This is a genomic window from Ruegeria sp. CDSC054, assembly GCF_059610645.1.
The window spans coordinates 682,291-794,185 of the sequence record NZ_JBXWOA010000001.1 but is presented as its reverse complement, the minus strand read 5'-3'; the positions used below and the strand labels follow the sequence as shown (position 1 = coordinate 794,185).

The 111,895-nt window shown below is 56.8% G+C and carries 115 protein-coding genes, 1 tRNA gene and 1 riboswitch (2 of these 117 running past the window's edge); of the genes, 56 read left to right on the top strand and 60 right to left on the bottom strand.

Annotated elements, in window-relative coordinates:
• Positions 1-809 carry the end of an FAD-binding and (Fe-S)-binding domain-containing protein gene (locus AC2FGC_RS03915; RefSeq protein ID WP_496781440.1) on the top strand. Its footprint begins 2,068 nt before the window's first position, so only the last 809 of its 2,877 coding nucleotides appear in the window; the start codon falls outside the window, past its left edge; the stop codon is at positions 807-809.
• Positions 810-818: 9 nt separating this feature from the next.
• Positions 819-1,496 (top strand): GntR family transcriptional regulator, encoded by a 678-nt coding sequence (locus AC2FGC_RS03910; protein WP_496781155.1) that lies wholly within the window; start codon positions 819-821, stop codon positions 1,494-1,496.
• Positions 1,497-1,538: 42 nt separating this feature from the next.
• Here AC2FGC_RS03910 and AC2FGC_RS03905 read toward each other — a convergent pair whose 3' ends face one another.
• From AC2FGC_RS03905 to AC2FGC_RS03885, 5 genes are all read right to left on the bottom strand, one after another.
• Positions 1,539-2,615, bottom strand: coding sequence for an Ldh family oxidoreductase (locus AC2FGC_RS03905; RefSeq protein WP_496781439.1), 1,077 nt, complete (start codon positions 2,613-2,615; stop codon positions 1,539-1,541).
• A complete protein-coding gene (locus AC2FGC_RS03900; RefSeq protein WP_109312708.1) occupies positions 2,605-3,477 on the bottom strand; it encodes an ABC transporter permease in 873 nt (290 codons plus the stop codon). The genes AC2FGC_RS03905 and AC2FGC_RS03900 overlap by 11 nt, the downstream gene beginning before the upstream one ends.
• Positions 3,474-4,283, bottom strand: coding sequence for an ABC transporter ATP-binding protein (locus AC2FGC_RS03895; protein WP_108859902.1), 810 nt, complete (start codon positions 4,281-4,283; stop codon positions 3,474-3,476). Before AC2FGC_RS03895 ends, AC2FGC_RS03900 begins: the two co-directional genes overlap by 4 nt.
• On the bottom strand, positions 4,280-5,239 hold the full coding sequence (locus AC2FGC_RS03890; protein WP_282120629.1) for an ABC transporter substrate-binding protein: 960 nt from the start codon (positions 5,237-5,239) through the stop codon (positions 4,280-4,282). Before AC2FGC_RS03890 ends, AC2FGC_RS03895 begins: the two co-directional genes overlap by 4 nt.
• 125 nt (positions 5,240-5,364) lie before the next feature.
• Positions 5,365-6,285 carry a fumarylacetoacetate hydrolase family protein gene (locus tag AC2FGC_RS03885; protein WP_496781152.1) on the bottom strand — a complete coding sequence of 307 codons (921 nt, stop codon included), beginning with the start codon at positions 6,283-6,285 and terminating at the stop codon, positions 5,365-5,367.
• Positions 6,286-6,424: 139 nt separating this feature from the next.
• On the opposite strand from AC2FGC_RS03885, the gene AC2FGC_RS03880 reads away from it, so the two are divergent.
• The 11 genes from AC2FGC_RS03880 to AC2FGC_RS03830 all read left to right on the top strand — a co-directional run bounded on the left by AC2FGC_RS03880 (position 6,425) and on the right by AC2FGC_RS03830 (position 17,851).
• On the top strand, positions 6,425-7,105 hold the full coding sequence (locus tag AC2FGC_RS03880) for a FadR/GntR family transcriptional regulator (RefSeq protein WP_496781151.1): 681 nt from the start codon (positions 6,425-6,427) through the stop codon (positions 7,103-7,105).
• 187 nt (positions 7,106-7,292) lie between these two features.
• On the top strand, positions 7,293-7,976 hold the full coding sequence (locus tag AC2FGC_RS03875; protein ID WP_496781150.1) for a fumarylacetoacetate hydrolase family protein: 684 nt from the start codon (positions 7,293-7,295) through the stop codon (positions 7,974-7,976).
• Positions 7,977-8,033: 57 nt separating this feature from the next.
• Positions 8,034-9,569 carry an acyl--CoA ligase gene (locus AC2FGC_RS03870; protein WP_496781149.1) on the top strand — a complete coding sequence of 512 codons (1,536 nt, stop codon included), beginning with the start codon at positions 8,034-8,036 and terminating at the stop codon, positions 9,567-9,569.
• A 4-nt stretch (positions 9,570-9,573) separates the two neighbouring features.
• On the top strand, positions 9,574-10,551 hold the full coding sequence (locus AC2FGC_RS03865; RefSeq protein WP_496781148.1) for a 2-dehydropantoate 2-reductase: 978 nt from the start codon (positions 9,574-9,576) through the stop codon (positions 10,549-10,551).
• A gap of 103 nt (positions 10,552-10,654) precedes the next feature.
• Positions 10,655-11,368 carry an IS6 family transposase gene (locus AC2FGC_RS03860; protein WP_496781147.1) on the top strand — a complete coding sequence of 238 codons (714 nt, stop codon included), beginning with the start codon at positions 10,655-10,657 and terminating at the stop codon, positions 11,366-11,368.
• A gap of 300 nt (positions 11,369-11,668) precedes the next feature.
• The gene (locus AC2FGC_RS03855) at positions 11,669-13,087 is read left to right on the top strand and encodes a circularly permuted type 2 ATP-grasp protein (RefSeq protein ID WP_496781146.1); all 1,419 of its coding nucleotides are present in this window, start codon (positions 11,669-11,671) and stop codon (positions 13,085-13,087) included.
• Positions 13,088-13,089: 2 nt separating this feature from the next.
• The gene (locus tag AC2FGC_RS03850; RefSeq protein WP_496781145.1) at positions 13,090-14,031 is read left to right on the top strand and encodes an alpha-E domain-containing protein; all 942 of its coding nucleotides are present in this window, start codon (positions 13,090-13,092) and stop codon (positions 14,029-14,031) included.
• A 3-nt stretch (positions 14,032-14,034) separates the two neighbouring features.
• The gene (locus AC2FGC_RS03845) at positions 14,035-14,832 is read left to right on the top strand and encodes a transglutaminase family protein (RefSeq protein WP_496781144.1); all 798 of its coding nucleotides are present in this window, start codon (positions 14,035-14,037) and stop codon (positions 14,830-14,832) included.
• An 11-nt stretch (positions 14,833-14,843) separates the two neighbouring features.
• The gene (locus tag AC2FGC_RS03840; protein ID WP_496781438.1) at positions 14,844-15,575 is read left to right on the top strand and encodes a proteasome-type protease; all 732 of its coding nucleotides are present in this window, start codon (positions 14,844-14,846) and stop codon (positions 15,573-15,575) included.
• Between the two features lie 214 nt (positions 15,576-15,789).
• Positions 15,790-16,917 (top strand): guanitoxin biosynthesis MBL fold metallo-hydrolase GntH, encoded by a 1,128-nt coding sequence (gntH, locus tag AC2FGC_RS03835; protein WP_496781437.1) that lies wholly within the window; start codon positions 15,790-15,792, stop codon positions 16,915-16,917.
• 154 nt (positions 16,918-17,071) lie between these two features.
• Positions 17,072-17,851: a methyltransferase domain-containing protein gene (locus AC2FGC_RS03830; protein WP_496781436.1), complete on the top strand. Its 780-nt coding sequence runs from the start codon at positions 17,072-17,074 to the stop codon at positions 17,849-17,851.
• Positions 17,852-17,982: 131 nt separating this feature from the next.
• Here AC2FGC_RS03830 and AC2FGC_RS03825 read toward each other — a convergent pair whose 3' ends face one another.
• Complete coding sequence (locus AC2FGC_RS03825) at positions 17,983-18,927, bottom strand: aldo/keto reductase (RefSeq protein ID WP_496776314.1); 945 nt, start codon at positions 18,925-18,927, stop codon at positions 17,983-17,985.
• 626 nt (positions 18,928-19,553) lie between these two features.
• On the opposite strand from AC2FGC_RS03825, the gene AC2FGC_RS03820 reads away from it, so the two are divergent.
• The gene (locus tag AC2FGC_RS03820) at positions 19,554-19,970 is read left to right on the top strand and encodes a nuclear transport factor 2 family protein (protein ID WP_496776315.1); all 417 of its coding nucleotides are present in this window, start codon (positions 19,554-19,556) and stop codon (positions 19,968-19,970) included.
• A gap of 211 nt (positions 19,971-20,181) precedes the next feature.
• On the opposite strand, the gene AC2FGC_RS03815 is transcribed toward AC2FGC_RS03820, so the two are convergent.
• The 3 genes from AC2FGC_RS03815 to AC2FGC_RS03805 form a co-directional block, all read right to left on the bottom strand.
• The gene (locus AC2FGC_RS03815; protein WP_496781435.1) at positions 20,182-20,829 is read right to left on the bottom strand and encodes a GNAT family N-acetyltransferase; all 648 of its coding nucleotides are present in this window, start codon (positions 20,827-20,829) and stop codon (positions 20,182-20,184) included.
• A 217-nt stretch (positions 20,830-21,046) separates the two neighbouring features.
• Positions 21,047-21,538, bottom strand: coding sequence for a P-loop nucleotide/nucleoside kinase family protein (locus AC2FGC_RS03810; protein ID WP_496696252.1), 492 nt, complete (start codon positions 21,536-21,538; stop codon positions 21,047-21,049).
• A gap of 16 nt (positions 21,539-21,554) precedes the next feature.
• Positions 21,555-22,466 carry a LysR family transcriptional regulator gene (locus AC2FGC_RS03805; protein ID WP_496781455.1) on the bottom strand — a complete coding sequence of 304 codons (912 nt, stop codon included), beginning with the start codon at positions 22,464-22,466 and terminating at the stop codon, positions 21,555-21,557.
• Between the two features lie 84 nt (positions 22,467-22,550).
• Between AC2FGC_RS03805 and AC2FGC_RS03800 the strand changes: the two genes are divergently transcribed.
• On the top strand, positions 22,551-23,198 hold the full coding sequence (locus tag AC2FGC_RS03800) for a class I SAM-dependent methyltransferase (RefSeq protein WP_496781434.1): 648 nt from the start codon (positions 22,551-22,553) through the stop codon (positions 23,196-23,198).
• Positions 23,199-23,484: 286 nt separating this feature from the next.
• A complete protein-coding gene (locus AC2FGC_RS03795; RefSeq protein WP_496751207.1) occupies positions 23,485-24,066 on the top strand; it encodes a GNAT family N-acetyltransferase in 582 nt (193 codons plus the stop codon).
• A 219-nt stretch (positions 24,067-24,285) separates the two neighbouring features.
• Here AC2FGC_RS03795 and AC2FGC_RS03790 read toward each other — a convergent pair whose 3' ends face one another.
• From AC2FGC_RS03790 to secG, 17 genes are all read right to left on the bottom strand, one after another.
• Positions 24,286-25,911, bottom strand: coding sequence for an adenylate/guanylate cyclase domain-containing protein (locus AC2FGC_RS03790; protein ID WP_496776319.1), 1,626 nt, complete (start codon positions 25,909-25,911; stop codon positions 24,286-24,288).
• A gap of 361 nt (positions 25,912-26,272) precedes the next feature.
• A complete protein-coding gene (locus tag AC2FGC_RS03785) occupies positions 26,273-27,445 on the bottom strand; it encodes a tyrosine-type recombinase/integrase (protein WP_496776323.1) in 1,173 nt (390 codons plus the stop codon).
• 77 nt (positions 27,446-27,522) lie between these two features.
• The gene (locus AC2FGC_RS03780; protein WP_496776325.1) at positions 27,523-27,732 is read right to left on the bottom strand and encodes a hypothetical protein; all 210 of its coding nucleotides are present in this window, start codon (positions 27,730-27,732) and stop codon (positions 27,523-27,525) included.
• Complete coding sequence (locus tag AC2FGC_RS03775) at positions 27,714-28,226, bottom strand: hypothetical protein (protein WP_496776330.1); 513 nt, start codon at positions 28,224-28,226, stop codon at positions 27,714-27,716. Before AC2FGC_RS03775 ends, AC2FGC_RS03780 begins: the two co-directional genes overlap by 19 nt.
• Positions 28,227-28,415: 189 nt before the next feature.
• Positions 28,416-28,610, bottom strand: coding sequence for a hypothetical protein (locus tag AC2FGC_RS03770; protein WP_496776332.1), 195 nt, complete (start codon positions 28,608-28,610; stop codon positions 28,416-28,418).
• A gap of 280 nt (positions 28,611-28,890) precedes the next feature.
• Positions 28,891-30,225, bottom strand: coding sequence for a tyrosine-type recombinase/integrase (locus AC2FGC_RS03765; RefSeq protein ID WP_496781433.1), 1,335 nt, complete (start codon positions 30,223-30,225; stop codon positions 28,891-28,893).
• A gap of 450 nt (positions 30,226-30,675) precedes the next feature.
• Entirely contained in the window at positions 30,676-31,482 is an 807-nt protein-coding gene (locus AC2FGC_RS03760) for an ABC transporter permease (RefSeq protein ID WP_496722117.1), read from the bottom strand.
• Complete coding sequence (locus AC2FGC_RS03755; protein WP_496722957.1) at positions 31,479-32,366, bottom strand: ABC transporter permease; 888 nt, start codon at positions 32,364-32,366, stop codon at positions 31,479-31,481. Before AC2FGC_RS03755 ends, AC2FGC_RS03760 begins: the two co-directional genes overlap by 4 nt.
• 71 nt (positions 32,367-32,437) lie before the next feature.
• Positions 32,438-33,151, bottom strand: coding sequence for a transporter substrate-binding domain-containing protein (locus AC2FGC_RS03750; protein WP_496722119.1), 714 nt, complete (start codon positions 33,149-33,151; stop codon positions 32,438-32,440).
• Between the two features lie 31 nt (positions 33,152-33,182).
• Positions 33,183-33,959, bottom strand: a complete 777-nt coding sequence (locus tag AC2FGC_RS03745; protein WP_496753578.1) for an ABC transporter ATP-binding protein — start codon at positions 33,957-33,959, stop codon at positions 33,183-33,185.
• A 125-nt stretch (positions 33,960-34,084) separates the two neighbouring features.
• Positions 34,085-34,837, bottom strand: coding sequence for a phosphate/phosphite/phosphonate ABC transporter substrate-binding protein (locus AC2FGC_RS03740; protein WP_496781432.1), 753 nt, complete (start codon positions 34,835-34,837; stop codon positions 34,085-34,087).
• A complete protein-coding gene (locus AC2FGC_RS03735) occupies positions 34,834-35,271 on the bottom strand; it encodes a tellurite resistance TerB family protein (protein ID WP_109311990.1) in 438 nt (145 codons plus the stop codon). The genes AC2FGC_RS03740 and AC2FGC_RS03735 overlap by 4 nt, the downstream gene beginning before the upstream one ends.
• A 20-nt stretch (positions 35,272-35,291) precedes the next feature.
• Entirely contained in the window at positions 35,292-35,741 is a 450-nt protein-coding gene (locus AC2FGC_RS03730) for a tellurite resistance TerB family protein (RefSeq protein ID WP_058276107.1), read from the bottom strand.
• A 110-nt stretch (positions 35,742-35,851) separates the two neighbouring features.
• Positions 35,852-36,628, bottom strand: coding sequence for an isocitrate lyase/PEP mutase family protein (locus AC2FGC_RS03725; protein ID WP_496781431.1), 777 nt, complete (start codon positions 36,626-36,628; stop codon positions 35,852-35,854).
• A gap of 160 nt (positions 36,629-36,788) precedes the next feature.
• Positions 36,789-37,271: a bacterioferritin gene (locus AC2FGC_RS03720; protein WP_496722126.1), complete on the bottom strand. Its 483-nt coding sequence runs from the start codon at positions 37,269-37,271 to the stop codon at positions 36,789-36,791.
• Between the two features lie 123 nt (positions 37,272-37,394).
• A complete protein-coding gene (gene pyrG / locus AC2FGC_RS03715) occupies positions 37,395-39,038 on the bottom strand; it encodes a CTP synthase (protein ID WP_496722128.1) in 1,644 nt (547 codons plus the stop codon).
• Positions 39,039-39,196: 158 nt separating this feature from the next.
• Complete coding sequence (gene secG, locus AC2FGC_RS03710; RefSeq protein WP_058276104.1) at positions 39,197-39,562, bottom strand: preprotein translocase subunit SecG; 366 nt, start codon at positions 39,560-39,562, stop codon at positions 39,197-39,199.
• Positions 39,563-39,712: 150 nt separating this feature from the next.
• Between secG and nthA the strand changes: the two genes are divergently transcribed.
• The 5 genes from nthA (at position 39,713) to AC2FGC_RS03685 (ending at position 43,083) form a co-directional block, all read left to right on the top strand.
• Complete coding sequence (gene nthA / locus AC2FGC_RS03705) at positions 39,713-40,327, top strand: nitrile hydratase subunit alpha (RefSeq protein ID WP_496722130.1); 615 nt, start codon at positions 39,713-39,715, stop codon at positions 40,325-40,327.
• A complete protein-coding gene (gene nthB / locus AC2FGC_RS03700) occupies positions 40,324-41,001 on the top strand; it encodes a nitrile hydratase subunit beta (protein WP_496766834.1) in 678 nt (225 codons plus the stop codon). Before nthA ends, nthB begins: the two co-directional genes overlap by 4 nt.
• Complete coding sequence (locus AC2FGC_RS03695) at positions 40,998-41,333, top strand: nitrile hydratase accessory protein (RefSeq protein WP_496722133.1); 336 nt, start codon at positions 40,998-41,000, stop codon at positions 41,331-41,333. Before nthB ends, AC2FGC_RS03695 begins: the two co-directional genes overlap by 4 nt.
• Positions 41,334-41,548: 215 nt before the next feature.
• Positions 41,549-42,841 carry an adenylosuccinate synthase gene (locus AC2FGC_RS03690; protein ID WP_496722134.1) on the top strand — a complete coding sequence of 431 codons (1,293 nt, stop codon included), beginning with the start codon at positions 41,549-41,551 and terminating at the stop codon, positions 42,839-42,841.
• Positions 42,841-43,083 carry a DUF2842 domain-containing protein gene (locus AC2FGC_RS03685; RefSeq protein ID WP_496722135.1) on the top strand — a complete coding sequence of 81 codons (243 nt, stop codon included), beginning with the start codon at positions 42,841-42,843 and terminating at the stop codon, positions 43,081-43,083. Before AC2FGC_RS03690 ends, AC2FGC_RS03685 begins: the two co-directional genes overlap by 1 nt.
• Before the next feature lie 73 nt (positions 43,084-43,156).
• Here the strand turns inward: AC2FGC_RS03685 and AC2FGC_RS03680 are convergent, their stop codons facing one another.
• Positions 43,157-44,788, bottom strand: coding sequence for a hypothetical protein (locus AC2FGC_RS03680; protein WP_496722137.1), 1,632 nt, complete (start codon positions 44,786-44,788; stop codon positions 43,157-43,159).
• Positions 44,789-44,909: 121 nt separating this feature from the next.
• On the opposite strand from AC2FGC_RS03680, the gene AC2FGC_RS03675 reads away from it, so the two are divergent.
• A complete protein-coding gene (locus AC2FGC_RS03675) occupies positions 44,910-45,617 on the top strand; it encodes a thiamine diphosphokinase (RefSeq protein WP_496781430.1) in 708 nt (235 codons plus the stop codon).
• Here the strand turns inward: AC2FGC_RS03675 and AC2FGC_RS03670 are convergent.
• From AC2FGC_RS03670 to AC2FGC_RS03655, 4 genes are read right to left on the bottom strand one after another with little or no spacing between them, the layout of a single operon-like run.
• Positions 45,562-46,476, bottom strand: coding sequence for a DMT family transporter (locus AC2FGC_RS03670; RefSeq protein WP_496722141.1), 915 nt, complete (start codon positions 46,474-46,476; stop codon positions 45,562-45,564). The two genes, AC2FGC_RS03675 and AC2FGC_RS03670, sit on opposite strands and share 56 nt — an antisense overlap.
• 39 nt (positions 46,477-46,515) lie before the next feature.
• Positions 46,516-46,926, bottom strand: a complete 411-nt coding sequence (locus AC2FGC_RS03665; RefSeq protein ID WP_496781429.1) for a GFA family protein — start codon at positions 46,924-46,926, stop codon at positions 46,516-46,518.
• 24 nt (positions 46,927-46,950) lie between these two features.
• A complete protein-coding gene (locus tag AC2FGC_RS03660) occupies positions 46,951-48,324 on the bottom strand; it encodes an L-serine ammonia-lyase (RefSeq protein WP_058274837.1) in 1,374 nt (457 codons plus the stop codon).
• Between the two features lies 1 nt (position 48,325).
• Positions 48,326-49,027, bottom strand: coding sequence for a glutathione S-transferase family protein (locus AC2FGC_RS03655; protein ID WP_496781453.1), 702 nt, complete (start codon positions 49,025-49,027; stop codon positions 48,326-48,328).
• 167 nt (positions 49,028-49,194) lie between these two features.
• Between AC2FGC_RS03655 and rpiA the strand changes: the two genes are divergently transcribed.
• The 6 genes from rpiA (at position 49,195) to AC2FGC_RS03625 (ending at position 55,592) form a co-directional block, all read left to right on the top strand.
• A complete protein-coding gene (rpiA, locus tag AC2FGC_RS03650; RefSeq protein WP_496771640.1) occupies positions 49,195-49,980 on the top strand; it encodes a ribose-5-phosphate isomerase RpiA in 786 nt (261 codons plus the stop codon).
• 323 nt (positions 49,981-50,303) lie between these two features.
• Positions 50,304-51,662, top strand: a complete 1,359-nt coding sequence (gene gor, locus AC2FGC_RS03645) for a glutathione-disulfide reductase (RefSeq protein WP_496781428.1) — start codon at positions 50,304-50,306, stop codon at positions 51,660-51,662.
• Between the two features lie 72 nt (positions 51,663-51,734).
• Positions 51,735-52,880: an FtsH protease activity modulator HflK gene (hflK, locus tag AC2FGC_RS03640; protein WP_108858948.1), complete on the top strand. Its 1,146-nt coding sequence runs from the start codon at positions 51,735-51,737 to the stop codon at positions 52,878-52,880.
• Positions 52,880-53,776: a protease modulator HflC gene (gene hflC / locus AC2FGC_RS03635; RefSeq protein WP_496781427.1), complete on the top strand. Its 897-nt coding sequence runs from the start codon at positions 52,880-52,882 to the stop codon at positions 53,774-53,776. The genes hflK and hflC overlap by 1 nt, the downstream gene beginning before the upstream one ends.
• On the top strand, positions 53,776-53,970 hold the full coding sequence (locus tag AC2FGC_RS03630; protein WP_113788722.1) for a DUF2065 domain-containing protein: 195 nt from the start codon (positions 53,776-53,778) through the stop codon (positions 53,968-53,970). Before hflC ends, AC2FGC_RS03630 begins: the two co-directional genes overlap by 1 nt.
• 185 nt (positions 53,971-54,155) lie before the next feature.
• Complete coding sequence (locus AC2FGC_RS03625; protein ID WP_496781451.1) at positions 54,156-55,592, top strand: Do family serine endopeptidase; 1,437 nt, start codon at positions 54,156-54,158, stop codon at positions 55,590-55,592.
• A 220-nt stretch (positions 55,593-55,812) separates the two neighbouring features.
• Here the strand turns inward: AC2FGC_RS03625 and AC2FGC_RS03620 are convergent, their stop codons facing one another.
• From AC2FGC_RS03620 to AC2FGC_RS03600, 5 genes are all read right to left on the bottom strand, one after another.
• The gene (locus AC2FGC_RS03620) at positions 55,813-56,481 is read right to left on the bottom strand and encodes a Crp/Fnr family transcriptional regulator (protein ID WP_058274845.1); all 669 of its coding nucleotides are present in this window, start codon (positions 56,479-56,481) and stop codon (positions 55,813-55,815) included.
• Positions 56,482-56,641: 160 nt separating this feature from the next.
• A complete protein-coding gene (locus AC2FGC_RS03615; RefSeq protein WP_496722151.1) occupies positions 56,642-57,247 on the bottom strand; it encodes an inner membrane-spanning protein YciB in 606 nt (201 codons plus the stop codon).
• A 16-nt stretch (positions 57,248-57,263) separates the two neighbouring features.
• The gene (locus AC2FGC_RS03610) at positions 57,264-58,166 is read right to left on the bottom strand and encodes a DMT family transporter (protein WP_282118758.1); all 903 of its coding nucleotides are present in this window, start codon (positions 58,164-58,166) and stop codon (positions 57,264-57,266) included.
• A gap of 86 nt (positions 58,167-58,252) precedes the next feature.
• Positions 58,253-59,416, bottom strand: a complete 1,164-nt coding sequence (gene ftsY / locus AC2FGC_RS03605; protein ID WP_496781426.1) for a signal recognition particle-docking protein FtsY — start codon at positions 59,414-59,416, stop codon at positions 58,253-58,255.
• A gap of 58 nt (positions 59,417-59,474) precedes the next feature.
• Positions 59,475-60,113 carry a lysoplasmalogenase family protein gene (locus tag AC2FGC_RS03600; protein WP_496766822.1) on the bottom strand — a complete coding sequence of 213 codons (639 nt, stop codon included), beginning with the start codon at positions 60,111-60,113 and terminating at the stop codon, positions 59,475-59,477.
• Positions 60,114-60,247: 134 nt separating this feature from the next.
• Here AC2FGC_RS03600 and AC2FGC_RS03595 point away from each other — a divergent pair, with 134 nt between their 5' ends.
• Positions 60,248-60,643: a hypothetical protein gene (locus tag AC2FGC_RS03595; RefSeq protein ID WP_496766821.1), complete on the top strand. Its 396-nt coding sequence runs from the start codon at positions 60,248-60,250 to the stop codon at positions 60,641-60,643.
• A 6-nt stretch (positions 60,644-60,649) separates the two neighbouring features.
• Here AC2FGC_RS03595 and xseA read toward each other — a convergent pair whose 3' ends face one another.
• A complete protein-coding gene (gene xseA, locus AC2FGC_RS03590) occupies positions 60,650-62,143 on the bottom strand; it encodes an exodeoxyribonuclease VII large subunit (RefSeq protein WP_496781425.1) in 1,494 nt (497 codons plus the stop codon).
• A gap of 74 nt (positions 62,144-62,217) precedes the next feature.
• Here xseA and purD point away from each other — a divergent pair, with 74 nt between their 5' ends.
• Positions 62,218-63,480, top strand: a complete 1,263-nt coding sequence (purD, locus tag AC2FGC_RS03585) for a phosphoribosylamine--glycine ligase (protein WP_496722161.1) — start codon at positions 62,218-62,220, stop codon at positions 63,478-63,480.
• A gap of 81 nt (positions 63,481-63,561) precedes the next feature.
• On the opposite strand, the gene AC2FGC_RS03580 is transcribed toward purD, so the two are convergent.
• Positions 63,562-64,284, bottom strand: a complete 723-nt coding sequence (locus tag AC2FGC_RS03580; RefSeq protein WP_496722163.1) for an FG-GAP repeat domain-containing protein — start codon at positions 64,282-64,284, stop codon at positions 63,562-63,564.
• The gene (locus AC2FGC_RS03575; RefSeq protein WP_170383687.1) at positions 64,284-64,607 is read right to left on the bottom strand and encodes a 2Fe-2S iron-sulfur cluster-binding protein; all 324 of its coding nucleotides are present in this window, start codon (positions 64,605-64,607) and stop codon (positions 64,284-64,286) included. The genes AC2FGC_RS03580 and AC2FGC_RS03575 overlap by 1 nt, the downstream gene beginning before the upstream one ends.
• A gap of 127 nt (positions 64,608-64,734) precedes the next feature.
• Here AC2FGC_RS03575 and AC2FGC_RS03570 point away from each other — a divergent pair, with 127 nt between their 5' ends.
• The gene (locus tag AC2FGC_RS03570) at positions 64,735-65,106 is read left to right on the top strand and encodes an OB-fold nucleic acid binding domain-containing protein (RefSeq protein WP_496722965.1); all 372 of its coding nucleotides are present in this window, start codon (positions 64,735-64,737) and stop codon (positions 65,104-65,106) included.
• Positions 65,107-65,110: 4 nt separating this feature from the next.
• Here the strand turns inward: AC2FGC_RS03570 and AC2FGC_RS03565 are convergent, their stop codons facing one another.
• Positions 65,111-65,884, bottom strand: a complete 774-nt coding sequence (locus AC2FGC_RS03565; RefSeq protein WP_496781424.1) for an extensin-like domain-containing protein — start codon at positions 65,882-65,884, stop codon at positions 65,111-65,113.
• Between the two features lie 50 nt (positions 65,885-65,934).
• On the opposite strand from AC2FGC_RS03565, the gene AC2FGC_RS03560 reads away from it, so the two are divergent.
• The gene (locus tag AC2FGC_RS03560) at positions 65,935-66,177 is read left to right on the top strand and encodes a hypothetical protein (protein WP_496738785.1); all 243 of its coding nucleotides are present in this window, start codon (positions 65,935-65,937) and stop codon (positions 66,175-66,177) included.
• A 13-nt stretch (positions 66,178-66,190) separates the two neighbouring features.
• Here the strand turns inward: AC2FGC_RS03560 and AC2FGC_RS03555 are convergent, their stop codons facing one another.
• A complete protein-coding gene (locus AC2FGC_RS03555; protein ID WP_496722169.1) occupies positions 66,191-66,808 on the bottom strand; it encodes an imm11 family protein in 618 nt (205 codons plus the stop codon).
• Positions 66,809-66,913: 105 nt separating this feature from the next.
• Positions 66,914-67,603, bottom strand: coding sequence for a glutathione S-transferase N-terminal domain-containing protein (locus tag AC2FGC_RS03550; RefSeq protein ID WP_496722170.1), 690 nt, complete (start codon positions 67,601-67,603; stop codon positions 66,914-66,916).
• 121 nt (positions 67,604-67,724) lie between these two features.
• Positions 67,725-67,802: riboswitch (SAM riboswitch) on the top strand.
• A 65-nt stretch (positions 67,803-67,867) separates the two neighbouring features.
• Between AC2FGC_RS03550 and metZ the strand changes: the two genes are divergently transcribed.
• From metZ to AC2FGC_RS03525, 5 genes are all read left to right on the top strand, one after another.
• Entirely contained in the window at positions 67,868-69,058 is a 1,191-nt protein-coding gene (gene metZ, locus AC2FGC_RS03545) for an O-succinylhomoserine sulfhydrylase (protein ID WP_496776364.1), read from the top strand.
• A gap of 169 nt (positions 69,059-69,227) precedes the next feature.
• Complete coding sequence (gene folE2 / locus AC2FGC_RS03540; protein WP_496781423.1) at positions 69,228-70,331, top strand: GTP cyclohydrolase FolE2; 1,104 nt, start codon at positions 69,228-69,230, stop codon at positions 70,329-70,331.
• A gap of 280 nt (positions 70,332-70,611) precedes the next feature.
• Complete coding sequence (locus tag AC2FGC_RS03535) at positions 70,612-71,337, top strand: hypothetical protein (protein WP_496781422.1); 726 nt, start codon at positions 70,612-70,614, stop codon at positions 71,335-71,337.
• A gap of 51 nt (positions 71,338-71,388) precedes the next feature.
• On the top strand, positions 71,389-72,837 hold the full coding sequence (locus AC2FGC_RS03530; RefSeq protein WP_109312003.1) for a TrkH family potassium uptake protein: 1,449 nt from the start codon (positions 71,389-71,391) through the stop codon (positions 72,835-72,837).
• The gene (locus tag AC2FGC_RS03525; protein WP_496722179.1) at positions 72,837-74,411 is read left to right on the top strand and encodes a thiamine pyrophosphate-binding protein; all 1,575 of its coding nucleotides are present in this window, start codon (positions 72,837-72,839) and stop codon (positions 74,409-74,411) included. Before AC2FGC_RS03530 ends, AC2FGC_RS03525 begins: the two co-directional genes overlap by 1 nt.
• A 55-nt stretch (positions 74,412-74,466) precedes the next feature.
• On the opposite strand, the gene AC2FGC_RS03520 is transcribed toward AC2FGC_RS03525, so the two are convergent.
• Positions 74,467-76,200 carry a serine protease gene (locus AC2FGC_RS03520; RefSeq protein WP_496722181.1) on the bottom strand — a complete coding sequence of 578 codons (1,734 nt, stop codon included), beginning with the start codon at positions 76,198-76,200 and terminating at the stop codon, positions 74,467-74,469.
• A gap of 205 nt (positions 76,201-76,405) precedes the next feature.
• Here AC2FGC_RS03520 and AC2FGC_RS03515 point away from each other — a divergent pair, with 205 nt between their 5' ends.
• Positions 76,406-77,335 carry a glycine--tRNA ligase subunit alpha gene (locus AC2FGC_RS03515; RefSeq protein ID WP_058274256.1) on the top strand — a complete coding sequence of 310 codons (930 nt, stop codon included), beginning with the start codon at positions 76,406-76,408 and terminating at the stop codon, positions 77,333-77,335.
• An 8-nt stretch (positions 77,336-77,343) separates the two neighbouring features.
• Here AC2FGC_RS03515 and AC2FGC_RS03510 read toward each other — a convergent pair whose 3' ends face one another.
• Entirely contained in the window at positions 77,344-77,976 is a 633-nt protein-coding gene (locus AC2FGC_RS03510; protein ID WP_058277621.1) for a MarC family protein, read from the bottom strand.
• A gap of 91 nt (positions 77,977-78,067) precedes the next feature.
• On the opposite strand from AC2FGC_RS03510, the gene AC2FGC_RS03505 reads away from it, so the two are divergent.
• From AC2FGC_RS03505 to glmM, 9 genes are all read left to right on the top strand, one after another.
• Positions 78,068-78,592 (top strand): DUF6446 family protein, encoded by a 525-nt coding sequence (locus AC2FGC_RS03505; protein ID WP_496722183.1) that lies wholly within the window; start codon positions 78,068-78,070, stop codon positions 78,590-78,592.
• Between the two features lie 7 nt (positions 78,593-78,599).
• Positions 78,600-79,814 (top strand): sodium/glutamate symporter, encoded by a 1,215-nt coding sequence (gltS, locus tag AC2FGC_RS03500; RefSeq protein ID WP_496722185.1) that lies wholly within the window; start codon positions 78,600-78,602, stop codon positions 79,812-79,814.
• Between the two features lie 9 nt (positions 79,815-79,823).
• Positions 79,824-82,043, top strand: coding sequence for a glycine--tRNA ligase subunit beta (gene glyS, locus AC2FGC_RS03495; protein ID WP_496722187.1), 2,220 nt, complete (start codon positions 79,824-79,826; stop codon positions 82,041-82,043).
• Positions 82,044-82,086: 43 nt separating this feature from the next.
• The gene (locus AC2FGC_RS03490; protein ID WP_496722189.1) at positions 82,087-84,648 is read left to right on the top strand and encodes a putative PEP-binding protein; all 2,562 of its coding nucleotides are present in this window, start codon (positions 82,087-82,089) and stop codon (positions 84,646-84,648) included.
• 186 nt (positions 84,649-84,834) lie between these two features.
• The gene (locus AC2FGC_RS03485) at positions 84,835-85,476 is read left to right on the top strand and encodes a cell wall hydrolase (RefSeq protein WP_058277625.1); all 642 of its coding nucleotides are present in this window, start codon (positions 84,835-84,837) and stop codon (positions 85,474-85,476) included.
• 73 nt (positions 85,477-85,549) lie between these two features.
• Positions 85,550-86,920 carry a multicopper oxidase family protein gene (locus AC2FGC_RS03480; protein WP_496781421.1) on the top strand — a complete coding sequence of 457 codons (1,371 nt, stop codon included), beginning with the start codon at positions 85,550-85,552 and terminating at the stop codon, positions 86,918-86,920.
• A 103-nt stretch (positions 86,921-87,023) separates the two neighbouring features.
• Entirely contained in the window at positions 87,024-87,944 is a 921-nt protein-coding gene (locus tag AC2FGC_RS03475; protein WP_496781420.1) for a dihydroneopterin aldolase, read from the top strand.
• Entirely contained in the window at positions 87,941-88,939 is a 999-nt protein-coding gene (folP, locus tag AC2FGC_RS03470; RefSeq protein WP_496781419.1) for a dihydropteroate synthase, read from the top strand. Before AC2FGC_RS03475 ends, folP begins: the two co-directional genes overlap by 4 nt.
• A 34-nt stretch (positions 88,940-88,973) precedes the next feature.
• On the top strand, positions 88,974-90,317 hold the full coding sequence (glmM, locus tag AC2FGC_RS03465; RefSeq protein ID WP_058273913.1) for a phosphoglucosamine mutase: 1,344 nt from the start codon (positions 88,974-88,976) through the stop codon (positions 90,315-90,317).
• On the opposite strand, the gene AC2FGC_RS03460 is transcribed toward glmM, so the two are convergent.
• Positions 90,314-91,216, bottom strand: coding sequence for a DMT family transporter (locus AC2FGC_RS03460; RefSeq protein ID WP_496766802.1), 903 nt, complete (start codon positions 91,214-91,216; stop codon positions 90,314-90,316). The two genes, glmM and AC2FGC_RS03460, sit on opposite strands and share 4 nt — an antisense overlap.
• A 73-nt stretch (positions 91,217-91,289) precedes the next feature.
• Positions 91,290-92,312 (bottom strand): ketol-acid reductoisomerase, encoded by a 1,023-nt coding sequence (gene ilvC, locus AC2FGC_RS03455; RefSeq protein WP_108858914.1) that lies wholly within the window; start codon positions 92,310-92,312, stop codon positions 91,290-91,292.
• A 132-nt stretch (positions 92,313-92,444) separates the two neighbouring features.
• Between ilvC and AC2FGC_RS03450 the strand changes: the two genes are divergently transcribed.
• Both AC2FGC_RS03450 and AC2FGC_RS03445 read left to right on the top strand, forming a co-directional pair.
• Entirely contained in the window at positions 92,445-92,900 is a 456-nt protein-coding gene (locus AC2FGC_RS03450) for an Lrp/AsnC family transcriptional regulator (protein WP_496722201.1), read from the top strand.
• Positions 92,897-93,355, top strand: coding sequence for an Lrp/AsnC family transcriptional regulator (locus tag AC2FGC_RS03445; protein ID WP_496781418.1), 459 nt, complete (start codon positions 92,897-92,899; stop codon positions 93,353-93,355). Before AC2FGC_RS03450 ends, AC2FGC_RS03445 begins: the two co-directional genes overlap by 4 nt.
• A gap of 6 nt (positions 93,356-93,361) precedes the next feature.
• Here AC2FGC_RS03445 and hutC read toward each other — a convergent pair whose 3' ends face one another.
• On the bottom strand, positions 93,362-94,063 hold the full coding sequence (gene hutC, locus AC2FGC_RS03440) for a histidine utilization transcriptional repressor HutC (RefSeq protein ID WP_472723525.1): 702 nt from the start codon (positions 94,061-94,063) through the stop codon (positions 93,362-93,364).
• A 230-nt stretch (positions 94,064-94,293) separates the two neighbouring features.
• Here hutC and AC2FGC_RS03435 point away from each other — a divergent pair, with 230 nt between their 5' ends.
• Complete coding sequence (locus AC2FGC_RS03435) at positions 94,294-95,421, top strand: aminotransferase class V-fold PLP-dependent enzyme (RefSeq protein WP_496781417.1); 1,128 nt, start codon at positions 94,294-94,296, stop codon at positions 95,419-95,421.
• Between the two features lie 13 nt (positions 95,422-95,434).
• On the opposite strand, the gene AC2FGC_RS03430 is transcribed toward AC2FGC_RS03435, so the two are convergent.
• The 3 genes from AC2FGC_RS03430 to AC2FGC_RS03420 all read right to left on the bottom strand — a co-directional run bounded on the left by AC2FGC_RS03430 (position 95,435) and on the right by AC2FGC_RS03420 (position 97,687).
• Complete coding sequence (locus tag AC2FGC_RS03430; protein WP_496722209.1) at positions 95,435-96,631, bottom strand: UbiH/UbiF family hydroxylase; 1,197 nt, start codon at positions 96,629-96,631, stop codon at positions 95,435-95,437.
• A 76-nt stretch (positions 96,632-96,707) separates the two neighbouring features.
• On the bottom strand, positions 96,708-96,956 hold the full coding sequence (locus AC2FGC_RS03425; RefSeq protein WP_496722211.1) for a hypothetical protein: 249 nt from the start codon (positions 96,954-96,956) through the stop codon (positions 96,708-96,710).
• Between the two features lie 86 nt (positions 96,957-97,042).
• The gene (locus AC2FGC_RS03420; protein WP_496722213.1) at positions 97,043-97,687 is read right to left on the bottom strand and encodes a pyrimidine 5'-nucleotidase; all 645 of its coding nucleotides are present in this window, start codon (positions 97,685-97,687) and stop codon (positions 97,043-97,045) included.
• Positions 97,688-97,787: 100 nt separating this feature from the next.
• On the opposite strand from AC2FGC_RS03420, the gene AC2FGC_RS03415 reads away from it, so the two are divergent.
• Positions 97,788-98,435: a GntR family transcriptional regulator gene (locus tag AC2FGC_RS03415; protein WP_058273905.1), complete on the top strand. Its 648-nt coding sequence runs from the start codon at positions 97,788-97,790 to the stop codon at positions 98,433-98,435.
• A 3-nt stretch (positions 98,436-98,438) separates the two neighbouring features.
• Here the strand turns inward: AC2FGC_RS03415 and AC2FGC_RS03410 are convergent, their stop codons facing one another.
• On the bottom strand, positions 98,439-100,307 hold the full coding sequence (locus AC2FGC_RS03410) for a glycosyltransferase (RefSeq protein WP_496722215.1): 1,869 nt from the start codon (positions 100,305-100,307) through the stop codon (positions 98,439-98,441).
• Positions 100,308-100,387: 80 nt separating this feature from the next.
• Positions 100,388-101,554: a glutamine-hydrolyzing carbamoyl-phosphate synthase small subunit gene (gene carA, locus AC2FGC_RS03405; protein ID WP_113789064.1), complete on the bottom strand. Its 1,167-nt coding sequence runs from the start codon at positions 101,552-101,554 to the stop codon at positions 100,388-100,390.
• Between the two features lie 183 nt (positions 101,555-101,737).
• Here carA and AC2FGC_RS03400 point away from each other — a divergent pair, with 183 nt between their 5' ends.
• Complete coding sequence (locus AC2FGC_RS03400) at positions 101,738-102,223, top strand: GatB/YqeY domain-containing protein (RefSeq protein WP_496722217.1); 486 nt, start codon at positions 101,738-101,740, stop codon at positions 102,221-102,223.
• Between the two features lie 21 nt (positions 102,224-102,244).
• Here AC2FGC_RS03400 and AC2FGC_RS03395 read toward each other — a convergent pair whose 3' ends face one another.
• The 4 genes from AC2FGC_RS03395 to ctaD all read right to left on the bottom strand — a co-directional run bounded on the left by AC2FGC_RS03395 (position 102,245) and on the right by ctaD (position 106,339).
• Positions 102,245-102,739: a DUF2244 domain-containing protein gene (locus AC2FGC_RS03395; protein WP_496722219.1), complete on the bottom strand. Its 495-nt coding sequence runs from the start codon at positions 102,737-102,739 to the stop codon at positions 102,245-102,247.
• 44 nt (positions 102,740-102,783) lie between these two features.
• Positions 102,784-103,383 (bottom strand): 2-hydroxychromene-2-carboxylate isomerase, encoded by a 600-nt coding sequence (locus tag AC2FGC_RS03390; RefSeq protein WP_058273903.1) that lies wholly within the window; start codon positions 103,381-103,383, stop codon positions 102,784-102,786.
• 105 nt (positions 103,384-103,488) lie between these two features.
• On the bottom strand, positions 103,489-104,517 hold the full coding sequence (locus AC2FGC_RS03385; RefSeq protein WP_496722221.1) for a bestrophin family protein: 1,029 nt from the start codon (positions 104,515-104,517) through the stop codon (positions 103,489-103,491).
• Positions 104,518-104,665: 148 nt separating this feature from the next.
• Positions 104,666-106,339: a cytochrome c oxidase subunit I gene (gene ctaD / locus AC2FGC_RS03380; protein ID WP_496722223.1), complete on the bottom strand. Its 1,674-nt coding sequence runs from the start codon at positions 106,337-106,339 to the stop codon at positions 104,666-104,668.
• A gap of 289 nt (positions 106,340-106,628) precedes the next feature.
• Between ctaD and AC2FGC_RS03375 the strand changes: the two genes are divergently transcribed.
• Positions 106,629-107,048 carry an HIT family protein gene (locus AC2FGC_RS03375; protein WP_282118720.1) on the top strand — a complete coding sequence of 140 codons (420 nt, stop codon included), beginning with the start codon at positions 106,629-106,631 and terminating at the stop codon, positions 107,046-107,048.
• An 11-nt stretch (positions 107,049-107,059) separates the two neighbouring features.
• Here the strand turns inward: AC2FGC_RS03375 and AC2FGC_RS03370 are convergent, their stop codons facing one another.
• Positions 107,060-107,485 (bottom strand): MerR family transcriptional regulator, encoded by a 426-nt coding sequence (locus tag AC2FGC_RS03370; protein WP_496781416.1) that lies wholly within the window; start codon positions 107,483-107,485, stop codon positions 107,060-107,062.
• An 84-nt stretch (positions 107,486-107,569) separates the two neighbouring features.
• On the opposite strand from AC2FGC_RS03370, the gene AC2FGC_RS03365 reads away from it, so the two are divergent.
• Entirely contained in the window at positions 107,570-108,517 is a 948-nt protein-coding gene (locus AC2FGC_RS03365) for a cation diffusion facilitator family transporter (protein ID WP_496722227.1), read from the top strand.
• 298 nt (positions 108,518-108,815) lie between these two features.
• Here AC2FGC_RS03365 and lipB read toward each other — a convergent pair whose 3' ends face one another.
• Together lipB and AC2FGC_RS03355 are read right to left on the bottom strand one after the other, a co-directional pair.
• Positions 108,816-109,472: a lipoyl(octanoyl) transferase LipB gene (lipB, locus tag AC2FGC_RS03360; RefSeq protein WP_496722229.1), complete on the bottom strand. Its 657-nt coding sequence runs from the start codon at positions 109,470-109,472 to the stop codon at positions 108,816-108,818.
• A gap of 39 nt (positions 109,473-109,511) precedes the next feature.
• Positions 109,512-110,171 carry a DsbA family oxidoreductase gene (locus tag AC2FGC_RS03355; RefSeq protein WP_496781415.1) on the bottom strand — a complete coding sequence of 220 codons (660 nt, stop codon included), beginning with the start codon at positions 110,169-110,171 and terminating at the stop codon, positions 109,512-109,514.
• A 144-nt stretch (positions 110,172-110,315) separates the two neighbouring features.
• On the opposite strand from AC2FGC_RS03355, the gene AC2FGC_RS03350 reads away from it, so the two are divergent.
• Both AC2FGC_RS03350 and AC2FGC_RS03345 read left to right on the top strand, forming a co-directional pair.
• Positions 110,316-110,402: transfer RNA gene (locus tag AC2FGC_RS03350), tRNA-Leu, on the top strand.
• A 221-nt stretch (positions 110,403-110,623) separates the two neighbouring features.
• Positions 110,624-110,785 carry a hypothetical protein gene (locus tag AC2FGC_RS03345; RefSeq protein ID WP_496722233.1) on the top strand — a complete coding sequence of 54 codons (162 nt, stop codon included), beginning with the start codon at positions 110,624-110,626 and terminating at the stop codon, positions 110,783-110,785.
• Positions 110,786-111,270: 485 nt separating this feature from the next.
• Here AC2FGC_RS03345 and AC2FGC_RS03340 read toward each other — a convergent pair whose 3' ends face one another.
• Positions 111,271-111,895 carry the 3' end of a sensor histidine kinase gene (locus AC2FGC_RS03340; RefSeq protein WP_496722235.1) on the bottom strand. 809 nt of this gene lie beyond the right edge of the window, so 625 of the gene's 1,434 nt are visible here — the last part of the coding sequence; its start codon lies beyond the right edge, outside the window — the gene reads right to left on this strand; the stop codon is at positions 111,271-111,273.

Sequence of the window (111,895 nt, the reverse complement as noted above, 5' to 3'; positions counted from 1 at the left end):
AGGGACCGACTGGTATTTCAGCGCGACGTGATCTGCCAGTGTGGTCTTCTGCTCCGTTCCGTGATGTCGAGGCTCAGGACAATGATCCGCAGGTGTTGCTGTTTGCCGATGTGTTCAACCGGTATTTCGAGCCAGAAAATTTACGCGCTGCAGTTCGGGTATTGCGGGCAACGGGACTTCGAGTGGCCGTGGCCCGAGACGATCGATCTGACAGGGCTTTGGATTGCGGACGTACGCTCTTGGCTATGGGGTGCGTGGACGAAGCGCGACACGAGGCACAACGCGTGATTTACGCGACGCGAGAGGCGGTTGCAAAAGGTGTTCCAGTAGTCGGGCTCGAACCTTCCTCTATCCTCACGTTCCGGGATGAATTCTTGGCTCTTTGCCCGGGGCCGGAAACTGAGATGTTGTCGAACGCAACGTGTACCTTTGAGGAATTTCTGGCCGATCAGCCGGACTTGCCCCTGAAGCCGTTGGATCGCCCGATCTATGTGCATGGGCATTGCCACCAGAAAGCACACGATGCCGTCAAACCGATGCTCAACCTTTTGAATCGTATTCCGCAGGCACAGGTGCACATGATAGAAAGCGGTTGTTGCGGAATGGCCGGGGCGTTTGGGTATGCGCCTGACACTATCGATGTTTCGATAAAGATGGCACAACTTGACTTGTTCCCGGCGTTGGAAGCAGCACCTATAGATGCAGTTATCGTGGCCGATGGGACATCTTGCCGCCATCAAATCGCCGAAGGTACGCAGCGGAACCCCATGCACGTCGCGCGCCTGTTGGATATGGTTCTTGATGTTTAGGAAATGGAAATGAACCTGACGGACAGCATTAAACGCCCGACCCTTCACGAAGAACTGGTCGAAAGGCTGCGTAACCTGGTTGTCGAAGATGTGCTAAAGCCGGGTGAAAAAGTGCCCGAGAAGCAGCTTTGTGACTCGTTGGGGGTCTCACGGACACCTTTGCGAGAAGCTTTAAAGGTGCTTGCATCAGAAGGCTTTGTGGTACTTCAAGCCAACCGGGGGGCCCGCGTCGCAAGTGTCACGCGAGAGGAATTGGAGAATACGTTTCCAGTGCTTGCGACGCTTGAGCAACTGGCGGGAGAGTTGGCATGTCAGCATATGGATTCCGCTGAAATTGAACTAATCGAACGTCGCCACGCCGATATGCTGAAAGCCTATAAGTCACATGACCGACAGGCATATTTTAAGGCCAATCAGGACATTCATCAGGCACTGATACGTGGCGCGCGAAACGATATCCTTGCGAGCCACCACAAGCTGTTAGCCGCACGGGTCCGCCGCGCACGTTTTATGGCCAACTTGTCGGACGAGCGCTGGGCGCAGGCCATTGACGAACATGAAGCCATGATGGAGTTACTCAGGGCCCGTAATGCAGATGGGCTTGGAAAATCCATGAAGCTTCACATGATGAACAAACTTTCTGCTCTTGTGAAAGCGCTGGAGGCAGAGGACGAGACACCTCGCTAAACTTTCGTCAAAAGCGCCTACCAGCTTCCGACGGATGCGCTGTTAGTCAACGCTGAGACTAGGAAACAGAGGGGATAGCCTACAGTCCTCAGCAAGTTTGTTGAGGTCTCGACAAAGAGCGGGGTTCAGCCTCACACCGTCTTTGCGGCGGGCTTCTGCGGCAGCCGTTTTGCCTTCGCCCGGCAGGCGCACGGGATCATGACCAGGCAGGGGGGGAGATGCACGCATTTCAGAAAACACGCGGGCTGCGTTAGAAGCAAAGTCTTTGTCCAATCCAAAAGCTGCCGGATCAAGCGCCATTACAAATTGCCCTGTGTTCGTGGACGACGTTGTGTCTGAGGTGAAGTTAACCACATCAGAGCCGAAGGCCGCGCCGTTCAAGACCCCGGCCATCAACCCGATAGCCACCGAAAGACCGAACCCTTTCGGACCGCCGATCGGCAAAAGAAACCCTTCTGACTTGAGGGCGGGGTCCGTCAATGGGTTTCCATCACGCCCAACCATCCAGCCTTCGGGCATGGGCTTGCCTTGCTGCAACAGGGTTTTGATCTTACCCATCGCTGCAACAGTTGTCGCCATATCAAACACAAATGGGTCGGGGCCATCGACAGGGGCGGAAAAAGCAATGGGATTGGTGCCAAGAAGCAAATCGCTTCCGCCATAGGGCGGGACATGGTTCGCGCTGCCCACTGCTGCTGCCATACCAAGCAACCCTGCCTCAGCTTGTGGACGCACATAAAGTGCGAGTGGTCCAGCATGGTTGCCGCGCCGAACACCAACCCATCCGATGCCGGCCTCTTTTGCCTTTTCAATTGCAAGATCCCGAGCCGCCGACATAGCCAGATGGCCGAGGCCGTCATCTCCGTCGATCAAAGCGGTTGCAACAGTCTCATGTACTACTGTGACTTTTGGCGTAGGATTGGAGCCACCTCCCGCCAGCCGGGCTAGATACTGTCGCAGGCGAAAGACACCGTGCGTGCCATAGCCATAAATGTCGGCCTCAACCATCGTCGAGGCCACCTTGTCCGCATCTGATTTTGGCACACCTCGAGTTTCGAGTGCGGCCGCCACAAATTCACGCAGGGTGTGGCAGTCAATTTTCAAAGGCTCAGAAGTCATCTCTTCCCACCTGTTCCTTGTGCCAGAACACCAATTTACGCTGTGTCCAAACCACCGACGCAAATACGACCAGACCGACAAGGCTGAGATACAGGATTAACGAGAAGACGCGCGGCGTGTTGAGCTGCGAGGCGGCAACCCGAATAAGTTCGCCAAATCCCTTGCCACCGCCTAGGAATTCTCCTGTGATCGCACCGGCCATAACGCCGACTGCTCCGATCTTGAGGCCGGTAAAAATCTGCGGCAGGCCAGTCGGCAGTTTCATCTTGAACAATGTCTGCATCCGACTTGCGCCCATCGTCTTGAAAAGCATACGCGCGTTTTCATCGGCGGCGTGAAGCCCAGCCGCAGTACCGACCACGATTGGAAATGTCGCGATAAAGGCAGCAAGTGCGACCTTTGATTCAATACCAAAGCCCAACCACGCTACAAAGAGTGGGGCAAATGCCACTTTTGGCATGGTATCTATCGCCACCAGGTAAGGCATCACTGCCTTTTCACCAAATGCCGTTTCCCCCACCAACACGCCCAGCGAAAATCCGATCGCGATTGCCAGTGCAAAACCATAGATAACTTCTTTGATTGTGATCCACAGCGCCCCAAGCATGTAGCCGCCAGTCAATAGATTTTGTCCCACGAAGATCATATCTTTTAGGGTTTCCATCGGTGTCGGCAAAATGATTGGGGAAACCAGCCCAAGGCTCGTGACACTTTGCCATGTGCCCACGAAAACCACGAAGACAAAGGTCATCGCCAGCCAGCGTGGAACCGAGTCGATAAAGTGAATTTTCTGTTCCCATACAGTGTCTTCTGCGGTGTCAGAATCCTTTAGGGAAGGTGAGTGGTTATGAACGTCGCTCACATTTCTTCTCCCTTATCCAGGAGGCCGCGAATGTAGTCTACAATAGCGCCAAACTTGGGCGTGGTCATCATATCCAACGTGCGTGGGCGTGGCAGGTCGACCTTCACGATCTCGGCAATCCTGCCCGGGCGTGGTTTCAACACGACGATTTCGTCGGACAAAATCACGGCTTCCTGAATAGAGTGCGTAACAAGAAAAGCAGTCGCATCCTGTTCATGGCAAATCCGCTGCAGTTCCATATTCATCATGTCGCGTGACAGTTCGTCCAGCGCGCTGAACGGTTCGTCTAACAAAAGCACGGCTGGTTCTGTGATCAGCATTCGGCAGATTGAGGCGCGCTGTGCCATGCCGCCCGACAATTCGTTCGGGTATACGTTTTCGAACCCCTTCAAACCCACGATGTCCAAAAGTTCGTGAGCCTTGCCCATTGCTTGCTTGGCGGCTGCCTTGCCATCGCGGATCTCGATTGGCAGCACGATGTTTTCCACGGCCGTTTTCCAGGGGAATAGTGTCGCCTGCTGGAACATCATACCAATGTCTCGCCGGGGACCGGTCACTGGCAGACCTTGTAGGATCACACGCCCTTTGGTGGGAGGGATCAAACCCGCCATGATCTTGAGCAGAGTGGATTTCCCGCACCCGCTGGACCCAATGACAGAAGTGAAGCTGCCTTTCCGTAGCGTCAGATTAATGTCCTCAAGCGCAACAACAAGGTTGCGTGCATAGGTCTTGCTTAAATGGGTCAATTCGTAGACCGGCGTGCCCAAGGGCGCGCCGGAAAACTCTTGTGCGGCTGCAGCGTTCATTTGCTGGCGGCCTCGTTGCCAATGGCGGCAAATTCATTGGTCCAGGCGGCGCTCAAGTCATCAAGCGGTCCCGGAATTTCGCCCCCTGCGACAAGTGCGTCTTGCCATTCTTGCCAAACCTCGGCGGGGTACCATCCCAGACCATTGCTTGGATCCGCTGCTATGGTCTTCGAGCGAACAGCATCGAACAGCGCGGCCTGGAATTCTTTGTCTTCGCCTTCCTGCGGATTGCCGTCCGCCAGATGCTTCAGTACGGCTTCACGGTTAGCATCATCGAGAGCAAAGGCATGGCCGCGTGCGAACGCGCGGCTCCAGGCCTCGACCAATTCGCGATCGTTGGCGATTGTGTCAGCCATTGTGGCGATACCGTTTCCGAAGAAACGCCCGAATTCCGCAGGCGTAATGTCACGCACCTTCATTCCGCGCTGGTTCAGGATTGCTGTATCAGCCGTCGAAGCAGAATATGCGTCGATTTCGCCGTTCAAGAAAGCTGCTGTCGCCGGGCCGCCGTCGCCAACGGTAAGAAATGTGAAATCCTCACCTTCTTTCATACCTGCACCGGTCAAGACGTTTCGTGCAAAACCCACTTCGGCACCGTCTGCGGTGCCGGTTCCGATGACCTTTCCGCGCAGTTCCTCAACGCTTTGGACTGCAGAATCTTCTGGCACTGCGATGCCAAAGTTGCTGCGCGCTGCCACGTTGTAGATATGTACGGCATCCACATCGCGCGACCGCGCTGCAATCAGAGGTCCGGGTCCAGGGCGACCGAAATGCGCTTGCCCAGCAGACAACGCCTGAAGCACGGCGCCTGAGCCGTTGATCGCCTCGACCGTCACGTTCAATCCTTCATCTGCGAAGTACCCTTCGCCAATGGCGACAAACACAGGAAATGAGTTGATTGCCGAAGGGCTTGGTTGCACGAAGGTGATTTCACGCAAGTCTTGCGCAAAACCCATTGTTCCTAGTGCTCCTGCTACCGGAACAGCAGTAAGCAGGGACGCTGTGAAAGTCCTTCTGTTCATCATTGTAGTCTTCCTCCCTTGAATGTTGACGCCTCACAGCGATTGCTGCGTAGGAGCCATTATACGGCGCGCACTGTGTTCCTTAGCGTGCCGATTTCGGAAACCTCGCAAACTACGACGTCCCCGTTTTTCAAAAACTGCGGCGGTTCCATTGCGTATCCGACGCCTGATGGCGTACCTGTCGCAATGATGTCTCCTGGTTCTAGTGTCAGGCCTTCTGACAAGGATGTGATCAACGTTGGAATGTCGAATATCATGTCCGACGTCATCCCGTTTTGGCGCTGCTCACCGTTTACTGTCAGTCCGATCGACAGAGCTTGCGGATCGCGGATGGCATCGGCGGTCACGATGTAGGGACCAATTGGGCAAGATCCATCAAGCCCTTTGCCTTTGAAGTACTGGCCGCCATGGCGGCGCTGTATGTCTCGGGCGGTTATGTCGTTCAGAATAGAATACCCAAAGACATGATTAAACGCATCTTCCTTGGTGATATTACGCCCGCGCTTCCCTATCACGACTGCCAACTCGACTTCGTAGTCGATGGACTGCGACACCGAAGGGAAAAGTAGGATGTCGGCGTCTGGTGCAACGACCGAGGTCGGCGGCTTGGTAAAGAAAACCGGATGTTCGGTGATGCCGATTTTCTCTTTTTGCGCCCGTTCGCCTTCTGCGATGTGCTCAGCGTAGTTTCGCCCCACACAGAACACGTTCTTACGTGGCGTGGGAATGGGCGACAGAAGAGGCGCGTCTTCGGGGACGAGCAAGTCCTTGAGTTCGCCTGCCTCACCCGCAGCAACAACGGCGTTCAACGCCTCCAGCGCGGTCTGATCGCCTTCGATAATCAGCTGCATCGTGCTTACATCAAGAGCCGTATCCGGCATGAGCATCTTAATCGCACGCGAAACATCCAACCTGCTTCCGTTAGCAAGCATTGCGACACAAACGGCGTGGCCATCTAATGAAACAGTCGCTAAACGCACTCGGCTCTCCTCCTACATGCTGGCGCCCACTTAGGTCACCGATCTTGGCAGGCGACTCAGATTTGGTTGTCACTTGCCCTTGAGTTTTTGCCGACTTGGCGTTTCAATCAATCAACCAATCAGCAAATTGGGTGACAATGTGAGTGAGCCTTCAGAACTTTCGCAACGTGTCCGGGACCTGATCGACAATGCGGGATACCGGCACAACGATAGACTTCCACCTGAAAGGGAAATGTGCCAATGGCTGGGCACAACCAGAAATCAGCTGAGGCGCGTATTGGCCGAACTAGAGGCGCAGGGCCTTATCTGGCGGCATGTGGGTCGGGGCACGTTCGTTGGTGCCCGACCGGTTCTAAATCTGACGGACGTGACCTATTTGGGTGCACAGATCAAGCCTGAACAGGTTGTGGGTGTTCGGTTTACCATCGAGCCGCAGCTTAGCCGCCTTGCCGCGCTTCATTCTACGCGTTCGGATCGCGAGCAAATGAGGCTCTGCGTTGAGAGGTGCCGAGCCGCAGAAGACTGGCGCACATATGAAGCATGGGACAATAATTTGCATCACGCGATAGCCCGGGCAACGCGTAACCAGCTTTTTCTGTATTTCTTTGAGACTCTGAACTCCGTTCGAAGGTCTATTGTGTGGGGGCAACCTCGTAAAACCTATAAACCCCCCGATGATTATTCCAGTTTTCGAGAGCATGACTTGATCCTGTCGGCGATATCGAGTGGAGACGGAGAAGAGGCGGCGCAGGCCATGTTGGCTCATCTGAGGTCCGTTTACTCCCGCGTGTTGCCAGCTAGTCTTGAGGCCGACCACTAAACTAGAGCCCGACCAATTTGGGAAATGGTTTGGCTGAGCTGCGGCTGAACCTCTTGCAAATCGACGGTCACATTGGCGATGACTGAGACAAGAGCTACGTCTTTTCGGGCGTGGCACAGCATCGATCGGAACAAGGCCACAGATTGGCAAACCGATCTTTGGCAACGATGTGTTCAGGAGGATAGCGATGCACGATCTTGTAATTCCCGCGGTGAAGGTTCACGAAATACCGGTAGAAGGCGGTGGCATATTCCCGGTACGTCGGGTTTATTGCATTGGTCGAAACTACGCGGCGCACGCCATAGAAATGGGCCACGACCCAAATCGTGAACCCCCATTTTTCTTCCAAAAGAACCCTGACAACCTCGATCCATCCGGAGAATTTCCATATCCGGCTCACAGCTCGGACGTACATCATGAAGCTGAAATGTATGTGGCGCTTAAATCCGGCGGCACGAATATTTCTGTGGAAGATGCTCTGGATCATGTCTACGGCTACGGGCTTTCACTGGATATGACCCGTCGAGATCTACAGGGCGAAATGAAGAAAATGGGTCGTCCTTGGGAAATCGGGAAGGCATTTGAGCGCTCAGCTCCATGCGGACCGGTGCACAAAGCAGAAGATGTTGGGCCACTCGACGAAGGCGCAATTCGCCTATCGGTGAACGGAGAGATTCGGCAGGAAGGTGATTTGAACCAGATGATCTGGAAAGTCCCTGAAATGATCTCTTACCTGAGCGATTACTTCGAACTTGCCGCCGGTGACGTTATCCTGTCTGGCACGCCCTCTGGAGTTGGTCCAGTAAACCGCGGCGATGTATTGGTGCTGTCGGTCGACAAATTGGGTAGCCTAACTGTCAAGGTAACTTAGCAACCACACCAAACCCTCTCCGCGAAATAGGCCAACGCTTTTGTAAACGGATCCCAGATGCCCCACTTAGTTGCCGAATTGATCGCACCCCATTCTGGTACCGCAAATGCTATCGGTGCCCCAGGTCGATCTTGGTTGAACTACCTCGGGCTGCGAGAGCTTTGCGCAAAGGTCAAAAAAGATCTCCATCAGATCGGAGTAGGTCGTGGCGACCGAGTGGCAATTGTGTTGCCCAATGGCCCCGAAATGGCAACGGCCTTTATGTCCGTTGCCCAAGTGGCGACGACGGCACCTTTGAACCCGGCGTACACTTACGAAGAATACGTTTTCTACCTCAAGGATCTGAAGGCCAAGGCCCTTCTTGTAAATGAAAACGACGATGGACCTGCCGTAAAAGCTGCTGGGGACCTTGGCATCGCAATCTTGAGGACTTCTCACGATAGCTTACATTCGGCCGGACAGTTCTCCATATTGTCCTGTGACCCAATTGGCACGGCGGACACATCCGCACCGGGTGAAGATGATGTCGCCCTGATACTGCACACGTCAGGAACTACGTCGCGTCCCAAAATCGTTCCTCTGACGCAGGCTAATATCTACGCATCCGCGCGAAATGTGGCGTCGTCTTTGAGACTGACAATCGACGATCGCTGTCTGAGTATTATGCCGCTGTTTCATATCCACGGGTTGATTGCGGCTGTTGCCGCGTCTTTAGGTGCTGGATCTCAAATTAGCTGCGCCCCCGGGTTCAACGCTCTTAGTTTTTTCTCACAGGTCGCTGAAGTTGATCCGACCTGGTACACCGCAGTTCCGACGATGCACCAAGCCATTCTCACCCGCGCTGCACGAAACCAAACGATCATTGAGCAATCGCGGTTGCGCTTTCTTCGATCTTCTTCTGCTTCGTTGCCGGGCCCGGTAATGGAAGAGTTGGTGGCAACTTTTAATGCGCCCGTCATCGAAGCCTACGGCATGACTGAGGCGACACATCAAATGTGTTGCAACCCGCTTACTCCCCAAACTCAAAAACCCGGATCTGTTGGAATAGCAGCAGGCCCCGAAGTCAGAATTGCAGATGAGAACGAAAATGTTCTGATCTCTTCGAGGGACGTCGGAGAAATCGTTATCAGCGGTCCGAATGTGACGCCGGGATACGAAAGCAACCCGCAGGCAAATGCCGACAATTTTTTTGAAGTGGACGGAAAAACTTGGTTTCGCACTGGCGACCAGGGGTCGTTCGACGAAGAGAATTACCTACGACTGACCGGTCGTCTTAAGGAGCTTATCAATCGCGGTGGAGAGAAAATCAGTCCACTTGAGGTTGACGCTGTACTCTTAAGCCACCCAGAAGTCGCTCAGGCAGTTTGTTTTGCCGTTCCCCACGAAAAACTGGGTGAAGACATAGCGGCAGCTGTGGTGCTTTCAGAAGGAGCGACGATCCAAGGTCAGGAGGTCAGGGCTTTTGTCGGCGCGCGGCTCGCAAAATTCAAGGTGCCGACTTCGGTGGTTGTTCTTGAAGAAATTCCAAAAGGCGCGACTGGCAAGATACAAAGGATCGGACTAGCTGCTAAATTGGGACTGGCAAAGGCTTAGACACATGAAAGTTTGTATCTTTGGTGCCGGAGCTATCGGAGGTTACGTTGCCGCGAAACTTGCACAGACTGATACAGAAGTCAGTGTCGTCGCGCGTGGCCCCCACTTGGCAGCAATGCAGGAAAAAGGACTGACCCTTCTTGAGGAAGGGCAGGATCCGGTTTGCGTTCCAATACGCGCTTCAGACAATGCTGCCGATCTCGGCCCACAAGATTATGTCTTCATCACACTGAAAGCGCATTCCGTCCCAGCAGTCGTAGACTCAATGCAGCCGTTGATTGCAGACGAGACAACCGTAGTAAGTGGAGTGAACGGCGTGCCCTGGTGGTACTTCCACAAACTGGGCGGTCCGTACGAGGGGACGAGGTTGGCGTCAGTCGATCCGGGAAATGTGCAGTGGGACGGTTTTGGACCAGATCGCGTCCTCGGATGTGTTGTTTATCCTGCCGCCGAGGTCATTGCTCCGGGATCAATCAAGCATATCGAAGGCAATCGTTTTTCGTTGGGCGAGCCCGATGGTGCTAAATCAGACCGTGCTGGCAAGCTTTCGGCTGCGCTATCCGCCGCCGGACTGCGTGCGCCCGTCAGACCAAGAATCCGGGATGAAATTTGGTTGAAACTGTGGGGTAACTTGTCGTTCAACCCGATTTCCGCTCTTACCCACTCAACACTTGATGTCCTGTGTGCCGACGAAGGCACGCGCTCGGTAGCACGCGGAATGATGCTCGAGGCTCAGGAAGTCGGTGAAAATCTTGGCGTAAAATTCCCGATAGATGTTGAAAAACGCCTCGATGGTGGAGCGGCTGTTGGTGCGCACAAAACCTCAATGTGGCAGGATCTGGAGTTGCGCCGACCGATGGAAATTGATGCCTTGATAACTTCGGTGCAAGAACTGGGGCAACTTACAAGGACCTCAACGCCCATAATCGACATCGTCGCATCACTGATCAAACTGAGGGCAAAGGTCGCAGGTCTTTACTAGAGTCTTTGTCGGCCTTGCAACGAGAGCATTGCTTGAGGCGGATAACTGAGACGGTCTTGTCAGAAGAACTTTGCTTGAGCGGGGTAGGGGTGTTGCGTAGCTTTTGCCCCTGACCAGACCTGCCTCTTTCAAATACTTTAAAACCAGCCCCGAGATCATCCGCCTTGCGGTGATGCTGTATATCCGTTTCCCGCTCTCGCTTCGGAATGTCGAAGATCTGTTGCACGAGCGAGGCATCGACGTGAGCCACGAAACTGTCCGATATTGGTGGAACAGGTTTGGCCCGATGTTTGCTGCTGAGATCAGACGGAAGCGTGTTCAGCAGCTGCGCGCATTCTCCGAATGGAAGTGGCACGTGGACGAGGTTTTCGTGAAGGTGAATGGCAAGCGGCACTATCTTTGGCGGGCTGTTGATCATGAAGGCGAGGTGCTGGAAGCAATCGTTACCAAACGTCGAAACAAGCAAGCGGCATTGAAATTTTTCAGGAAATTGATGAAGCGACACGGCAAAGCGGAAACCATCGTCACGGATCGCTTTGCCTCATACAGAGCCGCGCTCAGAGAACTGGGCGCGCTTGAAAAACAACAGACGGGCGGGTGGCTCAACAACCGCGTCGAGAACTCGCACCTGCCGTTTCGACGACGCGAACGCGCGATGCAACGTTTCAGGCGCATGCGAAGTTTGCAGAAATTCGCCTCCGTCCATTCCTCTGTCTACAACCACTTCAATCAGGAAAGATCGCTAGCCAGTCGAGACACCTTCAAGCTGACCCGCGCCGCCGCTCTTAGCGAGTGGCGTCAACTCTGTTCCGGATAGGTTCGCGGTTTCCGCGGCAAACTGAGACTGGTTCGAATTCGTCTGACAGCACCGACGTTAGTGCTAATTGCAGCGAAGGTCTGCTCTGAGCCCAAAGCGGACGTTCCGATGCAGCGAAAAGCCATGTAATGCTCAGTGCATCTCAATGAATGTGACATCACCTGAAAACACGAATAGCATCGCGTTGTTTAGACCATCACAATCGTCAATAAGCCTGAAAATTAGACGCTCCTTCCCTAGGCAGCATCCAACCAAGCCCGAATGACTTGAAAAATCTGATCTATGCGTAAAACTAAGAGCATGAGTGAGTATTTTGATGAAATGTTCAACGGCGATGGATCACTTAGAGGTCCATACGAAGAGATCGGCCGCTGGTTCAATGCGGAAGACGCATCACGACTGAGGGCGAAACAGCGCGAAGCCGAAGAAGTGTTTAGGCTGACGGGCATCACTTTTAACGTATACGGCAAAGCCGAGGCCGAGGAACGTCTGATACCGTTTGATATCGTACCACGAGTTATTTCAGCGCGGGAATGGCAGCGGCTGGAACGCGGTATCGAACAGCGGGTGCGGGCAATCAACGCATTCCTACATGACATTTACCACCGTCAAGAAATTGTCCGGGCCGGGCGCGTGCCGGCAGAGATGATTGCCGGAAACGAGGCCTTCCTGCCGCAGATGCTTGGTGTCTCACCGCCCGGTCAGGTCTATACGCACATAGTCGGGGTCGATCTGGTGCGAACCGGACCAGACGAGTTTTTCGTTCTGGAGGACAACGCCCGTACACCATCCGGGGTCAGCTATATGTTGGAGAACCGGGAAACGATGCTAAAGATGTTCCCCGAGCTCTTCAGCGCGACGAATGTTCGTAATGTTTCAGACTACCCCCGCAATCTGAGACGATCTCTTGCTGCCTGCGCGCCGGCTTGCGCCGACGGGGAACCAACCGTCGCGGTGTTAACCCCAGGCATCTATAATTCGGCCTATTACGAACATGCGTTCCTCGCAGATCAGATGGCTGTGGAATTGGTCGAAGGCCACGACCTACGCGTTGTTGATGGGCGGGTCTGCATGCGTACCACCAGAGGCTACAAGCCCATCGACGTACTTTACCGCCGGGTAGATGACGACTTTCTGGATCCCCTGAATTTCAACGCCGATAGCGCTTTGGGCGTACCTGGTATCCTGGACGTTTACCGTGCAGGAGGTATCACAATCGCCAACGCACCGGGGACCGGTATTGCTGACGATAAGGCGATCTATTCCTACATGCCTGAAATCGTTGAATTTTACACGGGTGAGAAACCCTTGCTGCAAAACGTCCCGACCTGGCGCTGCAGTGATCCCGAGTCTCTCTCCTACGTGCTGGACAACCTGTCCGAGCTTGTTGTGAAAGAAGTACACGGGTCTGGCGGTTATGGAATGTTGATCGGACCGACCGCCAGCAAGAAAGAGATTGCGGCGTTCCGCTACAAGCTCAAATCGCGGCCCGGGAACTACATTGCTCAGCCGACGCTGTCGCTTTCGACGGTTCCGATCTTTGCGCGCTCGGGACTTGCGCCCAGACATGTTGACCTAAGGCCGTTCGTTTTGGTGTCACCCGAAGGGATCAAGATCACACCCGGCGGTTTGACCCGCGTGGCGCTTAAGAAGGGATCTCTAGTCGTAAACTCAAGCCAGGGTGGCGGGACCAAAGACACCTGGGTTCTGGAGGACTGACCATGCTGGGAAAAACTGCAGGTGGGTTGTTTTGGATGTCCCGATACCTTGAGAGGGCGGAAAACACGGCCAGGCTGCTTGAAACAGGTCAGCGGATGGCGTTGACCCGTACCAAGAATTCCGCCGAGGAATGGGGCTCTGTTCTGAAAACGGCCGGCGTTCTGGATGCGTACTACGCCAAATACGATGATGTTTCAAAAGACAACGCGGTAGATTGGGTGCTGCGCGATGCTGATAATCCATCCTCGATCAAGTCAGTCATCAAACAGGCACGAGACAACGCGCGCCTTGTTCGAACCGCGTTGACCCATGACGTCTGGAGTGCAGTAAACTCCACTTGGATGCAGATCGATGAGATCATGAAGCGCCGTGTGAATGAGCGTGATTTGCCTGCGACGCTGGAGCTTATTCGCCAACAGGCGGCTTTGGTTCGTGGTGCCACATTGGGAACCATGCTGCGCAATGACATCTTCGACTTCACCCGTATTGGTACGTTTGTCGAGCGGGCCGACAATACCGGGCGAATTCTGGACGTTAAGTACTATGTTCTTTTGCCCACGGCCTTTTCAGTGGGCTCATCACTGGACAATATTCAATGGGAAAGCATCCTCCGCTCTGTTGGTGCGGGTGGCGGGTATCGAATGACCCATGGAGAGAAAACGCGGCCGTCTGATATTGCCCAGTTTCTGATCTTGGATCAGCGCATGCCTCGCAGCCTGCACTTTTGCTGCAGAAAAATTCAGGAGAACCTGTCATACCTGCAGAAAGACTATGGCTTTGCCGGGCCTTCGTGCGAAGCGTCTAAAGTTCTCTACGAGAAATACCTGGATCAGCAAATCTCCGATATTTTCGAGCTCGGACTGCATGAGTACATTCAGGATTTTCTGATAGATCTCGGCAACTTAAGCCGTCAGATAGAAATCGATTACCGGTTCTATGAGTAGCAAATGAAACTGCACATTCGACACGAGACACGATACGATTTCGACGCGCCGGTTCCCTTCGGGCTGCAGCAGCTGAGGAAAACGCCAAAGTCATTTCGCAATCAGAGCATTTTAAGTTGGAGTACCGAGATCTCCGGCGGGCGCAAAGAGCTTACATTTGAAGACTACCACCGCAATACGGTGGAGTTGATCAGTTTCGAGCTAAATACCCGAAGCATCTCGTTGATCTCCAAAGGCGTTGTTGAGGTGGAAAACACACATGGCGTACTGGGGCGTCACGAAGGGTCGACACCATTGTGGCTATTCAAAAGAAGCACACCTCAGACAATGCCGGGGAAAGGGGTCGCCGATGTGGTAGGCGCTTTGCCAACAGGCAAACCACTTGAGCAGATGCATGCCCTGTCTGAAAGAATTCGAACACAGGTCGCGTACGAGGTTGGAAGTTCGCACCCGGGTTGGAGCGCAGAAGACGCTCTCAGAGCAGGTTGTGGCGTGTGTCAGGACCACGCGCATATTTTCATTACCTGCGCGCGGCAGATCGGAGTACCAGCACGCTATGTATCGGGTTACCTGATGATGAACGAAACGGAACTACAGGACGCGACCCATGCCTGGGCCGAAGTGCATTTGGATGGGTTGGGGTGGGTCGGGTTTGACGTTTCAAACGGGATTTCACCTGACGATCGATACATACGCGTCGCGACCGGTCTGGACTATTCCCAATCTGCACCAGTAATAGGGAACAGAATAGGGACAGCGGGCGAGCAATTGACAGTGCAGTTGCAGGTCGCACAGCAGTAACGGAGAATCTGATGACCTATGCTGTGGGCATGCGGCTGAACCGCGGACTGGTTTTCATGTCCGATACACGCACAAATGCAGGCGTGGACAATGTTTCGACCTTCAACAAAATGTTCAACTGGACAGTCGATGGTGACCGGTCGATAACCATCCTAGCGGCCGGAAACCTGGCGACTACTCAGTCCACAATAAGCCTTCTGGAAGAGCGGACGAAAGTGCCGGAAGAACGCTCGCCGTCCATACTGGAAGCGCCGACAATGTTTCAGATTGCGCAATTGGTCGCCACTACTCTGAACGACGTTATCGAGGAGCATGCCCGGAGCGGTCAGCAAGCCGACAGTGCCTTTCACGCGACACTCATTTTAGGTGGGCAGATAAGGGGCGGCCCGTCACGCCTGTTTCTGATTTACCCCGAAGGCAACTTTATCGAGGCTGGCGACGACACTCCTTTCTTTCAGATTGGAGAGACAAAATACGGTCGCCCAATTCTCGTACGCGCCTATGATCAGGAAATGAGTTTTCCGGAAACCGTAAAACTCCTGCTTGTAAGTTTCGACTCCACAATTAAGGCCAACCTATCTGTCGGAGCTCCGCTTGACCTGCTTCTGTACGATGAAGACAGCTTTGAAAGTGGTACACGGTCCAGATTCGAAACCGACGACCAGTACTTTCGCATTATTTCCGAAGGGTGGGGCGACGCATTGAAATCTGCCTTGTCCAAACTTCCGGAATACAGCTCTTAGGGAAAACTAAACGGTTGAATGCCGGCTTTGTCCGCATTGCGGTCGCTCATGCAGGCCAAATGTGCTGCGGTGCGGCTAATGGCGGCTTCGTCCGCGATACGGACGTTCGTAGATACCGCAGCGAATGACCGCCCGGAGCCCAAAGCAGACGTCGGACTTTGGACTGATATAATTTAGTTGTAACATAGATTGCGTCAGCAAGTCGGAGGAAGCTGTGCGTCTAAGATTATTACCGGCATTGAGTTTTGTATTTGCATCGATTTGCTGCGGCGCTGCTTCAGCTGGTTCATCCGGAGAGAGAAAGTTCTATTATCCAAACACAGAGCCGCTCGGTGAAGCGGAGATGCGAGTTATCTCGCTGGGAACTGGAACACCTAATTTTCGACATTCCCAAGCGTCAGCGTCGTGGTTGGTTGAACTTGGCAATGGCGACAAGTTTCTCTTCGATGTCGGAACCGGTTCGTTAGCAAACTTAGCCGCTTTGAAAATCCCATACACTTATCTCGACAAAGTGTTCATCAGCCACTTGCACGTAGATCATATAGGAGACCTCGATGCACTTTTTGTGGGTGGCTGGGTGTCAAACCGAACGGTTCCACTGCAGATTTGGGGGCCAAGTGGCTTAAAGCCAGAATACGGGACCGCTGCGGCCATGGATGGCCTCCAGAAAATGTTGGCCTGGGACGTGGCAGGCCGGCGCGGGAATATGCCCTCCGCAGGTGGACACCTTTCGGTGACTGAGTTCGACTATTCGCAGACACAAGTAGTTTATGAAAGCGACGGTGTTGTCATTCGATCCTGGCCCGCGATTCACGGCATAGACGGTTCAGTGTCCTACAGCTTGGAGTGGAAAGGACTAAAATTCGTCTATTCAGGTGACACCAACCCGAACAAGTGGTTCGTGGAGAACGCTAAAGAAGCGGATCTTGTCATTCACGAATGCTACTTAAGGATCCAACAATTCATCGATATCAAAAACTACGACCCTGAACGCGCCAGATTAGTGGCAACCGTGGTTCACACGCCACCGGACGCGTGCGGAAAACTATTCTCGATGATCGAGCCGCGGCACGCGATTGCCTACCATACATTTGCCGATTTCGATATTGCGCCCGAAACAATAGCTGCAATCCGAAAGACCTATGACGGACCGCTCACTTTGGCTCAGGACATGCTCGTTTGGAATGTTTCGGAAGATACCGTGAGTGTTCGAGAGATCGTCGGATCAGAGAGTCCATTGCCTGTTGACCCCCCAAAACCTGCTGGCCCACCTGACCCCAGTGAAAGAACAGAGTTGTCAGATTGGCTTAATGCAGGTCGCCTTAAATTTAGCGGAGACTAGCCCGCAATCCGCTTCAGTGGATTTAGCGGCTGCTTTGTCCGCAAAGCAGAAGTTGAGCGGATTTCAATAAATAGCCCACTTCAAGCCCAAAGCAGACTTTCATGCACGGACGTGATAATACCTTTGCATTGGTTAAAGCGACTGAGAACACTTCATGCTTGAATTCGATGCAGAAACCACCCGGCTTCTGGACAGCGTGTACCAAGGCGCTGATGTCACACGACGGCGGCAGGGGTCCTTTGATGCCCTTAAGCCCGGTCCAGGTGAAACTATCCTTGACGTTGGCTGCGGCAACGGACTTTTGACCCTAGAGCTTGCCCGGGCGGTGGGGACCAGCGGTCGTATTATTGGCGTGGACCCAAGTGAGAACATGCGTCAGTCGGCTCAACAACGGTGCCAAGACCAAAGCTGTGTTGAGCTTGCCGCCGGTTCAGCAGACAGTCTACCGATTTCGTCCAGTACGATAGACAAGGCGGTTTCGGTACAGGTATTTGAGTACTTAGACGATATCCCTTCGGCTTTGTCTGAAATTCATCGCGTGCTCAAACCCGGCGGAATACTCGTCATCGGCGATATTCACTTTGACAGTCTGATTTGGCACAGCGACGCTCCGGACAGAATGGAGCGAATGGTTAAGGCCTGGGACCATCATTTCGCCGAACGCCGAGTTCCGGTCCTATTGCCACTATTGCTGAAGGAGGCTGGCTTCTCGGTAGAAAGCGTCACGCCAATCACTATTTGTGATACGCAACTGAAGCCCGACGGGCTGGCGAATATGATGATCATCTTGATGCGCGGATTTGCTGAATCCAGGAACCTTGTTCCGGCCGAGGAAGCCAAAAACTGGGCGGAAGAGCAACGTTTACTGGCTGACAGTGGGCGTTTTTTCTTTTCTCTAACGCACTTTGTTGTCACGGCTCGAAAATCGGTTTGAAGTTGGTACCAGAAAGGTTGGTCAACGAAATAAATGTCCGCACTCCGGTCACTGATGTAATGAGCAGCGAATGACTGCTTCGAGCCCAAAGCAGTCAATTGGCAGAACAGTATCCTATCCGAAAATCGCCTCTAAGCTTCTGGGTCGCTCGAAGTTTTATCGAGCTCAGCGAGTTCTTCCCAAAGGCGTTCAGGGATGGACCACTCTGCCCATTCCATCGCCTGTTGAACGTGCTGAGGCCATGTCACTCCGCAAACCGTCGAAGTGATGTCGCCATCTTTCAACGAGTATTGCAACGCGACAGCCCCGACTGGGACATCGTAGTGCCCGCATACCTCTTCAACAGCACGTATTGGCGCAAGTACTTCATCATCTGCTGGTCGATAGACATAAAAGCGATGGATCGCACTGCCTCGGGCAAGTGCACCTCCGGAATAAGGTGCTGCGTTTAATATCGAAACGCCTCTTGATTTCGCGAGTTCTATCAGGGGTGCCGCGTTATCGTTCACTAGCGTATGCCTGTTGTGTGTCAGGACCACGTCAAAATCCCAACCCTCCAAAATTGGCATCATTAAGTCGATACGTCCCGCCGCGATTCCGACCGCCTTTGCCAGACCTTCCTCCTTGATACGGAACAACTCTTCAATCGCGCCACCTCGTCCTTTGACCTCAGATAGGTCATTTGCATATTCGACATCATGGACGTGGAGTATATCAACGCTGTCGACGCTTAGGGCCGCGAGACTTTCCTCGAATGATCTACGTGCCTGTGAAGCATCAAAAGCACCGGTTTCCATGTCCCGGTCGATTTTGGTGGAAAGCACCCGACCGTCCGGCCAACCGCCAAGCTCACGAATGACTTTTCCTATGCGCTCTTCACTTCGTCCCATGGCATAGCAACGGGATGTGTCCAGGAACGCATTTGGCTGCGATAGAATTGCTCGAATTGTATCAATCGCGCGGTCTTCCTCAACTTCATACCCATAGATTTCCGGGATACTTCCCAACCCCGTCGACCCAAACCCGATGCGAGGGACCCGTATACCTGTCTTACCAATTTCGCGTAACTCTGCCATGCCAACCTCCCAATTGGTTCCGGACATTCGCAGATGTTGCGCGAGTAGTTTATTGAAAACAAGTCAGACTTGTCGCCGGAGTTGCTCTCCGGCCTAAACGCAATCTTTCAAGCGGCAAATTCACTAGGCCTTTCGCGGATGGCAGAAATGTCCGCAGAGCGGTCATTGAGACGGAGCGCAGCGAACGACCGCTCTGAGCCCGAAGCGGACAGCCAGAAACGGCCGATCGCTGGACTAACCTACCGAGTGGAACTCAGCCGATCGAGACAGGTTGCGGGTATGATCCGAAATTGCTGGCGCTTCGTAAGCATTCCGAACCCGATAGAGTGGATCAGAATATGCAAGTTAATCTCGATCGATCATCCTTTTCGCTTCTATGCTCAGTGATTGTCCCGACGTGCGCGGCCACATCAGTGAATGCTGAGCTGCGCGCCAGCTTCATCGAAAGTGCTCCCAAGGATCGCTTTCAGATCAGGAACGAAAGCGAGTGCATACTTACAGATGAGGAAGTCCTGGTTGATCTGGTGGTTCGAAAGCTCAGGCGAGAGCAACGGCATACCCCTATTGGCCGCGGAGCAACTTTCGAGGAGATTGGATTCCAGATTCAAAGCTAAGGGAAGATCAAGATGCCGGATCGTGTGACATCAAAACAAGCCAACGAAATTTGCCACCGTTACATTTCAGCGATGGAAACAGGCGATCTACAAGAAATCGATGCTCTTTTTGCTCGATCCGCCACGGTCAAAACACCGATTTCAGGTCACAAACCGGCACGTGAGTTTTATTCGTATGTGTTTGAGGTGATTTCAGATCGCAAGATGGTCCTCAGAGATGTATTTTTGAGTAGTTCAAATCCTAACAAGATTGCACTTTATATGGCGTATACTCGCACGGTCAGAGGAAGCGCTCCCGGCACGATCGAGACGATTGATATGTTCGACTTGACGGAGACTTTAGATCAGATCAGCGCCGTTAACATCTTATACGATACCGCAACCGTCCGTTCAGATTTTGACGCCCCGGAAAATCGGATCGACCATTAGAAGTTGCTTAACCGATCGTTCGAGGGACTTAGAAAATTACCTGCAGACTCGTGAGGCAATCTGCGGTTCTTCAATTCTGGGGGATTCGACCCGACGGCTGGTTTGTGCATTACGATCGGCAGCTTTGTGCGCGTTGCTGCCGTTTGCGTCTTACAGTTAAGGTCCGAAGTGAGCCCAAAGCAGACTACTTCGCTCTATGCCTTTCGGAAAATCATAAATTGGCTGAAATATCGAGTTCCATTAGCACACAAGCTCCCTCGTACTTGATATCCAGAAAAGGCCGTTGTCCGTCCAGTTCGAAGTCTTCGTAGTCAATCGAATGAACGCTGTCGAAGCCCGCTTTCAAAAAAATGCGTTGTGAGAAACGGTTCGTCGCTTCCGCAAAAGCAATCCGATAGCCGGATCTCTTGGCTTGACTTACACAGGCATCCAGCAAGCTTTGAGCAATTCCCTTTCTCGAGAAATCGTCACGCACAGCGATCATGAAAATATGAAGATATTTCTCTGCATGAACGTTGTGCGTATTCAAAAAAACGCTTTCTAGCTCATCAATTAACGTGATGACTGGCTCGGAACCTAAATCCATCGCATTAATCCCATCGGGCGGCGGCTGACCGAAATCATGTGCTAAAACAGCGCCTACAATCTCACCAGAAGCTTCATCAAGAGCGACAGATGACAAACCTTCTTTTGCAGATTTTAATCCAAATACTGCGGCGAGCTTTTCGAGCTTTTCGGGCGAGAATTTAGTCGAAACGGCGGGTGGATCTCGCCTGCTCAAAACGTCGCCAAGCAGCTTTGACATTTCACCATTATCTGCTTCCGACATTCGTCGTATAACAATCTGTGAACTGCCCACTTGGTACTCCCCCAAAACAAGTGGCGTCAATTAACTCAAACACAGTCCGTTGTGTCTAACAGTTTCAGTTTCATAGCGATCGCCCGAATTATCCGCACAGCAGGCTTTAGGGCTGTTAGAACCGGGTCAATGAACTACTGAATGTCCGGTTCGAGCCCAAAGCAGTCGTTCATCCGTCGATGCAGAGTAGGTGCTCGAAACATGTTTGGTGCCGCCGCTACTGACGGTGAGTTATGATGTTAAAACCTTCTTCGGGTGATGGTGGCACGAAATGCCGCGCAATACGGCGATATTGATCTTCTGTTGGTGCAAAGGCATGCGCGCCTTCTCTGTTGCGCTTATGCAGCCGGTGCAGACAAACCTCATCTGGCAAATCCAAAAAGTGAAGGTGGTGCTGCGCAGTAGTGTCTTTCAGCAAGTCGCGCATCCAAGCTCTATTTTCAATTGTGTTAGCTGGAAAATCGAGAACCACTGAAACGCCAGCCTTCAGCAAAGAAGCCACGTGACGCCCCATGACCGGTCGCAGTTTCAAAGCGCAATTCACGTAGTCCTGCAGGGACTTCATCTGGTCGCCAAACAGGGCGCTAAGCCATTCATCTTCCGAAATGAGCACGACTGCGTCTCTTTTCGCTAGTTCCGCTGCCAGAGTAGATTTTCCAGAAGCGACTTTGCCGCATAGCAAGTGAAGCGTTGAAATAGCCTGTGACATAGAACGAACTCCCGGATTACCTGATGGTCCCTGCGCTAAGTTGGTCCGCCAGTTGATCAAACACCAACCTGATCCTTCGTGCGGTGTGTAACTCGGAGTGTGTCGCCAACCAAATCGGGAACTTAAACGGCTCGCTGTCGGGGAGCACGCGCTCCACACCAGGTGTTAAGGCAGCCACATCATCCGACATTACACTTATGCCAAAACCTTGGCGCACCAGTTCCCAGGATACAATCCCGCTTTGTGAGCCAATCCTGAAGCTTTTTCGGGTGACATTTATGCCCGCCGGATCGAGAAAACCGATCATCGTGTCGATGTCCCCAAACCCGACAAAGTCTAAGTTCGCAAGTTCGTTTTCATTTTTTGGCCGTCCCACCTGATCAAGATACGACGGTGCCGCGTAAAAATGGGCCGTGGCCTCGGCGACGAGCTTTGCTGTCAGATCCGGCTGAGTTGGACGCACATGTCGGATTGCGATATCAGCCTCACGTCGCTGTAGGTCTCGTATGTCATTTGCAGCAACGATGTCGATCTCTAGTCGCGGTGCCGCAAGTCGGATCTTTTTCAGGATAGGCGGCAGCTGATAGGCAGACATCACATCGGACGCAGTAATCCTGACTTGCCCTTCAACAGCTTGCGACTGACTTGTTGCGGTAAGAGAAATCCTGTTTGCCACATCCGCCATTTCTCTGACATGCAGCAAAAGCTCGGCGCCAGCAGTCGTCAGATTAAGCGACTTTCCGACTCTTTCAAACAGGGTGATGCCAAGCGCCGTTTCCAGCGCAGCAACTTGACGGCCGACAGTGGGTTGAGTTTGCTCAAGAACGCGCGCAGCTGCTGAAAACGAGCCTTCTTCGGCTGTCGCAAGAAAAGACCGCACTTGATTCCAGTCGAAATTGATGGCTTTCCAGTTCATGCATTTATGCATAACACTTCTGCAGATTGTGGCAATTCCATAAATGATTGTTTGGAAGTAGAGCATACGGCAACGACCTTGTAAGAGAGTGATGAAATGGCTGCTTTGTCCAAGGATGCCGCGTTCTGGAGCAAAATCTCGCAAAAGTATGCGGCAGACCCAATCCGCAACATGGAAGGGTATCTGAAAACACTCGAGGTTACGAAGTCGTACCTGAAAGCAGAGGACAACGTACTGGAAATCGGGTGCGGAACGGGTTCAACCGCATTGCTTCTCGCACCGCATGTTGCTCATATCACTGCCACGGATCTCGCTCCGGGCATGATCAAGATTGCCGATGAAAAGCGTGCTAAAGAAGGATTGGAGAATGTCACTTTCAAGGTGGCTGAAGTTCTCGAGCACGGTCTTGATGAAGGTTCTTACGACGTGGTCTTGGCGCATAATTTGCTTCATCTCCTGCCCGATTTGGAAAAAGCGCTCCAGCACATTTCCGCGCTTACAAAACCCGGTGGGCTTTTCATATCCAAAACCGTCTGCGCACCTGAGAGCGGTGGTTTCAAGTATGCGATGATCAGTCGGATCGCCATCCCAGTCATGCAGGCTCTTGGGAAAGCCCCGTTTGTGCATTTTGTGTCTGGATCAATGCTTGAAAGGAAAATCGCGTCCGCAGGCTTCGACGTGCATTATACTTCTGATCAAGCCTCAATGCTCCAGAGCCGCTATATTGTCGCGCAAAAATCTTGAAGTGTTAGTTCGTTTAGCTGCATCCGTTGAAACGATCTTTGCGTAAACTTGCACGATACTTTCATACTGGAAGGAACGGAGTTACCTCGGTCTGCTGTACCTTAAGAGTGTTGTTGCGAAAGGCCGTTTTGTCCGCAAAGCGGTCGTTCAGACGGTCACGTTGCGCGGCGCTGCAGCGAATGACAGCTTTGAGCCCAAAGCGGACTATGTCAGTCGGCTTCAAGTCGTTTGAGTTTGGTACGTAGTTTCCGAAGTGCTGCGAACGTGAAATTCGTTGGAGGCTAATATGATTACACTTGAACCACCGTTGAGGCTCGCTGACGAAACGGATGCTAGCGAACTCGCCGAATTGGTGAACTTTGCCGGAGAGGGCTTGCCTCATTACATCTGGAAAGGCCTTGCAGAAGGCGGACAAGATGCATGGGAGGTAGGCCGTGCGCGGCAGGCCAGCAAAGCGCGTGAAGGTCAAATTGTCGTCGTAGACTACGGAGCTGGCGCAGTTGCTAGCCTAACCGGTTATGCGATCGGTTCAGAGCCAGTTGAGATTGGGAAAGATTTCCCAGCGCTTTTCCGTCCGTTTCAGGAACTGGAGAACAAAGTAACTGAAAGTTGGTACGTGAATGTCTTGGCTTGCTACCCCGATCATAGGGGAAAAGGGCTTGGCTCACGCCTGCTTGGCATCGCTGAAAAGATAGCACATTCCGAAGGACTGAACCGAATGAGCGTAATAGTGGCTGACAACAACATCGGTGCCCGAAGTTTGTATGAACGCATCGGCTACCACGAAATAGCATCTGCACCTTGCGTAAAAGAAGACTGGGAAACTGAGACAGAAAACTGGATGCTGCTGTCAAAGTCGCTGCCGTGAATGATGCCGCAATAGTCTTCATAGCAATCGTTCACGCGGAGTACCGAAAATGTTTACAACGAGCCCAAAGCTGCCCTGGTAAATAATGCATCTTTGTGCTTGCGGCTTCTGTGGGTAGCAGGCTTTAGGTAAAGTTGCATCAGAATATCGAACGACGACAATGAGATGCATAGCTGCGGTTCGGTTCTAAACCTCTGCGCTCGTAACCCATTTAGGCCTCTATGCTTGGATTGGGTTGCTTGGCAACCCTATCGCCTCTCTGATGTGGTCAGGCAAATGAAGGTTCTGTGCTAAGATATCCGCTTTTTCTGGCAATGCTTCCGCATGTTCTACGGTCGTTTCCGCCTCGCAGTGCATTCCCGACTTCCTGAGTATCCACGCCCTCACCAACCAGAAGTGTCGACAATAGGGGCGCATTTCAGTCGCGTCTGAAATTGCTTCAATCGCGAGTTTTTGATCACCTGCCATCATGTGGGCAATCGAAAGGGGATAAAGCCGGTACGGCAGAAACGGATCCTCGGTGGAACGACCCACAGCCTCCACCAAACTCTTCCGAGCAGCTTCCCAGTTGCCGGCAATAACTTCGGTATAACCGCTCGCCTCCATACCCAAAACGTAACTAGGATTCAGTCGGAAAATTCTATCAATGTCCTTCCGTGCACCATGCAAATCACCCGCGAGGCGCGCGCGCACCTGTGCCCGCGTGTACCAGCAATAGTCGGAGCGAGGCGCGGACTGAACAGCCTTGTTCGAAGACTCAATGATCCGTACACGCAAATCAGGATCAGCCTCGCGATAGCATGCTTCTAAGGGGTACAGTTTGGCTTCACACCACATTGCAAGCCCGGACCCATTCTCGGGATCGAGTCGAAGCGCTCGCTCTAGCAATTTACTCGCGTGATTGTAGTCCTCGACGGTGGCACGATAAAACAGCATTGCCGCTCGGGATCTCAACTCACTTGAGCTCAATTGATCGTCTGGAATATCATTAAGCCGGTCACCGTCAAACGCATTGATCTGCAGACGTAAATCGTCTGACAACTGTTCTGCAGCCCGGTCGCTTAATTCAAACAAATCCTCTGAATCTCCGTTTAAGAAGCGCGACCAGGTCACCTGTCCATCTCCCAACCGGGTCAGGCTTGACGATATCCTTGCTTCGGTCTCCCGGCAGCGCAACCTGCACCTCAGGCTGTAAGTCGCTTTGGTCTCGGATGTTGAATCTGTTGCAATTACACGAACACCGGTGCGGCGCGAAAGACTGTGGACCAGCTGCTCCTGCAGGTCAGCGCAAACCTCAAGCGTCTCTCTCGTTTCGGGAGCACTTGTGACCGGTTCGACTGCAATGGAAGGCAATTCGGTAAGTTCAATTTCACGCTGCGTGGCGGGCCGCCATTGAAACCCATTCACCGGGTTAGCAACGTTCTTTAAATCGAACCTACCCGCATCGCTGAAACCCGCTGAGAGCTTTTCGTCCAACTGCCGCTTGAGGTCTTCGGAGATCATCACGCCACCGGGTGGCGCCTCGGTTTGCAGGCGCGCGGTGATGTTTATTCCGGCGCCATAAGTGTCGGCCTCGTCTTGAACGATCTCCCCAAGATGCGCTGCCATCCTCAGTCTGATTTTTTTATTTTCAACCAATGCCAGTTGCACAGATTGAGCTGTTTCGATTGCGGCTGATACTGATGGAAAGGCAATTATCCATCCATCACCCATACGCTTAAGTATCTCGCCGCCTCTTTGTAAGGCTTCTGGTTCCAGTAATTTATCACGAAGGTCTCGGACCAGCTCAATTGCGAGCGCCTGATCCGCCTCCATTGCGGACGTATAGCCGACCAGGTCGGCCATCAAGATCACAGCAAGGCGAGCTTTCATAAAGCGAGGTTAAGACAACGTTCAAACATTGTCATCTTTTGAAAGCGGACGATTCAACCTTGATACATCATCACATCGATGCAGCGAATGACGGCTTTGTCCGCGTAGCAGTCGTTCATGCCGAGTGCGGCGAATGACTGCTCCGAGCCCCTAGCAAACAAAATGCTGCGTCCTGCACGAAGTTCCGCTTTCCCCGATTAGGCTATCGTTCCTGACCGCAATCATTGCACCACTCGTGAATAATTAGTGGTTGCCGACACATGACCTTAAGGAAGTTTTTCTGTGATGATGGGGATCACTCCAATGGCTCTGTCTGGAACGTTGATTTTCTTTTTCAAACCAGCCTCTTAATGATGTTTCGCAACTCCTCCTCATTTTGGCTTTTGGGCAGGTTTTGGGCAGGTTTGTTTTGGGTCAGGTGTTTGAGGACTTCGGACCACGCAAGCATAGTGCGTTGGCGCTCCGGCCATCGGTGCGAGGTTTGGTAGGCTTGCGTGACAGCGTCGAAGGTCGCGGATGCGCTGTGGTTGAGGCACAGGTCCAGCAGGCCGTGATCGAGGCCCAGCCGCGCGCCATCGGTAAGCAGCGTCTTTCGCCAGTCATGCAGCTTGCAGTATCGTCGGTCGCCCTTTTTGACGAGAGGATCACGGTGTGCGTTGACCCAACGGATGAGGTCGGCGCGGTCGACCTTGTGGATGCGGTTGCCGTTGCCGTTGACGAACAGGGGGGCGCTGCTTTGGGTTCTGTCGCCGATGGCATCCTTCAGGATTGACCGCAACCACGGCGAGATCGGAATCCAGTGGGTCTTTTTGGTCTTGGTGAGCGCCGCCGGGATTTCCAGCCTGTTCTCGTTCAGGGACACGTCGCCGACGTTCAGCGCGCTTGTTTCTCCAGTTCTCGTGCCGATCAATGCCAGCGTGAACAAAAACCTTCTTTGCCAGTCGCGCAGGTCATCGGCAGCGGCGAAGATGGACACCACGTCGTTGAGCGTGTAGCGGGCGGTTCCGAACGGCCTCGGAGGCAATGCCAAGGGCGCGGTTGGATCAACCTCGATCAGGTGTTCTTGGATGGCAGTGCGCAGGATTGTCCGAAAGGCCACCAGAGCGTTCCGGGCGGTGGTTTCTTTTGATGCCCGGAGGACGGTGTAGATCGCCTGAACATCGGATGTGGAGAGTAGGGCTGCCGGAATGGACAAGAGCGGCTTGAAATTGCGCCTCACGAGTCTGGCACGGTGTTCAGCTGACTTCTGGGGGCTTTGGGCCTCCCAGCGGTCCACCAGATCGGCGACAAGCAGGTCTGCGCGGCGTTGGGCATCCGAATAAGGGTCCAGCCCCATCTTTGCCCGCTTGGACGCCGTCTTGTGGGCTTCCACCGCCGCTGCTACGCTGAAGGCCGGGAAGTAGCCCAGCCTCACCTTGTGAGCGGTCCCGTTCAAAGACAATCGGCTCGTCCACGTGGCGCGGCGTTTTCCGACTCTCAATTCCAAGCCGGGTACGTCATCGGCCACAACGACGCAACCTGGCCCCGCTGTTTCGGCCACCAGCCGTTGCAGAGACCTTTGGGTAAACTCGTGTACCCGGTGCCTCACTCGTCCGCTTGTCCGTTGCGGTGGTCGGCCAGCCTGCCTCGGAGGGCATCGAGTTGATCCAAGACGGAGTGGGTAAGAAAGTTGACCCTTCGCGCCTGCGCATGTTCCACAGCAATATTCGCGATCTCGGTCATCAACATTGACATGGCCGTTTCAAGCTTTTCGGTTTCAGCCTCAAGTTGGGTTATCAAGTTTCCATGTTCCATCGCTTTGCGACTCCTTTTTGAATCTCTGAAATTTCGTCTGAAAAAGAACGCGCCGGGTCGCTCGCTGCTTGAGGGCTGCTCCCCGGCGCGGTCTTTTTTATCTTTCTACTAACGGTGGGGCGTTCTGCCCCAGTTAGTGGGGCGTTCTGCCTCAGTTGGGTAGGGCGTTCTGCCCCAGTTGGGGTGGTGCATTCTGCCCCAGTTTCCACCACTTCGTTCGGCGTCCATCGGTGGTTGATGCGGACCTCCATGCGACCCTTTTCCGGCCCGCGCCTGCGAAGATGGATTATCCCCACCGCCTCAAGCCGTCGCAGCGATCTCCGGCAGGTTTTTCTGTCCACGTTCATTTCGATTGCCAACGCATTGACGTTTAGCCGCCGGAATTTGCCTATCGCCACCTCGTCCCACGCAAGCTGGTACATCGCGCTGTGACAATTACCGGGCGGCAAGTGTCGTTTCATTTTGCGAAAAAGTGCGAAGGCTTCGCGGCTCACGCGCAGGATTCCCGATTTAAGGAACTCTGCTAAGGTTGCCCTGCATTTTGTCAGAATTGCGGGACTTTAGCGGGTCCAGTTGACGCGTCGCTCACGGGCGGCGCGTTTTCGTTGGCAAGCCTTCACCGTTCCGCAGGGCGCGCCTGCGGTTGGATGAAACCAGCGATGTTGGGGGGTGCTACTAGGCGGTTAGTCTAGTTCGCGCCGGTAGCGGATTGCGCGTCCGTAGCGTCTAAATGCGAAGACGGGGTTCTCCTTGGCGCGGTCCTGCGCAAGGAAGGACGCGCTCATCCCGGTCTCTTCGGATTTTTCGTGGATCGTCATGTTGAAGCTGTTCCGGCGCTCTTGCACGGCGGCGTCCAGTTGGTCGGTGGCGTTACCCATGTTGCAGGCTCCTTTCACATTGCGGCCCTCGGCGAGGCCTATTGCGGCTTCAAGGATTGCGATGCGCTACCGCCGAGTCAAAAATAAATTCATTGGGCTGGTGGAGCCAGTTAAGCCAACAGCGCAACGCACGCCGCAAATGCACGATCTGCAAAGGTTTGGACGGGGGTTTTGAAAAGCTAATCCTCGGAAAGGTCGATTTTTAGAAATAATTCGTGTTTGCCCAGAAAGGCAAAAGGCCGCGCCATCGGCACGGCCCTTTAAGTCCATGGTGTCATAGTTACTGAGAATCGCCCAGCAGCGCCGACTCAATTTTGGGTGCCCAATTGGGCAATTCCTGCTGCAGGGTCAGCAGGTATTCACCGGTCACACCGTCCAGTGCGTGGCCGACCAGCAGCTTGTAGATCGGTCCCGGCACATTGGCCTGCGCCGCCGCTGCGATGAACCCTCGCCGCAAATCGTGGTTCACGGCTTGCACGGGCAACTTGGCGAGCGATTTGCGGGTGTCGGTTACGTGCCCGTCACCGCGCGCGGCAGGGAACACCCATTTGCTCTCCGGGCTACGCGCGCGTTGCTGTTCTAGGATGGCACGCATCTCGGCGGTGATGGGACGTTCGAGTTCCACGCCCGATTTCATGCGCTCGCCCGGAATTGTCAGCCAGCCCGGCTTTACGTCGATCTCGTCCCACGCCAGTTCCAAAACCTCATTGCGGCGAAGCCCGGTGATGTAGATGAACCGAATGGCTGCAAACGTGGAGTAGGGCGCAAACTCGTCGTGGAGTTTGGCTGCATGATACCAATCCGCCCGTTGGTCGGATGGGATCGAGTTTGTGCGCACGGGCGTTTTGACACGCACCTCTTTTTTTCGGCTGACACCAAAAGTGGGATTGTTGCGTGGTCGCGCGTCCTCGTCGCCGTGCGCCTCCGCCCAATTTTCCCAGATTGACCCGAGGGAGCGGATCATCGCGTTCGCCGTTCCGATGCTCTTTTCCTTGAGCAGCCGTTCGTAAGCCGTCTTGACGGTCACGCGCGTGATTGAGGTCATCGGCAAGTCGATGGCGGTCGTCACGTATTCCCAAATCTCGGGAGCGTCCGCCGGGCGCTTGGTGCCCACCAAATCCAGACAGCTGTAGGCGTAGCGGTTCAGAGTGCCTTGCCGGGTGCGTGGCTTGTGTTTTCTCAGCAGGGCCAGAGCCTCGCCCAAAGCCATCGCTTCCATCTGGTCAACGACGTTTTTCAACTCAGCCTCCCGGCGCTCGGTTTCCTTGCGCTGCTTCGGCGACACCCATGTCCCGTTTCCCATCGCCTTCGATGTGGATGACGCCCACGCCATCAGTTCGTGGACCGGCGTGACCGTGGTCCAGCCCGCCATCGTTTCGTAACCGTTGCTGCGAGTGCCTTTGAGTTTGCGGCGAACGCCTGCAGACCAAGAGCCTCTCTGCTTGCGTAGGAACAGGCCATTTACAATGGTGTCTCGCAGAGTGACGTCCGACTCGTTTTCCAACGCCGTGAACGCCTCTGCAAGGCTGGACCGCGTGAATTCAAACTTCGCCGAGATGGCGTCTGTGCTGTCGTTTGCCTTTGCTTTTGCAAATTGTAAAATCGTTACAGTCATCGTCGTTACTCCTAATAACGTCTGTGGTTAGCAGTCCGGTTTCCGTTGGCGCGGAGCCGGGCTGCGTTCGTTTTGAACACTGGATACTTAGTTGGTCCAAAATCACCCATCAAGCCATTAGTGCACCATTAGTGCACCAAATCGCGGATTTCAAGTCAACGACCTAGTGCATCGTTGCAAGCCGCAGTGCATTAGGGTGCATCAAAAATTCAAAAATAACGAAATTATTTCAAGAATTTACGTCTTTGACTTGGGGCGGGATGTATTGCCGTGCATCTGGGTGAAAAATCGACGCAGCGGATTGTGGATCCAGAGGTCGCCGGTTCGAATCCAGCAGGCGGTACCATTTTCCCTTATTCATAACGCTTTCTCAGTACTTTCCTGAGATTCTCGGCAAGAAAAAACCGGGCCAAAAACAAGCCCGGCTGTCGAATTGTGTGGTTGCCTGACTTAGCGCGCCAGGTTCAGACGGAACCTCATCTTGGCCTTTCTGGCCGCTGGCAAGTGGCGGTTCAGCCGTTTGTTGATCTGCCCGAACACCCCGACAACTACTAGTGTCAGCAGGATGAAGTAAAAGGCCAGAATCGGGTAGGGAATGAACGGATTGAACGTCTTGTCGGCGAAATAGCTGGCGTAGTACAGCGCGTCGCCACGTTGCTGCCAGGCGGGGAAGGCCGAGAAGAAGACCAGCGTGGTGGCGTGAAACAGGAAGATTGCTTCGTTCGTATAGGCAGGCCAGGCCAGACGCAGCATGGTGGGCCAGATGATCCGACGGAACCGCGACCAGCCCGACATGCCATAGGCATCAGCGGCCTCGATATCACCCTTGGGGATCGAGCGCAGCGCGCCATAGAAGATCTCACCGGTATAGGCGGCGGTGTTCAGGAACAGAACGATCAACGCCCCCAGCCATGCCGATGTCAGGGCGTCGAACATGGGATAGGACTTCTTCAGCGACAGGAAGAAGAAATAGGCAAAGAAGAACTGAATGAATAGCGGTGAGCCGCGGAAGATAAAGATAAACCACTCGGACGGTTTGCGCAGCCACTTGTTGGTGGATGCTTTGCCCATTGCCACGGCGGTTGCCAGAAAGAACCCGGTGACCAGTGCCATGATGCCGAAATAGATATTCCAGATCATACCTGAACCGATCAGGGTGAATTGCTCGCACAGGGTAAAGTCGTTGCGCGGCAGTAGCCGCTCACCAAGGCCCAGGGAACGCAGACCGTAATCTTGGATGGTCTGGATGCAGCTCATGCGGTGGTCTCCTTGCGCAGAAGCTCTCCGCCCGACGTGGCCTGACCGTGGGACAGGCGGCGCATCAGCTTTTCAAGCCCGATTTCCGAGACGCGGGTCATGCCGAGGTAGAAGATCAGCAGAGCCAGGAAGTACCACATGCGCCAATCGCCATGGGGGTATTGTGTGAATTTTGTGGTTTTCGTGCCGCCCAATTCGCGGGCCCAATAGACGATGTCTTCGATACCAAGCAGGAACAGCAATGGAGTGGCTTTGATCAGCACCATCCACAGGTTCGACAGGCCGGGCAGGGCATAGACCCACATTTGCGGCACCAGAATACGCCAGAATGTCTGGCTGGGGGTCAGACCATATGCGGCGGCTGTTTCCAGCTGCGCATGGGGCACCGCCCGCATGCCGCCGAACAGCACATTGGCCGCGAAGGCACCAAAGACAATCGAGAATGTGATGACCGCAAGGAAGAAACCGTAGGTTTCATGCACAATCTCCGGCGCGGTGCTGAGCGGCAGTTTCGCCGCCTGACAGACGATGAAGTCATTGCCCTGCCGGATCGGGTCCGTCCAGTCAGGGCAAAGGATCTTATGGCGCGTCCATTCAAAAGCTTGATCCAGCGCGATCACAAAGAACATGAAGAAGGCGATGTCCGGCACACCCCGTACAATCGCGATATAGCCCTTGCCCAGCCAGCTGACGGGGGGGATATGCGAGCGGGCGGCCATGGCACCAACGAACCCGAAACTCAACGCTACGGGCGCTGTGACGGCCAGCAACAGCAGGACCTTCAGGAACGACAGGTAGAACGACCAGTGTACGCCGTTGGTCAGATAGCAGGAAAACCAGCGGAACGTGCCCAGCGTATCGGGATCAGTGCAAAACGAGAAAATGGCGGGCCTCTTGAGGTGCTAAGGCGCAGGGGCAGCCCGCCCCGGTATTGGGGCGCGCAACCTGATTCAGATCAGAAGGTCGAGGACACTTCCCATTTGGTGATCAGCTCGTTCAGGCTGCCGTCATCCTTCATGGACTGGATGGCAGTGTTGAGCTTTTCTTTCAGATCACCGTCCGACTCGCGCACACCGATGCCGACACCACCGCCCAGCGGGACATCTTCGGCGACAAAGCGCAGGTCCGCGTCTTCATCTGCAATCGGTGCAAGGAAAGACTTGTCGGCCAGAACGGCGTCAGCTTCACCATTGCGCACGGCTGCGATGGTTTCCTCGGGGCTGGCGAACTCAACCAGAGTTGCACCGGATTCGGCAATATAACCGGCCTGAATGGTACCGGTCTGCGCCGCAATCACGCCGTTCGCGACGTCAACGTCGTCAGAGGTCGCGACATAAGCCGACGGATCAGGTGGTGTGTAGTTCTGAGTGAAATCAATCACTTCGTCGCGCTCGTCAGTGATCGACATGCCCGCGATGATGACATCATAGTTGCCCGACACCAGGTTCGGAATGATCGAATCCCAGTCGTTCTTGACCCATTCGCATTCCAGATTTGCGCGCTTGCACAGCTCGTCACCCAGCTCACGCTCGAAACCGTCGATCTCGCCGGCGTCATTGATGAAGTTCCACGGAGGGTAGGCGCCTTCGGTGCCCATGCGGACCGTATCGGCCATGGCCATACCGGCGCTCAGCGCCAGTGCTGCTGTGGTCAGAATCAGGTTTTTCATTGTTACTCCCCTTTTTGGTTCTGTCCTGAATTTATGCCGCCATGGTGGCGGAGAGAAAACCCTGAAGTCGCGTGGATTCAGGGGTAGTAAAGATGTCTTCTGGCAGGCCTTCTTCTTCGATGAGGCCTTGATGCAGGAACACCACATGGCTCGAGATATCGGCAGCCATTTTCATATCGTGTGTCACGATGATCATGGTGCGGCCTTCGGCGGCCAGATCCTTGATCACTTTGATCACTTCCTGTTCCAGTTCGGGGTCCAGCGCCGATGTGGGCTCGTCGAACAGCAGGGCCTGAGGCTCCATGCACAGGCCGCGCGCAATCGCGGCGCGTTGCTGCTGACCGCCTGACAGTTGCGCGGGATATGCGTCGCATTTGTCGCCGATGCCGACCTTTTCCAGATACCTACGGGCGCTGTCTTCAGTCTCGGCCTTGTCGCGGCCCATGACGGTCACGGGGGCCTCCATCACGTTTTGCAGGATGGTCATATGGGCCCACAGATTGAACTGCTGAAACACCATCGACAGGTTTGTGCGAATACGCAGGACCTGTTTGGGATCGGCCGGACGGCGGTTATGTGCGTTGCCAGTCCAGCGGACAGGTTCGCCCTTGAACAGAATTTCGCCCTCTTGGCTGTCTTCCAACAGGTTGCAGCAGCGCAGAAGCGTCGATTTGCCAGAACCGGACGAACCGATAAGTGAGACGACATCACCGCGTCTGGCGGTGATATCCACCCCTTTCAATACCTCAAGATTGCCAAAGCTCTTGTGTAGGTTTTTGATCTCGATGACCGGAGTGGAATCTGTCACGGGTGGTCCAGCTGCTATTGGTGTTGGTGCGGTACTAGGGCTGAAATTTCAGAGCAATGCAATGCGCAAATGACACGGAACGGGCCACAAACTGTCAAAATGACCAGACGTTCTGACCAAAGTGGTCACGGATCGATCAATTTGGCAGCCTCAGGGGACGGGTCGGGAACGGCAAGGTAATGCTCGGCTGGAATGTCGATCAGACCACGCAAGTGCAGCATCTTTTGGTCGGCGGGGGAAAGATCGTTGATGGCTGCACGAACCGCCTTTGCAATCTGGGGCGCATCCTGACCATTGGCCGTGATGCAGGGCAGGGCGGGCGAAGGTTCGGTTGCTGCGACCTCGCGAAGCTCAGTCCCCAAATTCGAGTGTTCCTTGAGTAATTCCCACGTAAGCGCATCCAGCGCGGCATAATCCGCGCGGCCTTCCGCAACAGCGGCTGCCGAAAGGGCATGACCGCCGGTTTCCAACACTGAACTTGGAAGGCGGCTGTGACGTGACAGATGGACCATGGGCGCAGCCCAACCGGACTGAGAAAGCGATTCATTGTAAGCAAAGGTGCCGTCGGCAAGCTGGTCCAGATCGCGGGTATCGTCTCTTCGGGCCACGATAACAGACCGGTAGTACCCGGGCGGACAGCCTGCCAGACCGTAGTCCGGCGTGCCGACAAGCTGAACCATCCCATACAATCGGGTGCGGTAAGGCATGCCACACGTCTGAGAAAAAACTAGGTCGGGGCTATGCCAGACATCCCAAACGTCAGCGCCACGTGTCAGATGCGCGGGGCCAAATCCAAGATGCGCCCGAATCGACGACCAGAACCGATCATTGGCTGGTTGCAGCGCGGGCATGTCATACATGCCCAGCATTGCAATCACGATTTGGCTGCCTTTTGCCGGGCCAGGGCAGAATCGACATCGCTGACACCCAGCAGGCTGACCACCAGACGCAACAGCGAATCTTCTTCGCCGGTCCGATGCCCATCGGCCAGTGCGACCGACCACATCGCCTGAACCACGGCCAGACGATCTTCGTAAGCGACAGCCTCTTTGATCGCGCGGGTAAAGCGGACGGTATCGGGGGCTTCGGCTTCTAGATCCTCGGCGCTGGCGCGAAGGGCTGCGGCCTCAAAAGGGGACAGGCCATAGCGTTCCGCCGATATCCGGTCGATTCGTGCCATTTCCGTGTCGGCATAGTCGTTGTCGGATCTGGCGATGCGCACCAGAAGGGCCGTTAGGGCCAAACGGGCGTCGTTATCGGCAAGTGGGTCGGGCTGCGGCTGCGTGAGCCGGGACAGAAAATCGCTGAACATGAATTGGTTATAGAAGCGGACTACTTCTGTTCCAAGCGCGTTTGTACCCGTTCATGCGCTTCTTGGCTGTCTTTAAAGCTCAGGCCCATGGCGATGCGGGCTTCTTCGACGATCTTCATTTCGCCTTCGTCCGAATTGCCATCGGCCAGAACGACCTCCCACAAAGCGTCCAGCGCGGCCAGACGTTCCTGCAGGTCGGTTGTTTCGCGGATCAACTTGCCGAATGTATCGGTGTCTGGCGCGGCGGCGTGCAATTTTTCGCAGGTGGCGCGGACCTTGGCGGCCTCGATCGCGTTGTGCTGATAGAGCCGCGCAAGAATGCGGTCGATCAGGCTGATTTCTTCCAGTTTGTAATCCCGATCCGCCTGCGCCACGCGCACCATCAAAGCACCCAAAGCCAGTTCGGCGTCAGGATCGGGCAAATGGTCGTGCTGTGGCGGGCGAAACGCCTGAAGGAATTTTTTCAACATGCCGCGAGGTTATTCCATATTTTGTGGCCCGCCAAGCGCTGACTACCCGTCATAGCCCTGAATGGTCACAACTTTGCCGGTATCCGCTTGTATCGGTATCTACCCGCTGGCTAGGCGCCTGACTGCAGTGCCTGTTTCGCTTGTTCCTGCAGCCAGCCCAGCATCTTCCGATACGGCACAGGCCCATAACTGATCCGGGCGACGCCCAGCGACGCAAGCGTCGCGGTATCCGGCGTCCCGGGCAGGGCAATGATATTCACAGGTAGATCAGTCGATTCGCAAAGCCGGGCGATCATGTCCTCATCCTTGAGGCCGGGTGCAAAGAACCCGTTGGCACCCGCATCGGCATAGGCTTTGGCGCGGGCCATCGCATCGTCCAGCATCGCCTCGTCATGCGTTTCCGGCGCAGCCTTCAGGAAGATGTCCGTTCTGGCGTTGATAAAAGCAGGGACGCCAGCGACGTCACACCCTTCGCGCATCGCACCAACGCGGGCGGCTTGGGTTTCGATGTCGTATAGGTCCTTGGTGCCGACAATCTGGTCTTCGAAGTTGAAGCCAACGACACCTGTTTCAAGCGCGTTCTGGACATTGGCGATAACCCCCACCGCGTCCTCGGCATAGGCCCCTTCGAAATCCAATGAGACAGGAAGATCAACGGCACTGACGATTTGGCGGGCGTTGTCCAGGGCGACATCCAAGGGGATATTCTGGCCGTCGCCAAACCCCTGCGCCATTGCCACTGGCGCGCTGCCGGTCGCCAATGCCATGGCGCCTGCATCCCGCACGGCACCGGCGCTGCCAGCGTCCCAGATGTTAAAAAGGATGACCGGATCGCCCTTTTTGTGCAGGGCCGCAAAGGTTTCTGCGTTTTGGATTTGATCGGTCATTTGGGCCTCTCCTGTCATCATTTACTTAACAGTAACCACTTGGAACTGTGCCCGAGTAGTGTTTTTTGGCCGCACAGCGTCACTTTGCGGTGACGAACGAAAATGGGCCAACATTTGTTGGCCCGAATTCTTCGACATGGTGAGATCAGTTGCTGAGGAATCAGTCTTCGCCGGCTGTGCTCGACACGTATCGAGCGCTGAACGCCGGCTCACCCAATCGTTTGAGCAGCGACAACTCGGTCTCCAGCCACGCCTTGTGACCTTCTTCTTCCAACAGAATTCGCTCAAACAGGGTTCGGGTTCCCACGTCACCGGCCTCAGCCGCCTGTGCCGCAGCTTGGGTGTAGAAGTCGATGGCTTCCATTTCATCCTTCAGGTCCGCGGTAAACATCTCTTCCAGGTCGTCCGCCGCCTTTGGGTTTTTCTGAAGCTCAAGCTCTGGCTTTGCGCCAAGGAAAAGAATGCGTTCGATATAGGCATCAGAATGCCCCAACTCTTCCTGCATCTCGCCGCGCATCTTCTCGGCCAGGATGTCCAAACCCCAATCGTTCAGTACATGCGAATGCAACTGGTACTGATGCGCTGCGGTCATTTCCATGTGAAGCGCTTGTTGGAGGTTTGTGATCGTTGTCGCATTGCTCATCTGAAAACTCCTAAATCTTTGAACTGCATCCATGGTGCACGGCAGGTGGACCTGCTTGTTCAAATAGTTAGGAGGTTACACCCCACAAAACAATGCGGGGTGACAGTCCGACACAGACACCACTTAAACGAGGCGCGAGGTGTCTTTCGCTGCGCGCACAAAGTCGCGGAACAGGGGGTGTGGATCAAATGGCTTGGACTTCAGTTCCGGATGGTACTGTACGCCGATGAACCACGGATGGTCTGACCATTCTACGATTTCCGGCAGACGGCCATCGGGCGACATCCCCGAGAAGTTCAAGCCAGCTTTTTCCAGCTTGTCGCGGTACTTGATGTCCACCTCATAGCGGTGCCGGTGGCGTTCTTCGATATTGGTGCCGCCGTATACCTCTGCCACTTTCGAGCCATCGGCCAGTACCGCGTCATAGGCGCCCAAACGCATGGTACCGCCTTTATCGTCACCGACCTTGCGTTCGACCTTGTGATTGCCCTGCACCCATTCTTTCAGGTGATAAACAACAGGCTCAAAACGTTTTTTGCCCGCTTCGTGGTCGAACTCTTCTGAGCCCGCCTCTGTGATGCCAGCGGCGTTGCGGGCTGCTTCGATTACAGCCATCTGCATACCAAGGCAGATTCCCAGATAGGGCACTTTGTGTTCGCGCGCGTATTGCGCGGCTTTGATCTTGCCTTCGGTGCCGCGTTCGCCAAATCCGCCGGGAACGAGGATCGCGTGGAAACCTTCCAGATGCGGGGCTGCGTCTTCGGTATCAAATACCTCGGCATCGACCCATTCGACCTTGACGCGAACCCGGTTGGCCATACCGCCATGGGTCAGGGCCTCGGCAATCGACTTATAGGCATCTTCAAGCTGAGTGTATTTTCCAACGATGGCGACTTTGACTTCGCCTTCGGCATTGTGGATGCGGTCGCTGACGTCTTCCCATTTGGCCAGATCGGGCTTGGGGGCAGGGCTGATCTGAAACGCATCCAGAACCGCCTGATCCAATCCTTCGCGGTGATAGGCCAGCGGGGCGTCATAAATGGTCGACAGATCCTGTGCCGCGATCACGCTGTCGGGGCGCACGTTACAGAACAACGCCAACTTTTCGCGTTCTTTGACCGGGATGGGACCCTCGGAGCGACAGACCAGAATGTCAGGGGCCAGACCGATCGAGCGCAGCTCTTTCACCGAGTGCTGGGTCGGCTTGGTTTTCAGTTCGCCCGAGGCTTTGATGTAGGGCAGCAGGGTCAGGTGCATGAACAGGCATTGGCCGCGCGGCTTGTCCTGGCTGAACTGACGGATAGCTTCAAAGAAGGGCAGGCCTTCGATATCGCCGACGGTGCCGCCAATCTCGCACAGCATGAAATCGACCTCATCCTCACCGATCGAGATAAAGTCTTTGATCTCGTTGGTGACGTGCGGAATCACCTGAATGGTCTTGCCCAGATAGTCGCCGCGGCGCTCTTTCTCGAGCACGTTGGAATAAATCCGACCTGAACTAACCGAGTCGGTCTTGCGGGCCGCCACGCCGGTGAATCGTTCGTAGTGACCAAGATCCAGGTCGGTTTCGGCCCCGTCATCGGTCACGAACACTTCGCCATGCTCGAACGGCGACATCGTGCCGGGGTCAACGTTCAGATAGGGGTCCAGCTTGCGCAGACGCACCGAATACCCTCGGGCCTGCAACAGCGCGCCCAAAGCCGCCGAAGCCAGTCCTTTGCCCAAAGACGAAACCACACCACCAGTGATGAAAATAAAACGCGCCATGTTTTCGGCTGCTCCCGTGAGACGTCAAAATCAGCTGCCCGACGGTTCCGAAAAACCGCTGCACCACGGGACTTCACATATAAAGGATTCGCGCCAATAGCGCAAGAGAACCGCAAGATGCTGTTGCAGTTCTCTTTCAGGTTTCTAGGTTTTGTGGATCAGTTGGCTTGTGGGATCAGCGGCGCGTTGTCGCCATCTGCCGGAGGCAGCAGATCGTCAGCCGACGGAACCGCAGGTGTGCTTTCCTCGGTTGGTGCCGGGGCCGGAACGCCCAAACGGTCGATCACCGAACTGCCCGAGGATTTCTGAGCGGCCAGAATGGTCAGCGTGATTGAAGTCACGATGAAACAAGCGGCCAGGATCCACGTCACCTTGCCCAAAGCAGTCGCTGCGGCGCGTCCGGTCATGGCGCCGCCGCCCCCGCCGCCCATGCCAAGGCCACCGCCTTCGGACCGCTGCATCAGAACAACGGCAATCAGGCCCAAGGCCAGGAGGAGGTGGATGATGAGAACGACGTTTTCCATGGTGTTCCTGTACAGCGTGGCGTGTATCGCGTGGTACTTATGCAAGTTTGCCAGCGGGGGCAAGTGAGGAGTTGGCATCAAGATCGGTGATGTTCCGGATCACGGCAAAGGGACTGGACAGCATGGCCGCACCTCGCGCAGGCTGCGGCCATGCCACATGATGATCACGACCACCCGCACACCCTTTTGCCACCTGATCCTGCGCTGCGGGTAAAGGCGCTGGAAACGATTCTGACTCGCAAGGGACTGATCGATCCGGCGGCGCTGGATGAAATTATTGATACCTATCAGAACAAGATCGGCCCGCAGAACGGCGCCCGCGTCGTTGCCAAAGCCTGGACTGACCCGGACTTCAAAGCCGCGTTGCTGAAAGATGCCACATCGGTTGTCGCCGATCTGGGTTATTACGGGCGTCAGGGCGAACACATGGTTGTCGTCGAAAACACACCTGAACAGCACAACATGGTCGTGTGCACCCTGTGCAGTTGTTACCCGTGGCCGCTGCTTGGTATTCCGCCGGGTTGGTACAAATCAGATGCCTATAGGGCGCGGGCTGTGCGTGAGCCGCGCAAGGTTCTGGCTGAGTTCGGGGTGACCCTGCCCGAGACGTCCTCGGTTCGCGTTTGGGATTCGACGGCCGAGGTGCGGTACCTTGTACTTCCGATGCGGCCAGAAGACACGGATGGCTTAACAGAAGACGAGTTGGCGGCGCTTGTCACACGCGACAGCATGATCGGAACCGGTTTGCCAAAGGTGCCATCATGACCCGAGTTCACGATATGGGCGGGCGCTTTGGCGATGGGCCTGTGCTCCCTGAACCCGAAGATGCCCCGGTCTTTGCCGAAGACTGGCATGCAAGGGCATTGGCCGTAACACTGGCAGCGGGATCGCTTGGGCAGTGGAACATCGACGTATCCCGGCATGCGCGCGAGAGATTGTCGCCTAAGGACTACGCCCGTTTTTCTTATTACGAGAAATGGATTTCGGGGCTTGCGGACCTTCTCGTCGAAACAGGCGTGCTGACAGATGAGGATCTGCGCGGCGAGACAGACGGCGACAATCACCCCCTGGCAAGCCGCGTGCTGAAGTCTGACGCGGTTGCGAAAGTGTTGGCCAGCGGCGGGCCTGCGGATCGCCCTTCAAATGTGCGGGTGAAATTTGAACCGGGGCAAAAAGTTGTGACCGCCCGTCAAGCCGCGAACCGCCTTGTCGACGGCGGGCATACGCGTTTGCCCATGTACGCCACCGGGGCAAAAGGGCGCATCCTTATGATGCACGGAACGCATGTGCTGCCGGACTCTAGTGCTCATAGGTTGGGGGATGCACCCGAGCCGCTTTACGCCGTGGTCTTTCCGGCATCCGAGCTTTGGGCCAATCCCGAACACTCGCAGGATGAAGTCGTTTTGGATCTTTGGCAAAGCTATCTGGAACTCGCATGAGCGACTGCATAACTCATACTGCTCCCGAACCAGCCTTCGCAGAGCCCTGGCACGCTCAGGTCTTTGCTGTGACGGTTGCCTTAAACGAGGCCGGACGGTTCGACTGGCCGGATTGGGCGGCGCGCTTTTCGGCCAGCTTGAAACAGAACGGTTTGGATCGCGAACTGAATGGAGGGGATGACTACTTTTTTGCCTGGCTGGAAACGCTCGAGGTGTTTTTGGCCGAGCAAGGTGTCGCAGCTCCAGATGAAGTGGTCCAATTTCGCGACAAGTGGGAAGAGGCTTATTTGACCACCTCTCATGGACAGCCGGTGCGGTTGGCCAAGGGGTAGGGGGCTCTGCACTCGTTGCCCGTGCCGGGCACTTCCCCCGGGGGTATCTTCAGCCAGATGAAGCGGGGGATCCGTTTCTTCACCTGGCCAAAAATATCCCCGCCGGAGGCATCGTGCGCAGCACGATCTCTGCATGCGTCGAATTACCGGTTTCCCTGTCGCTTTCCCCCCGTTATACGAGCCGAGTTTGATAACTCAGCGCAAAAGGACCGGATATGGCCAATGTGGTTGTTGTCGGCGCCCAGTGGGGTGACGAAGGAAAAGGCAAGATCGTCGACTGGCTCAGCGAGCGTGCAGACGTGATTGCACGCTTTCAGGGCGGACATAACGCCGGGCACACGCTGGTCATCGACGGAGAAGTATACAAGCTGCACGCGCTGCCGTCGGGTGTTGTGCGTGGCGGCAAGTTGAGTGTCATCGGCAACGGTGTCGTTCTGGACCCATGGCACCTAATCAAAGAGATCGGAACCATCCAGGCGCAGGGCGTTGAAATCACCCCTGAAAACCTGATGATTGCGGAAAACACACCGTTGATCCTGCCCTTCCACGGGGAACTGGATCGGGCACGTGAAAGTCAAAACTCGGTTGCGAAAATCGGGACGACCGGTCGCGGAATTGGTCCTTGTTACGAAGACAAGGTTGGTCGCCGCGTGATCCGTGTGGCTGATCTGGCTGACGATGCAACGCTGGCATTGCGAGTTGATCGCGCTCTGGTTCACCACAATGCGCTGCGAAACGGGCTTGGACTGGAGCCAATTGACCGAAATGCACTGATTGCCCAGCTGAAAGAGATCGCGCCAAAAATCCTACCCTTTGCCGCGCCGGTTTGGAAAGTGCTGAACGAAAAGCGCAAGGCTGGCAAACGCATCCTGTTCGAGGGCGCACAGGGGGCGCTGCTGGATATCGACTTCGGTACATATCCGTTTGTAACCTCGTCCAACGTCATTGCCGGTCAGGCATCAACAGGCGTCGGCATCGGTCCCGGTTCGATTGACTTCGTTCTGGGCATTGTCAAAGCCTATACAACCCGCGTGGGTGAGGGCCCGTTCCCAACCGAGTTGGACGACGACGATGGTCAGCGGCTTGGTGAGCGCGGGCACGAGTTCGGGACCACCACGGGCCGTAAGCGCCGTTGTGGGTGGTTTGACGCCTGCCTTGTGCGCCAGACCTGTGCGACCAGCGGTGTGAACGGCATCTCGCTGACCAAGCTGGATGTTCTGGACGGTTTCGAGACCCTGAAAATCTGCGTTGGGTATGAGCTGGACGGCGAACGTCTGGACTACCTTCCGACGGCCGCGGATCAACAGGCGCGCTGCAAACCGATTTACGAAGAGATGCCGGGTTGGAGCGAATCCACCGAAGGGGCGCGCAGCTGGGCGGATCTGCCGGCCAATGCCATCAAATACGTGCGCCGGGTCGAAGAGCTGATCGATTGCCCTGTCGCCCTTTTGTCCACCAGCCCGGAGCGGGATGACACCATTTTGGTGACTGACCCGTTTGCAGACTGATGGCAGAGGAACAGAAACGAGGCCTCAGCTATAAAGCGCGCCGTCGCTGGTCACTAGTGCTGCTGCTGGTTGGGTTGCCTCTTTATATTGTGGCGGTCGTGACGGTTGTGAATTGGCTAGACCGCCCGCCGCTCTGGCTTGAGCTGCTAGTCTATATCGGTCTGGGCATCGTGTGGGCCTTGCCTTTCAAATTCGTGTTCAAAGGCGTTGGGCAAGCAGACCCGGATCAGTCGCAAGACTGAGAGGGCGATTCATTTCCCGTACAAAAAAGGGCCGATGATTGCATCGGCCCCGTTTCTTTTGATTTTCTTAAGTTCAGCCTGCAGCGCGCTCGTCATCGGGGCGGAACCCGATCTGTGTTGAGGCGGCAAAACGACCACCACCGGCTTTTTCGATCTTGCCGTCCCGAAGCAATTGACCGAACGAGCGCAGGCTTTCTTCGCGGTTGAAGTCGTCCTGCTTGAGTGAGCGGATCTTATTCATCAGCTGCGGGCGCGAGAATTGTTCCTGACCTTCGATGAACGACAGGTAAGCGGCGGCAGCCTCTAACAGGTCAGGCAGAGATTGTGCACCTTGTTCCTGTGCAAAAAGGGCAAAACCACCTTCTTCGTTGGAATCGTCGGCTTCGTCTTCTGATTTGGACGTGACGCGGCGGGGGGTCACGGGGCCGGCGTCCTGTTCATTTGTGTCAACCCGCTGTTCTGCAACCAGCTTCAAGGGGGATGAAGTGTCGGATTGCGGGCGCATGCTGGTGACTTGAATCTCGGGGCGGCGCGGGCTTACGACCGACGTCAGATCGCCACGATATCCGCTTTCTTCGGAGTCTTCGTCCCGCGGCTGGTTCCCGCGCTCAGCTTCGGTCGCAGCGACTGCCGTGCGCAGATGTGAATATGTTTCGCGCTGCGTGCTGGTCGCCGGGTCATCCATCTGGCTGTCCGCCTTGTCCATCAGGCGGGACAAATCCTGATCCAGGGCCGTTTCGTTCGGTGATTGACCACCCATTGCGGCCTCAACCTTCGAGATCTCGCTTAGAACATTGGCCTCATCCTCGGCGGTCAGATAACCCTCTTGGGTCTCTGCGACTTCATCTATCAGATCCTCTTCGGTCTCTTCGCTCAGGATATTGACGGGCTCATCAGTTTCGGTCGTTTCCTCAAGATCGGTGAACAGCGCCGAGGGTGCAGGCGCCTCTTCCTCGTCTTCATAATCTGCGTCCTGCTGCATCGAGAATGGCTGCACGGATTCTACCGGTTCTTCCGTTGCTTCGGCCTCTGCCGCTGGCGCTGCCACGGCGGGGGTATCCGCGATTTCTTCTGCTTCAAAAGCCGGTGCCATCGGTTCAACGGCTGCGTCAGCCTTGTCCGTTTCCGAAAGGTCCGATGCGTCGAGCGAGCCTGCCTCGAACGCGGCGGCGATCGCATCCATCGGTGCAGCTGGCTGATTACCCAGGCTTGCGTCCTCGTCTTCTGTATAAATCACCGAGTTTTCTTCGGAATGCGAAACGACGGCGCGGATGCGCTGCAGTTTGGCGGCAATGCTGTCCGCAGCCGGGGCAGGCGCGCTTTCGACCGGCTCGGCGTCAGCGAAAAACGAGTCGGCCCCTTGTGCAGGGGGGGTGGCATTGGGGCTCATCACATGGGGGTCTGTTTGCGCAGCGGTTGTAACCGCAGCAGGGGCTGGCTTTGCAGCCTGCTGGGTTGCACGCAGCAACAGGCCGGAATCGCTCTGGCTGGCTTCTACATGTTTTGCGGCGTCGCGCTGTGCGATCCGGGTCAGCATTTCTGCGTCAGGTTGCGGGGGTTCAGAACCAAAATACCGATCATCGGCAGAAAGATCGCGGAAGTATTCAGCGATTGCCTTCATCGTTTCGAATGAATCGTCGAATCCTTCCAAAGTGCAGGAGAAGGTTCCATAAGAAACGGTCAATACCTTGTTGTTCTGTACCATCAGACGCACGTCCTCTACAAACTACGAGAGCCAACCACCTTATGCAGGCACACCTATTGGCTCGGAACTCTTTGCATGAACCTATCATTTTGTGGTCTCAATGTGTCCAAATCCGGAAAAAATGGTCAATCTAAGTAAAAAACGCCCAATTGTGCGGTCATTTGAGCCAATTGCACTGGTCGGAGGCGGGGAAATCGGCCCTGACGACCTAAATGTGATGCTGATTCGCGCCAAGACGGTTGTGGCGGCCGATGGTGGGGCCGCCCCTTTGGTAGAATCAGGTCGCATTCCGGATGCCGTGATTGGCGATTTCGATTCGCTGGACAGCCGGCACAAAGACCAAATTCCGGTGGACCGGTTGTATCCTATACGGGAACAAAACAGCACGGATTTTGACAAGGCTCTGCGCAGCATCGAAGCGCCTGTCGTGTTGGGGGCCGGGTTCCTGGGCGGGCGGCTGGATCATCAGCTTGCTGTTCTTAACACATTGGTCCTGAGGCAGGATCGCCCCTGCGTCTTATTGGGTGAGACTGAGGTCGTCTTTCACGCGCCGCCGCGGGTTTCCCTTAGTATCACACCCGGCGATGTCGTTTCACTGTTTCCGTTCCAACGGGTAACCGGTGCCAGCAAAGGCCTTGAATGGGCCATCGACGATCTGGTTATGGAACCCGGCGGGCAAGTAGGCACATCCAACCGTGCGCTGGCAGATGTTGAGCTGACGGTGGATGCGCCGGGATTGCTGGTGATGGTGCCAAGGTATGCGCTGGATCAGGTTATGCAGGCGTTTGTGTCGGGGCAGACCGGGCGCTGGCCCGCTCGCGCAGAATGACATACAGGCCCGCGGCGACGGTGATGCCGATGCCGACGGCGGCCATGCTGTCCGGAAGGTCATGGAAAATCAACCAGCCAAAGAACGTGGCCACTGGGATCTCAAGATATTGCATGGGGGCCAGCGTGGCGGACGGCGCATAGCGCAAGGACCAAGTCATGAACAGATGCGCGACTGTGCCCAAGACACCGACCCCGATCAGCAGCAGGTGGCTTTCGCGCTCGGGAACAATGAAGGACAGCTCCCAAATATTGCCGAGTGTTCCCAGCGCTAGAACCGGCAGCAGCAGAACCGTCGCCATCACTCCGGATACAGCCTGCAAGGCAATCGGATCGGTGTCCTTGGCAATCTGTCGTGTCACCAGCATGAAAAGGGCAAAGGCCACCGCAACGACCAAGGGCAACAGAGCTGCGGCGCCAACCTGAACAAAGCTGGGCTGGATGACCAGCAGAGTGCCCGCGAACCCGACACCGCAGGCGATCAGGCGGCGCATACCAACCTCTTCACCCAGCACGCACTTGCCCAGCAACAGCATGATGAAGGGCATGACAAAGGCGATGGCGACAGCGTCCGCCAGCGGCAGGTACTGCAGTGCGCTGAACATTGCCGCGATAGCAATGATGTGCAGAACTGTTCGGATAAGCGCCAGCCAGACAAGATGTCCGCGCATGCGCCAGTGCCGACCGGTCAGGGCCACCAAGGGTATCAGGATCAACGACTGAACGGCAAAGCGGATGAACACCAAAACGCCGACCGGTGTCGTCCCACCCAACAGCTTGGCGATGGAATCGCCCATCGGTGCAATCACGCAAAAACACAGCATCAAGAAGATGCCAAAGACGGGACGATCCTGGGTCATGCGGCGACGCTACGGGTTTTGGCACCCGGTTGAAAGCGTCTATGAAATCGGCTGCACCTTTGTGTAGTCGGGTCCGATGCAGACGGGCAGGTCGTCATCCAGTTTCAGCCAATTCAGCCGTTCCTCATGAGCCACGTGCAGTGTGGGCTGCAATTGATTGGGATCCTCTAATGTGGCGACATACAGATGCAGCACGTCCGACATGGCTTGCGATCGAAACGAGATCGGCGTGCCGCAATCGGGACAAAAGCTGCGCTCGACACCGGGCGAGGAATTAAAGGTTTTCGGCGGCTCGCCAGTCCAGCGCCATTGCCCGTCGCGCACGCCAAAATAGGTCGTCATCGGGGCCGCACATTGCCTGCGGCAACTATCGCAATGGCAGCTCACGCAGGACAGGACCGGAGGATCAACCTCGTAGCGGATGGTGCCGCACAGGCAATGTCCTTGCATCGTTGACCTCCATTGCTGTCACTGTCAGCAGTTTGGCACGTTCACCGCCAACCCGCCCAGAGACGTTTCCTTGTACTTCTCATGCATATCATGCCCAGTCTGGCGCATGGTTTCGATCACTGAATCCAGCGGTACGAAGTGTTTCCCATCACCGCGCAGCGCAAGTGAAGCAGCCGAGACGGCTTTGATGGCCGCCAACCCGTTGCGTTCGATGCAAGGAACTTGCACCAGACCAGCGACCGGGTCGCAGGTCATGCCCAGATGATGCTCCAATGCAATTTCGGCGGCGTTTTCGACCTGCTCGGGCGTACCACCCATCACGGCGCAGAGGCCCGCTGCAGCCATTGCCGAGGCGCTTCCAACTTCAGCCTGACAACCGGCTTCTGCACCCGAGATCGAGGCGTTGTATTTGACCAGCCCGCCAATGGCCGCTGCCGTAAGGAGGAAATCCTCGATATGGCTTTCCGAGGCACCCGGAACGTGGTCGAGGTAATAGCGCAGTACGGCAGGCATCGTACCAGCTGCCCCATTGGTGGGGGCGGTGACGACTTGCCCGCCAGCCGCGTTTTCTTCGTTTATCGCCATCGCGTAGACGCTCATCCAGTCGTTGATGGTGTGCGGCGCGTTCAGGTTCATACCCCGTTCGGCCAACAACGCGTCGTGGATGCCCTTGGCGCGGCGGCGCACTTTCAGGCCGCCGGGCAGAATGCCATCCGTCTTCAGTCCACGTTCGATACAGTTGTTCATGACTTCCCAAAGCCGGGCGGTGCCTTTGGCGAAACTGTCCGCACAGCCACGCGCGATTTCATTCTCGCGCTTCATCTGGGCGATGCTTTTGCCGCTAGCGTTTGCCATCTCAAGCATTTCGGCCGCCGAGTGGAACGGGAAAGGCACGGCAGGGCCGTCATTGGTGGCTTTGCCTTCGGCCAGTTCTTCCTCGGTCAGGACAAAACCGCCGCCTACGGAATAATAGACCTGCCGCAGGATCACGTCGCCCTGCGCATCGGTGGCCATCAGGATCATCCCATTGGCATGGCCGGGCAGGTTGTGGTCGTAGTCAAAGATCAGATCGGCCTTTGGATCGAATTGCAGGGTCGGCAACCCCTCGGGCGTGACAGAGTGCGTTTCAGCAATAGCAGCCAGCGCGGCCTCGGCCTTGTCGTTGTCGTACGTGTCGGGAACAAACCCGGCCAGCCCAAGGATCGTGGCCCGGTCGGTTGCGTGACCTACGCCAGTAAAGGCCAGCGATCCGTGCAGCGATCCGCGAAGACCGGCGAATTCAAACGGCGAGGCGCGCATCAGGTCCAGAAACCGTGCGGCGGCAACCATCGGCCCCATTGTGTGTGACGAGGACGGGCCGATGCCCACTTTGAACATATCAAAAACAGACAAGAACATATCAGGTAGCAGAGCCTTCTGGAGGGTGAGCATAAGATGGACTGGTGAAGGGGGTAACCCCCAACCCCTCGGCCGCGATGGCAGCCCGGGTTGCGGGACGGCTTTCCAGGCGCATCAGAATGGATTGCAGGTAAGGCGTATCCGCCAATTGATACCAACTGCGATCAGCGCGCGCCGGGTAAAGGGACATCCACCGCATCTGGCAGGCAAGGTAGTATGTAAGGACCGAGGGCAGATCGGCGTGCAACCAGCTGGGCGCAGTTTTAGCAACGTCATCCAGAACCCGAAGATGTTGGCGCAGGCGCGGGCGGATACCGTTGCGCAAAGTTTCGGCCTGTGCCGTGTCGATGTATTTTTCGGCATAGAACAGGATGCGCAGATCGGCATGTAAAGTGTTCGATGCGAAAAAGAGCCATTTCAGGAACGCAGCCCGATCCGGGTTGTCAGTGGCGGGAGCCAGTTGCGCATGCGTATCTGCCAGCCACAAAAGGATGGCAGCTGTTTCAAAGATCGGGCCTTGTGGCGTTTCAAGAACCGGGATCAGACCGTTCGGATTCAACCCTCTGTAAGCCGCGCCATCCTGTGCGTTTTGCCGACGATCCACCAAAGCCGTCTCATAAGGCAGGCCCATCTCTTCCAGCACCAGTCTGATCACCAGAGAGGCATTGTCGGGGGCAAAGTGCAATCTGTAGGGCGCGTTCATGGGCTGTATGTATACACCAGCAGGGATGTCGAACGTCTCGATTGCGACGTTTCCAATCGGAAACGCGTAGTTTCGCGACAAGTTGGCCTGTTGGATCGGCGAATTGGCGCTCGCAGTTGCGTCGGACATTCCCTATAAATTCCGCAATACCAAGGGGGAATGCAACAATGACCGGAGATTTGTCACCCATAGACAAAGCCAAATATGCCGCGGCGCGACGGGCCGCTGACATGGTTCAGGACGGGATGCGCGTTGGGCTGGGCACCGGATCAACGGCCGCCTGGATGGTCCGCCGTCTGGGAGAGCGGGTGCAGCAGGAAGGTTTGCGGATCAAGGCTGTTCCGACCTCAACCCGCACCGCGCAACTGGCCCGTGAGTTGGGGATCGAGGTTGTCTCGCTGGATCAGGCTGGCTGGCTGGATCTGACCATCGACGGCGCGGATGAATTCGACGGCGATCTGAACCTGATCAAAGGTGGGGGCGGCGCGCATCTGCAGGAAAAGATCGTTGCCACGGCAAGCGATCAGATGATCGTCATTGCTGATGCCGGGAAAGAGGTCGAAACACTGGGCGCATTCCCGTTGCCGGTCGAGGTTATCCCTTTTGGCTGGCAGACTACGCGAACGCTGATCCAAGAGGCGCTGGATACGATGGACGTTCTGGGCACTTCTGCCGCGCTGCGCATGAACGGAGAGGCACCGTTTGTCACGGATGAGGGCAATCACATTCTGGACCTCCACCTTCAGCGCATCGGAAATGCCAGGCAACTGGCGCTAGTGCTTAATCAGGTTCCGGGTGTGGTCGAGAATGGTTTGTTCATCGACATCTGTGACAAAGTTGTGATCGGCCACGGCGATGGTCGGGTCGAGCTGCGCGATATCAACGATGGAACGATCGAACTTGATCAGTCGGTGGAGGCAGGCGAGAACTTGTTCTCGGATCTGGCGGATTAAGCGGAACAGACACAGATCGCTGTACTTCACTCGTTTTATTCGGACGCTACATTGTTTTGAGAGAAGTCGTGACCGCGAACGATTTGGGAAACGTACAATTTGGCACTTGGTTTGACCAATCCAAGACGCGGAGGCCGCCGTTGAATAAAACAAATGCAACCATATCTGGCCGTTTGTTCACAACGCTGCAGCGGTTCCCTGCGCAAGTTCGAGAAATCGAAGAGGCCGGAGCCCCGGCGATCACTCTGGACAGCAGCGCGAGATAGAGTACACCCCATGCAAGGCCTGCGGGCGCTTGCGGAAATTTGGAAGAGGCAGGACAAATGAGCTTTGACTATGATCTGTTCGTTATCGGCGGAGGCTCAGGTGGGGTCCGGGCCGCACGTGTGGCAGCTGGTGAGAACGGTGCCAAGGTGGGGCTGGCAGAAGAAGACCGTTACGGCGGCACCTGTGTCATCCGGGGCTGTGTGCCCAAGAAACTGATGGTCTTCGCCAGCGAGTTTTCTGGCATGGTCGGTGATGCGCAAGCCTATGGCTGGGACATTCAGGCCGGTGCTTTGAACTGGGATACTTTTCACGGCAAGCTGGTGACTGAACTGGACCGGCTTGAAGGCATCTACCGCAATATCCTGAAGAACAACGGTGTCGAAAGTTTTGACCAGCGGGCGACCGTTGTGGATCCACATACGGTCGAATTGGCGGATGGGACACGCAAGACAGCCAAGCACATCCTGATCGCCACAGGCGGTCGTCCGGTCGTACCGGAGTTTCCGGGATCGGACCTGGCGATCACGTCGAACGAAATCTTTCACCTTGAAAAACTGCCCCAAAGCATTCTGATCGTCGGCGGCGGCTACATTGCCAGCGAGTTTGCCGGAATCATGAACGGGTTGGGAGTCCAGACCACTCAGTTCTATCGCGGTGCGCAAATCCTGCGTGGCTTCGACGAAGAAGCACGTGGCCTGATCTGCGAAGAGATGCGCCAGAACGGCATTGATGTTCGTCTGGGCACCAACGTGCTGGAAATGACCAAGGAAGGCGACAAGATCCGCGTCAAGGCCACCGATGGCACCGAGGATCAGTTCGACGTGGTCATGTACGCCACAGGGCGTGCGCCGAATGCAGACAACCTGGGCCTTGAGGCGCTGGGCGTGGAACGTGGCCGCAAAGGTGAGATTGTAGTCGATGAGTACAGCCAGACAGGCGTGCCCTCGATCTATGCCATTGGCGATGTTACCGACCGCGTAAATCTGACGCCGGTTGCGATCCGTGAAGGCATGGCGTTTGTAGAGACCGTTTTCAAAGGCAACCCGACTCCGGTGGATCATGAACTGATCCCGACCGCGATCTTCACCCAACCGGAATTCGGCACTGTGGGCCTAAGCGAAGAAGAAGGCGCGGCACAGGAACCGATTGAGGTTTACGCGACATCGTTCAAGCCGATGCAAAAGGCCTTTGCCGGTGGAACGCAGCGCGTGTTGATGAAGCTGATTGTCAGCCAGGCGACCCGTAAGGTTCTGGGTTGCCACATCGTCGCGCCGGGCGCGGGTGAGATGATCCAGCTGGCTGGCATCGCCGTTAAAATGGGCGCAACCAAGGAAGATTTCGACCGCACGGTTGCCGTTCATCCGGTGATGGCAGAGGAATTGGTAACAATGCGGCAACCTGTGCGCACTGCTTGATTTGCAACCGCGCGCACACAAGTTACAAGGGAACCCGTGATCACACGGTCCAACACAAGGGAATAGATACATATGGCGGGCAATAGCGGCGGCCCCTGGGGGGGCGGAGGCTCTTCGGGCGGCGGAGGAAATCGGGGTGATAACGGTGATGGGCGCAAGCCCCCCGAAGGCGATGGTCCGCAAATCCCCGAGATTGATGAATTGATGAAGAAAGGCCAGGAACAGCTGCGCGTCCTGATGGGCGGCCGCGGTGGTTCAGGCCGCGGTGGCAACGGTCAGGGCTCTGGCGGCGGTGGCCCCATCTTCACAAAAGGTACGGTTCTTATTGGTGTCGTCGTCGCGGCGGTATTGTGGGGGGCGGCCAGTTTTTACACGGTCAAGCCCGAAGAACAGTCGGTTGAGTTGTTCCTCGGCGAATTCTCGGCCGTCGGAAATCCGGGTCTAAACTTTGCGCCGTGGCCTTTCGTTACCGCCGAAGTCATCCCGGTCACCCGTGAACAGAACGAAGATATGGGCGGCGCGCGCGGCAGCGATGATGGCTTGATGCTGACCGGCGACGAAAACGTGGTCGATATCGACTATCAAGTCGTCTGGAACATCAACGACCCTGCGAAGTTCCTGTTCAACTTGCGTGATCCGCGCCAAACGATCCGTGCGGTGTCGGAATCAGCGATGCGCGAGATTATCGCTCAAAGCGAGCTTGCACCGATCCTGAACCGGGATCGTGGTGTTATCGCGGATCGCTTGCAGGAACTGATCCAGTCCACAATGGACAGCTATGATTCAGGGATCAACATTGTCCGCGTGAACTTTGACAAAGCCGACCCGCCTCAGGATGTGATCGCCGCCTTCCGCGACGTTCAAGCTGCTGCGCAGGAACGGGACCGGTTGCAGAACGTAGCCGATGCCTATGCGAACAAGGTGTTGGCAGAAGCGCGCGGCGAAGCTGCGCAGGTTCTGGAAGAGGCAGAAGGATATCGTGCCCAACAGATCAACAGTGCGCGGGGTGAAGCCAGCCGCTTTAGCGCAGTTCTGGAAGAATACTCCAAAGCACCCGATGTGACGCGTAAGCGTCTGTATCTGGAGCGAATGGAGCAGATTCTGGGTGACGTTGACAAAATCATTCTGGACCAGAACTCATCCGGGCAAGGGCAGGGCGTTGTGCCCTATCTGCCGCTGAACGAGCTGCGTCGTAGCCCTGCCGGGGAGAGCAACTGATGCGTAAATCACCCATTATCCTCATTCTTGTCGTGATCCTTGGTGTCGTTGGCCTGTCTTCGATCTTCATCGTGGATGAACGTGAACGCGCGCTGGTCTTGCAATTTGGTCGTGTCGTCGCGGTCAAGGAAGACCCCGGTCTGGCGTTCAAAATCCCGGTGATTCAAGAAGTTGTCCGCTATGACGACCGTATCCTGTCTATTGACGTACAGCCCCTTGAGGTGACCCCTCTGGACGATCGGCGTCTGGTTGTCGATGCATTCGCACGTTACCGGATTTCAGATCTAAACCAGTTCCGTCAGGCCGTTGGTGTCGGTGGTATCCCGGTTGCCGAGGATCGCCTGGATCGTATTTTGCGGGCCGAAACCCGCGAAGTGCTGGGTTCGGTTTCGTCCCGTGACATCCTGAGCTCGGACCGTGCGGCACTGATGCTGCGCATCCGAAACAGCGCGATTGCCGAAGCACAGGCGCTGGGCGTGACTGTAATCGACGTGCGATTGAAGGCGACCGACTTGCCACAGGCCAACCTTGAGGCGACCTTCGACCGTATGAAGGCCGAGCGGGAACGTGAAGCAACAGACGAACGTGCCCGTGGTAACGAGGCGGCGCAGCGTGTGCGTGCGCAAGCTGACCGGACCGTGGTCGAACTGGTGTCAGATGCACGTCGTGAGGCCGAAATCACCCGTGGTGAAGCGGACGCCGAACGGAACGCGATCTTTGCGGAAGCCTATGGCGCGGACCCGGAGTTCTTTGAATTCTACCGTTCGCTGACCGCGTATGAGAATGCGTTGCAGGGTGGCAATAGCTCGTTGGTTCTGAGCCCGAATTCCGAGTTCTTCAACTACCTCGGTTCGCCAACCGGACGGCAAGCTCCGGCTGCTGCGGCCTCCGAATAATGGGGCTGATCCTTCTGGCTTTCGGGCTGGTATTGATTGTCGAGGGGCTGGCCTATGCGCTGGCCCCTTCGCTTATTGAGCGCATGTTAGAGGCATTGCGGTCACTGCCCGAGCAGGCGCGGCGGCTGGCCGGTTTGCTGAGCGTAGTCAGTGGCTTTATCCTGCTATGGGGGGCTTATCAGGTCGGGTTTTGATGCGGTGACCTCACTTGCAGGTGATTTCCCCGCGATCCCGAGTTGCGGGCAAGGACAAACCGACTACATTGGTTCCTGAGAAGATTTGCCCGAGGGCAGTTTTACAAGACTTGTTGACAAGGAGTTCCCAAGTGCAGGCACAAGCACGCAGTATTGCAGTCCGGCAGGACGAGGGTGTTGGTTTCATGCGGCTGATGTGGCTGGCCATTGCGGGGATGATTCTTGTTCTGGCCCAAGCCGTCGCAGCACAGGCGCGGAGCGAAAGCTTGGCGCCGCTGGCAGAAAAGATCAGCCCGGCCGTGGTCAACATTACCACCTCGACGTTGATCGAAGGCCAGACCGGCCCGCAGGGCATTGTGCCCGAAGGGTCGCCCTTCGAGGATTTCTTCCGCGATTTTCAGGACCGGAACGGTGATGATGAAAGTCGCCCGCGCCGCAGCAACGCGCTGGGTTCGGGGTTCGTGATTTCCGAGGACGGCTACATCGTCACCAACAATCACGTGATCGCCGAGGCCGATGAAATCCTGGTGGAGTTCTTCCCCGGTGATGGACAGCCGCCTGAAGAACTGCCTGCCAAGGTGATCGGCACGGACGAGAAAACCGATATTGCGTTGCTGAAGGTCGAGGCCCCGGGCCCCCTGCAATACGTGCAGTTTGGCGACAGTGACGTCGCCCGTGTCGGTGATTGGGTTATTGCCATGGGCAACCCTTTGGGGCAGGGCTTCTCGGTTTCGGCCGGGATCGTTTCGGCCCGCAACAGGGCGCTGAGCGGTTCGTATGACGACTACATCCAGACCGACGCGGCCATCAACCGGGGCAACTCGGGCGGCCCGCTGTTCAACATGAATGGCGAAGTGATTGGTGTGAATACAGCGATTTTGTCGCCCAACGGCGGCTCGATCGGGATCGGCTTTTCGATGGCATCCAACGTTGTCGTCAAGGTGGTCGATCAACTGCGCGAATTTGGTGAAACCCGCCGCGGTTGGCTGGGCGTTCGTATTCAGGACGTGACCGAGGACATGGCCGAGGCAATGGGGTTGGCCAAGCCGGGCGGTGCGCTTATCAGCGATGTTCCGGATGGGCCGGCCAAGGATGCTGGTCTGTTGGCTGGTGACGTGATCCTCAGCTTTGATGGGGTCGAGGTCGAAGATACACGCGGCCTTGTGCGTCAGGTCGGTGAGACGACCGTAGGCAAAGCCGTGCGTGTTGTCGTGCATCGCGATGGCGGCACACAGACCGTCCTGGTTACTCTGGGACGTCGTGAGGATGCCGAACGGGCCGAGCAGGGCGATGAGGAAACGTCTGAGGCTCCAACGGAAGAGAACGCTGCTATTCTGGGCCTGACCATTTCGCCACTGACGGACACGCTACGTACGGACCTTGGTCTTGAAGAGGACGCCGAGGGACTGGTTGTAACCGAAGTGGATGAGGCCTCTGAGGCGTTTTCCAAAGGGTTGCGCGCCGGTGATCTGATCACCGAGGCTGGACAGCAAAAGGTAACGTCGATTGGAGATTTGGAAGCACGCATGGAAGAGGCGCGTGAGGCCGGGCGTAAATCGCTGTTGTTGCTTGTACGTCGCGGTGGCGACCCCCGCTTTGTGGCGCTGAGCCTGGGCGAGTAACGCACCACATCAAACGTTGTGACAAGGCCGGGGCAATGCCTCGGCCTTTTCCGTTCCACGTGGCGCTGAAAGTAAGTGAGCCACACGCCGGGGAGGCGCATGGCTCTGGTACAGGGAGAGGCCAGTGGACAGATATCGGGGATGATTCTCTGGCCCCCTACGGTAACAACTAAGACATTAGCTATTTTGGCATGTGCCGTATGTGAAGGAGGTCACAAGGTCAGATTAAGTCGGATTCGGCCAGTTCTTTCAGGGCGTTGAAGTCCTGGATCATCAGTCCGCCGCGGGATGCCTCGACGACATTGTCGCGTTTCCAGGTGGAAATCGTCTTGGATACAGCCTCGCGCGTGGCACCGACGAACTCGGCCAATTCGCTTTGGGACAGGGTGATGCGCATTGCGGGGTCGTCCTGAAGGGCAGACAGATGCAGCAATTTGCGCGCCAGACGAATGGGCATTGGCAAGAACACTTGTTCGTTCAACTGAGACCCCATCCAGCGCATGCGCAGGCCCGCCAGACGGATCATGTCGACGGCAAGATCGGGATGCTGGCGGATCTGGTCCATGACGTCGCTGCGGCGCACGCGCAGCACGCTCGATGGCTCGGCTGCTGCGATCGTGGCGGTGCGCGGCCCGCTGTCAAACAACGCGATTTCGCCAAACACTTCGCCCGGCTTCATAAGTGTCAAAGACAGCTTGCGCCCGCTCATCGCAAGGAATGAAACCTCAAGCGTACCTTCAGAAATCACATACAGCGCATCGCCTTCGTCCCCCTGCTCAAACAGCACCTGGCCCTGATCCAAAGAAATCTCGGTCGCGAGTGCCGAAAGCATAGCCCTGAGTCGGTCTGATGCCTCGGACAGGAATCCGCTGTTTGGGAGTGCCTTCATGTGGTTGAGGGGTCTCCGGCTGCTGGTGTTGAGTGGTGCCCCAATGTTCCACAGCCGGGCTATTATTCCAAGGTTTTTATTGGTTTGCCTGATTGCGCGCTGTGTGACGGCTCAAAATGAAAGCAAACGCTTAAGCTGCGCGCCATTTATCGGTGTTCGCCTATTGGTGGTCGGGGTCATCCATGTAGCGTTGCAGCAGACTGAACTGAAGCATCAGAAACGCCATCAGCGCGATGGGAAAGGCGAAAGTTTCGATTTTGACCCATAAGTCCGTCGACATGGTACGCCAGACAAATTCATTGGCTACGGCCAGAACCGCAAAGCAGCCGCACAACCGGCGGGTCAAGATCATCCAGCCCTCATGGCGCATCGGGAGCATATCTTCGAGGACATAGGCTAGATAGGATTTCCCCTGCAGAAGGCCAATACCAAGGATGACCGAGAAGAAACCGTAAACCAGCGTGGTTTTCATCTTGAAAAACCGCTCATCATTGAACCACGCGGTCAGGCCCCCAAAGAAGATGACCATGAAGGCAGTAAATATCTGCATCCGGCTCAGTTTCCCGGTCAAGTACCAGAGGATACCCATAGCGGCCAGCATCAGCGGGACGAAGATGATCGTGGCGACGATAAAGCCGGAATATTCGGTACCTCCGATCAGGAAACTGTCGTCACGCAGGCGTAGGTAGATGAAAAAAAAGGCCAGTGGGGGCCCAAGCTCCAACGCCTGTTTCAGAAATGGATTGATTTCTTTTTTGCCTGGCATGTCGGTTTCCTGATTTTTACCCGCCCATTTCAACTATTACGGCGCCCAATGCAATCAATGCCATCAGCGCGACCCGTCTTGGCCCCACAGTTTCTTTTAACACCAGCCACCCGATAAGCGCCGCGAAGACTGTCGAGGTTTCTCGCAGAACGGCGGCTTCGCCGACCTTGTCCAGACGGGTGGCCAGCATGATTGCTCCGAAGGACATAGGGGCGATGATGCCTCCGGCCAAGCCCCGCAACATTAATGGGCCAACGGCAGGGCGGTTGATCATGGCGCGCCATCTTAGGAATGCGTAAATCGGCATCGCAAAACCGTCGATCATGAAAAACCACGCCAGAAAGGTGAACGGGTCGGCGGTGGCCCGGATACCATAGGCGTCATAAGTGGTGTAGAGCGCGACGAACAGGCCGGTTGCGATGGCCAGTACCAGCGCTATGCCCAGCGTTTCCCGGTTGGTTTCCAGAAAACGCAAATTATAGGCGGCCAGGCCGAAGATACCGGCCAGCAGGACCAAAACTCCAAACCATTGAATCCCAGTAAAGGTCTCGCCAAAGAGCAGATAGGCGCCGATGACCGTGAATAGGGGGCCAGTGCCGCGTACGACCGGGTAGACGACAGTGTATGAACCCTTTGTATAGGCCATGGCCTGAAGGACTTTGTAGGCGATGTGGATCACCCAGACCACGGCGAAGATGGACCACATGTAGGGTTCAGGCCACGGTACCACGAAAAAGGCAAAAGGGGCGGCCATCAGGCAATAGCAGGCGTCGATTGCCCCACGGGACAGCCAGGGATCGTGACGGCCTTTCTGCAGCGCTCCAAATACCGCATGCAGGAAGGCGGCCATCAGAGCGAGGCCAAGAGCCAGCTGATGGCCCGCTTCGGTGCCTTCGAGAGAAATCAGCCAGTCGCTCAAATGTCAGTCTTTTCGCTGGGTGGAGAGGCCGGGGGCTTTCCGCCCCCAGACCCCCGGAGGATATTTGGGGCCAGATAGAGGGGGGATCAGGCCTGGTCCAGGCCAGTGAGGGCGGCGGCGAACTCTTCGGGGTCGAAGGGGGCGAGGTCGTCGATCTGTTCTCCAACGCCGATGGCATGGATTGGCAGGCCGAATTTGTCGGCCAGTGCAACCAATACGCCACCCTTGGCGGTGCCGTCGAGTTTGGTCATCACCAGCCCTGACACGTCAGCGAGGTCGCGGAATGTCCGAACCTGGCTTAGCGCGTTCTGGCCCGTGGTGGCGTCCAGCACCAGCAGCGTGTTGTGCGGGGCGGTCTCGTCGATTTTGCGGATCACGCGGACGATCTTGGCCAGTTCCTCCATCAGGTCCGATCGGTTTTGCAGGCGCCCGGCCGTGTCGATCATCAGCAGGTCTGCGCCGTCTTGCTGCGCGCGGGTCAGGGCGTCGAAAGCCAATGAGGCCGGGTCTGACCCCTCGGGTGCGGTCAGCACCGGCACACCGGCGCGGTCGCCCCAGACCTGGAGCTGTTCGACGGCGGCGGCGCGGAAGGTGTCCCCGGCGGCGATGACGACTTTTTTGCCCGCGGCTTTGAACTGGCTGGCGAGCTTGCCGATGGTCGTGGTTTTGCCGGACCCGTTGACGCCAACGACCAGCACGACCTGCGGGCGCTCGGGGTAGATGGGCAGAGGCTTGGCAACCGGTTCCATCACACGGGCGACTTCCTGGGCGAGCAATTGCTTGATCTCTTGCGTGGAGAGTTTCCGGCCCAATCGCCCCTCGGCCATGTTGGATGTGACCCGCAAAGCGGTGTCGACGCCCATATCCGAGGCGATCAGCAGTTCCTCTAGCTGCTCAAGCATATCGTCGTCCAACGTACGACGGATGACGGCCTTGGCTTCGTTCCGGCCAAACAGGCGTCCCAACACCCCTTTGGATGGCGCGGCCTCGGGCGGGGGCGGAGCAGGGGTTGGGTCGACCGGTGCGGGTTCAGGTGTTTCGACCGGCTGTGGCACAGGGGCGGGTTCAGGTGTCTCTGGCACCGGCTGTGGAACTTCGGGAACCGGTTCCGGCTGCGGCTCAGGCTCGGGGATAACTGGATCGGGGGCGGTCGTTTCCTCGCCACCGTCTTCGACGATGGCATCCAGCCCCTGTTCGAGGCGGGACGAGGATTTGAACAGCTTGTCCTTGAGCTTTGAGAAAAACGCCATTTTTAGTCTCCGCAGGTGTTCCTCTCACCTAATGCGGATTTGCGGCAGTTGCAAAGGGTCACAAAAACGCAATTAACAGCCCCGCTTGCGCGCCCCAGTATAGGATCCAGATCATAAAGGGCGTGATGCGTAGCGCCGGATGGCCGTCAGGCAGCAGAAACTTTTCAGTCGCCAGTATCAGGTCCGACGCGATGAAGGCCAGTGCGGCGGGCAGGGCCCAGCGTAACGCGCCCGCCTCGGGCAAGGCGAGGACCGTAATGCCCATGCCAAGGATGATCGGGATATAGCCCAGAACCGGTACCTTGAGGTCACCGGCGCGGGGGGCGAGCAGGGTTGCAGCAACGATCCCGAGGATGATCAGCGACCAAAAGATGCCGGGCTTGTCGAAGATCAGAGCGGTGTCGCTGGATGGGTGGCTGAGGAACAGAGCGATATAGGCCAGGTGGCCTGCTGCAAATGCACCGATCCCTGCCATGAAGGTCGAGTCCGTCTCGCGTGATAACAGCGCGTCGCCCAAGGCGCACAGGACTAGCGCAAGGGTCAGTAGCATGGGGGCGCCACTTAAGACAGCAACCAGCGCCAGTAGCGCGACAGAGGCCGTCTTGAAGAGGGATCGCAGGGGGCTGGCCGGGCGCGGTGACATCGGCAAATAGGCCAGCGCGCTCGCGGCAGCGATCCAGAAAAAAGCGGTTGTCATCAAATGTCCCCCATTTGGCTTTTTTTGGCAGCATCACTGGGATCGCCATTACAACTCAAGCGGTGACGTGAAGGCAGCCGTTTGTGGGGAATTGTTTATTGGCGATGCCGAACTGCATCTGCCAAAATGATCTCATGCTGACGCGTCTTGCGATTCTTATGACACTCACTGCGCAGGCGGCCGTTGCCCAGCCGGCCTTGTCCGGGTCTGAGTTTGACAGTTATACGCGCGGAAAAACCATGTTCTATGGGTTTCAGGGAACGGTTTACGGCGTCGAACGCTATTTGCCCAATAAACGCGTGATCTGGTCGTTTCTGGATGGCAATTGCAAAGAGGGCGTTTGGTACGAACAAGGAGGGCAGATCTGCTTCATCTATGAAGACAGGATTGATCCGCAATGCTGGGTCTTTTCCAAGACCGACAGGGGGTTGACCGCCTTGTTCGAAGGCAACTCGGAAGCCACCGAGCTGTACGAGGCCGAAGATATCAATGAAGAGATGGTCTGTCTCGGCCCCGAGATTGGCGTCTGAAGGTCGCTAGAACAGAGAGCCCTGATCAGGTGCATCTTTCTTGGCCGGTTTTTTTGGTGCCGCCCGCGAAGCCGTGGGCTGACCAGTATTTAGGAGGCCATCCGCGAATTCGATCTCGAACGTGCTGTGTTTTGAGGCCTGTTTCTTGGTCGTAAGAACCTCTCCCTCGGCCCGGACCACAGCATAACCACGTTGCAGTGTAGCTTTGTAGCTTAGTGTTTCACGCAGGCGGTCGGCGGCGTCCAGCTGTTGCCGCATCCGATCCAGTCGCGTGGCCTGCGCCGTGTTCATTCGTTCTGCCAACCTGTTGATATTTTGTTGTTGTTGTTCGATTTCGCGCCGGATTGGGCGCAGGGAAAGCCGGGATGACAGGTTGCGCAAGGCCTCGTTTCTGGACGAAACGAGATTGCGCAACGTCGACGGGCGCAGATGTGCGGACAGCTCGACAACCTGCAGACGTCGGTTTTGCACGCCGCGATTCAGTGCGGGCGCAAGTCGATCTGCAATCAAATCAAGTCGTTGGCGTGGGGTGTTCAACAGGCTTTCCGGGCGCGGCAACGCGCGGGACAGGTCGCGAAGCCGTTGAGACCGCCTTTGAACCGCGTCCGTCGCGGCACGAGACAAACGCGCGCCTTGCTCACCCGTCCAAGCCAGTAGTTCCATTCGAACCGGCACGGCAAGCTCGGCCGCGGCGGTCGGCGTTGGCGCGCGGCGGTCTGACACAAAGTCGATCAGCGTCGTATCTGTTTCGTGACCAACGGCCGAAATCAGCGGAATGTCCGAAGCGGCCGTCGCACGCGCGACAATTTCTTCGTTGAACCCCCAAAGGTCTTCAATCGAACCGCCGCCACGGGCGACGATAATCAGGTCGGGTCGAGGCAGTGAGCCGCCCGGCGTCAGTTTGTTGAAACCGTCGATGGCCCGCGCAACTTCTGGTGCGCAGTTGGAGCCCTGTACAGCGACGGGCCAGATCAGCACCTTGCGCGGGAAGCGATCCCGCAGGCGGTGCAGGATGTCCCGGATCACAGCGCCAGATGGTGATGTCACCACGCCAATAATCTGGGGCAGGTAGGGCAGAGGCATTTTACGTTCGGGTGCGAACAAACCTTCAGCCTCAAGCTGTTTCTTGCGCTTTTCCAGCAGCGCCATCAAAGCGCCTTGCCCGGCGACCGCGACCTCATCGACGTTCAGGTTGTATTTCGACTGCGCGCCAAAAGCCGTCAGGCGACCGGTGACCACGACCTCAAGACCTTCTTCCGGCACCACCGATAGGCCGGAAACCTGACCTTTCCATGTTGTGCAGGCCAACACGTTCCGGTCATCCTTGATGTCATAGTACAGGTGGCCCGACCGCGCCGTGAACACGCGGCCGACCTCACCACGCACACGGATTCGCCCGAACGTGCCTTCCAGCGTGCGTTTCACCTCACCCGAGATGTCCGAAACGGTATATTCTGGTGTGTTTTGGCCCGGGATCGGGTCATCAAGCAGGTCGGACATTTCAGCGCCTTGTGTCAAATGCCCGGCCAGCTTAGAACGCCCGGAAGGCGAGGCCAAGCAGATCGGAGACCTTCATGAACATCCTTATTCTCGGCAGCGGCGGGCGCGAACACAGCCTCGCCTGGGCGGTGATGCAAAACCCCAAATGTGACCGTCTGATCGTTGCGCCGGGAAATGCCGGAATTGCGCAGATCGCTGAGTGCGCAGCGCTCGATACTGAAAACGGCGGCGCGGTTGTCAGCTTTGCTGAAGAGAACGCGATTGATTTCGTGATTGTTGGCCCCGAGGCCCCATTGGCCGCTGGCGTCGCAGATCGTCTGCGTGAAGCGGGTGTGCTGGTCTTTGGGCCGTCGGCCGATGCAGCACAGCTGGAAGCCTCGAAGAGTTTTACCAAAGAAATCTGTGACGCGTCGAACGCTCCGACCGCAGCTTATGCAAAGTTCACCGAGGCCGATCCTGCCAAAGCCTATATCCGCGAACAGGGCGCGCCGATCGTGGTCAAAGCCGATGGTTTGGCGGCAGGCAAGGGTGTGATCGTCGCGATGGACGAACAGGCCGCGCTGGAGGCTATCGACGACATGTTCGGCGGCGCTTTTGGGGGCGCGGGTGCCGAGGTCGTTATCGAAGAGTTTATGGAAGGCGAAGAGGCATCTTTGTTCGTGCTGTGTGATGGTGAGGACATCCTGTCCATCGGCACCGCGCAGGACCACAAACGCGTGGGAGAAGGCGACACGGGTCTGAACACCGGCGGTATGGGGGCGTATTCGCCTGCACCCGTTCTGAGCGCCGAGATTGAGGCGCGGGCGATGGAAGAGATCGTGCGTCCGACTATGGCCGAGATGAAGCGCCGGGGTATGCCGTTTCAGGGCGTTTTGTATGCTGGCCTGATGATCAAGGACGGCCAACCGAGGTTGGTCGAATACAACGTCCGCTTTGGTGACCCGGAATGCCAGGTTCTGATGATGCGGCTTGGTGCCCAGGTTCTGGACCTACTTCATGCCGCGGCCGAGGGCCGTTTGAGCGAGACGCAGGTAAACTGGGCCGACGATCATGCGATCACTGTTGTGATGGCGGCACAGGGGTATCCGGGCTCCTACGTAAAAGGATCTGCGATCAAGGGGTTGGAAGCGCTTCCTGAAGACAGCAGCAACATGATCTTCCACGCGGGCACCAAGGCCGTTGATGGGCAAGTGCAAGCCGCAGGCGGGCGCGTGCTGAATGTGACCGCGCGTGGGAATACATTGCAAGAGGCGCGGGACCGGGCATATGCGATGGTTGAGGGTGTGGATTGGCCCGAAGGCTTTTACCGCCGCGATATCGGCTGGCGGGCTCTTTGAACAGTCGCTAGGTCAGGGGGCTTTGCCCCTTCGGCCTATCGCCTCACTCACAGGAAATTTTTAGCCAGATGAAGAGGCGGATCAGCACTTGAGTGCGTTGTTCAGGCTTTTGTGGCGGGTAAACGCGCCGAGGTCGTGGGTGGTCCAGTCGTTTTCGTAAGTGACGCTGATGACGCGGGTCCAGTTGCCGTTGGCAAGGATCAGTTCCGGAGTGCCGCCGCAATCGCGCAGACCGCCGGAGATGAAATCTTCTCCAATGCGGTGATTGGTGAGATTGGGCAGCGATGCGATTTCGATCAATTCGCCGTCTGTAAATCGCCATATGCGCAGGGTTTTGGCCAAGTGAGGGCGATCAACATAGGCGATCTCGACGTTGCCGTCGCCATCCAGGTCGGCGGCACCGACCGGAGCGAGCCAGCGAAAGCGGGTGCCGATGTAGGGCGTAGCGGCGATCAGACCGCCGCCATTGTAGATTGCAAGCCGTGCACCTTTATCACGATGGCTTTCAACCACCAAAGCTTCGCGACGGCCATCATTGTCAACATCAATCAGGCGCGGACGAATATCTTCGAAAACGCGCTCTTTTGGCAGCCGGATTGTGTATTTCGCCCATTCCGGCGCATATTGCAGGATCAGAGCGCCGTATTCAATCTGATCACCGAGTACGCCGTGCGGGTATCGCGCAGTGGGTTCGGAGTACTCTGCCGAACCCAGCGGTTCATACTGCCATGGCTGCTGAGATCTTGTCTGGCTCGGACAGATTCCAATTGCGATCGCGGCCGCCGCGATCGCTTTGAAAAGCATCAGATCTGCTTTTCGGGCATTTGAACAACCAGCCCGTCCAATTCATCAGTGACCTTGATCTGGCAAGTCAGACGTGAGCGGGCGGGGTCGGGTTCAAAGGCGAAGTCCAACATGTCCTCTTCCATGTCGTCCTTGGCCGGAACTTTCTCGACCCAGTCCGGGTGGATGTAGACATGGCAGGTCGAACAGGCGCAGGCGCCGCCGCAATCGGCCTCGATGCCTGGGATATTGTTGTCACGGGCCCCTTCCATGACGGTCAGGCCGTTGGCGACTTCGACTGTATGTTCGGTACCGCCGTGCTCGACATAGGTGATCTTTGCCATTGCTTGCGTCTTCCTCTTTCGCTTGTCGAATTCTTCCTTAGTGAAGGCATTTAGGTCTTTCCAGCCTCATTTGCGACTCGTCACGCCGTCTATGGACTTTCCTTGCGGATGTTCTATTTTTGTTCTCATGATTGTGTTGCCTACCCGCCCTATATCTACGAACCGGAACTGGCCGCGGCCGCCCGCGTGTCTGCCCGCCAATCGGTTGAACGACCCGCCCGAGGGCGCGCTGGTGGCGGTCGCGGGGCTGGTGATCTTGCGGCAGCGGCCCGGGACGGCCAAGGGGGTGATCTTTGTCACGCTCGAGGATGAGACCGGCATCGTGAACGTGGTGGTTTGGCGCAAGATCTATGAACGTTTCCGCCGGGCGGTGATCTCGGGGCGGCTGCTGCGGGTCACGGGCAGGATGCAGCGGGCGCATTCGGTGACCCATGTGATCGCGGAAGAGGTTGAGGATATCTCGGGCATGCTGGATGTGCTGGTGCGGGGGGAGGGGTAGTCCGTCAGCGGCAAACGGGTCCACTACGGCGGCGCGCTGTGTCAAAATGGAAGTGCCCTTTGTGATAGCGATCGGCGTCAGGACCCAGCACGGTGCCAAACAGACCGCAGGCGCCTGCGTGCAGTTCGTGCATAACATCGCTTGTATCTTCGGCTGCCCATCCGTCGCGCACAGTGATCACGGTGCCATCCAAAAGTATGAAGGATGAAATGTCGATTGCGCGGCCACGGGCATGTTCCGAAATCCGCGCGCGTGGCTGATTGTTCTGCGTCTTGCACGCATAATGACCAGCCAGACGCAATCCTTTCAGGCCGCCGCCCAGATTCGCAAAGGCCGGTTTGGCTGTGTTCTCCAACCATGTTTTGAGTGTGACGGCGGTTTCACAATCCATCAACGCCAACTGGCTGAGAAGGACGTCAGATACCATGCGGATGCGCACGGGATCAGCAATGCCGCATCCCTGGTACTTTCCTCTAAAGGGTTTTCGCTTTTCGCCGAGAATAGTCCAGTCGCCACAGACTGCACCACGTTCGCGCATCCTTTCGCGGCCGACTTCGATCTGACGAAACTTGCAGGGCCGCAGCCGCGGTCTGGGGGAAACAGTCAGCTCTTGCTTAGGGGGAACAGGTGCGGTGCCTTCCTCCAAGAGAACGTCCAGTTCAGTGGACGGTTCAAACGCAACAAGCTCATGCGCTTGAGCCTGCGCAGGTTCTTCGCAATCCGGCGTAGCACTCGCCATGCCTGCGCATAATACAAACAGAGGGGCCAATACTCGCATAAAATAACTCGTTCCCTTGTCAGCTCGGACCGATTGTATCATGACCGGCCTTGGTACGTCTGCGCGAAGTGCGGATAGGGCGGGGCTTTGTACAATCCTTTTCCTATACAAAGCCAGAGTATAGCAGAAAAACCTTATCGCTTGAACAAACTGCTCTGCGCTTGCTTGTCCCGGTTGCCCGAGCTCAAATCAACATTCAGCGGGCGCATTCGATGACCGATGTGATCGCGGAAGAGGTCGAGGATATCTCGGGCATGCTGGACATGCTGGTGCGGGGAGAGGGGTCGGGCTGACCCCAGAATAAGACTATCGCTCTTCAGCGCGCCAAAAATGGTAGGCCTTGATCTTTTGGGCTTTGAACTCGGCATGCATTTCGTCGGACATTAACAGTGGCAGATGTAGGTATCTTTTCTCACGCCAAAGATTGTTCCCAGCAGTTTTCTCCTTTCGCAAAACTAAGTCTTTTGAGGATGGAGGGGACAACTCCATTCGCTCAGTCGTTTTGATACCTGAAAATTGCCAAGACATCTCAACACTGGATGCCTCATCGATGACTGTGTCTAGGCGCTTGGTCACGTTCATGAAAAAATATGCTGTATCGGGCTTTGACCCATCTCTGTAAAAGGCTTCGATCGGAAGGATTTGGTGTACACCCGGATCGAATGCTTCCAAAATTTGACGCACGCGATCAGTGATAATCCGAGCACCACCCGACGCAGAGAATATGTCTGGGAGCTTTGCCGCCTGTTTCTTGAGTAGCACTTTTTTCGGTGCCTCACCAGGTTCTAAGCGCCGTTGACCAGTATGAAAGACGCTCGCAACATCATCCGCAATTTCGCCGGAGTGGTACTTTTCGCTCCAACCGGGCAACTTGAACCCTTTTAGGTAACGACCGGTTGCAGGGTAGTAACAAACATATGCCATTTAAACTTCTCGCCTGAAAATGTGTTTTAAATCAAATATGTGTCGCGCCATTGCAATGCCAGCGATGGCACAGTGTTTTGTTGTGTTTCAAGAGTGAATTGAGCTTCACCGTTTAAAAAGGTTGCTCTGAGCTCGCTTGTCCCGATGATCCCCGCGCAACTCCGCATGTAGCGCGCGTCCGGCCTGAACACCGGGGCGGGCACTTACCGTTTCAAGCCAGCGGGCGAAATGGGGTTTGTCATCCAATACCTGCTGCTGACCTTCCCACAGGCTGGCCCAGCCCCAGACCGACATGTCCGCGATCGAGTAGAAATCGCCCGCGACGTATTCATTTTCGGCCAACCGCCGGTCCAATACTCCGTACAGCCGCCCGACCTCGGTGCGGTAGCGGTCTTTGGCATAGGGCAGGTCCTGCGGCGGCTCGAGGTTTGGCGCGTATTTCAAGAAGTGATGCGCCTGACCGGCCATTGGGCCGACGCCGCCCATTTGCCACATCAGCCATTCCTCGACGGCGATCCGGTCACGCTCGGTGTTGCCGTAAAAGCGACCTGTCTTGCGGGCCAGGTACATCAGGATCGCGCCGCTCTCAAAAACCGAGATCGGCGCGCCATCCGGGCCGTCCGGGTCAACGATGGCAGGCATCCGGTTGTTAGGCGCGATTTTAAGGAACTCGGGGTCGAACTGATCACCCTTGCCGATATTGATCAGGTGAGTGGTGTAGGGAAGGTCCATCTCTTCCAAAGCGATGGACGCCTTCCAGCCATTCGGCGTGGGCCAGAAATATAGATCGATCATGGTGCCTCCTCAGGTTGAAGCGATGATGCGGTATTCTGCGCAATCGGCAAGAGGCGGTTACGAAAGCGTGACACAGGGCAACCGGGCTTGACGGCCAAGAATGCGCGGCGTATTTGCATCGCAGAAGCTACGTGGCGATTTGTTACCGGATTGCGGGCCACGCTAAACAACACCGCTAAAAGGTCAGGATGAAAGGCCCCTTTCGCTTGACCGCGTCTGGGGTTTTTTTGATGCCCTTGCCAGACAAGGGTCGAGAGGAATGAGATGAGCGAGAGCTGGAACAAACGCACCCAAGCCGTCCATGGCGGCATCCGTCGCAGCCAATACAACGAAGTCAGCGAAGCAATTTTTCTGACGCAGGGCTTCGTCTATGAGACAGCCGAACAAGCCGAGGCGCGGTTCATCGAATCCGGCCCGGATGAGTTTATTTATGCCCGCTATGGCAACCCGACCGTTTCGATGTTCGAACAGCGCATCGCGGCGCTGGAAGGTGGCGAGGACGCGTTTGCCACCGCGTCCGGCATGGCTGCGGTGAATGCGGCGCTGACGTCGATGTTGCAGGCGGGCGACCATGTGGTTTCGGCCAAGGCATTGTTCGGGTCCTGTCTGTATATCCTCGAAAACATCCTTTCCCGTTATGGTGTGGACGTCACCTTTGTCGACGGCACCGATCTGGACGCTTGGAAAGCGGCGATCCGCCCTGAGACCAAGGCGGTTTTCTTCGAATCCATGTCAAACCCGACGCTTGAGGTCATTGATATCGAGGCAGTTGCCAAACTGGCCCATGCGGTTGGCGCGCTTGTCATCGTGGATAACGTCTTTTCCACGCCCGTCTTCTCGCGCGCAATCGAACAGGGGGCGGATGTTGTTGTCTATTCTGCGACCAAACATATCGACGGGCAGGGGCGCGCTTTGGGCGGCGTTATCATTGGCACCAAGGATTTCATCCGGGGAACGGTTGAGCCCTATCTGAAACACACCGGCGGAGCGCTGAGCCCGTTCAACGCCTGGGTCATGCTGAAAGGTCTGGAAACGATGGCGCTGCGCGTTAACGCTCAGGCCGAGACGGCGCAGACCATTGCAGAAGCGCTTGAGGGGCATCCGGCGCTGGAACGGACGCTTTATCCGGGTCTGAAAACCCATGCGCAAAACGCGTTGGTCCAAGCCCAATTGGGTGGCAAAGGCGGAACTGTTCTGTCGCTGGACATCAAGGGCGGCAAGGACGCAGCGTTTGCATTCCTGAACGCGCTGACGATCCCTGTCATCTCGAACAATCTGGGCGATGCCAAGTCAATCGCAACACACCCCGCAACGACGACGCACCAGCGTTTGAGTGACGATCAGAAGGACGAATTGGGCATTACACCGGGCCTGATCCGCTTTTCTGTCGGTTTGGAGGATGCGGGAGACCTGCTTGCAGACATCAAACACGCGCTGGACGTGTCGCAACGTTAACTAACGGCAGCGGTTTACTGACAACCGGGTCGAAACTAGGTGAAAATGACGTAAGTCATGCGATTTTCGCCGAATTTCGATCCGGGCTGTGTTTTTCAGCGTATAAAGCTACACTGGAAAGCAAGCCGAATACAAACAAGGTTCGGCGACCAACCGAGGAACCCGATCGATGAACGTGCACCCCCGCGACATTGAGGACACGCCCGACAATGACGAAGCCGCAGCCGCTCTGAAGACGCTGCGCAAATGGGCCGAGTCCGCAACCGAGGCCGAGATCAGCCAGCTCGACCCGGCGATTGCGCGCCTTGTGCCTGGTCTGGTGCCCGTGAATTATCCGTCCCTGTCGCGCGAATACCCTGATGGGTTCACGGTCGACAGCGCGTATCGTGCGACCTTGCCGGACCTGCAGAATGGCCCGTCCAGCTTGATCCGGGGCGCAAAGCAACAAATCCAGCATGTTGGTATCTCGAACTTCCGCCTGCCGATCCGCTTTCATCGCAAGCGCGGCGATGACTTGACGCTTGAGACCTCGGTGACCGGGACTGTCAGTCTGGATGCCGAAAAGAAGGGCATCAACATGTCCCGGATCATGCGCTCGTTTTACAAACACGCCGAGCGTACGTTCAGCTTTGAAGTCATGGAGGCCGCGCTGAATGATTATATGACTGATCTGGATAGCTTTGACGCCCGTATCCAGATGCGGTTTTCCTATCCCGACCGTGTGCAAAGCCTGCGGTCCGGTTTGGAAGGGTACCAGTATTACGACATCGCACTTGAGCTGGTTGAACAGGGCGGAGTGCGCCAGAAGATCATGCATCTGGACTATGTCTATTCCTCAACATGTCCCTGTTCGCTGGAACTCAGCGAGCACGCACGCGCAACACGTGGACAGCTGGCCACACCGCATTCGCAACGTTCAGTGGCGCGGATATCTGTTGTGGTCGACTGCGACACGGATTGCCTGTGGTTCGAGGATCTGATTGCCATGTGCCGCCGTGCCGTTCCGACAGAAACGCAGGTGATGGTCAAACGCGAGGATGAACAGGCATTTGCCGAGCTTAACGCGGCCAATCCGATCTTTGTCGAAGACGCCGCCCGGCTGTTCTGTGCCGAATTGCTGGCCGATCACCATATTGGCGATTTCCGCGTGGTCGCAAGCCATCAGGAAAGCCTGCACAGCCACGATGCGGTGTCGGTTCTGACCGAAGGTCCGACCTTTGTGTCACCCAGCCTGGACCCGCGGCTGTTCACCACCCTGTTCCACGTCGGGTAGACAGGGCGGGGTGGATCAACAAAGTATCATTTTTAGACTAAGAGCGGTTTTCCGCCGCAGCGCGGCAATTCGTGCTGCATTTGCACAGTCCTTCAAGTAACACTGGTGTGGAATGCAGCCGTGGCAGGCGAATTTCTGTTCGTGCGTCTGCCACTCTGAAAGGAAGCTGAGACGTGCGACGCTCAGGACTTCGTGACTGCTTGATCCGCCCGAAAAATCGGGACGGGCAGCTCAATTCACTCTTTTGCAGGCTGCATCGCTTTCAGAGGAGAACTAAAGTATGAATCCAATTTCCCAACCGCTGGAATTTCAGGCTGCGGCCATCCGAATGGCCGGCTATGCGGTTAGCAACCAAATGAAAATTATGCAGATTTTGACCCGTTCGGCGATGGAGCTGCCGTTTGTGTCGGTTAGTGCCTTGCACGCGTCGGCTGCTGCTCCGGCCCCGGCTGCACCCTCGGCAAAACCCGCGCCGAAGGCCAAATCGGTTGCCAAGGCAAAACCTGCGGTGATGGCCAAGCCCAAGCCTGTAGCCCGCAAGAAAGCCGCCGCAAAACCTAAGGTCGAATCACCCAAGCCGACCGCGCCCAAAACGGTGGCTGCTGTAACCAAACCCACTCTGGTTGCAGCCAAATCGACCGAAGTTGCAGAAAAGCCTGCCGCCAAGCCTGCCGTCGCCAAAGGGCAGCCAGCGGCCAAACCCGCAGCGGCAGCCAAACCAAAGCCTGCCGTTGCTAGAAAAACACCTGTGCCAAAACCGGCAGCGGTTGCCAAGCCGAAACCTGTGGCAGCAAACACCACTGCGCCGAAGACCCCGGCCAAACCGGCCGCACCCAAGCCGGTCGCGGCGAAACCAGCACCCGGCAAGCCGGTCGCGGCGCAGCCTGCGCCTGCAAAAGCCGTTGCCACAAAGCTCGAGGGGGCACAGGCAACTCCGGCACGTCGCCCGCGCGCCCCGTCTAATCCGCCCGCGATGCCAACAACGGCCCGCAAAACGGACGGGTAAAACCCGACACCGGCTTGACACAGTCGTGCAGGCGCGCCAACGCTGCGCCTCATGACGGATATGCGCCCGGTTGGATATGTGATTGGCCTATTGGTCGCCATTCTTGGGGCGACCATGCTGCTGCCTATGCTTGCGGACTTCATCGAAGGCCGGGGCGAGTGGCACGTTTTTCTCGAAAGCGGCGTCATAACGATTCTGACCGGCGTCGTTCTGGCAATGAGCTGCTCGAACGGAGTAGGCGAAGGTCTGACGATCCGTCAGACCTTTTTACTGACCACAGGGGTCTGGGTCGCATTGCCATTTTTTGGCGCCATTCCGTTTCTTTTGGGCGAGACCGAACTGCGCTTTGTCGATGCGTATTTCGAGGCGATGTCGGGCCTGACGACGACAGGCTCGACCGTGATTTCCGGCCTCGATAACCTGCCACAGGGGTTGCTGCTTTGGCGTGGCCTGCTGCAATGGCTGGGCGGCATCGGCATCATCGTCGTGGCCATGGTCTTCTTGCCCGAGCTTCGCGTCGGGGGGATGCAAATCTTCCGCTCGGAAGGATTTGAAACCATGGGGAAAATTCTTCCACGGGCGCAAGAGATCGCGGGCCAGATTTCCCTGATCTATGTCTTTCTGACGATTGTTTGCGCGTTGGTCTATGCAGGTCTGGGAATGGGCTTCTTTGATGCCGTGGTGCACGCCCTGACGACGATCTCAACGGGCGGGTTTTCAAATTATGACGCGTCCTTTGGCACGTTTTCCGGCCCAGCAGAATATGCGGCCGCTGTCTTCATGATTCTCGCTGCACTGCCTTTCGTGCGCTACGTCCAATTCGCCAATGGCAATACGAGGTCCATTTTCCGCGACAGCCAGATACGGACCTTTCTGGCGACCATTCTTGTGCTGGTGGTCATTATGGCGGTCTTTCTGACCTCCGTTTTCCCGCATCATTGGGAACAAGCTGTTCGGGAATCCCTGTTCAATATCACCTCGATCATTTCGGGTACCGGGTATGCCAGCGTCGACTACATGGGTTGGGGCAGTTTCCCGATCATGATGTTCTTCCTGATCGGTCTGATTGGCGGCTGCGCGGGTTCAACCGCCTGTTCGATCAAGATCTTCCGGTATCAACTGCTGTTTGCTTCGATCAAGACCCAGATCCGCCGCATCCGCTCACCTCATGGGGTTTTTAAGCCGCAATATGATGGCCGTTCGATTGGTCCGGACGTCCTGACCTCGGTTATGAGCTTCTTCATGTTTTTCGTGCTCTCGTTGGGCGTGCTGGCCTGGGCGCTGGCATTGACGGGATTGGATTTCATAACTGCCGTCTCCGGGGCGGCCACAGCGCTGGCCAATGTAGGGCCGGGACTGGGAGACCAAATCGGACCGGCCGGCAATTTTGCAGGGCTCAGCGACACCGCGAAATGGCTGCTTTCAATCGGAATGCTGGTGGGACGGCTTGAGCTTTTGGCCGTATACGCACTCTTCACTGTCCAGTTCTGGAGGAATTGATGAAAAGACCCCTTGGTGCGCAGCTTTCGCATATGCTGCGGGATCGCGGAGTGGATGTGATCTTTGGTATTCCCGGCGTGCACAATCAAGAAATGTATCGCGGGATCGAAGAGGCCGGAATCACCCATGTGCTGGCCCGGCACGAGCAGGGGGCAGGGTTCATGGCCGACGGCTATGCCCGTGCGACCGGCAAGCCGGGTGTTGCATATGTCATCACCGGACCGGGGTTGTGCAATATCATGACGCCGATGGGGCAGGCCTATGCGGACTCGGTCCCGATGCTGGTGATGTCCTCGTGCCTTGATGAAACGCAAGGGGTGCACGGGCAGTTGCACCAGATGAAAGACCAGCGCGCCGCAGCTGAGACCGTGACGGACTGGTCGCATCAGGCCAATACGGCGCAGGCAGCCTACAATCTGGTCGAGCGTGCTTTTGAGGAGTTCGAACTCAACCGCCCACGCCCAAAACACATCCAAGTGCCGATTGCACAGCTTGAGGCCGATGCTGATCCTGCACCGTTTCCCCACCAACCTGGTTTGCGCTCAAAAGTTTTGCCGCCGGATTTGGCTCCGGTAATGTCCATGCTGAACATCGCACGGCGCCCGTTGTTTATTCTGGGTGGGGGCGCGCGGTCGAATCTGTGGCGGCAAATCCTGACGCAGTTGGGCGCGGCCTGTTTCACCACGTATGCCGGGCGCGGAATGGCGGGGTTGGGCTATGCCTTGGACTATGGAGCCATGTTGCCACGACCGGGCAGCGCTGATGTTATCGCCTCGGCCGATCTTGTGGTCGTCGTGGGCGCGGAATTGGGCGAGGTCGACTTGTGGCGAAGCACATTGGGCCACACGGGCAATCTGGTGCGTATAGATGTGGACCCGAAGGTGCTGTCGGATCAGCATCGCGCAGCGGTCAAGCTGCAAGCTGACGGGGAAAGCTTTGCCCATGCACTTTGGGCTGCCATTGATCATGTCAAACCTGCAACGGGGTGGACAGCGGAGGACGTAGCTGACACGCGCCGCCGTTGGCGGGCCGAAGTGGATGCGGAACGGCCAGGTATCGTCCCGGTCCTGGATGCCCTTCGCGCGGCGATGCCCGGCGACACTATGATCTATTCTGACATGACCCAGTTCGCTTATGTCGCCAAAGAGGTTTGGGATATGGGCTATCCCTATCACTGGCACCATCCGACCGGGTTCGGCACGCTTGGCTATGCGCTGCCGGCTGGAATTGGCGGGGCTGTGGCGCGCCGAGGCAAGCCTACAGCGGTGATCGCCGGGGACTACGGTTTTCACTATACGATGCAAGAGCTTGGGGCAGCAGTCGAACTGGGCCTGTCTCTGCCGATTATTCTTTGGGACAACGGAAAGCTCAAAGAGATTGAGGACAGCATGGTCCGAGGTCAGATCGCCCCAAATGCGGTTGTCGCGCGGAACCCGGATTTCTGCAAACTCGCCGAGGCCTTTGGCGCGTTGTCCTCTGCGCCCTCCAGTTTGCCCGAGATGCAAGAGGCGGTCCGAGCCGCCTTTACGGCCCCGGTCCCGACACTGATCCGTGTCACGCCGGATATCCTTTAGCCAACAAAAAAGCGCCGCTCGGACGAGCGGCGCTTTGTGCGATTTGGCGCAGAGATCAATCCCAGCAATGAACCAATACGGTCATTCCGGTCGCCCGGCGGCTGAGTTCATTGGGCGAGATTTGCGCCGTCGGCTGACCCGATTGACCGGACACGCCCGCCTTGGCCAGAACTTCGTTCAGGCTGTTGGCCGTTGCAGCAAGGCTGACGGACGCGGGCAGGGTGCGTCCTTCGGTCGGGGTTGGCAGCAGCATGCCAACAACCTGGCCATTGCCGTCAAAAACCGGTCCGCCCGCATCGCCGGGTTGGGCCGCCAATGCCAGACGTTTCACGCCGTCTTCTCCGTTCAGGCCACGCACATCAGCGATCTGACCAAAGGTGAGCGTCGGTGCGCCCAAGGCGCCCTCATACGAGAAACCCGACACCGCGATCTCAGATTGAATACGCGGCGCATCGGCGCTGAATTCTGCCACGTTGACCGGAACCAGATTGCGGCTGGGGCGCAGAACCGCCACGCCCAGATCTGCATCTGACAAGGCGACCTGGAACTCCTGATCGTCATCAAGCGTGATGCGTGTGCAGCTGTCCGCTGCCTCAAATACGGTCAGGACCGTGCCGCTGGTATCAGCAAAGAAGCCCGAACGGGACAGGCGCGGTGTGCGTACCTGCAGTCCGGACACCAGATCAATCCGCTGCTCGGCATTGGCACCCGCTGCGGCGTCCAGCACGGTGCCAGTTGCGGTAAAGCCGCTCTTCATTGCGGCTAGCACTCTGGCGCGCCGGGCATCGTCACCCTCGGGCCAAACCAGTGCAAAGCCTTTGATCTGGCCATCGTCCAGCCGTGCTTCGCTATAGGTCACGATCCCATTACCGCGCCCTTCCAGCGTAAAGCTGTCGCCACGCAGCTGCCGTGGGCCATCGAGCGGAACGATTTCCAGCGATTGCAGCACCTCATAAAGGGCGCGCAGCGTGGCTTTGTCGCCTTTCTGACTGATCAACAGGGCCTTGGCGTCCAGATCGGTTGTGCTTTTGAAGTGAACAAACGGGGCCTCATAACGGTCGAATGCGATGACACCCAGCGGCAGATCCAAATCGATACCGGCCTGCGGGTCGGAGTAACGCTCCATCCCGACGCTCAGAAGGGGGGCATTAAAATCGTCAATCAACGCCTTGCGCTGTGCGGTCGTCAGAACGCCGGTTGCTTCAAAGCCGTTGAACCGTTGCCAGTCGCCCATGGAGCGCCGCGTGCCTTGGCCAAATGCGCCATCGATCGTTGAATTGTAAAAACCCGCGGCCTGCAGGGCGGTTTGCAAATTCATGCGTTCCTGCGTGCTTAGAAGACGCTCGCTTTGCAACGCTTGTGAGCGTGTCTCGTCCGAGGCCTGCGGGGTTACGCCAACAGCAGGCTGTTCAGGCTGGGATTCAACTGGTGGCGTCACGACGCCCCGGTCCAGAATGTTCTCTCCAACCGGCCAGAATTGCTGTCCCAATGCGCTGGAAAAAGCGATGTAGCTGTCCGCAGGGATTTGCCCCTCGGCGCGGTAAACGCTTAGAACCTGTTCCGCATCGTTGCGTAAATAAGGCCCGATAACAATGGCATACCAACCAGAGTTCAAGCGAAACCCGTTTACGTCCGGTAGGGTGCTGGCATAGACCCGCGCACGTTCCTGCGCTTCGCGCAGCGAGGGCTGCGCTTCGACCTGCACCCAGACGCCTGCGTCCTGCTGTGCAAAAACAGCGCGCGCGCCGATGAGAAAAAGAAACAAAATTGCCGTGAATATGCGAGTCATTGTCTGCCCGTGTCCGCAGTGTTTTATCTTTGCCGGACCCTACGCGAACTCACGTACCGAAAGCCATGCCCGGAATACGGGGAATTTACAGTGTGGCTGCGCAGTGACAGCATAGGCTTTGCCGCCCGTTGACGCCCAACGGCCCCTTGCATAGGAAGGGCAAAACCCAACGGAACCGGGCGCAGTGGCGTCCAAAGGGAATGTCATGACCGACCAGTCCAGCGCACCACGTTCTTTTCAAGAGATTATCTTGCGGCTTCAGACCTATTGGGCCTCGAAAGGCTGCGCTATTCTGCAGCCCTATGACATGGAGGTTGGTGCAGGCACGTTCCACCCGGCGACCACCTTGCGCGCGTTGGGGTCGAAAACCTGGGCCGCAGCTTATGTGCAGCCTTCGCGCCGTCCGACGGACGGACGCTACGGCGAGAACCCCAACCGGTTGCAGCACTATTATCAGTATCAGGTGCTGATCAAACCCAGCCCGCCGGATTTGCAGGACCTGTATCTCGGCAGCCTCGAAGCCATCGGCATCGACATGAACCTGCATGACATCCGGTTTGTCGAAGACGACTGGGAAAGCCCCACTCTGGGTGCCTGGGGTTTGGGTTGGGAAGTCTGGTGCGACGGCATGGAAGTCAGCCAGTTCACGTATTTCCAGCAGGTCGGTGGCCATGATTGCGCACCGGTCTCGGGCGAGCTGACCTATGGTCTGGAGCGTCTGGCGATGTATGTACTTGGTATCGATCACGTGATGGACATGCCATTCAATGATCCGCAGTCACCAAGCCCGCTTTCCTATGGCGACATCTTCAAACAGACCGAAGAAGAATACGCCCGCTGGAACTTTGACGTGGCCAACACCGAAGTGTTGTTGCGCCACTTCGAAGAAGCCGAAGCTGAGTGCGCCGCCATTCTGGCACAAGAGCATGACGACCCGAAAACCGGCAAGCGCATCATCATGGCCCACCCGGCCTATGATCAATGCATCAAGGCCAGTCACGTGTTCAACCTGCTGGACGCGCGGGGCGTGATCTCGGTAACCGAACGTCAGGCCTATATCGGCCGCGTGCGGGCCTTGGCGAAGCAATGCGCAGACGCATTCCTGCTGACCGAGGCCGCCGGGTTCCAGGCCTGATGCGCCGCTCAGGCCAGTCCGGGCAGCAAAACCTTAAGGCCAGCAGCGATCATGCTGATTGCGATGGCCGACAGGATCATGCCCATGAACCGGCTCATGATAACACGAGCATTGTCAGACAGACGTTTGGCAATGGCTGCGGCGTTCCAGAATGTCACGAACAGCAACAGCAGGACGGCCAGGAAAACGCCAGCGTAAACAATGGCATCTACCGGTTTATGGATGTGGCTTGCATACAGGATCAACGTGGTGATTGTGCCCGGCCCGACAAGGATCGGAAAAGCCAGCGGATAAAAGGCAACCGTATCAGGTTCGGGGTAGGATTGCCGTTCCCCCTCGGTTCCGTGATGCGACGTGCTTGGCTTTCCGTTCAGCATGTTCAGGCCAATCATCAGAACGACCAGACCACCCGCGACACGCAGGTCATCGACGCTGATGCCGAACAGGCTGAGCGTTTGACTTCCCACAGCCGCAAACGATGCGCCAAGGATCAGGCAGTAGAGGGCCGTCTTTGTAGCCACTTTGCGTTGCTCAGCCGGGGCAAGGCCGTCGGTGACGCTAAGGAATACTGGCAGGTTCGTGATTGGATTCATGATCGCAAAAAGCGCTCCGAAGAATCCTACGGCAAGGGTGCTGTCCATTTCAAAAGTCTCTTTCCGGCCTGTAATCAATTGGAACCTGTCCTATTTTTACCGATCGTGAAAGAGGCATCGTGAGCAAAAGGAAAAGACAATGACAGGAAAAGTGCTTGCGATCATAGTGCTGATCTCGGCGGCAGTAGCCGGTTTTGGGATGTATTACCTGCAGATATACGGATTTTATTATGACGTGGAATCCAAGCCCGGGCAGGATGTCATGTTGATGACGGAAGGGGCCGAGGCGCCCACGCCTATATCCTACAGTGCGTTTCAGGCGATTGACGCGGACAGCTCACCCATCCGCTACCGTGCCTGTTTCGAAACGGATCTGACGCTTGCGCAGATTGAGGAAACCCATGTCGCGGTCGAGAATGCAGAGCCGCTGACCGCGCCCGGATGGTTCGATTGCTTTGACGCCGTGGCGGTGGCGGATGCACTGAAATCAGGTGAGGCCAAAGCCTTTCTGGGCGCCAAAAACATCCACTTTGGCGTTGACCGAATTGTTGCCGTTACAAATGGCGGCAAAGGCTATGTCTGGCACGCGCTGAACAATTGCGGCGAAAAGGCCTATGACGGCACCGTGATTGGCGAAGAATGCCCGGACCGGCCACAGAATTGAGGATATGATGACCGCCGAGACCCTGCAGATACCTGATTTCCTGACCGCTACGTTGGGCTTTGCGGTGTATCTTTTGGGGGTCGAGATCAATGCGCGCGTCGCCGCACTACGCCAGTTTAACATTCCCGAACCTGTCACGGGTGGCCTGCTGGCCTCACTGGTCGTGCTGATATTGTATCTGGCCTTCGATCTTGAGCTGTCCTTTGACCTTGCCACACGGGATTTTCTGTTAGTGGTGTTCTTTGCGGGCATCGGGTTAAACGCGCGGCTCTCTGACCTTATATCAGGCGGCAAGCCTCTGTTTTTACTTTTGATCCTGACTTTGGCGACGATTGTCGCGCAAAACGGGATCGGGGCAATTGGGGCGTCTATGTTCGGGTATCCGGCGCAGGCTGGGGTTCTGTTCGGCTCGGCATCTCTGATCGGCGGGCACGGAACTGCGATTGCCTGGGCCCCCGAGGTTGCCGAGGCCACCGGCCTGGACGGCGCAACTGAGCTAGGCGTTGCCGTTGCAACACTTGGGCTTGTTCTGGCCGCATTGATTGGCGGACCGATCGCAAGGCTTTTGGTTGAGGGTCGCAACCTTAGCCCCGCGCGCCCGGATGAGGACCACACCGTTGGCCTGCCGATGGATCCCGACGAAACGGCGGTAAAGATCGACCATGTCACAATCATGCGGGTCTTGTTGTTTCTCAATCTGGCGATTATCGCGGGGTATTTCTTGGGAGAGGTGATCAGCGCCGCTGGTCTGAAGCTGCCCCTGTTTGTGCCCTGTCTGATCATGGGCATCGTTATCGCAAATCTGCGTGCAACGTTTTTCCCCAACCGTCCACCGATTGAACGTACACCCTCACTGGCGCTGATCTCGGAATTCTCGCTGGGTGCGTTTTTGGCGATGTCGTTGATGAGCCTGCAGTTGTGGACCATCGCGGAACTGGGTCTGGCAATCGTGGTCATCATGTCCGCCCAGACACTGTTTGCCATCGCCTTCGTGATCTGGGTTCTATTTCCCGTCATGGGCTCAAACTATCGCGCTGCCGTGCTGGCCGCAGGTTTCGGGGGCTTCGCCCTGGGCGCGACTCCGACCGCAATCGCAAATATGACCGCCGTTACCAAGCGATATGGTCCTTCGCCTATTGCCTTTATCGTGCTGCCCCTTGTATCCGCATTCTTTGTGGATATCGCTAATGCCATCGTCATTCAGACGATCGTCAATTTCTAAGGACAGAAAATGCCCGACCTGCTGATCGAATTGTTTTCCGAGGAAATCCCCGCGCGCATGCAGACCCGTGCCGGCGATGACCTGAAAAAGCGGATCACCGATGGTTTGGTCGAGGCCGGTTTGACATATGCCTCTGCTGCCTCTCTGACGACGCCGCGCCGTCTGACACTGGCGGTCGAAGGGTTGCTTTCGGAAAGCCCGATGATCCGCGAAGAACGCAAGGGTCCGAAAGTTGGCGCGCCGGACAAAGCCATAGAAGGTTTCCTGCGGGGCGCAGGTCTGACACGCGATCAGTTGGAAGAGCGTGAAACTCCCAAAGGCGCGGTTTATTTCGCCACTATCGAAAAGCCCGGCCGTCCGGCGGCTGAGATCGTGGCCGAGGTGCTTGAGGCGACGATCCGCAACTTCCCCTGGCCCAAATCCATGCGCTGGGGCAGTGGCGGTCTGCGCTGGGTGCGTCCGTTGCACTCGATCCTGTGCATCCTGACTGATGAGACCGGCGCGCAGGTCGTGCCGATGGAAATCGAAGGCATCACGTCCGGCGATACCACGGAGGGTCATCGTTTCATGGCGCCGGGTCGGTTCGCCGTGTCTTCCTTTGAGGATTACGCCGCCAAGCTGAAACGCGCGTTCGTTGTGCTGTCGCCTGCAGAACGCGCTGAGCATATTTGGAACGACGCCCAGAACCTTGCCTTTGCGGCGGGTCTGGAAGTGGTCGATGACGCGGGCCTCCTGGCCGAGGTTGCCGGCCTGGTCGAGTGGCCGGTCGTCCTGATGGGGAAGATCGACGACGAGTTCCTGGAACTGCCGCCCGAGGTGCTGCAGACTTCGATGAAGGAGCATCAGAAATTCTTCTCGGTCCGCAATCCCAAAACCGGCCGGATCGAACAGTTCATTACTGTTGCAAACCGCGAAACCACCGATAATGGCGCGACCATTCTGGCAGGCAACCAAAAGGTTCTGTCGGCGCGTCTGGCGGATGCCAAGTTCTTCTGGGAGAACGACCTGCGCGTGGCCAAATCGGATATCGCCCAATGGACCCGCGCGCTGGAGAACGTTACCTTCCACAACAAGCTGGGCACACAGGCCGAGCGGATCGACCGTATCGCCGCACTGGCCCGTGAACTGGCCCCGGTGGTCGGAGCGGATGCAGATCAGGCCGCGAAAGCCGCGCGTCTGGCCAAGGCCGATTTAAGCTCCGAGATGGTCTATGAATTCCCGGAACTTCAGGGGCTTATGGGTCGATATTACGTCGAATCCGCCGGTGAGGACGCCGCCGTGGCCTCCGTGGCGCAGGAACATTACTCGCCGTTGGGGCCGTCGGATGATGTGCCCACCGCGCCGTTGTCAGTAACTGTGGCGCTGGCCGACAAGTTGGACACGCTGACCGGGTTCTGGGCGATTGAGGAAAAGCCCACGGGATCGAAAGACCCGTTTGCCCTACGCCGCGCGGCGTTGGGCGTGACGCGATTGATACTCGAAAACGATTTGCGTCTAAGATTGGATCGGTTCTTTGATAGCCAGTTGGTTCGGGCAGAGGGTGCCATCAATGACGCGTTGCCGAAATCAGATGTCGAGGACCTGCTGGAAGAAATCGCGGATCACGGCGTCTTCGGTGCAGCCTTCAAAGCGGTCAAAGACAATCTCGGCGACAAGCCGACCGCTGAATTTCTGGGGTTGGAGAAGAAAGTCCCGGACGCGTCCGACGATCTCCTCTCCTTCTTCCACGACCGACTCAAAACCTTCCTCCGCGACGAGGGCATTCGCCACGACATCATCGACGCCTGCATCGCGATGGACGGCAATGATGACCTCAACCTGCTGGTCAAGCGCGCCCGCGCGCTGAATGCCGTGATCGCGACCGAGGATGGCGAAAACCTCGTGCAGGGGTTCAAGCGCGCCAACAATATTCTGACCCAGGCCGAGGAAAAGGACGGGGTCGAGTATTCCTATGGCGCTGATATCAAATTTGCGGAGACTGACAGTGAAAAGGCTCTGTTCGGCGCGTTAGAAGCTGCACAGGCCAAGATCGACCCGGCGCTGAAAGCCGAGGATTTCCCAAGTGCGATGTCGGCCATGGCCGACCTGCGCGGCCCGGTGGATGCGTTTTTTGAGGATGTTCAGGTCAATACCGACAATGACATCCTGCGCCGTAACCGCCTGAACCTGCTAAGCCAGATCCGTCAGGTCTGCTCCAGTGTTGCTGATCTGAGCCGCATCGAAGGCTGATCCAGAACGCCCTTGCGCCATTGGTGCAGGGGCTTATGCTGCGGTGAAATCAAAAGGTGCCGCAGTGCAGAATAATCCGCATACTACGCTTATCACGTCCGAAGCGCCCGTTGCTGCCAACACGCATGGCGGGCGGGCGAAATGTCTGCAACGTCTGGTTCGTCTGGAACTGCCGGTTCCACGAACGGTCGCGTTGTCGTTTGATGCGGTGCATCAGATATCGGATGGGCAGGTGCCGGATTTGGCCGCTGTTCTTGAGCAGTTTGAACAGACCGCGCTGCTGTGTGTCCGGCCCAGTTCAGAAGATCCCGATTGGGGCGGCCCGGGTGCCATCCTGAACATCGGCATGAATGACGCGCGCTATGTTGACCTGTCGGATTCGATGGGGGTCGAGGCCGCGGCTGCGCTGTATCTGCGCTTTGTCCAAAGCTACGCGGTTCATGTTGCGCGGCTGGACCCGGATGTGTTTGACGAGATCGATGCAGATGGCCGTGAGGGGCTGCAGGAATCTCTGCGGGCTTACGAAGACGAGACTGACGAAGCCTTTCCGCAGGATCGCGGTGAGCAGCTGATTGCCGTGCTGCGTTCGATGGCACGCGCATGGGAGGGCACCTCGGCCCGATTGTTGCGTCAGGCCAAGGGTGCACCAGCGGATGCAGGCTTGGGGCTTGTGATCCAGGAGATGATCCCTGGCGTTGGGCAGGGGGAATGCGGATCGGGCGTGCTGCAACTGATTGACCCGACCACTGGATTGCCTCAGATCACCGGTCGGTATCTGAGTCAAAGTCAGGGACGGGATGCGCTAGGGGAAGGCGTCGCGGCGCTGTACCTCGAAAAGGACCCGCGCGGAGTGTCTTTGGAAGATGTCGCGCCCGAGGCTTTTGCGGACCTCAAGACGCATGCAGCGCTGATGCGGGTCAAGCTGCGCGAGGAAATGCAGGTCGAGTTCGTGATCGAAAACGGCCACGTTCACATTTTGGACGGTGTACGGGTGCAACGCAGTGCCCGGGCCGCGATGCGCATCGCCGTGCGGCTTGCGGAAGACGGGATCATCCCGCCGCAAGAGGCGGTGATGCGGGTGGATCCGCATTCCCTGAACGAGCTGTTGCACCGACAGGTTCACCCTGATGCGGAACGGGACATCCTGACCACCGGAATTGCCGCCAGTCCGGGTGCTGCGACCGGCAAGATCGTGTTCACCTCGGCCGAGGCGCAGGCAAGCGCCGCGCGGGGAGAGCCGTGCATTTTGGTGCGCCGTGAAACCTCCCCGGAAGATGTGCGCGGTATGCATGCCGCCGTGGCGGTCCTGACGGAAAAGGGCGGCATGACCAGCCACGCGGCCGTGATTGGCCGGGGTTTGGGCCTGCCGTGCATCGTCGGCGCGTCCGAGATGCGGTTTCAGACAAAGAAAAAACAGCTGATGGCTCCCGACGGGCGGGTATTCAATACAGGCGACACATTGACCATCGACGGTAGCTCGGGTCAGGTGTTGGCTGGGCAACCGACCATGCTGGAGGCTGCGCTGGATGACTGTTTCCAGACCCTGATGGGCTGGGCGGACGCAGAGCGGGATATTGCCATCCGCGCCAATGCGGACACACCTGCAGACGCGCAAACCGCGCGGAACTTCATGGCACAAGGGATCGGGTTGTGCCGGACCGAGCACATGTTCTTTGACCCCGGCCGCCTGATCGTGATGCGCGAAATGATCTTTGCGCAGACCTCATCCGGTCGCGAAGCGGTCTTGGAACGCTTGCTGCCGATGCAACGCGATGATTTCGCGCAGCTATTCCGGATCATGGAAGGCCAGCCTGTCTGTATCCGTCTATTCGATCCACCGTTGCACGAGTTTCTTCCGACCACGCGCACCGGCCAACGCGAACTTGCCGAAGCGCTGGACCTGCCGGTCTCAGATGTCGAACGCAGGGTCGACGCCATGACCGAATACAACCCGATGCTGGGCCTGCGCGGAGTTCGTCTGGGCGTGACGGTTCCCGAAATATACGACATGCAGGCGCGTGCGATTTTCGAGGCGACGCTTGAAGCCAGCAAAGACGGGGCACCGGTGGTGCCCGAGGTGATGATCCCGCTTGTCTCTGCCAAGCGCGAAGTCGAGCTGGTCAAGGCGCGCATCGATTCCGTGGCGGCAGCCGTCGCCGCTGAACGCGGGCAGGAATTTGAGTACCGGCTGGGCGTGATGGTCGAAACCCCTCGGGCTTGTTTGCGGGCAGCCGAGATCGCGCCGCAAACCGCGTTTTTAAGTTTCGGAACCAACGACCTGACGCAGATGACCTATGGCCTGTCCCGCGATGACGCAGGCCGGTTCATGTCGGCTTATGTCCGGCAGGGTGTCTTTGTCGAAGATCCGTTTCATGTGTTGGACGCGGACGGAGTTGGCGAATTGCTTAAACTGGGGGCTGAACGCGGCAGGCAAGCACAACCAGAAGTCACATTGTCAGTTTGCGGCGAACATGGCGGGAACCCCGAATCAATCGCCATTTGCCGGGAATTGGGCTTTGACTATGTGTCCTGTTCGCCCTTCCGGGTGCCCGTCGCTCGGCTGGCTGCCGCTCAACTGGCGATTTCGTCCAGACTTGGGGGTTGACAGAAGGGCGGCACTCTAGAATTAGTAGGTAACAGAAAGCGCCGTCGTCAAATATTGTTGACGAAACGGCGATTTTCCACTTGCTTTTCCGTCAGAACTGGACGTCGCCGTTTGAATTCGGTATGAGCCTCATCGCGCCCGCCGGGGGAGGGTACGGCGCTAATTGTGCCTGTGCGAGGTTATCTGATGCTACGATACATATTGGCTGTTGCCACATTGGCGGCAACCGTGCTGCCGAGTGTTTCCGTCGCCGAGAGGGAAGCCACCGAATCTGCCAAACGCGAACTAGTAACCCGGAGCGAATTGCCTGGGCAAAAGTTTCGTGATTACTTAGGCCTGTTTAAGCCACGTAAAGAACCTGTGCTGCAACAGGTGTCCTATTCCAAGGATTGGCTGGATCAACTGCCGACTGCCGCTGGTGACGAGAATTTCAAATGTCTGGCTGAGGCGCTTTACTTCGAAGCGCGCGGCGAAAGCGTTCGCGGTCAGTTTGCCGTGGCCGAGGTGATCCTGAATCGGGTCAAAAGTAGCCGCTTTCCAAGTTCGCTGTGCGGGGTGATCAAGCAGGGAACCGGTAAGAAGTACCAATGCCAGTTCACCTACACCTGCGATGGTCAGAAAGAAGTTATTCGCGAGAAAAGAGCCTATGAGCGTGTGTCCAAGGTTGCCCGTGCGGCAATCGACGGCGTTGGCGTCGGGCTGACCGAAGGGGCGACCCATTACCACACCAAGGCGGTGCGCCCGTCATGGTCGCGTGTCTACAAAGAAACGGCCCGGATCGGCGTTCACATTTTCTACCGCCACAACTATCGGACCGCGAGCAACTGATTGACGCACCCGCGCTGGAACCTTGATGGCGCGGGGCGTTTTCTGCCTTATGTAGCGGACCAGGAGGTCCGCCATGATGTTATCCCGCAGACGGTTTCTGCAAACTTCGACCGCGCTTGCCTTGCTGCCAAAGGTGGCGCATGCGGCCAGCTCCGATCTGGTTGCGCAAGAAGCGGTGCAACAGATTGCGCCTGACGGATATCCAGCTACGCCGGTTTGGACCTATGGCGGTCGCGTTCCCGGTGTCGACATCCGGTTGCTTCAGGGCGGGCGCGTCAGTCGCAAGCTAATAAACAACCTGTCTCAACCGACGGCAGTGCATTGGCACGGAATTCGGATCGACAACGCCATGGATGGCGTGCCGGGGTTGACGCAGGACGCGGTCGAGACGGGCCAATCCTTCGACTATGACTTTGTTGCACCCGATGCAGGAACCTATTGGTATCACTCGCATAACCGGTCTACCGAACAGGTTGCCCGAGGTCTCTATGGATCTCTGATTGTTGAAGAATCCAGCCCGCCGGATGTTGATCAGGATCTGACGCTGATGCTGGACGACTGGCGGCTGGACCCGGAAACAGCGCATATCGTGGACGATTTTGACAATGGGCACGATCTTAGCCATGCGGGGCGGCTGGGTAATCTGGTGTCCGTCAATGGCGGTTTCGATCCGGCATACCCTGTTGGATCGGGGGAACGATTGCGATTACGTCTGATCAACGCATCGAACGCTCGGATATTTGATTTGGCGTTGGACGGGCTTGCAGGTTGGATTGTGGCTTTGGATGGGATGCCGCTGGCAGTTCCATTGCCTGTAGAGGACAGCTTCCCACTTGCGCCCGCACAACGGGCGGACCTTGTCGTGGATGTAACGTCCGCGTCCGGGGAAGTCGCGGGTCTCGCCAGTATCGAGCGGGACGGCGGCTATGGCTTGGTACGCTTTCAAGTTTCCGAGGCCTCCATATCGCAAAGGCAGGGTATTGAACCATTGCCTGCGAACAATATGCCTGAATTTCAGTATGATCACGCACCGCTGCATCGTATGTCCCTGCAGGGCGGTGCGATGCGATGGCTGGAAGGGGCCAAGCTTGGCGATCAGGACCTGACAGGCCGTGAGCTGGCTCAACTGGGCCGGTTCTGGGCGTTGAACGGATACGCGGAACGACCCAAGGATCCGTTTCTGGATGCGCGTCTGGGTCAGGTGCACCGGATCGAGTTTGTGAACGAAACCGCTTTCCCTCATGCCATGCACCTGCATGGTCACCACTTCCGGCTCATCCTGCCGGATGGCAGTTTGGGGCCTTGGCGCGACACCGTGCTGGTGGACCGGGGCCAGACCCGTCAGATCGCGTTGGTCGCGGACAATCCGGGAGACTGGCTGCTGCATTGCCATATGCTGGGACACGCTGCTTCGGGTATGATGAGCTGGTTCCGCGTAACCTGACGCCGCATTCGATGGCTGGAAAGACGCATGTTGCGGTGTTATACGCCCGCGCATCGTTTATTTTGGGCAAACACGTCCACAAAGCCCGAAAAGGTCCGCCTGTATGAGCTCTGAAATCCGTCTTGCCTTTGCGCACCCGTCCGAGCGGTCCGAAGCGACCGCTGCCCGGGGGCCGTTGGATCGTATTTCTCTGCGTGATCATATCGTCGAGGTTGAAATCGGCGCGTTTCAGGCCGAGCGTGGAACGACCCAGCGGATTTGCTTTAACATCGTGGTCGAGGTTCGCCCCTTGAGTGATCCCATCGACGATGACGTGGATCGCATCCTGTCTTATGACCGGGTGACTGAGGCGATCGCGTATGAGCTTGCGGCGGAACGTCTTAACCTGCTTGAGACTTTGGCAGACCGGGTGGCCGAGCGAATTTTACTTGAACCGCAGGCCGTAAGAGCTTTTGTCAGAATAGAAAAACTGGATCGTGGTCCTGGCGCTTTGGGTGTCGAGATCGTGCGCGGAAAAGACAAGACTCACCACGACGTCGTCGAAGAGGAACGCCCGCATCCCCGTCTGGCTTTCCTGTCGAATGAGGCCATTGCCTCGCCCAATCTGACCGGGTGGATCGATCAGTTGGAAAACCGCGAACGACCCCTAATCCTGTGCGTCGGTGCGGCGGATATGCCTGTTTCACAGACTGGCCACGCGATGACCCAACGCCGAATTGATCTGTTGGCGATTGAACAGAATGCCTGGGTTTTAGCTGCCCGCGATCACCGCTGTGTCGTCGTTTCAACGCGGACTGAGCTGGATTGGGCCATGAAAAATGGTCAGATTTGCGTCTGGGCGCCCTCGAAAATCGTGCTGGATGCTGTTGACGGCCAATCGGCGGCACCTTCGGATGCGGTCGCGCTGGCGGCATGGTTTGCTGCCACTTTTGAGGCGAGTGAGATGATGGTGATCGGCGGCGCGCTGCCCGACGCCCCTGAAACCCCTTTGCGTGCGATCTCGGTGGATCAGGCACAACTGTGACCGCTTATTTTCGACCTCTGGTTCAGCATGGTCCGAACCGTCCGCCGGGTTCAGTGCCGCTAGCTGGCCAGCCGCTTTGGTTTACCCATGTTGAACGGTTAAGCCGAAAAGAACGTCCAATGATCATTGCCGTGCAGGATGTACCAGGTGATGCGCTGGACCGACTGACGCGTCCGCGTGCCGATGTTGCGGGCCTTGCCATGGATCGCCCGCACATTATGGGCATTCTGAATGCGACCCCAGATAGTTTCTCGGATGGCGGTGTGCACAATTCGGTCAGCGCGGCCCAATCTGCGGCTGAACAGATGGTTTCACAAGACGCAACCATTCTGGATATCGGCGGCGAATCGACCCGACCCGGCGCAACCTTCGTGCCCGAAGATGAAGAGATCGCCCGGACCCGCCCCCTGATCGAAGCCATCAAATCCCGCACTGATGCGTTGATATCCATCGATACGCGCAAATTCGCCGTCGCCAAAGCCGCGTGGGAGGCCGGAGCAGGGCTGATCAACGATGTAACAGGATTTACCTTCGACCCACAGCTTGGGCCGTTTTGCGCGCAAGTTGGCGCTCCGGTCTGTGTGATGCACATGCAGGGCGATCCGGGCACGATGCAAGACAATCCGACCTATGACGACGTTCTGCTGGACGTCTACGATTTCCTTGAAGGTCAGGTGGATCGTCTCGAAAACCTCGGGTTGGATCGGGATCAGATTATCATTGATCCGGGCATAGGGTTTGGCAAGACCGAGGCACATAACCTGGCCTTGCTGCAGGGGATCAGCCTGTTTCATGGTTTAGGTTGTCCGATCCTGTTGGGCGTGTCCCGCAAAGGTATTATCGGACAAATAGGCAAAGAGCCGCGCAAGGACGCCCGCGCGCCGGGATCAATCGCCGTCGGGCTGGCTGGATTGTCACAAGGCGTTCAAATTTTGCGCGTGCACGATGTTGCTGAAACCGCTCAGGCCTTGCGCCTTTGGGTCGCCGTCCGGTAAGGCGGAGGCAGGCAAGAAATGACGGAGTGACATTATGCGCAAGCTGTTCGGAACCGATGGGGTGCGGGGTACCGCCAATACCCATCCAATCACGGCCGAAATGGCATTGCGCATCGGGGCCGCCGCTGGCCGTTACTTTCGCCGTGACCAATCAGACGTTCACCGTGTGGTGATCGGTAAGGATACGCGCCTGTCCGGTTATATGGTGGAAAACGCCCTGACGGCCGGATTGACCTCGACCGGGATGAACGTGTTGCTGCTTGGGCCGGTTCCGACGCCCGCTGTCGGTCTGATGACACGGTCGATGCGCGCAGATCTGGGGGTCATGATTTCGGCCAGCCATAACCCGGCCGAAGATAATGGTATCAAGTTCTTTGGCCCTGACGGATACAAGCTGTCTGATCAGGCGGAGCTCGAGATTGAAAGGCTGATCGAAGAAGGTGTCAAACCTGCGCAGGCCCAGAATATCGGCCGTGCCAGACGGGTGGATGATGCGCGATTCCGATATGGTGAACGCGTCAAATCTTCGCTGTCGCGTGACTTGCGTTTGGATGGGCTAAAAGTTGTAGTCGATTGCGCCAATGGGGCCGCGCACCGCACGGCGCCCGAGGTTTTGTGGGAACTGGGTGCCGAGGTGATCCCGGTCGGCATCACGCCGAATGGTAAGAATATCAACCTCAACTGTGGCTCGACCAAACCGCAGCTGGCTGCCGAAACCGTCGTGGCCCATGGTGCAGATGTCGGGATTTGTTTGGATGGTGACGCCGATCGCGTCGTCATGATCGACGAGAATGGTCAGGTCGCGGATGGCGATCAGTTGATGGCGCTTTTGGCGACCAGTTGGGCCGAGGCAGACCGCCTGAAAGGCGGTGCGTTGGTTGCAACGGTGATGTCGAACCTAGGTCTGGAACGTCATCTTGAAAACCATGGTCTGCGTCTGGAGCGCACCGGCGTCGGGGACCGCTATGTCGTTGAACGTATGCGCGAAGGCGGGTTCAATCTGGGCGGCGAACAATCAGGCCACATCGTCATGAGCGATTACGCGACCACAGGTGACGGCCTGATGGCGGGCCTCCATTTCCTGGCGGAGATGGTGCATACGGGTCGCAAAGCATCGGAATTGGCGGTGCAGTTCGAAACCGTACCGCAAATGCTGAAGAATGTGCGTTATGGCGAAGGACAAGCCCCGCTTGAGGCCGCCAGCGTGCAGGCTGCAATTTCTGACGCTGAGGCGCGGCTGAACGGGCAGGGGCGGTTGCTGATCCGCAAGTCGGGTACCGAACCTCTGATCCGCGTCATGGCGGAATGTGAAGATGATGCGCTGCTGACCCAGGTTGTCGACGGCATCGTTGCCGAAGTCGAGGCCGTCACAGGCTAGCGCCCAGTCAACATCTTTCGCAGGCTGAACCACTGGCTGATGGCCAGCCCGGTCAGGATCATGGCCAGCGCCACGAAAAAGCGCAGCGGCAACGCTTCGGACAGAACCCATGCGCCGAACACCATGGACCAAATCGGGACCTGGTAATTCACCAGCGTCATAAAGACCGATCCTGCGCTGCGAATGACGGATACGCGCAGCAGTGTTGCAAATGCCGTAGGGACCAACCCCAAAACGATGATGGCAATGCTTGGGCGGGTACCTTCCCACGTGGGGACGCCTTCGGTCACGAACATGATCGGCAAAAGGATTACTGCGCCGACCAGCAGGGTCAGGGCGGCCAGAACCACCGGATCAATGGGCGGACATTGACGGGTGAAGATCGACGCCAGAGAATAACACAAGGCGGCCCCGATGCAGGCCAGTTGCGCCAAAGGTTCCGACCCGTGGCCGAGTTGCGCCAAGCCGGGGCCGATCAGCACCAACGCACCGCAGAATCCAAGGATCACGCCCACCAATTTTCTCAGGTTCAGGGGCTCGTCCGAAAAGAAATGCGCCAGCGGCAGTACCATCAGAGGGATTGCGGCCATGGACAGACCCGCGAAGGCGGACGGTACGTATTGCTGCCCCCAGCTTAGCAGAACAAAGGGCAGGGCCGAGGACAAGATACCGATCACGATGACCGAAGCCCACAGGGCGGTCGACCCCGAGGGTAGCTTGCGGTTTGTAGCGGCCATCAGCCCCAGCAACATTACTGCGCCCAGCGTCGTCCGCGCGGTGGCGACTGTGATAGGTCCATACCCTTCCAGCGCCATGGTGACGACCATGAACGTACCGCCCCAGATCAGGCCAAGGGTGATAACGCCGCTCCAATCGCGGGATGTGGGGTGCTGAACCATCTGCGTCTCGGCTTGGGGTAAGGACAAAAAAGGGCGGCCTGATGGGCCGCCCTTTCGCATTCGCTTGGTGGAATCAGTTCTTTTCCTGATCGACCAGCTTGCCAGCAGAGATCCACGGCATCATGTCGCGCAGTTTCTTACCAACCTGCTCGATCTGATGCTCATCATTGTGGCGGCGAGCCGCTTTGATGGTCGGCTGACCGACGGCGTTTTCCAGCATGAAGTCACGCACGAACTTCCCTGTTTGGATGTCCGACAGCGTCTCTTTCATCGCTTTCTTGGTCTGCTCATAGGGCAGGATCCGTGGGCCGGTGACGTACTGGCCGTATTCGGCAGTGTTTGAGATCGAGTAATCCATGTTCGCGATACCGCCTTCATAGATCAGGTCAACGATCAGCTTGGTTTCGTGCAGACACTCGAAATAGGCCATTTCGGGCGCATAACCTGCCTCAACCAGAGTTTCGAAACCACAACGGATCAGTTCGACGATACCGCCGCACAGAACGGCCTGCTCGCCGAACAGGTCGGTTTCGCACTCTTCGCGGAAGTTGGTTTCGATGATGCCCGAGCGGCCGCCACCGATGGCCGAGCAATAGGACAGGCCGATTTCCAGCGCTTTGCCGGTAGCGTCGTTGTTCACGGCAACCAGGCAAGGCACGCCGCCGCCTTTGACGTATTCGCCGCGCACGGTGTGGCCGGGGCCTTTGGGGGCCATCATGATGACGTCGATGCCTTCTTTCGGCTCGATCAATCCGAAGTGGACGTTCAAGCCATGGGCAAAGGCAATGGCCGAGCCGGGCTTGATGTTGTCATGTACGTATTTCTTGTAGGTCTCGGCTTGCAGTTCGTCGGGCATGGTGAACATGATGACGTCGCACCAGGCTGCCGCTTCGGCGATGCCCATGACTTCCAGACCTTCGGCTTCGGCTTTTTTGGCGGATGCCGAGCCTTCGCGCAGAGCGACGACAAGGTTCTTCGCGCCTGAGTCGCGCAGGTTCAGTGCGTGGGCGTGGCCTTGGCTGCCGTAGCCCAGGATTGCCACTTTCTTGTCTTTGATCAGGTTGATGTCGCAATCGCGATCGTAATAGACGCGCATGTCGCCGGTCCTTTCTGGTTAGATTGCCGAGGGTTTTACCTGCCGAATGTTGTATTGGCGATAGGGTTGTACTTGAGTATTTGTGAAAAAGATGAAGAATAATTCTCGAAATACCGTAAATGCGAAGAATTCATGCTTGATGACATAGACCGCCGAATCCTGCGCCACTTTCAGGCCGATCCCAGCCTGACTGCTGCGGAACTGGCCGAGCGTTGCCGTATCAGCCAGGGTGTCTGCTGGCGCCGGGTCGAAAAGATGCAGGCCGCAGGCATCATCCAAGGGCAGGAGGCCGTGATCGACTGGGCGGCACTTGGGTACGCGGTCGAGGTTTCGCTGCGGGTCACACTGGACAAGACCCAATCGCGCGCGTTTGACGAATTTACTGCCGCCGCCCGGCAAGTGCCCGAGGTGATCGAATTGCAAACATTTCTGGGCAGGGTGGATGTGCGCCTGTCGGTGATAGCCAGGGACATGGCGCATTATCAACAACTCTACCGCGACCGCATTCTGACCCTGCCGCATATCGCGGATATCGAGGCCCTGATGCATATCGCGAGGGTGAAAAGCGAAGAGGTGCTGCCGGTATGACCGATCTGGATGAACTTGACCGAAAGATACTGCGCGCGCTGGCGCAGGATGCTTCGCTAAGCGCGGGGGCGTTGGGACGTAAGCTGGGATTGTCACAACCCGCGACATGGCGGCGCATCCGCCGGCTGGAAACCTCGGGCATTATCAAAGGTCGCCGGCTGCGCTTGAATGCCGAGGCGTTGGGCTTTGGTGTGACCGTGTTCCTTGGCGTGAAACTGGCGCGCAAGGGTCAGGTCAGTCTGGAGGATTTTGAGCGTGCCGTCAGTGCTATTCCAGAAGTTCAGACCGTCGAGCATGTGCTGGGTCTGTACGACTATCGCCTGCGGGTGGTTGCCCGCGACTTGTCCGATTTTGAGCGGGTCCTGCGCCGTCGGATCATGACCTTGCCCGGCGCAGGAGATGTCGAAGCCAACGTTCTGCTAAGTGAGGAACGTTTGCCGGGACCGATCGGATAAGCCCGTTCAGTATCGCGTGCGGATGCAATATCCCGGATGGTGCGTCATCCGGGCAAATGCCATCGGATTTCCGTTCTTCCAGGTCGTGCGCTCTAGCTGGATCATCGACGTTCCGGGGGTGGTTCCCATGAATTCCGCCAATCGTCCGTCCGCGGAGATCGCGCAAAAGGAGACTTCAGCCTCGGTAAACGGAGAGGCGTTCAATAGCCATTCATGCGGGCCGTGGCTGGTCAGATCGGCATGTTCGATTTCGGGCACCGCATCTATGTTGATCCAACGTTCTTCCAACTGGAAGGGACGGTTGTCGGCATAATGCATACAGATGACTTGCAGGACGCGAATGTCAGCGGATACACCGATCTGCGAAGCCAGCCAACCGGGGCTTGCGACCACGTTGCGTTCAACCAGCGAGTACCGATAGGTTGCATTTTGGCTTTCAACCGTTTGACGAGCCAAAGAAAATTCTAGCTTTGCATGCTTGCTGGGTTCCTTTTTGACCCGGGTCCCGCTTTTGCGTTTGCGCTCGACAAATCCCTGATCAGAAAGCTCGCGCAGGGCACGGTTCACTGTCGCGCGTGCGCAATTGAATTCCTCGGCAAGCTGTGTTTCGGTTGGCAGAAGCGATCCCTGCGGCCAAATGCGGCTTTCGATCCGCCGTTTGACTTCGTCCCGTACAACTTGAAAACTGATCCGCTTATGCGCATTCACCTGTCGAAATACCTTTCTTCTGCAAAGTGAGTGCATCTGGTCAGAAACACGTCAGAGTGTAAAGGGCGGCTGACACTAATTGGCGTCATTTCTTGCCAGATTCGACCAACAAAATATCATTTGAGTGTTTTGTTTTTAGTTCCCTTAGGCCAGATATTCGGGTTCAGTACGGGTCTCGGCAAATTAACCCGGGTCGCGAGGCCGCTGACGACAATTTGAAAGGACAAACCATGCCAGCGCTATTGGACACCGTCGATCCCTCTGGGCTCGAAGAGTTCTCGGTCGTGTTTACGGATCGGTCTCTGAACCACATGTCAGTGCAGTTTCAACAGGTGATGCGGGACATATCGGGCTTGTTGAAGGATGTATATAATGCGGATGGTGTGGCGATTATCCCTGGTGGTGGCACCTATGGGATGGAGGCCGTCGCCCGGCAATTTGCACGCAACGCCAATGTACTTGTCGTTCGGAATGGGTGGTTTTCCTACCGCTGGAGCCAGATTATCGAATCCGGTGATCTGACGGCGTCAGCGACGGTTCTCAAAGCCCGTGAAACCGGCAATTCCAGCCCGTCGCCCTTTGCCCCCGCACCGATTGACGAGGTTGTTTCAACAATCCGTGAACAGCGTCCGGATGTTGTATTTGCCCCACATGTAGAGACCTCGGCCGGGGTCATTCTGCCCGACGTTTACGTGACCGCCATGGCCGCGGCAGCGCATGAGGTTGGGGCGTTAATGGTGCTGGACTGCATCGCGTCGGGTTGTGCCTGGGTCGATATGAAGGCCACTGGTGTGGATGTCCTGATCTCGGCCCCCCAGAAAGGGTGGAGCGCATCGCCCTGCGCGGGCCTTGTCATGCTATCTGAGCGTGCCGAAGCGCGGTTGGAGGAGACGACGTCCGACAGCTTTGCCGTTGATCTGAAAAAATGGCGGCAGATCATGCAAGCCTATGAAAATGGTGGGCATGCGTATCACGCGACCATGCCAACGGATGCGTTGAAGGCGTTCCGCGATACGATGGTCGAGACCCGCGATTATGGGTTCGACAAGCTGCGGGACGCCCAATGGGCGTTGGGCGATGGAGTGCGGGCGATGCTGCGGGACAAGGGCATCGTCTCGGTAGCAGCGGACGGATTTGGCGCGCCGGGTGTCGTGGTCAGCTATACCTCGGACCCGGATGTTCAGAATGGTAAGAAGTTTGCGACGTTGGGCATGCAGATCGCAGCAGGTGTGCCGCTGCAATGTGATGAGCCTGAAGGGTTCAGCACCTTCCGCCTTGGTCTGTTTGGTCTGGACAAACTGTACGACGTCGACGGCACCATCGGACGGCTCAAGCGCGTGCTGGATCAGGTTCTGTGAAACCATTCGGGCCTTAGCGTACGCCGAGGCCCATTTGCATCAAGGTCTTGCGAACAGCCGGTAGAGAATAGAGCGCATTTAGCCCCATTGCCCGGACGTCCCTTAACGGCCGCGCCTCGATCATCGAGGCGCGGTTCAACAGGTCGATGCCTTTGACCCGCATCTCGATTTCGGTGTGGCGAGCCTTGTGATAGGCCTCGAGCATCTGCGCATCGCCCAGACCTTCAGGACGGGCCTGCGCCAGTTCCAGCAGACTGCTCAGATCGCCCAGCGACATGTTCAATCCCTGTGCACCAATTGGCGGCACCACATGGGCGGCCTCTGCCATCAGCGCGACTCGCTCGCCAGCCAGACGTTCTGCTGACTGGCTGATGATCGGCCAGATGGTCCGGCGCGAAGCCAGTTTTAACGGTCCGAACAACCCACAGGACCGTTCGGTCATCAACGCTTCAAACGCCTCGGGCTCGGTGTTGAGCAACTCAACCGCGCGGGGTCCGCGCTCCATCCACACAATCGCCGAAGACGGTTGCCCCTGCCAATCGGGCAGGGGGACCAGGGTGAACGGCCCGCCCGAGCGGTGAATTTCGGTCGAAACATTGTCGTGCGGGATGGGATGTGTGACTGCAAAGGCCAATGCTTTCTGGCCATAGCGCGTGGTATGGACGTTGATCCCAGCCGCCTCGCGCATGGGAGAGTTGCGCCCGTCAGCGGCGACCACCAGTTTGCAACGAATGCGGCTGCCGTCACTCAGGCCGACACGCGCTTCGGCAGTGCGGGTGAACAGACTGACAGTGCCAGTACCGGGGCGGAAATCGACGTTGGGCAGTTCGGCCAGTCGTGCCACCATCTCGCGCCGCAACAGCCAGTTGGGCAGGTTCCAGCCGAAGGGCAGATCCGAAATATCTGCGGCGTTGAAATCGCGTACCACGCGGGGTTCAGGAACATCTCCACCTGCGTCCACAATCCGCATGATCTGCAAGGGGGCCGCGTGTGCGTCCAGCCGTTGCCACAACCCACATTGCTCTAACAAGCCGTGCGCCGGTTGCAAAAAGGCGGTGGTCCGCAAATCAGAGCCGTCCACGTCGCGCTCGGTTATCGGGAGCGTCGGGTCGACACAAATAACGTCGAACCCGGCGGTTCCAAAGGCTGCCGCAGCGGTCAGACCGGCGATTCCGCCGCCTGAAATCAGGATGTCACAGCTGTCTTTCATGACCTTGGCCTCCGAGTGTTGGGCAGAACCTAGTTCGGTTCTGCATCGGGTGCCAAGTGACATCCTGTCCCGCGTGTCAGCCGCGTGAAATCAGGATGAGGATCAGGAACATCACCGGCACCATCATCACGGCTGGCATGTACAGGCCCGGCAGACCGAACAACAGGGCAGAACAGCCCCACATGCTGAAAATCGCGGCCGCTGTATAACCCCAATCTGCGCCCTTTGCATGAGCGGCATCCTTGGCCAGCCAGCCAAACAGGGGAACTGCAAACAACAGGCGCTGCCAGATGGGCAGGCGTCCGGGCATCTCGATCGCGCTCATGGGGTCTCCGATTCTGTTCGTCGCTGAGGCGCATATAGGGTCGATGATGCACCTGCAGAATGTGCAGATCGTCGCAGTGTGACAGCCTATCGCAGGCGGGCCAGAAACGCGGTCAAATCGTCGGTATGATGGTGGATATGCTCAGCCTTATGCTGCTCGGGCGCGACGTGAACAGTGCGCATTCCCATCGCGTGCGGAGCAGCCAGATTGCGCGGATCATCTTCAAACATGGCCGCCCTGTCGGCGTCGATGCCATCCTGTGCAAAGATCGCCTCGAACGCGGCCTGTTCGGGTTTTGGACGATAGCCCGCGTGTTCTACGCCATAAACCGCATCGAACAAACCGCTTAGGCCGCGTGCTTTTAGCACACGTTCGGCATAAGGCGCGCTGCCGTTGGTGTAAACGATGCGACGGCCAGGCAGGCATCGGATGTGGTCGGCCAACTCGGCGTCGGGGTCCATATGGCTCATGTCCACCTGATGCACGGCGTACAGATAGGGTTCGGGGTCCAGGTCGTGCTCAGCCATCAAGCCAGCCAGCGTGGTGCCGTATTCCCGCCAATAGTGCGAGCGCAGACGATCCGCCTCGGCTCGGTCGACGCCAATGGCCTGCACCACATAGTCCGTCATCAGCACCTCGATCTGGTCGAATAGTTGCATATGAGGCGGGTACAGTGTGTTGTCGAGGTCGAACACCCATTGGGTGACGTGCGAAAAGGAAGGTTTGACCATGGGTTGGGTTTAGGCCGCCATGCACAGGTTTTCAATGCTACACTTGATTGCACTGGCCCGAGGCGGATAGACATGTCCGAACGAGGAGAAATAACACCCCATGCCGCAATCCCGTCAGCCCAACAAAGACGCCTATAGCCTTATTCTCGAAGCGATTGATGTGGGCGTTTACAAGCCCGGCGACCGATTGGTCGAAAGTGAGCTGGCAGAACGATTTGGCGTGTCCCGCACGCCGATCCGCGAAGCGTTGCAGCGCCTTGAGACGCAATCCCTGCTAGAGCGTGACGGACGATCACTGATCGTGGCCTCATTGGATCACAACCAAATGGCCGAACTTTATGTGGTCCGGCGCGAGTTGGAAGGGTTGGCCGCAAAGCTGGCCGCGAAACACGCCACCGAGGAAGAGATAAAAGTGCTGCAGGACATGGTCGCCGCTGACGATGCTTTGGTGAATGATCCGACGGCACTGTCGCGGGCCAACCGGCGGTTTCATGAACAGATCCATCTGGCTTCGCACAACCGGTATCTGGTGCAGCAGCTGAATCTTGTGCACCGCACAATGGCTCTGATGGCTACGACCTCGCTTGCCGTTCAGGGCCGTGGCGAGATTGCGCAAAGTGAGCATAAGGGCATTGTCGAGGCGATCACCGCCCGTGATGAAGAGGCGGCAGAGCGCGCGCTGAAAGAACATATCTCGGTGGCGTTCATGACCCGGCTGAAACAGGATGCGGTGTTGCGCGAGAAATGACCGTCAGTGCGGCTGTACTTCTTCGCGGGCCTGCCCATGCTGAGTTTTGTCCCAGAAGAACGGGTTGCTGGCCAGCTCCCACAGGGCTTTGTAGGCGGCTAATACGCCTAGCGGAAAATACAATGGCATTGTTGGAACCCACGGCATCAGGAACCGTCTTTCCTGTGCTGCAACGGCTAGCATTCCAACGATCAGATTGGTGATCTCGGCCACCAGAAACAGGCTGATGAGTGTGTAGAAGGCCCAATCAGACAAAAGCGGATCGAACGGGCCAGGCAAGCCCAGTGTTGCCAACCAAAATAGCCATAGGACCGGTGCCAGTAGAAACTGCCCAATAGTGCCCAAGAAGAACGCCTGAACGCCAAGAAATCGCTTGAACCCGATGTCGCCAAGCAGGCGCCGCGGCGCACGCATGTGCACCAGATAGGTCACCATGAACCCCTTCAGCCAGCGCGAGCGCTGCTTGACCCAGGGCCAGGCGCGAAAGTTTGCCTCTTCATAGGTGGTGGTATCAACCATCTCGGTTCGATAGCCCGCGCGGCTGAGGCGCACGCCCAGATCGGCATCTTCCGTTACATTGTGGGCATCCCAGCCGCCAAGCTCCAGCAGCTTGTCCCTGCGGAAAAAGAATGTTGTGCCCCCAAGCGGGACGACCAGACCCAGATTCGCAATGCCTTGCAGGATGATCCGAAACCAGCTGTTGTATTCGATGGTAAAACAGCGTGACCGCCAATTTGTGCGCGGGTTGTAATAATCCAGAACACCTTGCAGGCAGACGACGTCTTCGTCAGCCCGCGCAAAATGCCGGACCACCCGTTCGATCTGATCCGATTGCGGGGCGTCCTCGGCATCCCACACACCCAGAATGTCGCCACGGCAATAATCCAGCGCGTAGTTCATCGCGCGGGGCTTTGTCGTCAGTCCATTCAGTTCCGGGACTTCCAATGTTCTGATCCAGCTGGGTAGATCCACTCGGCTTAATGTGGTGCGCGTGACCTCATCTGAGGCCTCCAGCACCAGAATGACATCCAACAACGCCTTTGGGTAGGTCAGGCGTTGTAGCCGCTTTATTAAAGCGCTTGCTATTTCTCGTTCTTTGTAAAGGGGTACCATCATCGACACGCGTGGCAATCGCAGCGGGACAGGTTCGGGCGTTGGGCACACTAGGCGGTATCTCATAAGATATGAGACCAAGCCTGCCATGCGCAAAATCATGAACATAAGCAGCGAAACCGTGGCCGTGGTCAAAAGAACAGTCAGACCAACCAGAGGAAAGGCTGAAAAAAAGCAAAGAAGCCCCGCAAGGGCCGCGATGGGACCCGCGCGCTTTGTCGGCGTCCATGATCGACAGCTCTGATCCTTGTCGACCCGGGTTTCCGCGCCTTTTGCCAAAGTGTCGGAAAATGCGCTGGCAATCGCGTGATCAATCTGACTGGTCGATGCAAGTACCGGTGCAATCGTGTGTTCGGTGTGGGACAGGGCGGCGCGTACCGCGGCAAAGCGGTTCGGATCAGCGGTCGCGATCAGCAGGATCGGGCCGATGCGTTGCCACGGGATCACATTATGCTTCAGCCAGAACTCGACCGGTTTGATGTCACATAAGGTCGGGGAGGGGGGCGTGTTTTTCAGATCGGCAATTTGCAGGTTGGTCTGCTCAGATAAAGCTTCCATGACTTCCTGACGGCTGATCCAGCCCTCTCCGACAAGGATCTCGCCCAGCGGGGCCTGTTGTCTGGACTGCAGATGCAGCGCCATTTCCAGTTGCGCGGTGGTGATGCATCCACGTTCGACCAAACAGGTGCCTAGGGGTTTCCGCGGTCGATTGGAAATCGGCGCGGCGCGCGCGAATTGCTGCAGGTTATGTTCAACCATAAAAATACCCTGACACGGTGACCCGCGTCAGGGTGGCTCAATCAAGGTTAACAGCGCGTTAACACTAAACGATGGAGTGGTTAAGCCTGTGCTTTCTTGTCTGCCATTGCTTCGGCAAAGCGTTCGAACAGATAGTAGCTGTCCTGTGGGCCGGGCGAGGCTTCGGGGTGGTGCTGCACTGAATAGACAGGGCGATCGGTCATGCGGATGCCGCAGTTGGACCCATCAAACAACGAGCGGTGGGTTTCCACAACGCCGTCGGGCAGGGACTGGGCGTCCACCGCAAAGCCGTGGTTCATCGAGGTGATCTCGACCTTGCCGGTATCCAGGTCTTTGACCGGATGGTTGGCCCCGTGGTGGCCGTGGTTCATCTTGACGGTATGGCCGCCCAAAGCCAGCGCCAGCATCTGGTGGCCCAGACAGATGCCAAAGACGGGCAGATCGGTAGCGTCTAGAACCTCTTTGATCATCGGTACGGCGTATTCACCAGTGGCTGCCGGGTCTCCGGGGCCGTTCGACAGGAACACGCCATCGGGATTATGGGCCAGCACCTCGGCAGCCGTCGCCGTTGCAGGCAAAACCGTGACGTCGCAACCAGCCGAGGCGAGGCAGCGCAGGATATTGCGCTTTGCGCCAAAGTCGACGGCGACTACTTTATGCACCGGAGCTTCCTGACGTTTATACCCGTCCGGCCAGGCCCACCGCATTTCGTCCCAGCGATAGCTTTGGGCGCAGGTGACCTCTTTGGCCAGATCCATGCCTTCCAGACCGGCAAAGCCACGCGCGGCGGCGACCAGTGCCTCTATATCAAAGTTACCGTCGGGGTCATGCGCCAACGCGACATGAGGTGCGCCTTGCTGACGGATGGCACGGGTCAGGCGGCGGGTGTCCACGCCACCGATGGCGATGCGGCCACGGCGGGCCAGCCAGGTTTTCAACTCTTCGGCCGAGCGCCAGTTCGATGGCTCGGTCGGGTCCCATTTGACCACCATCCCGGCGGCAACCGGATCGCCGGTCTCGTCATCCTCGGGGTTAACGCCGACATTGCCGATATGAGGGAAGGTGAAGGTCACGATCTGTCCCGCATAAGAGGGGTCGGTCATGATTTCCTGGTATCCGGTCATGGCGGTGTTAAAGCACAGTTCAGCCACGGTTTGGCCGGTGGCACCGAAGCCCATACCGTAGAACAATGTACCGTCGGCCAATGCCAGACATGCGGTGGGCTTGGACGGGGCGTTCTGGGCCATGGCGCGACTCTCCTGCAAGGTAAACCGGCGCATACCTAAGGGGGTTGTCCGCTCGGGTCAAGTCTATTCAATTTTTAGGCTATTGTTTAAAATCAATAAGTTAGATGCATGCGTCCCCTGTTGTATCGCGCTTTTTGTTTCGATATGGTCGGGGTTCCTTTGCCATGGGGATGGACAGAACATATGGATATGCGATCACGGGTGAACACTGCCCTGAAGCAAGCAATGAAAGACAAGGATGCCGAGCGTCTGTCGACGCTGCGCTTGATTAATGCTGCGATCAAGGACCGTGACATCGCTTCGCGCGCGTCTGACAACGAAGAAGCCAAAGGCTGCGGCGACGCAGAGGTGCTTGAAATTCTTGGTAAAATGACGAAGCAGCGCAAAGAGAGCGCCCGTGCCTATGAAGAGGGCAGCCGTTTGGATCTGGCCGAACGGGAACTACGCGAGGTCGAGGTCATTGAGGAATTTCTGCCCAAGCAATTGGACGATGACGAGGTGAGCAAAGCCATTCAGATCGCAATCACGGCCACCGGTGCCGGGTCGATCCGCGACATGGGCAAAGTGATGGGTGAGCTGAAAACTCGCTACACCGGCCAGATGGATTTCGGCAAGGTTGGCCCGATGGTCAAAGACCAGCTTTGCGCTGGGGCAAGCGGCGGCTGCTAAGCCCTTTTCTTTTGCCAGATGCTAAGACTGCGCGACAGGTTCGCGCAGTTTTTTTGTGAGCTCATCAAACAGCGAAATCCGCTCTTCCTCAGACAGAAACGCGCCGATTTCAACTTCGCGACCGTCACCGGTCAGTGTGACATAATTCGGGACCGGGCCGCCGCGCTCGTGCATTTCGGGGCGCGCCCAATAGCGGTTGCACGACCACGCCTGCTGCCCCCGTTGGGGGTGATGCTGCACCAGACGGGCCTGCGATCTGGTCAAGGTCAACACCTCGAAAACGCTGCGTGCACGGTAATTGGACTGGATCGCGAACCACAGTCCCAGAACGGTCAACAGCATGAATGGCAGCAAACCCCACAGCAAAACCGAACCAAGTACAGCCATCAGGGGAATCAAGCCAAACAAAAAGACCGCCAACACCACACGCACCGCCCAGCGTGGGGGCAGAGAGTTATGCGGCCACAGGCGCAACTCTTGCTCGGAACTTGAGGTTTGATTCCATCGATACGGCATGGTGCAAAAATAGCGCAACACCTGCCGGTGTCTAACAGGAAAGATCAGATGACGTGCCCAACTCTGGCCCAGGATAACGCGTCGTCCAGCCGGTCATCGCCCCAGAAAACCTCGCCGCGAACGACCAGGCTGGGGGCGCCAAAAACGCCCAGCTTTGTGGCCTGTTCGGTTTCGGTTTCAAGGGCCGAGATCGTGTCCGGGCTGCGTGCGCGGGCAAGCGTCAGGCGCGGGTCCTGCTGACACCGATGCAGCGCTTCTGATAACGCGGTTTCGCTGCCCGCCTCGATCCCTTCCTCGAACCAGATGCGGTACAGGTTTTGAGTAAAGGATTTGCCCCAGCCATCCGACATACCCAGCACAGCGACCTGATTGGCCAGCGCAAGATCCGAGATCGGGTAGGGTGCTGGAAGCGTGGCGTGCAGGTGGTACTTTGCGGCGCGCCGCTCGATATCACGCCACATATATGCGGATTTGGCCGGTTTGCCTGCAAAGGGAATATTCTGCTGTTCGGACATCACGGTTCGCACATTGAACGGTCGCCAATTGACGGTCGCGTCATGCTCATCACACCAATCATCCAGGCGCATAATCGTCAGGAAGCTGTATGTGCTACCGATGGAAAACCAAAAATCTATTTCGGGCATCTGACGGCTCCGATCCCAGGGTTTCTGGATGCATGATACCCTAAATTGGGCAGATTATCGAACGCACCCTGAAATGGCGTTGCGGACACGCCAAATCGGGTCGCTCTAAAACAGAACTTTTTCGATGGGTTGTGCGGGTTGAGGCGCAACCCCGCAGTCGGTCATCTGCCGTAAGTCAATCTCGATGCTGCGACACAGGGCCGAGATCGGAACATCGGTCACATCCCCTTCGAACGGATCCTCCATCGAGGCGCTGACGCGTTCGGTGACAAAGAAGATCCAGCAAACCAGCGCCCCAACCGGCGCGAATGTCAGCCAGTCGAAAATAACAAGCTGCCATACAGAGATATCTGCGCCGGGGATGATTGATCGCTCGTCGTTGAACGCCAGCGGCAGCATGAAGATGAAGATCCAACTGAAGACGCGACCGACCTCGGCAACCTGTCTGGGGAACGGTGTGTTCTTGATGCGCTCACATTGCCCCTGTGTCGTCGTAAACCGGGCGAGGCGGTCCATCAGGGCGACGTGCCAATAGGGGTCAATGCCGCGGCTGCGTGCCAATTCTGCTAGCTTTTCGCCCTGAAGAAACAACAGATAGGCGGCGCGATTGCTCTTGCCCTCAAGCCTTGCCAAGTCGATTGGCAACTGGCGTTCGCGCCAGCATTCGGGCATTTGATGCAACTCGGTTCGGTCAGAAATAGGTTTGTGCCCAAACATCCATGGGCGTCGGCTGCGTCCTGTCGGCGAGGGCTGGCGCAGCTGAAAGGCAAGCATATTGAGCCACGCGATGTGACGTTCGATCAGTTCGTCGCGCAGCGCGGGATCAATCGGTGTGCCGTCGGGCAGCACCAGATTGCTAATAGTGTTGCCCCAGTCCCGGCTGGCATTGACGATCTCGCCCCAGATGCTGCGCGCCTCGGACCATCGCGCAAAGGCCGATGTGTTTTTGAAGCCCAGAAAGAATGCCACTGCCAGCCCGAGCATGGTGACGGGCGGGCTGGGGTTCGAGATCAGCTCGATTGTCGTGAGCCCGTCCGCCAGAACAACCAGCAGCGTCCATGTCAGCACGATGCAGATAAAGCCAAAGGAGCCCTTGACCATCTGTCGTACAGTAATTCCGTCGTGAAGGATCATGACCGACCGGGTCCTGCGCAATTGGCTATTGCAGATAAGTCTAGCGGCTTATTCTCGGGCAAGTCTATGCCAGCGTTGTTTAATTCTTGAGGCGTGAAAAATGAAAAGCCCCGCATCTGCGGGGCTTTGTCAGTCTATATTGCCGGGATTAGTGGGCGTGGCCTTTATCCCAGTCTTCCTGCTTTGGCAGCTGTTCGAACGTGTGTTCGGGCGGCGGGGTAGGCAGGGTCCATTCCAGCGTGTCCGCGTATTCGTTCCACGGGTTCGGACGTGTTTCTTTCGCGCCGCGCAGCAGGGCGTAGATCACGATGCCGAAGAACAGCAGGAACGAAGCGAACGAGATGAACGCACCAATCGACGATACAAAGTTCCACTGGGCGAATGCCTCAGGGTAGTCGATGTAACGACGCGGCATGCCCTGACGGCCCAGGAAGTGCTGCGGGAAGAAGGTCAGGTTGGCGCCGATGAAGAACAGCCAGAAGTGAACTTTGCCCCAGAATTCCGAGTACTGACGACCTGTCATTTTCGAGAAGTAGAAGTACACGCCCGCGAAGATCGCAAACACGGCACCCAAGCTCATCACGTAGTGGAAGTGCGCAACCACGTAATAGGTGTCGTGATACGCACGGTCCACACCGGCCTGCGACAGAACCACACCGGTCACACCGCCAACGGTGAACAGGAACAGGAAGCCGAAGGCGAACAGCATCGGTGTCTTGAACTCGATCGAACCGCCCCACATGGTCGCGATCCACGAGAAGACCTTAACCCCGGTCGGCACCGCAATGACCATCGTGGCCAGCATGAAGTACGCCTGCTGACGCAGTGACAGGCCAACGGTGTACATGTGGTGCGCCCACACGACAAAGCCCAGCACACCAATCGCGATGATCGCCCAAACCATCGGCAGGTAACCGAAGACCGGCTTGCGCGAGAAGGTTGCGATGACGTGGCTGATGATGCCGAACCCAGGCAGGATCACGATGTACACTTCCGGGTGGCCAAAGAACCACAGGATGTGCTGATACAGGATCGGATCGCCGCCACCGGCGGGATCAAAGAAGGTGAAGCCAAAGTTGCGATCCATCAGCAACATGGTGATTGCGCCCGCCAGAACCGGCAGGGACAACAGAATCAGCCACGAGGTGACAAAGATCGACCAGCTGAACAGCGGCACCTTGAACAGGGTCATGCCCGGGGCACGCATGTTCAGGAAGGTGGTGATCATGTTGATCGCGCCGAGGATCGAGGAGGCGCCCGATACGTGCACGGCAAAGATCGCAAGGTCCATGGACATGCCGCCTTCGGTTGTCGACAGCGGCGGGTACAGAACCCAGCCTACGCCCGAACCGAGCTGATCGTTACCACCGGGGCTCAGCAACGAGGCCACACCCAGCGACGTACCAGCGACATAAAGCCAGAAAGACAGGTTGTTCATCCGCGGGAAGGCCATGTCCGGTGCACCGATCTGCAACGGCATGAAATAGTTGCCAAATCCGCCGAAAAGCGCGGGGATGACCACGAAGAACATCATCAGAACACCGTGGTAGGTGATCATAACGTTCCACAGGTGTCCGTTAGGGGTGCAGAGCTCGGCTCCGCTGCCGAACAGTCGGAAGCCTTCCAGGCACATATGCTGCACCCCGGGTTCCATCAATTCGATCCGCATGACAACAGTCATCAGAACTGAAATCAGACCGGCAAGTGCCGAGACGACCAGGTATAGAATCCCGATGTCCTTGTGGTTGGTCGACATGAACCAGCGCTGGAAAAATGTGCGCTGGTCTTCATGGTCGTGACCATGAATGGCTGCGTCTGCCATTATAGGTGCCTCCTGTTGCAACTGCACCGCGCAGTTGGACCTCTCCAACGCGCGGGATTCCTGCTGGTTTTAGATTGCGGGGGGACGACCTTCAATGGTCGAGTTTGATCTGGATCAAGATTAATTGTCGCGGGCAGGAGGGCGACCCGCGAAATTTTCACCAAATTCCGCATTCATCTGGGTATCAGCGCCTCGAATTCAAGGGGGCGGCTGGGAATTGCGTTCCCCGCTTGACCCGGGCCAGGGTGCGCCGCAGAACTGTCGGCAACGCGTTAATCGGAGAATTGAAATGACCGCTTATGATCCCGAGAATATTTTTGCCAAGATTTTGCGCGCAGAAATCCCTTCGAGCCGAGTATACGAAGATGACGATACGGTGGCTTTCATGGATATCATGCCGCGCGCGGACGGGCATCTGCTGGTGATCCCCAAAACCCCCTGCCGCAACATTCTGGATGCAACGCCTGCACAACTGGCTGCTGTGACCGCAACGGTCCAGAAAATGGCCAAGGCCGTCGTCGCAGCGTTTGATGCGGACGGGGTCACGATCCAGCAATTCAACGAGGCTGCCGGAGGGCAGGAGGTGTTCCACCTGCATTTCCATATCCTGCCACGCCATGATGGTGTTGCCGTGCGGGCACCCGGAACGATGGGCGATTTCGACCTGATCGCGCAGCATGCCGAAAAGATCAAAGCTGCGCTGAGCTAACTGGGAGGTAGTTACTTCGTGTGCGTTTGTGGCCCCGCGCACTCACTGTGATCTCCAAATGCGTGAAGCACGGCGCAGACATGGTCGTGCTTGCCATCGCAGGCTTTGGAAATTCGGGTCAGTTCGGCCTCAAGACTGCGCAGGCGGGAAATACGGTCCCGCAGGTCGGCCAGCTGTCTTTCGGCAATTTCATGCGCTTGGTTAAGGTCGCGGCCAGACGTGCCTTCCAGAGACAGCAAACCTACGACATCGGTCAGCGGTAAACCCAGATCGCGGCAATGGCGAATAAAATGCAGCCGTTTCAATGCAGTGTCGTCGTACCGGCGCTGATTACCCGCTGTTCGGTCCGGCCGCGGCAACAGCCCCTTGTCTTCATAAAACCGGATGGTCGGAACCTTGACACCCGTATGACGCGACAGAAACCCAATTGAATACATCTTTCTTCCTCAGGGCTCTTGAACCTCTAGTTACTAGAGGAATTACATGCAATGTGCAGCCGTAACAAGGGACAAACATTTCAGATGGCACATGATCACTCTCATAAGGGGCACAGCCACGCGCACCATCACATAGACCCGGAGGCAGGAGACGCGCGCGTTGCTTGGGCCATTGCCGTCAACATGTTCCTGACGCTGGCACAGGTCATTGGGGGCATTTTTTCAGGGTCGCTGGCGTTGATCGCTGACGCCCTGCATAATTTCTCTGACGCCATCGCGTTGGTCATCGCCTTTTTTGCCCGCAAAATAGCCCGCCGACCTGCCGACCCACGGATGAGCTTTGGCTATGGCAGGGCCGAGGTCGTGGCCGCGCTTGTCAACTACACCACTCTGGTCGTGCTGTCGGTGTACTTGTTCTACGAGGGTGTGATGCGGTTTTTTGAGCCTGAGCCGGTTAACGGCTGGATGGTCGTCTGGATTGCGGCGCTGGCTTTGATTGTGGACCTTGTCACGGCTGCGCTGACTTACTCGATGGCTAAGGACAGTATGAACATCCGGGCGGCGTTTCTGCACAACGTGGCGGACGCCTTGGGATCGGTGGCTGTGATCATTGCCGGTACCGCGGTGATCCTGTTCAACTGGACATGGGTAGACCCCGCCGTCACGATCCTGATTTCGGTCTACATACTGTGGCATGTCAAAAGTGAAATTGGCGAAACGATCCGCGTTCTGATGATGGCAGCGCCCCCCGAACTGGACCCGGAAGAAGTTGCCTCGGCCATCGAGGACATACCCGGAGTGTCCGAGGTTCACCATATCCACTTGTGGAGCATGCAGGAGAGAGAGCCTGCATTAACGGCCCATCTGGTCGTGGACGCGGCGGCCTGGGCTGATGCGGAAGGGGTGAGAGCCAGCGTCAGACATTCGCTCCGCGACCGATTTGCCATTGGTCACACCACGCTTGAGCTTGAGCAGATCGACCGCGCGTGTGTCGGGTCGTCACGTTTCGGGCATACAGAAGAGAATCCATAGAGTTGAATGTGAATTGCCGCTCCGATTTGGGGTCGGAACGGCAGACTCGTTAACTAATACCTTTCCGATTACTCGGGATGACCCAAGATCACCGGTTAACACACCACTCACTCTAAGAACGGTAAGTCTATACTACTCCCAAATACGCGGGATGTATCTATTTGAGTGAGCTTTTGGCTAATTTGCTCATTTTGCACTGCAAATATTGGGAAATTTCGGTCCAATGTGGAAACAGAGCTGCCAAAAATCGCGATATTGTTAACAGCACATGGACTCTGAACGATTCGCGGGTATCAATTCAGGCCCTATCGAGGTCAAAAACCTCTGAAAAAGTATTCCGCAGGGCCGTGTCCACGTCCACCAGGGTGACCGGCAACCCCAGATCGACAAGCGACGTAACCCCATGTTCGGTGATGCCGCAGGGGACAATACCTGAAAAATGCTCGAGGTCAGGTTCGACATTGATCGAGATGCCGTGGAAGCTGACCCATTTGCGCAGGCGCAATCCGATCGCCGCTACCTTATCCTCGGCAGGTTGGCCCGAAGCGGTCAGTGGTTTGTCGTTGCGCCGCACCCAAACACCGACGCGACCGTCACGGATTTCACCATGCACGTTGAACTCGGCCAGCGCTGCGATCACCCATTCTTCCAGTTGCTTGACGAAACGACGCACATCCTTGCCGCGTTTGTTCAGATCCAGCATCACATAGGCCACGCGCTGGCCGGGGCCGTGATAGGTGTATTCACCGCCGCGCTTGGCCTCAAAGACCGGAAAGCGATCCGGGTCGGTCAGGTCTTCGATCCGGGCTGAGGTGCCGGCGGTGTATAGCGGCGGATGCTCCAGCAGCCACACACACTCATCCGCTTCTCCGGCCGCAATTGCAGCCACGCGCGCCTCCATGAAGGCGACGGCGTCATTGTAATCGGTCAGCCCGTCAGTGATCTTCCATTCCATAAGTGCTCCATACCGCCGGGGCAGTGCGAAGAAAAGAGGTCACGCAGCCTCGGTCAGGCACCGCTGCAACAGGTCCGAATAGGTTTCGGCCCCCTGCGCACCGGTCACCAGGTACTTGCCAGCAAACACCATCGACGGAACACCTGAAACACCACGACTGGTCCAGAACTGTTGCTTTTCGCGAACCGCCGCAACGTGATCGCCCGAAGTCAGAGCCGCTTGGGCGGCGTCCCGGTCCAGCCCCGCCGCTTGGGCCGCATCAAGCAGGACCTCGGATTGGGATACGTCCTGTTGATTGGTGAAGTAAGCCTCGAACAGGGCCATCTTCAACGGATGCTGGCGGCCTTGCGTTTCGGCCCAGTCCAGCAGCTGATGCGCTGCAAAAGTATTTACCATCCGGCTGTCGTCATTGAAGTTGAACGAAAAGCCAAGCTCGGCGCCGATCTGGGTTAGCCGATCACGGGCCTGCTGGCTCTGCTCGACCGTCGAGTCATACTTCTCCATGATATGTTCGCGCAGATTCTGACCCTCTGGCGGCATATTGGGGTTCAGCTCAAAAGGATGCCATCTGAGATTGGCGAGCACGTTTTGTTCTTTCAAAGCCAGGTCAAGCTGGCGAAACCCCACGATGCACCAGGGGCACACGACGTCTGAGACGATATCAATCTGGACAATTGGGCGGGGATCTTGCGCGGTCATGGGCGGGCTCCGGGGAAGGGGGAAATATACGCTGTCTGCAGTACAGATATGGATGGCACCGCGGAATTCAAATCGGCGTGTTTTTTGCCTCTTCACATCCTGCTCACCACCGTCTATATGCCCCTCTACCAAGTCATTGGCAGTGCGGTCGTGGCGGAATTGGTAGACGCGCAGCGTTGAGGTCGCTGTGGGGTAACACCCGTGGAAGTTCGAGTCTTCTCGACCGCACCATATCTTGTAAGTTATTGAAAATAAAAACAATACCTTTCGGAGTGAAACTCAAAAAAATCACTGTAATTTCAACTGTTTCGTAGACCTTTACGCAATATTTTCGCATCGATTACGCATAAATTGAACGGCATCGTTTGCTTACGTACAGGCGGCAACCTGAGGTTGCCACTAGATCTGCCACTCAGAAGTTCATCGACGCCCAGCAACTTGCAAAGCATTAAATGGCGGGTGTTCAAGGGTTGGACCCCGACGATAGCTGGACCCGTCGGCTAGTGGGGGAAAGCCTAGAAGCCCGTGGAGAGGCCCGCGAAGTTGTAGCCGCTATCCTGAACCTTAATCGGGAACCCCCGAAGCCGATGTTGTTCGACATGCTGGATATTTAAGCGCAGGACAACGAGTGAATTAGTTCAAATAGAGAGTGCCGAATCGATGGGTAAGCTGAAAAACGTTAACAGTTTGGTGGCCATTGGCTTCTTTGTTTCCAGTTTCTATCATTTGGAACAGCGGAAACGAACAAAACACGAGAAATTCTCAGTGCTTGGATAGTTCATACCTTAATATAAATCTTGTGATATCGCGGCCTGCAAGTAGGAGGCCTTTTTGCCGAAAGTTGTGAACCTACCGCATCTTAGGAAATGTACTTAGTAACGAGTTTGCTGTTCCGATCGCATGATCGGAACAGCATTTTCTTTTTGGAGTTGCATTGGCATTACGCAGAATCCCTCTTTTCACCACAGGCGGTTTCGAGTGTGCCACGAGGTCTTGTGATTTTAGGGTTAACTCTACCATGGAAAATCCGCTCGGGAACCATGGGATTGCTTCGAAGTAGTACGGTGATGTGCCATCGAAATTGCTCAGTAGGATTCCGCTAATGTTGCTTGGATTGCATGGCGCAGGGTAGTGAGGTCTGCTCGTCTCCGGCGGTACCTACTTCATGCCCGCTTATGGCGGGAAGCATAATAAAAAACTCTGTGCCTTCACCAAGTTTGCTTCTGTAGTCTATTTCTCCTCCAAAATGCTCCACAATTTCTTTTGAAATGTGCATCCCGAGCCCTGTACCGCCTGCGTGACGTTCATCGGAAGAGTCAATCTGTGAAAAACGATCGAAGACTTTGTCCTGGCACCCCTCGGGTATCCCTATGCCGTGGTCTTTGACGAAGAGGCGAATCTTCCCACGGACTTTTTCGCATCCGACCGTTATCTCGCCTCCATCAAGGGAAAATTTGGCTGCGTTGGAGATCATGTTGGCCAACACTTGAAGAAGGCGGGACGCATCACCTTTAACGAACAGATCTTTGTTTCCCCTTATGTCCTCCACAATTTCTACGTTGTGAGCACTGGTGTAACCGGTGTTAACGGAAATCGCTTCCTGAACCAGCGTATGTACATCAATAGTTCCTTCACGGTAGTTCATTTCACCGGCCTCCATTTTTTGGATGTCCAGCACATCATTGATAAGTGATGCTAGCCGTTCGCTGTTTTTGCACGCTAAG

What these genes read in the sequence shown, in the direction of transcription:
- AC2FGC_RS03910 (WP_496781155.1), top strand. Translation starts at nt 819, where the DNA reads ATGAACCTGACGGACAGCATTAAACGCCCGACCCTTCACGAAGAACTG.
- AC2FGC_RS03905 (WP_496781439.1), bottom strand. Translation starts at nt 2,615, where the DNA reads ATGACTTCTGAGCCTTTGAAAATTGACTGCCACACCCTGCGTGAATTT.
- AC2FGC_RS03895 (WP_108859902.1), bottom strand. Translation starts at nt 4,283, where the DNA reads ATGAACGCTGCAGCCGCACAAGAGTTTTCCGGCGCGCCCTTGGGCACG.
- AC2FGC_RS03890 (WP_282120629.1), bottom strand. Translation starts at nt 5,239, where the DNA reads ATGGGTTTTGCGCAAGACTTGCGTGAAATCACCTTCGTGCAACCAAGC.
- AC2FGC_RS03875 (WP_496781150.1), top strand. Translation starts at nt 7,293, where the DNA reads ATGCACGATCTTGTAATTCCCGCGGTGAAGGTTCACGAAATACCGGTA.
- AC2FGC_RS03870 (WP_496781149.1), top strand. Translation starts at nt 8,034, where the DNA reads ATGCCCCACTTAGTTGCCGAATTGATCGCACCCCATTCTGGTACCGCA.
- AC2FGC_RS03865 (WP_496781148.1), top strand. Translation starts at nt 9,574, where the DNA reads ATGAAAGTTTGTATCTTTGGTGCCGGAGCTATCGGAGGTTACGTTGCC.
- AC2FGC_RS03855 (WP_496781146.1), top strand. Translation starts at nt 11,669, where the DNA reads ATGAGTGAGTATTTTGATGAAATGTTCAACGGCGATGGATCACTTAGA.
- AC2FGC_RS03850 (WP_496781145.1), top strand. Translation starts at nt 13,090, where the DNA reads ATGCTGGGAAAAACTGCAGGTGGGTTGTTTTGGATGTCCCGATACCTT.
- AC2FGC_RS03845 (WP_496781144.1), top strand. Translation starts at nt 14,035, where the DNA reads ATGAAACTGCACATTCGACACGAGACACGATACGATTTCGACGCGCCG.
- AC2FGC_RS03840 (WP_496781438.1), top strand. Translation starts at nt 14,844, where the DNA reads ATGACCTATGCTGTGGGCATGCGGCTGAACCGCGGACTGGTTTTCATG.
- AC2FGC_RS03830 (WP_496781436.1), top strand. Translation starts at nt 17,072, where the DNA reads ATGCTTGAATTCGATGCAGAAACCACCCGGCTTCTGGACAGCGTGTAC.
- AC2FGC_RS03825 (WP_496776314.1), bottom strand. Translation starts at nt 18,927, where the DNA reads ATGGCAGAGTTACGCGAAATTGGTAAGACAGGTATACGGGTCCCTCGC.
- AC2FGC_RS03820 (WP_496776315.1), top strand. Translation starts at nt 19,554, where the DNA reads ATGCCGGATCGTGTGACATCAAAACAAGCCAACGAAATTTGCCACCGT.
- AC2FGC_RS03810 (WP_496696252.1), bottom strand. Translation starts at nt 21,538, where the DNA reads ATGTCACAGGCTATTTCAACGCTTCACTTGCTATGCGGCAAAGTCGCT.
- AC2FGC_RS03805 (WP_496781455.1), bottom strand. Translation starts at nt 22,466, where the DNA reads ATGCATAAATGCATGAACTGGAAAGCCATCAATTTCGACTGGAATCAA.
- AC2FGC_RS03800 (WP_496781434.1), top strand. Translation starts at nt 22,551, where the DNA reads ATGGCTGCTTTGTCCAAGGATGCCGCGTTCTGGAGCAAAATCTCGCAA.
- AC2FGC_RS03795 (WP_496751207.1), top strand. Translation starts at nt 23,485, where the DNA reads ATGATTACACTTGAACCACCGTTGAGGCTCGCTGACGAAACGGATGCT.
- AC2FGC_RS03790 (WP_496776319.1), bottom strand. Translation starts at nt 25,911, where the DNA reads ATGGCCGACCTGGTCGGCTATACGTCCGCAATGGAGGCGGATCAGGCG.
- AC2FGC_RS03780 (WP_496776325.1), bottom strand. Translation starts at nt 27,732, where the DNA reads ATGGAACATGGAAACTTGATAACCCAACTTGAGGCTGAAACCGAAAAG.
- AC2FGC_RS03770 (WP_496776332.1), bottom strand. Translation starts at nt 28,610, where the DNA reads ATGGGTAACGCCACCGACCAACTGGACGCCGCCGTGCAAGAGCGCCGG.
- AC2FGC_RS03765 (WP_496781433.1), bottom strand. Translation starts at nt 30,225, where the DNA reads ATGACTGTAACGATTTTACAATTTGCAAAAGCAAAGGCAAACGACAGC.
- AC2FGC_RS03760 (WP_496722117.1), bottom strand. Translation starts at nt 31,482, where the DNA reads ATGAGCTGCATCCAGACCATCCAAGATTACGGTCTGCGTTCCCTGGGC.
- AC2FGC_RS03750 (WP_496722119.1), bottom strand. Translation starts at nt 33,151, where the DNA reads ATGAAAAACCTGATTCTGACCACAGCAGCACTGGCGCTGAGCGCCGGT.
- AC2FGC_RS03735 (WP_109311990.1), bottom strand. Translation starts at nt 35,271, where the DNA reads ATGTTCAGCGATTTTCTGTCCCGGCTCACGCAGCCGCAGCCCGACCCA.
- AC2FGC_RS03730 (WP_058276107.1), bottom strand. Translation starts at nt 35,741, where the DNA reads ATGTTGAAAAAATTCCTTCAGGCGTTTCGCCCGCCACAGCACGACCAT.
- AC2FGC_RS03725 (WP_496781431.1), bottom strand. Translation starts at nt 36,628, where the DNA reads ATGACCGATCAAATCCAAAACGCAGAAACCTTTGCGGCCCTGCACAAA.
- AC2FGC_RS03720 (WP_496722126.1), bottom strand. Translation starts at nt 37,271, where the DNA reads ATGAGCAATGCGACAACGATCACAAACCTCCAACAAGCGCTTCACATG.
- pyrG (WP_496722128.1), bottom strand. Translation starts at nt 39,038, where the DNA reads ATGGCGCGTTTTATTTTCATCACTGGTGGTGTGGTTTCGTCTTTGGGC.
- secG (WP_058276104.1), bottom strand. Translation starts at nt 39,562, where the DNA reads ATGGAAAACGTCGTTCTCATCATCCACCTCCTCCTGGCCTTGGGCCTG.
- nthA (WP_496722130.1), top strand. Translation starts at nt 39,713, where the DNA reads ATGCCACATGATGATCACGACCACCCGCACACCCTTTTGCCACCTGAT.
- nthB (WP_496766834.1), top strand. Translation starts at nt 40,324, where the DNA reads ATGACCCGAGTTCACGATATGGGCGGGCGCTTTGGCGATGGGCCTGTG.
- AC2FGC_RS03695 (WP_496722133.1), top strand. Translation starts at nt 40,998, where the DNA reads ATGAGCGACTGCATAACTCATACTGCTCCCGAACCAGCCTTCGCAGAG.
- AC2FGC_RS03690 (WP_496722134.1), top strand. Translation starts at nt 41,549, where the DNA reads ATGGCCAATGTGGTTGTTGTCGGCGCCCAGTGGGGTGACGAAGGAAAA.
- AC2FGC_RS03685 (WP_496722135.1), top strand. Translation starts at nt 42,841, where the DNA reads ATGGCAGAGGAACAGAAACGAGGCCTCAGCTATAAAGCGCGCCGTCGC.
- AC2FGC_RS03680 (WP_496722137.1), bottom strand. Translation starts at nt 44,788, where the DNA reads ATGGTACAGAACAACAAGGTATTGACCGTTTCTTATGGAACCTTCTCC.
- AC2FGC_RS03675 (WP_496781430.1), top strand. Translation starts at nt 44,910, where the DNA reads ATGGTCAATCTAAGTAAAAAACGCCCAATTGTGCGGTCATTTGAGCCA.
- AC2FGC_RS03670 (WP_496722141.1), bottom strand. Translation starts at nt 46,476, where the DNA reads ATGACCCAGGATCGTCCCGTCTTTGGCATCTTCTTGATGCTGTGTTTT.
- AC2FGC_RS03665 (WP_496781429.1), bottom strand. Translation starts at nt 46,926, where the DNA reads ATGCAAGGACATTGCCTGTGCGGCACCATCCGCTACGAGGTTGATCCT.
- AC2FGC_RS03660 (WP_058274837.1), bottom strand. Translation starts at nt 48,324, where the DNA reads ATGTTCTTGTCTGTTTTTGATATGTTCAAAGTGGGCATCGGCCCGTCC.
- AC2FGC_RS03655 (WP_496781453.1), bottom strand. Translation starts at nt 49,027, where the DNA reads ATGAACGCGCCCTACAGATTGCACTTTGCCCCCGACAATGCCTCTCTG.
- rpiA (WP_496771640.1), top strand. Translation starts at nt 49,195, where the DNA reads ATGACCGGAGATTTGTCACCCATAGACAAAGCCAAATATGCCGCGGCG.
- gor (WP_496781428.1), top strand. Translation starts at nt 50,304, where the DNA reads ATGAGCTTTGACTATGATCTGTTCGTTATCGGCGGAGGCTCAGGTGGG.
- hflK (WP_108858948.1), top strand. Translation starts at nt 51,735, where the DNA reads ATGGCGGGCAATAGCGGCGGCCCCTGGGGGGGCGGAGGCTCTTCGGGC.
- hflC (WP_496781427.1), top strand. Translation starts at nt 52,880, where the DNA reads ATGCGTAAATCACCCATTATCCTCATTCTTGTCGTGATCCTTGGTGTC.
- AC2FGC_RS03630 (WP_113788722.1), top strand. Translation starts at nt 53,776, where the DNA reads ATGGGGCTGATCCTTCTGGCTTTCGGGCTGGTATTGATTGTCGAGGGG.
- AC2FGC_RS03625 (WP_496781451.1), top strand. Translation starts at nt 54,156, where the DNA reads ATGCGGCTGATGTGGCTGGCCATTGCGGGGATGATTCTTGTTCTGGCC.
- AC2FGC_RS03620 (WP_058274845.1), bottom strand. Translation starts at nt 56,481, where the DNA reads ATGAAGGCACTCCCAAACAGCGGATTCCTGTCCGAGGCATCAGACCGA.
- AC2FGC_RS03615 (WP_496722151.1), bottom strand. Translation starts at nt 57,247, where the DNA reads ATGCCAGGCAAAAAAGAAATCAATCCATTTCTGAAACAGGCGTTGGAG.
- ftsY (WP_496781426.1), bottom strand. Translation starts at nt 59,416, where the DNA reads ATGGCGTTTTTCTCAAAGCTCAAGGACAAGCTGTTCAAATCCTCGTCC.
- AC2FGC_RS03600 (WP_496766822.1), bottom strand. Translation starts at nt 60,113, where the DNA reads ATGACAACCGCTTTTTTCTGGATCGCTGCCGCGAGCGCGCTGGCCTAT.
- AC2FGC_RS03595 (WP_496766821.1), top strand. Translation starts at nt 60,248, where the DNA reads ATGCTGACGCGTCTTGCGATTCTTATGACACTCACTGCGCAGGCGGCC.
- xseA (WP_496781425.1), bottom strand. Translation starts at nt 62,143, where the DNA reads ATGTCCGACCTGCTTGATGACCCGATCCCGGGCCAAAACACACCAGAA.
- purD (WP_496722161.1), top strand. Translation starts at nt 62,218, where the DNA reads ATGAACATCCTTATTCTCGGCAGCGGCGGGCGCGAACACAGCCTCGCC.
- AC2FGC_RS03580 (WP_496722163.1), bottom strand. Translation starts at nt 64,284, where the DNA reads ATGCTTTTCAAAGCGATCGCGGCGGCCGCGATCGCAATTGGAATCTGT.
- AC2FGC_RS03575 (WP_170383687.1), bottom strand. Translation starts at nt 64,607, where the DNA reads ATGGCAAAGATCACCTATGTCGAGCACGGCGGTACCGAACATACAGTC.
- AC2FGC_RS03570 (WP_496722965.1), top strand. Translation starts at nt 64,735, where the DNA reads ATGATTGTGTTGCCTACCCGCCCTATATCTACGAACCGGAACTGGCCG.
- AC2FGC_RS03565 (WP_496781424.1), bottom strand. Translation starts at nt 65,884, where the DNA reads ATGCGAGTATTGGCCCCTCTGTTTGTATTATGCGCAGGCATGGCGAGT.
- AC2FGC_RS03555 (WP_496722169.1), bottom strand. Translation starts at nt 66,808, where the DNA reads ATGGCATATGTTTGTTACTACCCTGCAACCGGTCGTTACCTAAAAGGG.
- AC2FGC_RS03550 (WP_496722170.1), bottom strand. Translation starts at nt 67,603, where the DNA reads ATGATCGATCTATATTTCTGGCCCACGCCGAATGGCTGGAAGGCGTCC.
- metZ (WP_496776364.1), top strand. Translation starts at nt 67,868, where the DNA reads ATGAGCGAGAGCTGGAACAAACGCACCCAAGCCGTCCATGGCGGCATC.
- folE2 (WP_496781423.1), top strand. Translation starts at nt 69,228, where the DNA reads ATGAACGTGCACCCCCGCGACATTGAGGACACGCCCGACAATGACGAA.
- AC2FGC_RS03535 (WP_496781422.1), top strand. Translation starts at nt 70,612, where the DNA reads ATGAATCCAATTTCCCAACCGCTGGAATTTCAGGCTGCGGCCATCCGA.
- AC2FGC_RS03530 (WP_109312003.1), top strand. Translation starts at nt 71,389, where the DNA reads ATGACGGATATGCGCCCGGTTGGATATGTGATTGGCCTATTGGTCGCC.
- AC2FGC_RS03525 (WP_496722179.1), top strand. Translation starts at nt 72,837, where the DNA reads ATGAAAAGACCCCTTGGTGCGCAGCTTTCGCATATGCTGCGGGATCGC.
- AC2FGC_RS03520 (WP_496722181.1), bottom strand. Translation starts at nt 76,200, where the DNA reads ATGACTCGCATATTCACGGCAATTTTGTTTCTTTTTCTCATCGGCGCG.
- AC2FGC_RS03515 (WP_058274256.1), top strand. Translation starts at nt 76,406, where the DNA reads ATGACCGACCAGTCCAGCGCACCACGTTCTTTTCAAGAGATTATCTTG.
- AC2FGC_RS03510 (WP_058277621.1), bottom strand. Translation starts at nt 77,976, where the DNA reads ATGGACAGCACCCTTGCCGTAGGATTCTTCGGAGCGCTTTTTGCGATC.
- AC2FGC_RS03505 (WP_496722183.1), top strand. Translation starts at nt 78,068, where the DNA reads ATGACAGGAAAAGTGCTTGCGATCATAGTGCTGATCTCGGCGGCAGTA.
- gltS (WP_496722185.1), top strand. Translation starts at nt 78,600, where the DNA reads ATGACCGCCGAGACCCTGCAGATACCTGATTTCCTGACCGCTACGTTG.
- glyS (WP_496722187.1), top strand. Translation starts at nt 79,824, where the DNA reads ATGCCCGACCTGCTGATCGAATTGTTTTCCGAGGAAATCCCCGCGCGC.
- AC2FGC_RS03485 (WP_058277625.1), top strand. Translation starts at nt 84,835, where the DNA reads ATGCTACGATACATATTGGCTGTTGCCACATTGGCGGCAACCGTGCTG.
- AC2FGC_RS03480 (WP_496781421.1), top strand. Translation starts at nt 85,550, where the DNA reads ATGATGTTATCCCGCAGACGGTTTCTGCAAACTTCGACCGCGCTTGCC.
- AC2FGC_RS03475 (WP_496781420.1), top strand. Translation starts at nt 87,024, where the DNA reads ATGAGCTCTGAAATCCGTCTTGCCTTTGCGCACCCGTCCGAGCGGTCC.
- glmM (WP_058273913.1), top strand. Translation starts at nt 88,974, where the DNA reads ATGCGCAAGCTGTTCGGAACCGATGGGGTGCGGGGTACCGCCAATACC.
- AC2FGC_RS03460 (WP_496766802.1), bottom strand. Translation starts at nt 91,216, where the DNA reads ATGGTTCAGCACCCCACATCCCGCGATTGGAGCGGCGTTATCACCCTT.
- ilvC (WP_108858914.1), bottom strand. Translation starts at nt 92,312, where the DNA reads ATGCGCGTCTATTACGATCGCGATTGCGACATCAACCTGATCAAAGAC.
- AC2FGC_RS03450 (WP_496722201.1), top strand. Translation starts at nt 92,445, where the DNA reads ATGCTTGATGACATAGACCGCCGAATCCTGCGCCACTTTCAGGCCGAT.
- AC2FGC_RS03445 (WP_496781418.1), top strand. Translation starts at nt 92,897, where the DNA reads ATGACCGATCTGGATGAACTTGACCGAAAGATACTGCGCGCGCTGGCG.
- AC2FGC_RS03435 (WP_496781417.1), top strand. Translation starts at nt 94,294, where the DNA reads ATGCCAGCGCTATTGGACACCGTCGATCCCTCTGGGCTCGAAGAGTTC.
- AC2FGC_RS03430 (WP_496722209.1), bottom strand. Translation starts at nt 96,631, where the DNA reads ATGAAAGACAGCTGTGACATCCTGATTTCAGGCGGCGGAATCGCCGGT.
- AC2FGC_RS03425 (WP_496722211.1), bottom strand. Translation starts at nt 96,956, where the DNA reads ATGAGCGCGATCGAGATGCCCGGACGCCTGCCCATCTGGCAGCGCCTG.
- AC2FGC_RS03420 (WP_496722213.1), bottom strand. Translation starts at nt 97,687, where the DNA reads ATGGTCAAACCTTCCTTTTCGCACGTCACCCAATGGGTGTTCGACCTC.
- AC2FGC_RS03415 (WP_058273905.1), top strand. Translation starts at nt 97,788, where the DNA reads ATGCCGCAATCCCGTCAGCCCAACAAAGACGCCTATAGCCTTATTCTC.
- AC2FGC_RS03410 (WP_496722215.1), bottom strand. Translation starts at nt 100,307, where the DNA reads ATGGTTGAACATAACCTGCAGCAATTCGCGCGCGCCGCGCCGATTTCC.
- carA (WP_113789064.1), bottom strand. Translation starts at nt 101,554, where the DNA reads ATGGCCCAGAACGCCCCGTCCAAGCCCACCGCATGTCTGGCATTGGCC.
- AC2FGC_RS03400 (WP_496722217.1), top strand. Translation starts at nt 101,738, where the DNA reads ATGGATATGCGATCACGGGTGAACACTGCCCTGAAGCAAGCAATGAAA.
- AC2FGC_RS03395 (WP_496722219.1), bottom strand. Translation starts at nt 102,739, where the DNA reads ATGCCGTATCGATGGAATCAAACCTCAAGTTCCGAGCAAGAGTTGCGC.
- AC2FGC_RS03390 (WP_058273903.1), bottom strand. Translation starts at nt 103,383, where the DNA reads ATGCCCGAAATAGATTTTTGGTTTTCCATCGGTAGCACATACAGCTTC.
- AC2FGC_RS03385 (WP_496722221.1), bottom strand. Translation starts at nt 104,517, where the DNA reads ATGATCCTTCACGACGGAATTACTGTACGACAGATGGTCAAGGGCTCC.
- ctaD (WP_496722223.1), bottom strand. Translation starts at nt 106,339, where the DNA reads ATGGCAGACGCAGCCATTCATGGTCACGACCATGAAGACCAGCGCACA.
- AC2FGC_RS03375 (WP_282118720.1), top strand. Translation starts at nt 106,629, where the DNA reads ATGACCGCTTATGATCCCGAGAATATTTTTGCCAAGATTTTGCGCGCA.
- AC2FGC_RS03370 (WP_496781416.1), bottom strand. Translation starts at nt 107,485, where the DNA reads ATGTATTCAATTGGGTTTCTGTCGCGTCATACGGGTGTCAAGGTTCCG.
- AC2FGC_RS03365 (WP_496722227.1), top strand. Translation starts at nt 107,570, where the DNA reads ATGGCACATGATCACTCTCATAAGGGGCACAGCCACGCGCACCATCAC.
- lipB (WP_496722229.1), bottom strand. Translation starts at nt 109,472, where the DNA reads ATGGAATGGAAGATCACTGACGGGCTGACCGATTACAATGACGCCGTC.
- AC2FGC_RS03355 (WP_496781415.1), bottom strand. Translation starts at nt 110,171, where the DNA reads ATGACCGCGCAAGATCCCCGCCCAATTGTCCAGATTGATATCGTCTCA.
- AC2FGC_RS03345 (WP_496722233.1), top strand. Translation starts at nt 110,624, where the DNA reads ATGGCGGGTGTTCAAGGGTTGGACCCCGACGATAGCTGGACCCGTCGG.